This window comes from Streptomyces sp. NPDC026377, assembly GCF_055567715.1.
On sequence record NZ_JBVHPV010000001.1, the window covers coordinates 659,785 to 773,172 of the forward strand.

The 113,388-nt window shown below is 70.5% G+C and carries 105 protein-coding genes, 3 tRNA genes and 2 pseudogenes (2 of these 110 cut by a window edge); 45 read left to right on the forward strand and 65 right to left on the reverse strand.

Annotated elements, in window-relative coordinates:
- From ACZ4MU_RS02835 to pdhA, 7 genes are all read right to left on the reverse strand, one after another.
- On the reverse strand, window positions 1–240 hold the 5' end (the start) of the coding sequence (locus ACZ4MU_RS02835) for an NAD(P)H-quinone oxidoreductase (RefSeq protein ID WP_467870037.1). The gene continues 738 nt to the left of window position 1, outside the view; 240 of the gene's 978 nt are visible here — the first part of the coding sequence; its start codon is at window positions 238–240; the stop codon falls past the left edge of the window.
- Between the two features lie 10 nt (window positions 241–250).
- The gene (locus tag ACZ4MU_RS02840; RefSeq protein ID WP_467870040.1) at window positions 251–1,330 is read right to left on the reverse strand and encodes a potassium channel family protein; all 1,080 of its coding nucleotides are present in this window, start codon (window positions 1,328–1,330) and stop codon (window positions 251–253) included.
- Between the two features lie 148 nt (window positions 1,331–1,478).
- Window positions 1,479–2,852 (reverse strand): molybdopterin molybdotransferase MoeA, encoded by a 1,374-nt coding sequence (locus tag ACZ4MU_RS02845; RefSeq protein WP_467870042.1) that lies wholly within the window; start codon window positions 2,850–2,852, stop codon window positions 1,479–1,481.
- The gene (locus ACZ4MU_RS02850; RefSeq protein WP_467870045.1) at window positions 2,819–3,670 is read right to left on the reverse strand and encodes an NTP transferase domain-containing protein; all 852 of its coding nucleotides are present in this window, start codon (window positions 3,668–3,670) and stop codon (window positions 2,819–2,821) included. The genes ACZ4MU_RS02845 and ACZ4MU_RS02850 overlap by 34 nt, the downstream gene beginning before the upstream one ends.
- Before the next feature lie 197 nt (window positions 3,671–3,867).
- Window positions 3,868–5,232, reverse strand: coding sequence for a dihydrolipoamide acetyltransferase family protein (locus tag ACZ4MU_RS02855; RefSeq protein ID WP_467870047.1), 1,365 nt, complete (start codon window positions 5,230–5,232; stop codon window positions 3,868–3,870).
- A complete protein-coding gene (locus ACZ4MU_RS02860; protein ID WP_467870050.1) occupies window positions 5,232–6,236 on the reverse strand; it encodes an alpha-ketoacid dehydrogenase subunit beta in 1,005 nt (334 codons plus the stop codon). The genes ACZ4MU_RS02855 and ACZ4MU_RS02860 overlap by 1 nt, the downstream gene beginning before the upstream one ends.
- Window positions 6,233–7,381: a pyruvate dehydrogenase (acetyl-transferring) E1 component subunit alpha gene (gene pdhA, locus ACZ4MU_RS02865; RefSeq protein WP_467870053.1), complete on the reverse strand. Its 1,149-nt coding sequence runs from the start codon at window positions 7,379–7,381 to the stop codon at window positions 6,233–6,235. Before pdhA ends, ACZ4MU_RS02860 begins: the two co-directional genes overlap by 4 nt.
- A gap of 174 nt (window positions 7,382–7,555) precedes the next feature.
- Here pdhA and ACZ4MU_RS02870 point away from each other — a divergent pair, with 174 nt between their 5' ends.
- Entirely contained in the window at window positions 7,556–8,053 is a 498-nt protein-coding gene (locus tag ACZ4MU_RS02870) for an Lrp/AsnC family transcriptional regulator (protein ID WP_467870056.1), read from the forward strand.
- A 147-nt stretch (window positions 8,054–8,200) separates the two neighbouring features.
- Here ACZ4MU_RS02870 and ACZ4MU_RS02875 read toward each other — a convergent pair whose 3' ends face one another.
- Genes ACZ4MU_RS02875 through ACZ4MU_RS02885 form a run of 3 tightly spaced genes read right to left on the reverse strand, consistent with a single transcriptional unit; the run spans window position 8,201 to window position 11,148 of the window.
- Entirely contained in the window at window positions 8,201–8,980 is a 780-nt protein-coding gene (locus ACZ4MU_RS02875) for an alpha/beta hydrolase family protein (RefSeq protein ID WP_467870059.1), read from the reverse strand.
- 51 nt (window positions 8,981–9,031) lie between these two features.
- Entirely contained in the window at window positions 9,032–9,625 is a 594-nt protein-coding gene (locus ACZ4MU_RS02880) for a TetR/AcrR family transcriptional regulator (RefSeq protein WP_467870062.1), read from the reverse strand.
- A complete protein-coding gene (locus ACZ4MU_RS02885) occupies window positions 9,622–11,148 on the reverse strand; it encodes a 3-hydroxyacyl-CoA dehydrogenase (protein ID WP_467870065.1) in 1,527 nt (508 codons plus the stop codon). Before ACZ4MU_RS02885 ends, ACZ4MU_RS02880 begins: the two co-directional genes overlap by 4 nt.
- Window positions 11,149–11,269: 121 nt before the next feature.
- Here ACZ4MU_RS02885 and paaN point away from each other — a divergent pair, with 121 nt between their 5' ends.
- Entirely contained in the window at window positions 11,270–12,943 is a 1,674-nt protein-coding gene (gene paaN, locus ACZ4MU_RS02890) for a phenylacetic acid degradation protein PaaN (protein WP_467870068.1), read from the forward strand.
- 59 nt (window positions 12,944–13,002) lie between these two features.
- Here the strand turns inward: paaN and ACZ4MU_RS02895 are convergent, their stop codons facing one another.
- From ACZ4MU_RS02895 to ACZ4MU_RS02905, 3 genes are all read right to left on the reverse strand, one after another.
- Entirely contained in the window at window positions 13,003–13,701 is a 699-nt protein-coding gene (locus ACZ4MU_RS02895) for a TrmH family RNA methyltransferase (RefSeq protein ID WP_467870070.1), read from the reverse strand.
- Complete coding sequence (locus ACZ4MU_RS02900; RefSeq protein WP_467870619.1) at window positions 13,698–14,915, reverse strand: HTTM domain-containing protein; 1,218 nt, start codon at window positions 14,913–14,915, stop codon at window positions 13,698–13,700. The genes ACZ4MU_RS02895 and ACZ4MU_RS02900 overlap by 4 nt, the downstream gene beginning before the upstream one ends.
- 278 nt (window positions 14,916–15,193) lie before the next feature.
- Window positions 15,194–16,267, reverse strand: a complete 1,074-nt coding sequence (locus tag ACZ4MU_RS02905) for a DUF5819 family protein (RefSeq protein WP_467870073.1) — start codon at window positions 16,265–16,267, stop codon at window positions 15,194–15,196.
- A 154-nt stretch (window positions 16,268–16,421) separates the two neighbouring features.
- On the opposite strand from ACZ4MU_RS02905, the gene paaA reads away from it, so the two are divergent.
- The 6 genes from paaA (at window position 16,422) to ACZ4MU_RS02935 (ending at window position 21,456) form a co-directional block, all read left to right on the forward strand.
- Entirely contained in the window at window positions 16,422–17,426 is a 1,005-nt protein-coding gene (gene paaA, locus ACZ4MU_RS02910; protein WP_467870076.1) for a 1,2-phenylacetyl-CoA epoxidase subunit PaaA, read from the forward strand.
- On the forward strand, window positions 17,423–17,710 hold the full coding sequence (gene paaB / locus ACZ4MU_RS02915; RefSeq protein WP_467870079.1) for a 1,2-phenylacetyl-CoA epoxidase subunit PaaB: 288 nt from the start codon (window positions 17,423–17,425) through the stop codon (window positions 17,708–17,710). Before paaA ends, paaB begins: the two co-directional genes overlap by 4 nt.
- Complete coding sequence (gene paaC / locus ACZ4MU_RS02920; RefSeq protein ID WP_467870082.1) at window positions 17,707–18,456, forward strand: 1,2-phenylacetyl-CoA epoxidase subunit PaaC; 750 nt, start codon at window positions 17,707–17,709, stop codon at window positions 18,454–18,456. The genes paaB and paaC overlap by 4 nt, the downstream gene beginning before the upstream one ends.
- A 74-nt stretch (window positions 18,457–18,530) precedes the next feature.
- Window positions 18,531–19,016 (forward strand): 1,2-phenylacetyl-CoA epoxidase subunit PaaD, encoded by a 486-nt coding sequence (gene paaD / locus ACZ4MU_RS02925; protein WP_467870084.1) that lies wholly within the window; start codon window positions 18,531–18,533, stop codon window positions 19,014–19,016.
- Complete coding sequence (locus tag ACZ4MU_RS02930; protein WP_467870087.1) at window positions 19,017–20,072, forward strand: 2Fe-2S iron-sulfur cluster-binding protein; 1,056 nt, start codon at window positions 19,017–19,019, stop codon at window positions 20,070–20,072.
- A gap of 217 nt (window positions 20,073–20,289) precedes the next feature.
- A complete protein-coding gene (locus ACZ4MU_RS02935; RefSeq protein WP_467870090.1) occupies window positions 20,290–21,456 on the forward strand; it encodes an acyl-CoA dehydrogenase family protein in 1,167 nt (388 codons plus the stop codon).
- Between the two features lie 121 nt (window positions 21,457–21,577).
- Here ACZ4MU_RS02935 and ACZ4MU_RS02940 read toward each other — a convergent pair whose 3' ends face one another.
- The 8 genes and pseudogenes from ACZ4MU_RS02940 to ACZ4MU_RS02975 form a co-directional block, all read right to left on the reverse strand.
- A complete protein-coding gene (locus tag ACZ4MU_RS02940) occupies window positions 21,578–21,922 on the reverse strand; it encodes a rhodanese-like domain-containing protein (RefSeq protein WP_467870092.1) in 345 nt (114 codons plus the stop codon).
- Window positions 21,923–22,052: 130 nt separating this feature from the next.
- Complete coding sequence (locus tag ACZ4MU_RS02945) at window positions 22,053–22,949, reverse strand: hypothetical protein (protein ID WP_467870095.1); 897 nt, start codon at window positions 22,947–22,949, stop codon at window positions 22,053–22,055.
- 35 nt (window positions 22,950–22,984) lie between these two features.
- Entirely contained in the window at window positions 22,985–24,439 is a 1,455-nt protein-coding gene (locus ACZ4MU_RS02950; protein WP_467870097.1) for a DUF2252 domain-containing protein, read from the reverse strand.
- A 186-nt stretch (window positions 24,440–24,625) separates the two neighbouring features.
- Window positions 24,626–25,801 carry a hypothetical protein gene (locus ACZ4MU_RS02955; protein WP_467870621.1) on the reverse strand — a complete coding sequence of 392 codons (1,176 nt, stop codon included), beginning with the start codon at window positions 25,799–25,801 and terminating at the stop codon, window positions 24,626–24,628.
- 203 nt (window positions 25,802–26,004) lie between these two features.
- A pseudogene (locus ACZ4MU_RS02960) lies at window positions 26,005–26,640 on the reverse strand (response regulator transcription factor).
- A 187-nt stretch (window positions 26,641–26,827) separates the two neighbouring features.
- Window positions 26,828–27,079 carry a hypothetical protein gene (locus ACZ4MU_RS02965; RefSeq protein ID WP_467870100.1) on the reverse strand — a complete coding sequence of 84 codons (252 nt, stop codon included), beginning with the start codon at window positions 27,077–27,079 and terminating at the stop codon, window positions 26,828–26,830.
- Window positions 27,080–27,268: 189 nt separating this feature from the next.
- The gene (locus ACZ4MU_RS02970) at window positions 27,269–27,469 is read right to left on the reverse strand and encodes a hypothetical protein (protein WP_467870103.1); all 201 of its coding nucleotides are present in this window, start codon (window positions 27,467–27,469) and stop codon (window positions 27,269–27,271) included.
- A 305-nt stretch (window positions 27,470–27,774) separates the two neighbouring features.
- Window positions 27,775–27,857 (reverse strand) — tRNA-Leu (locus tag ACZ4MU_RS02975).
- A gap of 379 nt (window positions 27,858–28,236) precedes the next feature.
- On the opposite strand from ACZ4MU_RS02975, the gene ACZ4MU_RS02980 reads away from it, so the two are divergent.
- The 6 genes from ACZ4MU_RS02980 (at window position 28,237) to pknB (ending at window position 36,339) form a co-directional block, all read left to right on the forward strand.
- Window positions 28,237–29,124, forward strand: a complete 888-nt coding sequence (locus ACZ4MU_RS02980) for an FhaA domain-containing protein (protein ID WP_467870106.1) — start codon at window positions 28,237–28,239, stop codon at window positions 29,122–29,124.
- A gap of 10 nt (window positions 29,125–29,134) precedes the next feature.
- Entirely contained in the window at window positions 29,135–29,668 is a 534-nt protein-coding gene (locus ACZ4MU_RS02985) for an FHA domain-containing protein FhaB/FipA (protein ID WP_358834255.1), read from the forward strand.
- Between the two features lie 132 nt (window positions 29,669–29,800).
- Window positions 29,801–31,264, forward strand: coding sequence for a Stp1/IreP family PP2C-type Ser/Thr phosphatase (locus ACZ4MU_RS02990; protein ID WP_467870623.1), 1,464 nt, complete (start codon window positions 29,801–29,803; stop codon window positions 31,262–31,264).
- Window positions 31,265–31,290: 26 nt separating this feature from the next.
- Complete coding sequence (locus ACZ4MU_RS02995; protein WP_467870109.1) at window positions 31,291–32,706, forward strand: FtsW/RodA/SpoVE family cell cycle protein; 1,416 nt, start codon at window positions 31,291–31,293, stop codon at window positions 32,704–32,706.
- Window positions 32,703–34,157, forward strand: a complete 1,455-nt coding sequence (locus ACZ4MU_RS03000; RefSeq protein ID WP_467870112.1) for a penicillin-binding transpeptidase domain-containing protein — start codon at window positions 32,703–32,705, stop codon at window positions 34,155–34,157. The genes ACZ4MU_RS02995 and ACZ4MU_RS03000 overlap by 4 nt, the downstream gene beginning before the upstream one ends.
- Before the next feature lie 187 nt (window positions 34,158–34,344).
- Window positions 34,345–36,339, forward strand: coding sequence for a Stk1 family PASTA domain-containing Ser/Thr kinase (pknB, locus tag ACZ4MU_RS03005; RefSeq protein ID WP_467870115.1), 1,995 nt, complete (start codon window positions 34,345–34,347; stop codon window positions 36,337–36,339).
- A 100-nt stretch (window positions 36,340–36,439) separates the two neighbouring features.
- On the opposite strand, the gene ACZ4MU_RS03010 is transcribed toward pknB, so the two are convergent.
- The 6 genes from ACZ4MU_RS03010 to ACZ4MU_RS03035 form a co-directional block, all read right to left on the reverse strand.
- Window positions 36,440–37,174, reverse strand: coding sequence for a class E sortase (locus tag ACZ4MU_RS03010; protein WP_467870119.1), 735 nt, complete (start codon window positions 37,172–37,174; stop codon window positions 36,440–36,442).
- A 20-nt stretch (window positions 37,175–37,194) separates the two neighbouring features.
- Entirely contained in the window at window positions 37,195–38,409 is a 1,215-nt protein-coding gene (locus ACZ4MU_RS03015; protein WP_467870625.1) for a class E sortase, read from the reverse strand.
- A 32-nt stretch (window positions 38,410–38,441) separates the two neighbouring features.
- Window positions 38,442–39,080 carry an aminodeoxychorismate/anthranilate synthase component II gene (locus ACZ4MU_RS03020; RefSeq protein ID WP_467870122.1) on the reverse strand — a complete coding sequence of 213 codons (639 nt, stop codon included), beginning with the start codon at window positions 39,078–39,080 and terminating at the stop codon, window positions 38,442–38,444.
- Window positions 39,077–39,253 carry a hypothetical protein gene (locus ACZ4MU_RS03025; protein WP_406554037.1) on the reverse strand — a complete coding sequence of 59 codons (177 nt, stop codon included), beginning with the start codon at window positions 39,251–39,253 and terminating at the stop codon, window positions 39,077–39,079. The genes ACZ4MU_RS03020 and ACZ4MU_RS03025 overlap by 4 nt, the downstream gene beginning before the upstream one ends.
- A 68-nt stretch (window positions 39,254–39,321) precedes the next feature.
- Entirely contained in the window at window positions 39,322–40,014 is a 693-nt protein-coding gene (locus tag ACZ4MU_RS03030; RefSeq protein ID WP_467870126.1) for a class E sortase, read from the reverse strand.
- 19 nt (window positions 40,015–40,033) lie between these two features.
- The gene (locus ACZ4MU_RS03035) at window positions 40,034–40,822 is read right to left on the reverse strand and encodes a DUF881 domain-containing protein (RefSeq protein ID WP_467870129.1); all 789 of its coding nucleotides are present in this window, start codon (window positions 40,820–40,822) and stop codon (window positions 40,034–40,036) included.
- A 142-nt stretch (window positions 40,823–40,964) separates the two neighbouring features.
- Between ACZ4MU_RS03035 and crgA the strand changes: the two genes are divergently transcribed.
- A complete protein-coding gene (gene crgA, locus ACZ4MU_RS03040; RefSeq protein WP_467870132.1) occupies window positions 40,965–41,222 on the forward strand; it encodes a cell division protein CrgA in 258 nt (85 codons plus the stop codon).
- A gap of 300 nt (window positions 41,223–41,522) precedes the next feature.
- On the opposite strand, the gene ACZ4MU_RS03045 is transcribed toward crgA, so the two are convergent.
- Both ACZ4MU_RS03045 and ACZ4MU_RS03050 read right to left on the reverse strand, forming a co-directional pair.
- Window positions 41,523–42,392: a rhomboid family intramembrane serine protease gene (locus ACZ4MU_RS03045; RefSeq protein ID WP_467870135.1), complete on the reverse strand. Its 870-nt coding sequence runs from the start codon at window positions 42,390–42,392 to the stop codon at window positions 41,523–41,525.
- A gap of 222 nt (window positions 42,393–42,614) precedes the next feature.
- On the reverse strand, window positions 42,615–43,148 hold the full coding sequence (locus tag ACZ4MU_RS03050) for a peptidylprolyl isomerase (RefSeq protein ID WP_467870138.1): 534 nt from the start codon (window positions 43,146–43,148) through the stop codon (window positions 42,615–42,617).
- 336 nt (window positions 43,149–43,484) lie between these two features.
- On the opposite strand from ACZ4MU_RS03050, the gene ACZ4MU_RS03055 reads away from it, so the two are divergent.
- Window positions 43,485–44,180, forward strand: coding sequence for a DUF5324 family protein (locus tag ACZ4MU_RS03055; protein ID WP_467870141.1), 696 nt, complete (start codon window positions 43,485–43,487; stop codon window positions 44,178–44,180).
- Window positions 44,181–44,264: 84 nt separating this feature from the next.
- On the opposite strand, the gene ACZ4MU_RS03060 is transcribed toward ACZ4MU_RS03055, so the two are convergent.
- Window positions 44,265–44,337, reverse strand: a tRNA-Ala gene (locus ACZ4MU_RS03060).
- Between the two features lie 151 nt (window positions 44,338–44,488).
- Here ACZ4MU_RS03060 and ACZ4MU_RS03065 point away from each other — a divergent pair.
- Window positions 44,489–45,037 carry a helix-turn-helix domain-containing protein gene (locus ACZ4MU_RS03065; RefSeq protein ID WP_467870143.1) on the forward strand — a complete coding sequence of 183 codons (549 nt, stop codon included), beginning with the start codon at window positions 44,489–44,491 and terminating at the stop codon, window positions 45,035–45,037.
- 24 nt (window positions 45,038–45,061) lie between these two features.
- Window positions 45,062–46,555, forward strand: coding sequence for a serine/threonine-protein kinase (locus tag ACZ4MU_RS03070; protein WP_467870146.1), 1,494 nt, complete (start codon window positions 45,062–45,064; stop codon window positions 46,553–46,555).
- 25 nt (window positions 46,556–46,580) lie between these two features.
- Here the strand turns inward: ACZ4MU_RS03070 and ACZ4MU_RS03075 are convergent, their stop codons facing one another.
- Both ACZ4MU_RS03075 and ACZ4MU_RS03080 read right to left on the reverse strand, forming a co-directional pair.
- A complete protein-coding gene (locus ACZ4MU_RS03075; protein ID WP_467870148.1) occupies window positions 46,581–47,906 on the reverse strand; it encodes a hypothetical protein in 1,326 nt (441 codons plus the stop codon).
- Window positions 47,907–48,049: 143 nt separating this feature from the next.
- Entirely contained in the window at window positions 48,050–48,184 is a 135-nt protein-coding gene (locus ACZ4MU_RS03080) for a DLW-39 family protein (RefSeq protein WP_003958712.1), read from the reverse strand.
- Between the two features lie 211 nt (window positions 48,185–48,395).
- On the opposite strand from ACZ4MU_RS03080, the gene ACZ4MU_RS03085 reads away from it, so the two are divergent.
- The gene (locus ACZ4MU_RS03085) at window positions 48,396–48,791 is read left to right on the forward strand and encodes a DUF6344 domain-containing protein (RefSeq protein WP_467870150.1); all 396 of its coding nucleotides are present in this window, start codon (window positions 48,396–48,398) and stop codon (window positions 48,789–48,791) included.
- Window positions 48,792–49,179: 388 nt separating this feature from the next.
- Here ACZ4MU_RS03085 and ACZ4MU_RS03090 read toward each other — a convergent pair.
- The 9 genes from ACZ4MU_RS03090 to dnaA form a co-directional block, all read right to left on the reverse strand.
- Window positions 49,180–49,253: transfer RNA gene (locus ACZ4MU_RS03090), tRNA-Ile, on the reverse strand.
- A gap of 109 nt (window positions 49,254–49,362) precedes the next feature.
- Window positions 49,363–49,935 (reverse strand): DUF3566 domain-containing protein, encoded by a 573-nt coding sequence (locus ACZ4MU_RS03095; protein ID WP_358837004.1) that lies wholly within the window; start codon window positions 49,933–49,935, stop codon window positions 49,363–49,365.
- An 87-nt stretch (window positions 49,936–50,022) separates the two neighbouring features.
- A complete protein-coding gene (gene gyrA / locus ACZ4MU_RS03100) occupies window positions 50,023–52,635 on the reverse strand; it encodes a DNA gyrase subunit A (RefSeq protein ID WP_467870152.1) in 2,613 nt (870 codons plus the stop codon).
- A gap of 44 nt (window positions 52,636–52,679) precedes the next feature.
- Window positions 52,680–54,743: a DNA topoisomerase (ATP-hydrolyzing) subunit B gene (gene gyrB / locus ACZ4MU_RS03105; protein WP_467870155.1), complete on the reverse strand. Its 2,064-nt coding sequence runs from the start codon at window positions 54,741–54,743 to the stop codon at window positions 52,680–52,682.
- Window positions 54,744–55,282: 539 nt separating this feature from the next.
- Window positions 55,283–55,834, reverse strand: a complete 552-nt coding sequence (locus ACZ4MU_RS03110) for a DciA family protein (RefSeq protein WP_467870157.1) — start codon at window positions 55,832–55,834, stop codon at window positions 55,283–55,285.
- The gene (gene recF / locus ACZ4MU_RS03115) at window positions 55,831–56,952 is read right to left on the reverse strand and encodes a DNA replication/repair protein RecF (RefSeq protein WP_467870159.1); all 1,122 of its coding nucleotides are present in this window, start codon (window positions 56,950–56,952) and stop codon (window positions 55,831–55,833) included. Before recF ends, ACZ4MU_RS03110 begins: the two co-directional genes overlap by 4 nt.
- Window positions 56,953–56,995: 43 nt before the next feature.
- Window positions 56,996–57,874, reverse strand: a complete 879-nt coding sequence (gene gnd, locus ACZ4MU_RS03120; RefSeq protein ID WP_467870161.1) for a phosphogluconate dehydrogenase (NAD(+)-dependent, decarboxylating) — start codon at window positions 57,872–57,874, stop codon at window positions 56,996–56,998.
- Window positions 57,875–57,992: 118 nt separating this feature from the next.
- Complete coding sequence (gene dnaN, locus ACZ4MU_RS03125) at window positions 57,993–59,123, reverse strand: DNA polymerase III subunit beta (protein ID WP_358833467.1); 1,131 nt, start codon at window positions 59,121–59,123, stop codon at window positions 57,993–57,995.
- A gap of 894 nt (window positions 59,124–60,017) precedes the next feature.
- Entirely contained in the window at window positions 60,018–61,802 is a 1,785-nt protein-coding gene (gene dnaA, locus ACZ4MU_RS03130) for a chromosomal replication initiator protein DnaA (protein WP_467870165.1), read from the reverse strand.
- Between the two features lie 385 nt (window positions 61,803–62,187).
- Between dnaA and rpmH the strand changes: the two genes are divergently transcribed.
- From rpmH to ACZ4MU_RS03175, 9 genes are all read left to right on the forward strand, one after another.
- Window positions 62,188–62,325: a 50S ribosomal protein L34 gene (gene rpmH, locus ACZ4MU_RS03135; protein WP_006381191.1), complete on the forward strand. Its 138-nt coding sequence runs from the start codon at window positions 62,188–62,190 to the stop codon at window positions 62,323–62,325.
- Window positions 62,326–62,343: 18 nt separating this feature from the next.
- Window positions 62,344–62,715 carry a ribonuclease P protein component gene (gene rnpA, locus ACZ4MU_RS03140; RefSeq protein WP_101389153.1) on the forward strand — a complete coding sequence of 124 codons (372 nt, stop codon included), beginning with the start codon at window positions 62,344–62,346 and terminating at the stop codon, window positions 62,713–62,715.
- Window positions 62,712–63,047 (forward strand): membrane protein insertion efficiency factor YidD, encoded by a 336-nt coding sequence (gene yidD / locus ACZ4MU_RS03145; RefSeq protein ID WP_358833464.1) that lies wholly within the window; start codon window positions 62,712–62,714, stop codon window positions 63,045–63,047. The genes rnpA and yidD overlap by 4 nt, the downstream gene beginning before the upstream one ends.
- Window positions 63,048–63,050: 3 nt before the next feature.
- A complete protein-coding gene (gene yidC, locus ACZ4MU_RS03150; RefSeq protein WP_467870169.1) occupies window positions 63,051–64,337 on the forward strand; it encodes a membrane protein insertase YidC in 1,287 nt (428 codons plus the stop codon).
- 14 nt (window positions 64,338–64,351) lie between these two features.
- A complete protein-coding gene (locus ACZ4MU_RS03155; RefSeq protein ID WP_467870172.1) occupies window positions 64,352–64,861 on the forward strand; it encodes a Jag family protein in 510 nt (169 codons plus the stop codon).
- A gap of 152 nt (window positions 64,862–65,013) precedes the next feature.
- Window positions 65,014–65,733, forward strand: a complete 720-nt coding sequence (gene rsmG, locus ACZ4MU_RS03160; protein ID WP_467870174.1) for a 16S rRNA (guanine(527)-N(7))-methyltransferase RsmG — start codon at window positions 65,014–65,016, stop codon at window positions 65,731–65,733.
- 279 nt (window positions 65,734–66,012) lie between these two features.
- Complete coding sequence (locus tag ACZ4MU_RS03165; RefSeq protein WP_467870177.1) at window positions 66,013–67,092, forward strand: ParA family protein; 1,080 nt, start codon at window positions 66,013–66,015, stop codon at window positions 67,090–67,092.
- Window positions 67,089–68,192: a ParB/RepB/Spo0J family partition protein gene (locus ACZ4MU_RS03170; protein WP_467870180.1), complete on the forward strand. Its 1,104-nt coding sequence runs from the start codon at window positions 67,089–67,091 to the stop codon at window positions 68,190–68,192. The genes ACZ4MU_RS03165 and ACZ4MU_RS03170 overlap by 4 nt, the downstream gene beginning before the upstream one ends.
- A gap of 331 nt (window positions 68,193–68,523) precedes the next feature.
- The gene (locus ACZ4MU_RS03175) at window positions 68,524–69,141 is read left to right on the forward strand and encodes a GNAT family N-acetyltransferase (protein WP_467870183.1); all 618 of its coding nucleotides are present in this window, start codon (window positions 68,524–68,526) and stop codon (window positions 69,139–69,141) included.
- A 104-nt stretch (window positions 69,142–69,245) separates the two neighbouring features.
- Here the strand turns inward: ACZ4MU_RS03175 and trxA are convergent, their stop codons facing one another.
- The 7 genes from trxA to ACZ4MU_RS03210 all read right to left on the reverse strand — a co-directional run bounded on the left by trxA (window position 69,246) and on the right by ACZ4MU_RS03210 (window position 78,892).
- Entirely contained in the window at window positions 69,246–69,578 is a 333-nt protein-coding gene (gene trxA, locus ACZ4MU_RS03180; protein ID WP_190092046.1) for a thioredoxin, read from the reverse strand.
- A gap of 53 nt (window positions 69,579–69,631) precedes the next feature.
- Window positions 69,632–70,594: a thioredoxin-disulfide reductase gene (trxB, locus tag ACZ4MU_RS03185; RefSeq protein WP_467870187.1), complete on the reverse strand. Its 963-nt coding sequence runs from the start codon at window positions 70,592–70,594 to the stop codon at window positions 69,632–69,634.
- Window positions 70,595–70,699: 105 nt separating this feature from the next.
- On the reverse strand, window positions 70,700–71,671 hold the full coding sequence (locus ACZ4MU_RS03190; protein WP_467870190.1) for an anti-sigma factor family protein: 972 nt from the start codon (window positions 71,669–71,671) through the stop codon (window positions 70,700–70,702).
- Entirely contained in the window at window positions 71,668–72,378 is a 711-nt protein-coding gene (gene sigM / locus ACZ4MU_RS03195; RefSeq protein WP_467870193.1) for an RNA polymerase sigma factor SigM, read from the reverse strand. Before sigM ends, ACZ4MU_RS03190 begins: the two co-directional genes overlap by 4 nt.
- A 70-nt stretch (window positions 72,379–72,448) precedes the next feature.
- The gene (locus tag ACZ4MU_RS03200; protein WP_467870195.1) at window positions 72,449–74,176 is read right to left on the reverse strand and encodes a protein kinase family protein; all 1,728 of its coding nucleotides are present in this window, start codon (window positions 74,174–74,176) and stop codon (window positions 72,449–72,451) included.
- Window positions 74,177–74,305: 129 nt separating this feature from the next.
- A complete protein-coding gene (gene murJ, locus ACZ4MU_RS03205) occupies window positions 74,306–76,507 on the reverse strand; it encodes a murein biosynthesis integral membrane protein MurJ (RefSeq protein ID WP_467870198.1) in 2,202 nt (733 codons plus the stop codon).
- A 54-nt stretch (window positions 76,508–76,561) separates the two neighbouring features.
- The gene (locus ACZ4MU_RS03210; RefSeq protein ID WP_467870200.1) at window positions 76,562–78,892 is read right to left on the reverse strand and encodes a DUF6049 family protein; all 2,331 of its coding nucleotides are present in this window, start codon (window positions 78,890–78,892) and stop codon (window positions 76,562–76,564) included.
- A 240-nt stretch (window positions 78,893–79,132) separates the two neighbouring features.
- On the opposite strand from ACZ4MU_RS03210, the gene ACZ4MU_RS03215 reads away from it, so the two are divergent.
- A complete protein-coding gene (locus ACZ4MU_RS03215; protein ID WP_467870203.1) occupies window positions 79,133–80,575 on the forward strand; it encodes a CCA tRNA nucleotidyltransferase in 1,443 nt (480 codons plus the stop codon).
- Between the two features lie 144 nt (window positions 80,576–80,719).
- On the opposite strand, the gene ACZ4MU_RS03220 is transcribed toward ACZ4MU_RS03215, so the two are convergent.
- The 3 genes from ACZ4MU_RS03220 to ACZ4MU_RS03230 form a co-directional block, all read right to left on the reverse strand.
- Window positions 80,720–81,241 (reverse strand): LppU/SCO3897 family protein, encoded by a 522-nt coding sequence (locus ACZ4MU_RS03220; RefSeq protein WP_467870206.1) that lies wholly within the window; start codon window positions 81,239–81,241, stop codon window positions 80,720–80,722.
- A 299-nt stretch (window positions 81,242–81,540) separates the two neighbouring features.
- Window positions 81,541–82,623 (reverse strand): inositol-3-phosphate synthase, encoded by a 1,083-nt coding sequence (locus ACZ4MU_RS03225; protein WP_101389170.1) that lies wholly within the window; start codon window positions 82,621–82,623, stop codon window positions 81,541–81,543.
- A 50-nt stretch (window positions 82,624–82,673) separates the two neighbouring features.
- Entirely contained in the window at window positions 82,674–83,357 is a 684-nt protein-coding gene (locus ACZ4MU_RS03230; RefSeq protein WP_188276669.1) for a PadR family transcriptional regulator, read from the reverse strand.
- A 375-nt stretch (window positions 83,358–83,732) separates the two neighbouring features.
- On the opposite strand from ACZ4MU_RS03230, the gene ACZ4MU_RS03235 reads away from it, so the two are divergent.
- Window positions 83,733–86,426, forward strand: coding sequence for a transglycosylase domain-containing protein (locus tag ACZ4MU_RS03235; protein WP_467870210.1), 2,694 nt, complete (start codon window positions 83,733–83,735; stop codon window positions 86,424–86,426).
- Window positions 86,427–86,522: 96 nt separating this feature from the next.
- On the forward strand, window positions 86,523–88,049 hold the full coding sequence (locus tag ACZ4MU_RS03240) for a glycosyltransferase family 87 protein (protein ID WP_467870212.1): 1,527 nt from the start codon (window positions 86,523–86,525) through the stop codon (window positions 88,047–88,049).
- A 61-nt stretch (window positions 88,050–88,110) separates the two neighbouring features.
- On the opposite strand, the gene ACZ4MU_RS03245 is transcribed toward ACZ4MU_RS03240, so the two are convergent.
- From ACZ4MU_RS03245 to ACZ4MU_RS03255, 3 genes are all read right to left on the reverse strand, one after another.
- Window positions 88,111–89,142: an alanine racemase gene (locus ACZ4MU_RS03245; RefSeq protein ID WP_467870215.1), complete on the reverse strand. Its 1,032-nt coding sequence runs from the start codon at window positions 89,140–89,142 to the stop codon at window positions 88,111–88,113.
- 72 nt (window positions 89,143–89,214) lie between these two features.
- Window positions 89,215–90,333 (reverse strand): lipid II:glycine glycyltransferase FemX, encoded by a 1,119-nt coding sequence (locus ACZ4MU_RS03250; protein ID WP_467870218.1) that lies wholly within the window; start codon window positions 90,331–90,333, stop codon window positions 89,215–89,217.
- Between the two features lie 123 nt (window positions 90,334–90,456).
- Window positions 90,457–90,777, reverse strand: coding sequence for a hypothetical protein (locus tag ACZ4MU_RS03255; RefSeq protein WP_467870220.1), 321 nt, complete (start codon window positions 90,775–90,777; stop codon window positions 90,457–90,459).
- Window positions 90,778–91,048: 271 nt separating this feature from the next.
- Here ACZ4MU_RS03255 and rpsF point away from each other — a divergent pair, with 271 nt between their 5' ends.
- From rpsF to rplI, 4 genes are all read left to right on the forward strand, one after another.
- Complete coding sequence (gene rpsF / locus ACZ4MU_RS03260) at window positions 91,049–91,339, forward strand: 30S ribosomal protein S6 (RefSeq protein WP_067162183.1); 291 nt, start codon at window positions 91,049–91,051, stop codon at window positions 91,337–91,339.
- Between the two features lie 75 nt (window positions 91,340–91,414).
- Window positions 91,415–92,008: a single-stranded DNA-binding protein gene (locus ACZ4MU_RS03265; RefSeq protein WP_358831791.1), complete on the forward strand. Its 594-nt coding sequence runs from the start codon at window positions 91,415–91,417 to the stop codon at window positions 92,006–92,008.
- 43 nt (window positions 92,009–92,051) lie between these two features.
- Window positions 92,052–92,288, forward strand: coding sequence for a 30S ribosomal protein S18 (gene rpsR, locus ACZ4MU_RS03270; protein WP_005315025.1), 237 nt, complete (start codon window positions 92,052–92,054; stop codon window positions 92,286–92,288).
- A gap of 18 nt (window positions 92,289–92,306) precedes the next feature.
- Entirely contained in the window at window positions 92,307–92,753 is a 447-nt protein-coding gene (rplI, locus tag ACZ4MU_RS03275) for a 50S ribosomal protein L9 (RefSeq protein ID WP_067162187.1), read from the forward strand.
- Window positions 92,754–92,941: 188 nt separating this feature from the next.
- Here the strand turns inward: rplI and ACZ4MU_RS03280 are convergent, their stop codons facing one another.
- The gene (locus ACZ4MU_RS03280; RefSeq protein ID WP_467870225.1) at window positions 92,942–94,279 is read right to left on the reverse strand and encodes an MATE family efflux transporter; all 1,338 of its coding nucleotides are present in this window, start codon (window positions 94,277–94,279) and stop codon (window positions 92,942–92,944) included.
- Between the two features lie 441 nt (window positions 94,280–94,720).
- Between ACZ4MU_RS03280 and dnaB the strand changes: the two genes are divergently transcribed.
- Together dnaB and ACZ4MU_RS03290 are read left to right on the forward strand one after the other, a co-directional pair.
- On the forward strand, window positions 94,721–96,190 hold the full coding sequence (gene dnaB, locus ACZ4MU_RS03285) for a replicative DNA helicase (protein WP_365102828.1): 1,470 nt from the start codon (window positions 94,721–94,723) through the stop codon (window positions 96,188–96,190).
- Between the two features lie 151 nt (window positions 96,191–96,341).
- On the forward strand, window positions 96,342–97,718 hold the full coding sequence (locus ACZ4MU_RS03290; RefSeq protein WP_467870628.1) for a serine hydrolase domain-containing protein: 1,377 nt from the start codon (window positions 96,342–96,344) through the stop codon (window positions 97,716–97,718).
- An 81-nt stretch (window positions 97,719–97,799) separates the two neighbouring features.
- Here the strand turns inward: ACZ4MU_RS03290 and ACZ4MU_RS03295 are convergent, their stop codons facing one another.
- Together ACZ4MU_RS03295 and ACZ4MU_RS03300 are read right to left on the reverse strand one after the other, a co-directional pair.
- Window positions 97,800–98,252, reverse strand: a complete 453-nt coding sequence (locus ACZ4MU_RS03295) for a GNAT family N-acetyltransferase (protein WP_467870227.1) — start codon at window positions 98,250–98,252, stop codon at window positions 97,800–97,802.
- A gap of 10 nt (window positions 98,253–98,262) precedes the next feature.
- A complete protein-coding gene (locus ACZ4MU_RS03300) occupies window positions 98,263–98,751 on the reverse strand; it encodes a MarR family winged helix-turn-helix transcriptional regulator (protein WP_467870230.1) in 489 nt (162 codons plus the stop codon).
- 141 nt (window positions 98,752–98,892) lie between these two features.
- Between ACZ4MU_RS03300 and ACZ4MU_RS03305 the strand changes: the two genes are divergently transcribed.
- Window positions 98,893–100,104, forward strand: coding sequence for an MFS transporter (locus ACZ4MU_RS03305; RefSeq protein WP_467870233.1), 1,212 nt, complete (start codon window positions 98,893–98,895; stop codon window positions 100,102–100,104).
- A 63-nt stretch (window positions 100,105–100,167) separates the two neighbouring features.
- Window positions 100,168–100,590, forward strand: a complete 423-nt coding sequence (locus tag ACZ4MU_RS03310; protein ID WP_467870235.1) for a GlcG/HbpS family heme-binding protein — start codon at window positions 100,168–100,170, stop codon at window positions 100,588–100,590.
- Between the two features lie 62 nt (window positions 100,591–100,652).
- On the opposite strand, the gene ACZ4MU_RS03315 is transcribed toward ACZ4MU_RS03310, so the two are convergent.
- Window positions 100,653–101,507: a GNAT family N-acetyltransferase gene (locus ACZ4MU_RS03315; RefSeq protein ID WP_467870630.1), complete on the reverse strand. Its 855-nt coding sequence runs from the start codon at window positions 101,505–101,507 to the stop codon at window positions 100,653–100,655.
- 488 nt (window positions 101,508–101,995) lie between these two features.
- Here ACZ4MU_RS03315 and ACZ4MU_RS03320 point away from each other — a divergent pair.
- Window positions 101,996–103,125, forward strand: a pseudogene (locus ACZ4MU_RS03320) (globin domain-containing protein); the annotation flags it as partial.
- Between the two features lie 23 nt (window positions 103,126–103,148).
- Here the strand turns inward: ACZ4MU_RS03320 and ACZ4MU_RS03325 are convergent.
- The 4 genes from ACZ4MU_RS03325 to ACZ4MU_RS03340 all read right to left on the reverse strand — a co-directional run bounded on the left by ACZ4MU_RS03325 (window position 103,149) and on the right by ACZ4MU_RS03340 (window position 106,297).
- Window positions 103,149–103,631: an NUDIX domain-containing protein gene (locus ACZ4MU_RS03325; RefSeq protein ID WP_467870238.1), complete on the reverse strand. Its 483-nt coding sequence runs from the start codon at window positions 103,629–103,631 to the stop codon at window positions 103,149–103,151.
- Window positions 103,632–103,670: 39 nt separating this feature from the next.
- Window positions 103,671–104,567, reverse strand: coding sequence for a LysR family transcriptional regulator (locus tag ACZ4MU_RS03330; protein ID WP_467870241.1), 897 nt, complete (start codon window positions 104,565–104,567; stop codon window positions 103,671–103,673).
- Window positions 104,568–104,756: 189 nt separating this feature from the next.
- Window positions 104,757–105,905, reverse strand: coding sequence for a cystathionine gamma-lyase (locus ACZ4MU_RS03335; RefSeq protein ID WP_467870243.1), 1,149 nt, complete (start codon window positions 105,903–105,905; stop codon window positions 104,757–104,759).
- Between the two features lie 11 nt (window positions 105,906–105,916).
- On the reverse strand, window positions 105,917–106,297 hold the full coding sequence (locus tag ACZ4MU_RS03340) for a phage holin family protein (RefSeq protein WP_467870246.1): 381 nt from the start codon (window positions 106,295–106,297) through the stop codon (window positions 105,917–105,919).
- A 50-nt stretch (window positions 106,298–106,347) separates the two neighbouring features.
- Here ACZ4MU_RS03340 and ACZ4MU_RS03345 point away from each other — a divergent pair, with 50 nt between their 5' ends.
- The 4 genes from ACZ4MU_RS03345 to ACZ4MU_RS03360 all read left to right on the forward strand — a co-directional run bounded on the left by ACZ4MU_RS03345 (window position 106,348) and on the right by ACZ4MU_RS03360 (window position 108,542).
- On the forward strand, window positions 106,348–106,665 hold the full coding sequence (locus ACZ4MU_RS03345) for a cupin domain-containing protein (protein ID WP_467870249.1): 318 nt from the start codon (window positions 106,348–106,350) through the stop codon (window positions 106,663–106,665).
- Window positions 106,666–106,815: 150 nt separating this feature from the next.
- A complete protein-coding gene (locus ACZ4MU_RS03350; protein ID WP_358831802.1) occupies window positions 106,816–107,034 on the forward strand; it encodes a DUF5326 family protein in 219 nt (72 codons plus the stop codon).
- Between the two features lie 203 nt (window positions 107,035–107,237).
- Entirely contained in the window at window positions 107,238–108,008 is a 771-nt protein-coding gene (locus ACZ4MU_RS03355) for an IclR family transcriptional regulator (protein ID WP_467870252.1), read from the forward strand.
- A gap of 99 nt (window positions 108,009–108,107) precedes the next feature.
- On the forward strand, window positions 108,108–108,542 hold the full coding sequence (locus tag ACZ4MU_RS03360; protein ID WP_467870253.1) for an SsgA family sporulation/cell division regulator: 435 nt from the start codon (window positions 108,108–108,110) through the stop codon (window positions 108,540–108,542).
- 58 nt (window positions 108,543–108,600) lie between these two features.
- On the opposite strand, the gene ACZ4MU_RS03365 is transcribed toward ACZ4MU_RS03360, so the two are convergent.
- On the reverse strand, window positions 108,601–109,929 hold the full coding sequence (locus ACZ4MU_RS03365) for a YibE/F family protein (protein WP_467870256.1): 1,329 nt from the start codon (window positions 109,927–109,929) through the stop codon (window positions 108,601–108,603).
- Between the two features lie 198 nt (window positions 109,930–110,127).
- Here ACZ4MU_RS03365 and thiC point away from each other — a divergent pair, with 198 nt between their 5' ends.
- The gene (gene thiC / locus ACZ4MU_RS03370; protein ID WP_467870259.1) at window positions 110,128–111,906 is read left to right on the forward strand and encodes a phosphomethylpyrimidine synthase ThiC; all 1,779 of its coding nucleotides are present in this window, start codon (window positions 110,128–110,130) and stop codon (window positions 111,904–111,906) included.
- A gap of 226 nt (window positions 111,907–112,132) precedes the next feature.
- Here thiC and ACZ4MU_RS03375 read toward each other — a convergent pair whose 3' ends face one another.
- Together ACZ4MU_RS03375 and ACZ4MU_RS03380 are read right to left on the reverse strand one after the other, a co-directional pair.
- The gene (locus ACZ4MU_RS03375) at window positions 112,133–112,978 is read right to left on the reverse strand and encodes a hypothetical protein (protein WP_467870262.1); all 846 of its coding nucleotides are present in this window, start codon (window positions 112,976–112,978) and stop codon (window positions 112,133–112,135) included.
- Window positions 112,979–113,151: 173 nt separating this feature from the next.
- A protein-coding gene (locus ACZ4MU_RS03380) for a metallophosphoesterase (RefSeq protein ID WP_467870633.1) crosses the window boundary here: on the reverse strand, window positions 113,152–113,388 show its 3' portion. It continues 933 nt past the right edge of the window; 237 of the gene's 1,170 nt are visible here — the last part of the coding sequence; its start codon lies off the right edge, out of view — the gene reads right to left on this strand; it ends in the stop codon at window positions 113,152–113,154.

Genomic DNA, 113,388 nt, shown 5'->3' on the forward strand with positions numbered 1-113,388 from the left:
GGACCACCCCGACACCCCGGGCCCGAGCGCGACGATCCGCCCGGAGCACTCCAGCCCCGGATACGGAGAGGCCCCCGGCGGCGGCTCGTAATGCCCCTGCCGCTGCAGCACATCCGCACGGTTGACGGCCGCCGCCGCCACCTCGACGAGGACCTCGCCCTCACCCGCCACGGCATCGGGCACCTCCGCCCACACCAGCGCCTCGGGTCCACCCGGCTCAGGAATCGTGATCGCATACATGCGACCGACGCTACTCCGCCGCGCCCTCCGAGGCCGTCCCGCCCGCCCGTACGATCGTGATCAGCCGGTCCGTCAGCTGGAGCGGCCCGGCCCGCACGTCGTCGTATGCCAGCAGCCGGTGCCCGCGCAGCACACTGACCGTGAGGTCCTCCGTCTCCCGGACCCCCCGCCCCACCTCGCTCTTCCTCACCGGCCGCTCGACGATGTCCAGCCCGCTGCCCTGCTGGATCAGGTCCTCCATCACGATGCCCGCGCTCGGGCTGAGCACGGAGAGCCCGAGCAGCCGCCCCGCCGCGCTGGCGCTCGTGATCACCCCGTCCGCCCCGGACTGCCGCAGCAACGGCGCGTTCTCCTCCTCCCGTACCGCCGCGACGATTTTCGCCCCCCGGTTGAGCTGGCGTGCCGTCAGCGTCACCAGCACCGCCGTGTCGTCGCGCTGGGTGGCGATCACGATCTGCCGGGCCTTGGGCACCTCGGCGCGCAGCAGTACATCACTGCGCGTCGCGTCCCCGATGACCCCGACGAACCCCTCGGCGTTGGCCGTCTCGATCACCTTCGCGCTCGGGTCGACGACCACGACCTGTTCCTTCTTCAGCCCGGTCGCGCAGAGCGTCTGGATCGCCGAACGGCCCTTCGTCCCGAAGCCGACGACGACGGTGTGGTCTCGCAAGTTCGCCTTCCAGCGGTTGAGCCGCCACTCCTCCCGGGTCCGCTCCGTGAGGACCTCGAGAGTCGTACCGACCAGGATGATCAGAAAGAGCACGCGCAGCGGCGTGATCAGCAGGATGTTGGTGAGCCTGGCACTGTCGCTGTACGGGACGATGTCGCCGTACCCCGTCGTGGAGAGCGTGACGGTGGCGTAGTACGAGGCGTCCAGCAGATCCAGCTTGCCGTCGGCGTTGTCGTGGTAGCCGGCACGGTCGATCCAGACGATGAACGTGGTCAGCACCAGCACGCCGAGCGCCATCAGGAGCCGCTTGCCAACCTGCCGCAGCGGCCGGTCCACCACCCGGCGCGGCAGCTTCACCCGCCGGGTGACCAGATTCTCGCCCGCCTGCCGGGCCATCACGTCCTGTCCGGGCAGTTTCACGTGAAACACCGCTTGGGGAAAAGCGAGTTGAGGCGTCCCGGCGATGTTTCACGTGAAACACCCGCCCGCCACAAGCGACTTGAGACGTCACCCCGTGAACGGCCTGGCCGCCACCACGGCCCCTCCACGATCCCCGTCCGCCCATGTTTCACGTGAAACACCCTTCCCCCAAAGCCAGTTGTCCCCACGGCAGATCCAGCACCTCGACGTCCTGCCCCGCCCTGGCCCCGCCCGGCGGTACGACCGCCAGCCCGTCCGCCGCCGCGATCCCCCGCAGCATGGCCGGGCCGTTGTAGTGCAGCGGCACGACGTCCTCGCCCCGGTGCACCACGGGCACGAGCCGGGTGTCGTACGGATGCCCGTGCACCTCCTCGCGCAGCGCGGCGGTGTACGGGCCGGTGGACGCGGCACCGCCCGGGTACCCCGCGAGCTCCCGCAGCAGGGGTTCGGCGAGGGTGAGCAGCGCGGAGACGGCCGCGAGCGGATTGCCGGGCAGCCCCACCAGGTGCTTTCCGGCGGCGATCCGGGCCAGCAGCATCGGATGCCCGGGGCGGACGGCGACCCCGTCCACCAGCAGCTCGGCCCCCAGCGTCCGCAGCACGGGATGCACATGGTCGACGGGCCCGGCCGCCGTACCACCGGTCGTCACCACCAGGTCGGCCACCGAGCCTTCCACGGCCGCGAGCAGGACCTCGGCGTCGTCCTTGAGCCGCCGCGTGGCGACGACCTCGGCGCCGAGCATGCGCAGCCAGGGCCCCAGCATGGGTCCGAGCGCGTCCCGGATCAGCCCCTCGTGCGGCAGCCCCTCGGCCAGCAGCTCGTCGCCCAGGACGAGGATCTCCACGCGGGGCCGTGGCACGGTGCTCAGCTCGTCGTACCCGGCCGCCGCCGCCAGCCCCAGCACGGCCGGGGTGACCAGTGCGGACGCCGGGAGCAGCCGGTCTCCGGAGCGGCACTCCTGGCCGCGCGGGCGGATGTCCTGCCCGGTGACGACCTCCCGTTGGGCATGGAGCACCGCCTTGGCCTCGTCCGTGCGGGCGTGCTCGCTGCGGATGACGGCGGTCGCCTCGGCGGGGATGCGCGCGCCGGTGGCGATCCGTACGGCCTCCCCGTCCGCCAGGGGGGCGGGCGCCGTGTGTCCGGCGAGGATGCCGTCGGCCGCGTCCCGGATCCGCCAGGGACCGGGGCCCGCGACGACCCAGCCGTCCATGGCGGAGGTGTCGAAGGACGGCAGGTCGGTGAGGGCCGCCAGCGGGGCGGCCAGGGTCTCGCCCAGGGCCTGGGCGAGCGGTACCCGGTGGCTGCGGCGGGGAGCCGCCCGCCCGGCCGCGACGGCGGTGTCCCTGGCGTGGTGCCAGGGCACGGCGCGGTGGCGGGGGCCGGAGCGGGGTTCCGGCGCGGGCACGGGGGCGGGAACGGGAGCACTCACGAGGGCCAGCGCCTCCTCCACCCCGTCATCGATGGGCGACACGGACGGCTCGGCACCCGTCACGGGGTGGGCTCGTCCTTCTCGGCGGCCCACCGGGTGGCGAGGGCGGCGGCCTTGCGGGCCGCCTCGGCGACGTCGGCACCCTCCCCGCCCGCCTTGGCGGCCGCGTAGCCGACCAGGAACGTCGTGAGCGGGGCCGCCGGCCGGGCCACGCCGTGGGCGGCGTCCCTGGCCAGGTCGAGCAGCACGCCGGTGTCGACGTCCAGGTCGATGCCGAGTTCGTCCTTGACTGCGGTGATCCATTCGTCCAGCACGTTCCCATGCTCCCTGATCCGGGCCCGGGCCGTCGCGATGTCCTCCCAGGTGTCGCAGTCGAAGGAGGCGAGCGGCTGGGGGGCGGCGAGGCGGTCGAGGTCGAGTGCGCGGGTCAGCAGCCGCAGGGGGAGACCTCCGAGCCCTCCGTGCTCGGCCGCGAGGAGGGCGAGCACGCGGCGCAGCGGCTCGGCCCGGTAGACGGCGACGAGGGGCTGTTCCCTGCCGTTCTCGTCGACGCACAGGACGCCTTCGCGCCCGCCGGCGCCGAGGGCGTCGAGCAGGGCCGTCACGGTGGGCTCTCCCAGGAAGGGCAGGTCGGCGGAGAGCGCGAGCACCGCAGGGGCGGTGGTGAGCCGGAGCCCCGCGTCGAGGGCGGCGAGGGGCCCGCCACCGGCCGGCTCCTCGCGCGTCCACCGCACGGGCCGGGCCGTGGTGCGGCGCCCCCCGACGACCACGGTGACCCCGGCCCCGGCGCAGGCGGCCAGCACCCGGTCGAGCAGGGCCCTGCCGCCCACCCGCACCCCGGGCTTGTCCGCCCCGCCGAGCCGCCGCGCGGCCCCTCCGGCGAGCACGATGGCGTCATGGGGCATCGTCATCCCAGCAGTATGGGCGCATGCCGTACGAGGGCGCGGCCCGGGGCGCGGCCCAGCAATATGGCCGCACGCCGTACGAGGGGTGCGGCCCGGGGCGCGGCGCGCGGGCCGGGCGGCAGCCGGGGGGACAGCCGGGGGACAGCCCGGGCTCGAAGGGGGCAGTGGCACCCGCCGCCCCCTTCCCGGGGCCCCCGTCCCGCTTACAGCGACCGCAGCAGCACCGCCGGCTGTTCCACGCAGTCCGCCACGTACCGCAGGAAGCCGCCCGCCGTGCCGCCGTCGCACACCCGGTGGTCGAACGTCAGTGACAGCTGGACGACCTGTCGTACCGCCAGCTCGCCCTGGTGCACCCACGGCTTGGGCACGATCCGGCCGACTCCGAGCATCGCCGCCTCGGGGTGGTTGATGATCGGGGTGGATCCGTCCACGCCGAACACCCCGTAGTTGTTGAGCGTGAAGGTGCCCCCGGTCAGGTCTCCGGGCGTCAGCGTGCCCGCCCGGGCCGCCTCGGTCAGCCGCCCGAACTCCTCGCTCAGCGACGCCGCGCTGCGCGCCTGCGCGTCCCGGACGACCGGCACGACCAGGCCCCGCTCGGTCTGGGCGGCGAAGCCCAGGTGTGTGGCGGGCAGCCGCACGATCTCCCGCGCCGCCGTGTCCACCGTCGAGTTGAGCTCGGGGTAGCGGTCGAGGGCCGCCGTGCAGATCCTGGCCAGCAGCGCCAGGACGGAGATCTTCGGGCCACCCACCGCGTTCATCGCGGCCCGCGCCGCCATGAGTTCGGTGGCGTCGGCGTCGACCCAGCACGTGGCGTCGGGGATCTCGGTACGGCTGCGCGCCAGCTTGTCGGCGACCGCGCCCCGTATCCCGCGCAGCGGTATCCGCGTCCCGGCGGCGGCGGAAGCGGCCGCCACGGGCACGGACTCGGCCGCCACCGACGTCGGCTGGGCCGCCGTCCGCAGCGCGGACTCCACGTCGGCGCGCAGGATCAGCCCGTCCGGCCCGGAGCCGGTCAGTCCGCGCAAGTCCACCCCGTTCTCCCGCGCCAGCCTCCGTACGAGGGGCGAGATGACGGGCACGGGCCCCTCGCCCAGGGAGACGGGTCCGGCGGGCGCGGACGCGCTCGCGGCCGGGGCGGCGGCGCGCGCGTGGCCGGGCGAGGTCGCCACCGAGGGTGCGGAGGGCGCCACCGGCACGGCTCCGGGCGCCGCGCCCACCGGCGCCGGGCGCACCCGGCGCCGCCGCCGCACGGCCTCACCCGTGCCGTAACCGACCAGGACGTTGCCCGAGTACTCCGAGGACTCGGCGTCGGCCGCTTCCGGCGCCCCGACGGCGACGGTCAGCAGGGGCGCACCGACGGGCAGTTCCGTGCCCTCCTCACCGAAGCGCGCCGTCACCACGCCCCCGTAAGGGCACGGCACCTCCACCATCGCCTTGGCGGTCTCGACCTCGACCACCGGCTGGTCGATCGCCACGACGTCGCCGACCGCCACCAGCCAGCGCACGATCTCCGCCTCGGTGAGGCCCTCGCCGAGGTCCGGCAGCTTGAATTCCAGGACCTTGGGCATCAGCTCTGCGCCTCCCACTGCAGCCGCGCCACCGCGTCCAGGACACGGTCGACGCCCGGCAGATGGTGCTTCTCCAGCATCGGCGGCGGGTACGGGATGTCGAACCCGGCGACGCGCAGCACCGGCGCCTCCAGGTGGTGGAAGCAGCGCTCGGTGACCCGGGCCGCTATCTCGCCCCCGGGGCCGCCGAAGCCGGTCGACTCATGGACGACGACGGCCCGGCCCGTACGCCGCACCGAGGCGCACACCGTCTCGTCGTCGAAGGGCACCAGGGAGCGCAGGTCGACGACCTCCAGGTCCCAGCCCTCGGCGGTGGCCGCCTCGGCCGCCTCCAGGCAGACCGGGACGGAGGGGCCGTAGGTGATCAGGGTGGCGCTGCGGCCGGGGCGGCGCACCACGGCCTTGCCGATGGGCGCGACCTCGGCGGGCGCCTCGGGCGACCAGGCGGACTTCGACCAGTAGAGCCGCTTGGGCTCCAGGAAGACGACCGGGTCGTCGGAGGCGATGGCCGCGCGCAGCAGTCCGTAGGCGTCCTCGACGGTGGCGGGCGTCACCACGTGCAGGCCCGGGGTCGCCATGTAGTAGGCCTCGGAGGAGTCGCTGTGGTGCTCGACGCCGCCGATCCCGCCGCCGTAGGGCACCCGCACCACCAGGGGCATGCCCATGGCGCCGCCGGTGCGGTTGCGCATCCGCGAGACATGGCTAATCAGCTGCTCGAACGCCGGGTAGGCGAAGGCGTCGAACTGCATCTCCACCACGGGCCGCAGTCCGTACATCGCCATGCCGACCGCCGTGCCGAGGATGCCGGCCTCGGCGAGCGGGGTGTCGGTGCAGCGGTCCTCGCCGAACTCCTTGGCGAGCCCGTCGGTGATCCGGAAGACCCCGCCGAGCGTGCCCACGTCCTCTCCCAGGACGTGGACCGCGGGGTCCTCGGCCATCGCGTCGCGCATGGCGCGCTGCAGTGCCTGCGCCATGGTGGCGGGCTTCGCCGCGACCGTGGTCATCGCTGTCCCTCTTCCTCGTCCTCGTGCGCCGCCAGCTCGGCCCGCAGCTGGGCCTCCTGTTCGCGCAGCTGGGCGGTCTTCTGGGCGTAGACGTGGGCGAACAGGTCCATGGGGTCGAGCTCCGCGTCCGCGTTCATCCGCTCGCGCAAGGAAGCGGCCATGCTCTCCGCGGCCTCGGCCGCGGCCTTCTTCCCGCTCTCGTCGAGGAATCCACGGCTGGTCAGCTCGGTCTCCAGGAGCTGGATCGGGTCGTGGTCGCGCCATGCGGCCACCTCGGCGTCCACCCGGTAGCGGGTGGCGTCGTCGGCGTTGGTGTGTGCCTCGATCCGGTACGTCACGGCCTCGATCAGGGTGGGGCCGCCGCCCCGGCGGGCGCGCGCGACGGCGTCGGCCAGCACCTCGTGGACCGCCGCCGCGTCGTTGCCGTCGACCAGCCGGCCCGGCATCCCGTACCCCACGGCCTTGTGGGCGAGGGAGGGGGCCGCGGTCTGCTTGGCCAGCGGCACGGAGATGGCGAAGCCGTTGTTCTGGACGAGGAAGACGACCGGGGCCTGCCAGACGGCCGCGAAGTTCAGCGCCTCATGGAAGTCGCCCTCGCTGGTGCCGCCGTCGCCGACCATGGCGAGCGCCACCACGTCGTCGCCCTTGAGGCGGGCGGCGTGCGCCAGGCCCACCGCGTGGGGGAGCTGGGTGGCGAGGGGGGTGCACAGGGGGGCGATGCGGTGCTCGTGCGGGTCGTACCCGGTGTGCCAGTCGCCCCGCAGCAGGGTAAGGGCCTGTACGGGGTCGAGTCCGCGGGCGACGGCGGCGAGGGTGTCCCGGTAGCTGGGGAAGAGCCAGTCCTGCTCCTGGAGCACCAGTGCGGCCGCGACCTCGCAGGCCTCCTGGCCGGTGGAGGACGGGTAGACCGCGAGGCGGCCCTGCTTGGTGAGGGCGGTGGCCTGCGCGTTGTACCGCCGGCCGCGGACCAGTTCCTCGTACAGCCGCAGCATCAGGGTGCGGTCGAGCGGGGCGTCCGTGCCGAGCACGCGGTACGGCTCGGGGTCCGGGAGCAGCGGGGCGGGGTCGGTGCGGGGCCTCCAGGCAGGGGGAGGGGTGGGCCGGTAGGCGGCGGCACCGGCACCGGGCAGCTCTTGGACCGTCATGACGAAGCACCTCCTCGTGAGAGCGGGAAGGAGGCACGGCAGTGTGATGCGCCTCACCTACCGATTGTTCGGTCGAGAGCGCATTTTGGCTACAGGCGCCGCGAGCCTGTGGACAAACGGTTCTGCACACCCTGGGATAGAGACAGGTCGTCCATGCTAGGGAGGCGGGGGGACATGGCAACTGAACAAATGGCCGACGAGGGCCAGGGCGCCGCGGCGCGGCCGCTGGACGCCGTGGACCGCGACATCCTGCGCATGCTCCAGACCGACGGGCGCGCGTCGATACGTTCCGTGGCCGAGCGGGTGCACGTGTCGCGCGCCAACGCCTACGCCCGGATCAACCGGCTGCTGGACGACGGGGTGATCCGCGGCTTCACCGCGCGTGTGGACCACGAGCGGGCGGGACAGGGCGCCTCCGCCTACATCACCCTCAAGATCGTGCAGAACTCCTGGCGCACGGTCCGCGAGCAGCTCCAGGCCCTGCCGGGTGCCGCGCACATCGCCCTGGTCAGCGGCGACTTCGACGTCCTGCTGCTGGTGCACTCGCCGGACAACCGGGCGTTGCGCGAACTGGTCCTGACCAAGCTCCAGTCGATCCCCGAGGTGCTGTCCACCCGTACGCTGCTGGTCTTCGAGGAGACCGACCTGGACCCGGGGCCCGCCACGCCGTAGGCGCGGGCCGGACCGGCTGCCGTCGGATACGCCGCGCGCGGGTACGGGTACGCCGGTCAGGTGGTCCCGGTCGGGTCCGGTCGGGTCCGGTCGGGTAGTCGGCCCCGGGGGCAGACCGGGCGGTCGGGCCTGGTGGCCGGGGGCCCGTCAGGCGCGGTGCTTCTTCAGGAAGGCCAGCACCGTGGACCAGTTGCCGGGATCGTTCAGGAGCGCGACGCCGTGGTCGTAGACGTCCTTGAGCTCGTAGAGCCGGTTCTCGGGCGCCTTGGTGCTGGCCTTGCTCAGCTGGACGGCCGCGTCGCCGAAGGGGCTGTCGCCGGCGCCCGCCATGTACAGCACGGGCGAGGTGAGCCCGGGGGCGGCCGCCAGGGCGTCGTCGGGGCCGTACGCCGTGGGCCCCGAGAGCGAGACGACGGCGTCGGGCCTCGGCTTCAGCACCGTGGCCGCCTTGACCACGGCGGTGCCGCCCTTGGACGCGCCCATCAGGAGCAGCTTCCCGGCGCCCCTGGCGCGCAAGTAGGCGGCCGCCCCGGCGATCTCGGCGACGTCGTCACCGGTGGAGTTCACGGCCAGCACCTGGAAGCCCTCCCGGGCCAGCGCCAGGGCCTTGTCCTTCCACTGGCACACGTTCCCGTCCGCCTGGTGCGCCAGCACGATTCCCGCGCGGCCCTCCCCGGTGTGGAAACCGGCCGTCTCGGCGCCGTCGGCGCCCTTGAAGACGACAGAGCCCGCCGCCGCCTGCTCCGGGCTCAGACAGCCGAAGGCATCGCCCTTGCGCAGCGGCACGCGCGTGCCGGAGCTCTGTCCGGCAGAAGGCTGCGCCTCGCTGCCGCCGGCGTCCCCGCCGCAGCCGGACAGCGCCGCCGCCGACAGCAGCGTCAGGGCACACAAGGACACAACGGCACCACGGGTGCGCACGGGTTTCATGACCGTGGATGGTGATCGCGATCCTGGCGGCGCGTCAACGTCACGCGCGCGTCAGGGATGGGTGCGCAGCCCGTCGAAGGCCAGGTGGACGACCGCCTCGGTGACCTGGGCGCGCTCGGCCTCCGATTCGCGCTGCGGCCGGTACCACTCCACCAGCGAGTTCACCATGCCGAAGAGCAGCCGGGTGGCCAGGCGTATGTCCATGTCGGAACGGAGGTCGCCGTCGGCGGCCGCGGCCTTCAGCAGGTCGGAGACCCGCTGGTCGAACTCCCTGCGGCGCTCCATCGCCCACCGCTCGGTCTTGGTGTTGCCGCGTACGCGCAGCAGCAGGGTGACGTACGGGAGCTCCGCCATCAGCACCTCGACCGTACGCCGAGTGACGTACTCGACTCGCTCGATAGCGCGGCCGCGGGTGGCACCCGGCTCCTCCAGCACGGCGAACAGGCCGTCGATGGCGCGGCTGACGGCCCGGCGCAGCAGCTCCTCCTTGCCCGACACGTGGTGGTAGATCGACGACTTGGAGATACCGGCCGCCTTGGACAGGTGCTCCATGGAGGTGCCGTCGTAGCCGCGCTCGTTGAAGACCCGCACCGCGACCGTGAGCAGGGTCTCCGGGGTGTACGTGTCCCGCTTGGCGGTGGTCATGAGGCGGTCTCCTCGCCGTTGCTGTACGACTGCCGGTAGAGGGCGAGCGACGGCGCGTACCGCCCGTTGGGGCAGCGCTCGTGCATCGCCGACAGCAGGTCGTACGCCCAGTCCCGGCCCAGCCTGCGGCTCCACTCGACCGGCCCGAGCGGGTAGTTGACGCCCAGGCGCATCGCGGTGTCGATGTCCTCGGGCGTGGCGACGCCCCGGGCGACCGCGTCGGCGGCGAGGTCGGCGAGCATCGCGACGGTACGCGCGACGATCATGCCCGGCACGTCCCCGATGACGCTGACCTTCTTGCCGAGCTTCTGGAAGAGGCCGACGGCCTCGCTCACCGCGCGCGCGGAGGTGTCCTCGCTCGCCGAGAGCGCGACGCGGGTCGCACCCCGGTAGTCCAGGGCCAGGTCGAAGTAGACGACGTCCGCGTACTCGACGGAGGTGCGCCCGTCGGCGGGGACGAGCTGGCCCTCGCCCGGGAGTCCGATGTAGGGGCCGCCCGACTCGACGCTCTTCACCTCGATGCCCGCTTCGCGCATCATCGCGACGAGCTCGGCGGCGGGGCCCAGGTCACCGACGACCGTGACGGCTCCCGGCGCCTCGGCGGGCTCGGCGGTGTGCGGCTCGGGGCGCGCCGCGCCCTCCCCGTAGCCGTACCAGCCGCGTCCGCTCTTGCGGCCGTGCAGACCTGCCTCGACGAGCCTGCGCTGGGCGAGCGAGGGGGTGAACTTGGGGCTCCGGAAGAAGGCCTCCCACACCGAGCGGGTCACGGCCTCGTTGACGTCCTGGCCGATGAGGTCGGTCAGCTCGAAGGGGCCCATGGCGAAGCCGCCGCTCTCGCGCAGCACGGCGTCGATGGTGGCGGGGTCGGCACCGCGCTCCTCGTACACGGCGAAGGCCTCGGCGTAGAAGGGCCTCGCGATGCGGTTGACCAGGAAGCCCGGGGTGTCGGCGCACCGCACCGGGGTCTTGCCCCAGGCCTTGGCCGTCTCGTACGCGCGCGTGGCGGCGGCCTCCTCGGTCGCGAAGCCGGAGACGACCTCGACGAGGGGGAGCAGCGGCGCGGGGTTGAAGAAGTGCATCCCGACGAAACGGCCCGGGTGGCGCAGGGCCCCCGCGACGGCGGTGACGGACAGGGAGGAGGTGTTGGTGGCGAGCAGGCAGTCCTCGGCGACGATGTCCTCGAGGGCCGTGAAAAGCTGCTGCTTGACGTCGAGTTGCTCCAGGACCGCCTCGAGGACCAGCGCGGCGTCCGCGAGCTCGGCCAGCTCCTCGGCCGGGTGCAGCCGGTCGAGCGCGGCGTCGCGCTCCGCCGGTGCGATCCGGCCTTTCTCCACGAGCCGCCCCAGACGGCCCGCGATGGCCTCGGCGGCCTGACGCGCCCGGCCGGGGACGGCGTCGTGGAGCCGCACGGGGTGCCCGGCCACAAGGGCCACCTGGGCGATGCCCTGCCCCATGGTCCCGGTGCCGACGACGGCGACGGCACGGTCCGGCCCGACGGCAGGGCTTGGTTCGATGGCGGTCATGACGCGATCCTCCCCGATGCGTTGTCCACAGGTTCGACGGACCCCCTTGTCCCGACCGATCGTTCGGTTACTCTAACTCTGTCCGCCCGTCCCTGCCCAGCTCGACGAGGAGTTGGTCCGTATGGCCGCCCAGCTCAGCCCCCAGCAGCTCACCGAGTCCCACCGGACCACGCTCGACCAGGCCCTGGAAGCGATCCGCACGCGTGCATACTGGTCCCCCCACCCCGAGCACCCCAAGGCGTACGAGAACGACGGCAAGGCCGCCTTCGACGCCCTGCTCGGCACCCGCTTCGACCTGGACCAGCCCGGCACCGACGACTGGACGGGCGCGGAAGTCTCCCCGTACGGGACGGAGTTGGGGATCACCTACCCGCACCCCGACCTGGAGGTGCTGCTGCCGGCGATGAAGGCCGGCATGGGCGCCTGGCGCGAGGCCGGGCCCGAGCTGCGCGCCCTGGTGTGCCTGGAGATCCTCTCCCGCGTCTCCGCCCGCACCCCGGAGCTGGCGCACGCGGTCATGCACACCAGCGGCCAGGCGTTCATGATGGCCTTCCAGGCGGGCGGCCCACACGCCCAGGACCGCGGCCTGGAGGCGGTGGCTTACGCCTACCGGGAGCAGACCCGCACCCCCTCGGGCGCGGCGCACTGGTCCAAGCCGCAGGGCAAGCGCGACCCGCTGGAGCTCAGCAAGACCTTCATCCCCGCCGCCCGCGGCATCGCGCTGATGATCGGCTGCAACACCTTCCCGACGTGGAACGGCTACCCGGGCCTGTTCGCCTCACTGGCCACCGGCAACCCCGTCCTGGTCAAGCCGCACCCGCGCGCGGTGCTGCCGCTGGCCCTGACCGTCCGGATCGCCCGCGAGGTCCTGTCCGAGGCGGGCTTCGACCCGAACCTGGTGGCCCTGGCCGTGGAGCGGCCCGGCGAGGGCATCGCCAAGACGCTCGCCGTCCGCCCCGAAATCAAGATCATCGACTACACGGGGTCGACCTCCTTCGGCGACTGGCTGGAGGCCAACGCCCGCCAGGCGCAGGTCTACACCGAGAAGGCCGGCGTCAACACGGTCGTGGTGGACTCCACCGACGACTACAAGGGAATGCTCTCCAACCTGGCCTTCTCGCTGTCCCTCTACAGCGGCCAGATGTGCACCACCCCGCAGAACCTGCTGATCCCCCGCGACGGCATCAGCACCGACGCGGGAGAGAAGTCCTACGACGAGGTGGTGGCCGACCTCGCCGCCTCGGTCGGCGGCCTGCTCGGCGACGACGCGCGCGCCAACGCGATCCTGGGTGCGCTGGTCAACCCGGACGTGAAGGCGCGCCTGGAGGCCGCGGCCGGGCTCGGCGAAGTCGCCCTGCCCTCACGCGAGATCGCCAACCCGGAGTTCCCGGACGCGGTGGTGCGCACCCCGGTGATCGTCAAGCTGGACGGCGCCAAGCCGGACGCGGAGGCGGCCTACCTGTCGGAGTGCTTCGGCCCGGTCTCCTTCGCCGTGGCCGTCGACTCCACCGCCGGCGCGCTGGAGCTGCTGCGGCGCACGGTCCGCGACAAGGGCGCCATGACGGTCGGCGCGTACACGACATCGCAGGAGGTGGAGCGCGCGGTCGAGGAGGTCTGCCTGGAGGAGTCCGCCCAGCTCTCCCTGAACCTGACGGGCGGGGTCTACGTCAACCAGACGGCGGCGTTCTCCGACTTCCACGGCTCCGGCGGCAACCCGGCGGCGAACGCGGCCCTGTGCGACAGCGCGTTCGTGGCCAACCGCTTCCGGGTGGTGGAGGTCCGCCGCCAGGCCTGACACGCACACCGGGCACCCCGAAGCACGCGTACCGGGCGCCCGCACCGGACCCGGCTCCCTCAGAGCGCCGGGTCCGGGATGGTGGCGTAGCGCTGCACCCAGGCGTGCATCGCGATCGCGGCCGCGGCGCCCGCGTTGATGGACCGGGTAGAGCCGAACTGGGCGATCGAGCACACCACCGAGGCGTGCTCGCGCGCCTGCTCGGTCAGGCCCGGCCCCTCCTGCCCGAACAGCAGCACACACCGCCGCGGCAGCACGGTGCGCTCCAGTGGCACCGCGCCCGGCAGATTGTCGATCCCGACGACCGCCAGCCCCTCGGCGGCCGCCCATGCCGTCAGCGACTCGGTGTCGGGGTGGTGGCGTACGTGCTGGTAGCGGTCGGTGACCATCGCGCCGCGCCGGTTCCAGCGCCGCCGCCCCACAATGTGGATCTCCTTGGCGAGGAAGGCGTTGGCAGTCCGTACGACGGAGCCGATGTTGAAGTCGTGGCCCCAGTTCTCCACCGCCACATGGAAGTCGTGGCGGCGGGTGTCCAGGTCCGCGACGATCGCCTCACGCGTCCAGTAGCGGTAGGCGTCGACGACATTGCGCCGGTCGCCGTGCGCGAGCAGCTCGGGGTCGTACCGCTCCCCTTCGGGCCAGGGCAGCGGGTGCGGCCCCACCCCGACCTCCGGCGTGAAGCCGTCGTCGTACTGAAGCGGCTCCGGCGCCGGTTTCTCGGCGCCGGAGGAGGGGCTGGGGCTGGTCTCGCTGCTCACGCCACGAGCGTACGGGGCCGCTGCTCCTCGTCCGTACGCCCCCGCAGGGCCGCACGGCGCGGCAGCCGCTCACGCAGCCCTGCGGCACGGCCGCCCAGCCACCGCAGGAACCCGGTCGGCAGGAACACCGCGTCCGCCGCGATCATCGCGAGCGAGAAGAACGGCAGCCCGAGCAGCAGGGCGATTCCGGCGTGCTCCAGCATCATCGCCACCAGCAGGACGTTCTTGACCCGCCGGTTGAAGAGCGTGAACGGGAACGCCACCTGGACGGCGACCGTTCCATAGGTGAGCAGCATGACGATCAGGCCGCTGCCGCCGAGGATGTCCGACAGGGCGGGCCAGGGCGAGAAGTAGTCCAGGTGCAGCGGGTAGTAGAGCGCGGTGCCGTCCTGCCAGCGCGAACCCTGGATCTTGTACCAGCCGGCGGTCGCGTAGATCAGACACACCTCGGCCATGATCACGACCATGGTGGCGTTGTGCGCGAGGTTGGCGACCACGTCGAGCAGGGCGCGCGGGTCGCCCCGCGCGTACCGCCCGGCGGCCCACCACAGCGCCTGCACCGCCCACAGACCCCAGAAGATCAACAGCCAGCCGCCGCTCGCGTCGCCGAGCAGCGTCACAGCGAGGAGGCAGACACCGAGGACGCTCCACAGCACCGGTCCCACCCGGTCCGCCACCGGCTCGCCGGTCCGGGCGGCGCGCGCCGCCGCCCGTGCGCGCCGGCGCGCGTCCAGCGACCAGACCTGGCCGCAGCGGGTGAGCACCAGATACATCGCCATGAGATGGATGACGTTGTCCCCGCCGTCCCCCATGAAGACGGACCGATTCTGCAACGACAGGACACCCACCATGAACAGCACGGACATGGTGCGGGTGCGCCAGCCGAGCAGCAGGAGGGCGCTGGAGAGCACGGCGAGGGCGTAGACGGTCTCGAACCAGAGCGTGCTGTCCGTCCACAGCAGCGCCGTGAAGGCGTGGTTGCCGTCCACGAGCCGCTGGGCCATGTCCCAGCTCCACGGGCCGTCCGGGCCGTACAGCTCCCGGCGGTGCGGCAGCTCGCGCAGCAGGAAGAGCAGCCAGGTCGCGGAGAAGCCGATCCGGACGATCGCGCTCTGGTACGGACCGAGCGCCGCGCCCGTGACCCGGCGCAGGGCCTGGGCGGGCTTGGACTCGGCGGCGGGAACAGGAGCGTGGGAGAGCGGGGCCGCGGGCACGGGGAGGCCGCCGGGGGCCGGGGAGGGGGCCTGCGGTGTCTGGTGGTCGAGCGAGGCGTGCCAGTGCCATCCCTGGGGCTGGGGGGTCGTAGGTGACGCCTGGGGCTGAGGGGCGGTAGGTGACGCCTGGGGCTGCCTGTCGGCCTGGGGCTGCGCGTCGGCGGCCCCGCCGGTCAGACCGTTCACCGGCCCGGGTCCGGGTCCGCTCACCGCTTCGCTCCTCGCCCCGCCTGGGGATTGGCTGGTGAACCCGCTGGCGGGCCCACTCGTGGACTCGTTCATCGGCCCGCCTCCGTGCGTGCCTCGGTGGAACCGGCGCCGCCCGGCAGGTCGGCGGGGGTCACGGTCCACCAGGGGACGACCCGGTAGTACGGCCGGGTGTCGATCTTCTCGTCGCTCCACGCCGGAGCCTTCACGGACCTCGTCACGGACCTGACCTGTACACGCTCGACAGTCCCCCCGTCGTGGTGCGCGCCGAGGCGGAGCATCACGATCCGGCGGATGTAGCGGTCGGAGAGCTCGCCGCGCGCCCCGTTGGGCTTGTTGTCGTCGGTGTGGGAGTTGACGAAGAACTCCCAGCCCCGGCGCAGCTCGTTCTGCTGGGTGTGGCTGGGCAGCGGGTTGCCGCGGATGCCGGAGCCGTCCTGGGCCGTCAGATCGATCCAGCCGGTCGTCCTGCGGTTCCCGTCCGGCATACGGATCTCGGCACGGGCCTGGACCGAGATGTTCTGCTGGAGCGGGTTGGGAGCGAAGAGCTTCCAGTTCTGTTCGAACTCGGGATAGATCCAGTCCTCGATCACCTTGCCGTGCTGCTTGGTGACCGTGTTGGACGGCGCGACATGCAGGAACACCATGCCGATGTGGACGATCCCCACCACCGCGACGACGGCCAGCGCGAGCGCACCCGCCACCTGGTAGGGCAGCGACAGCCCGGCGATACCGCGCCCCGGGACACCGGGGGCAGGGGACTCGAAGGCCCCGGCCACCGGGGAGCCGGGGGTGTCGGAGGCCGTGGGAGCAGGCGCGGCGAGTGAGCCGGAAGGCAGGGAGGACGGGGCGGCGTGCGGGGGCGCGCCGGGCGCAGGGGTCGGCGCGCCGGGCGCGTGGGCGGGTATGGCCGAGCCGCCGGACGCGGGAGCGGATGTGTCCGATGCGCCCGAGGCGCCGCCGGGCCGGGTCGCCTCGTCGCCGCGCGGGTTCGCGCGATCGCGGGGCGCGGTCACGTCATCGCTGGTGGGAGCGGGTGCGGCAGCGCCGGGGCCGGTCTGCGGACCGCCGTCGGCGGCGTCGGGCCCGGTCCGCCGGGGCCGATCCTCCCCGCCCGGCACGTCCTTCTCGTCGTACGAATGCATCCCGCCCCGATCCCGGTCGGCTCCACTGGGTTATCCACAGGGTTGACACCCTACGGGCCGTCGACTCACCATTGAAGTCAATGAACCGAACGATCGGTCGGGCGCAGGCAGCCCGGCGGACGGCCCGGAATCGACAGCTCGGCAGGGGGCTCGGATGACGGCAGTGACCGCGGAGACCGGCACCAACAAGCACGGCTCACCGGCGGAGGACGAGAAGGACACCTCGGCGTACGCGGCCGCGTTCGACGCCGCGGTGGCCGCCGACGAGCGTATCGAGCCGCGCGACTGGATGCCCGACGCCTACCGGGCCTCCCTCGTCCGCCAGATAGCGCAACACGCCCACTCCGAGATCATCGGCATGCAGCCCGAGTCGAACTGGATCACCCGCGCGCCCTCGCTGCGCCGCAAGGCGATCCTCATGGCGAAGGTGCAGGACGAGGCCGGCCACGGGCTGTATCTCTACAGCGCGGCCGAAACACTCGGCGTCAGCCGCGACGAGCTGCTCGACAAGCTCCACACGGGCCGCCAGAAATACTCGTCGATCTTCAACTACCCCACCCTGACCTGGGCCGACGTCGGCGCCATCGGCTGGCTCGTGGACGGCGCCGCCATCACCAACCAGGTCCCCCTCTGCCGCTGCTCCTACGGGCCGTACGCACGGGCGATGGTCCGCGTCTGCAAGGAGGAGTCCTTCCACCAGCGCCAGGGCTACGAGCTGCTCCTCGCCCTCTCCCAGGGCACCCCCGAGCAGCACGCGATGGCGCAGGACGCGGTGGACCGGTGGTGGTGGCCCTCGCTGATGATGTTCGGCCCGCCCGACGACGAATCGTCCCACTCGGCACAGTCCATGGCCTGGAAGATCAAACGCCACTCGAACGACGAGCTCCGCCAGCGCTTCGTCGACATCTGCGTCCCCCAGGCCGAGGCCCTCGGCCTCACCCTCCCCGACCCCGACCTGCGGTGGAACGAGGAGCGCGGACACCACGACTTCGGGACGATCGACTGGACCGAGTTCTGGGACGTCCTCAAGGGCAACGGCCCGTGCAACGAACAAAGGCTCACCCAACGGCGCCGCGCCCACGAGGAAGGCGCCTGGGTCCGCGACGCGGCCGCCGCGTACGCGACCAAGCACCACAGGAACGGGGAGGCGACGGCATGACCGCACACGACTGGCCGCTGTGGGAGGTGTTCGTGCGCTCGCGCCGCGGGCTCTCCCACACCCACGCCGGAAGCCTGCACGCCCCGGACGCCCAGATGGCCCTGCGCAACGCGCGCGACCTCTACACCCGGCGCTCCGAAGGCGTCTCCATCTGGGTGGTCCCCTCCAACTCGGTCACCGCCTCCTCCCCCGACGAGAAGGACTCCTTCTTCGAACCGGCCGGCGACAAGCCCTACCGCCACCCGACCTTCTACGAGATCCCGGAAGGGGTGAAGCACCTGTGACGGCCCCGACGCCCGCGCCCACGACGGACACCCCCACGCCCGGGGTCGCGGCCGCACTCGCCCTCGGCGACGACGCACTGGTGCTGTCGCACCGACTGGGGGAGTGGGCCGGACACGCCCCCGTCCTCGAAGAGGAAGTGGCCCTCGCCAACATCGCGCTCGACCTGCTCGGCCAGGCCCGCGTCCTGCTCTCCCTCGCGGGCGACGAGGACGAGCTGGCCTTCCTGCGCGAAGAGCGCGCCTTCCGCAACCTCCAGCTGGTCGAGCAGCCCAACGGCGACTTCGCCCACACCATCGCCCGCCAGCTCTACTTCTCCACGTACCAGAAACTGCTCTACGGACAGCTCGCCACAGGCGACGGCGACCTCGCCGGGCTGGCCGCCAAGGCGGTCAAGGAAGTCGCCTACCACCAGGACCACGCCGAACAGTGGACCCTGCGCCTGGGCGACGGCACCGAGGAGAGCCACCACCGCATGCAGCGCGCCTGCGAGGCGCTGTGGCGGTTCACCGGAGAGATGTTCCAGCCCGTCGACGGCGTCGACATCGACTGGCAGGACACCGAGGACAAGTGGCTGACCTCCATCACCTCGGTGCTGGAGCAGGCCACTCTGACCGTCCCCGAAGGCCCCAGGACCGGCGCCTGGGCCGCCGGAGCCGGCCGCCAGGGCCTGCACACCGAACCCTTCGGACGGATGCTCGCCGAGATGCAGCACCTGCACCGCAGCCACCCGGGGGCGACATGGTGACCGGCACGCCCGCGCCCGCGCCCGCGCCCGCGGCTACGGCTACGGCTACGGCTACGGCTACGGCTACGGCCGAGATGACTCCGCTCGAACGGGACCTCGCCCGGCTCGCCGGATCCGTCCCCGACCCCGAGTTGCCCGTGATCACCCTGGAGGAACTCGGCGTGCTGCGCGGAGTCCACCTGGAGGGCCCCGGCAAGGTCACCGTCCGGCTCACCCCCACATACACCGGCTGCCCCGCCATAGAAGCGATGACCGCCGACATCGAACAGGTCCTGCACGAGCACGGAATCCCGGACGTCACCGTCGTCCGCGTCCTCTCGCCCGCCTGGTCGACCGACGACATCAGCGACGAAGGCCGCCGCAAACTCGCCGAGTTCGGAATAGCGCCGCCCCGGCCCCAGGGCGCCCACACCCCCGTCGCCCTCACCCTCTCCGTGCGCTGCCCGCACTGCGGCTCCACCGACACCGAGCTGCTGAGCAGGTTCTCCTCCACGGCGTGCAAGGCACTGCGCCGCTGCGTCGCCTGCCGCGAACCGTTCGACCACTTCAAGGAGTTGTAGATGTTCCATCCACTCCGGGTGAGCGAGGTCGAACGGCTCACGGACGACGCGGTGACCGTCACCTTCGACGTGCCACCGGAGCTGCGCGAGGCCTACCGGCACCGCCCCGGCCAGCACCTCGCGCTGCGCCGCACCACGCAGGGCCAGGAGATACGCCGTACGTACTCGATCTGCGCGCCCGCCGTCGAGCACCCCGGCACACCCGTTCTGCGCGTCGGCATCCGCCTCGTCGAGGGTGGCGAGTTCTCCACGTACGCCTTCAAGGAACTCACCGTCGGCGACATGGTCGACGTCATGGAGCCGATGGGCCGCTTCATCCTGGAGCCCCGCGCCGGACACTTCGTGGCCATCGTCGGCGGCAGCGGCATCACCCCCGTCCTGTCCATCGCCACCACCCTGCTGGAACGGGAACCCGAAGCCCGCTTCTGCCTCATACGCAGCGACCGCACGGTGTCGTCCACCATGTTCCTGGAGGAGACGGCCGACCTGAAGGACCGCTTCCCCGACCGGTTCCAGCTGGTCACCGCTCTCTCCCGGGAGGAGCAGCAGTCCGGACTGCCCTCCGGCAGGCTGGACCAGGAACGGCTGACGGCCCTGCTGCCCGCGCTGCTCCCGGTGCAGGAGGTCGACGGCTGGTACCTGTGCGGACCGTTCGGCCTGGTCCAGGGCGCAGAGCGGGCTTTGCGCGAACTCGGCGTCGCCCGCGGCCGTATCCACGAGGAGATCTTCCACGTCGACGAGGCACCGGCGCCGAGCGCCGCGGCGGTCTCGGCCCCGGCGCACGCCACGCTGACCGCGACGCTGCACGGCCGTTCCGGAACCTGGCCCGTCCAGGACGGCGAGAAGCTCCTGGACACGGTGCTGCGGGCGCGTTCGGACGCCCCGTACGCCTGCAAGGGCGGGGTGTGCGGCACCTGCCGGGCGTTCCTGGTCAGAGGCGAGGTGCGGATGGACCGGAACTTCGCCCTGGAGGAGGACGAGACCGAGGCGGGTTATGTGCTGGCCTGCCAGTCCCGCCCGGCCACCAAGGAAGTGGAGCTGGACTTCGATCGGTGAGGGGGCGGGGAGGGGAGGGAGCTTGGGGAGGGGGGAGGGGGCCGGGGGGGAGGCCCCCAAGGTTCGTCTTCTCGTCCGACGGTCCCGCCCACCGTCCACGGTCCCACCCACCGTCCGGCGGTCCCGCCCATCGTCCGTTGGCTCCACCCATTCCCATTCGATAGAACCTGTTCTATCTTGGCGGCCCATCAGATCTGGTGCGCGGGAGGACAGGGCTGTGGACTTCACCTTCAGCGAGGAGCAGCAGGCGGCCGTAGAGGCAGCGAAAGCGGTCTTCGCGGGGTTCACGCCCGACGCTGTACCGAGTCCCGCGCTGACTCAGGGCGCGGTGGCCGAGGAGTTCGACCGCCCGCTGTGGGCCAAGCTCGCGGAATCGGACCTGCTGAGCCTGGTCATCGACCCCCGGTACGGCGGGGCGGGCCTTGACCCCATCGCCCTCTGCCTGGTGCTGCGCGAGGCCGCGAAGGTGCTGGCTCGGATACCGCTGCTGGAGAGCAGCGCGGTGGCGATGGCCGTACAGCGATATGGGGACCCCGAACTGGCCCGTGAACTGCTTCCCGCCGCAGGTTGGGGCGAGCTGGTCTTCACCGTCGGGGCCAACGGCCGCACCGGCCATGACCCGGCCGAACTCGCTGTCACGGCACGGCGGGAGAGCTCCGGGGGCGGCGACTGGGTACTCGACGGGGTACAGACCGGGGTGCCCTGGGCGCAGAACGCGGACCGGATCGCCGTGCCCGCCCACACCGGCGAGGGGCGCGCCGTCCTCGCGCTGCTCCCCCGCGTCCACGACGGGATCACGCTCGCCGATCAGGTCTCCACCAGCGGAGAGCGGTTCGCCGAGGTTCGTCTCGACTCCGTACGGATCGAAGCCCGCGCGGTCATCACAGCCGAAGGGGCCTGGGAGTGGCTGCGCGAGCTGCTGACCACCGGTACCTGCGCGCTCGCGCTGGGCCTCGGCGAGGCCGTACTGGCGATGACCAGCGCCTACACCGGCAAACGCGAACAGTTCGGGTTCCCCATCGCGACCTTCCAGGCGGTCGCCGTCCAGGCGGCCGACCGCTACATCGACCTGCGCGCGATGGAAGCCACCCTCTGGCAGGCGGCGTGGCGTATCAGCACCAGCGCGGAGGCAAGGCCGGAGGTGGGCGCCGGGGGACCGCTGCCCGTGTCGGGGGATGTGGCGGTGGCGAAGATCTGGGCCTCCGAGGGCGTACGCAGGGTCGTACAAACCGCGCAGCATCTGCACGGCGGCTTCGGCGCCGACACCGACTACTCCCTGCACCGCTACCACGCCTGGGCCAAGCAACTGGAACTGTCCCTCGGCCCGGCCGCGGCCCACGAGGAAGCCCTCGGCGACCTGTTGGCCGCGCACCCACTCGGATAGCGGGGTCGCGCGCAGCGCTGACACGGCCGCTCGCAAACGGCCGCTCGCGCACGGGTCGCCGTGCACGGCCCACCGCGTACGAGCGGCTCGTACCGCGGTGTCGCTCAGGGACGAGAGCCCGTCAGAGGACGACAGCCGGACTGTCGTTGTCGCTGACCATCGGGCGCCCGGCGGCGTCCCACGCCTGCATGCCACCGTCGACGTTCACAGCGTCGATCCCCTGCTGCACCAAGTACTGCGTGACCTGCGCGGACCGTCCGCCGACCCTGCACATCACATACGCCCGGCGGCCGTCCTCGACAGCCTGCGTCACCTCGCCGAAGCGCGCCACGAAGTCGCTCATCGGCACGTGCAGCGCGCCCTCGACATGCCCGGCCGCCCACTCGTCGTCCTCACGGACATCCAGCACCAGGGCATCGGCCGGCACGGCGGCGACCTCCACGGACGGCAGCTGGGCGAAATTCATGGGTCATGCCTTCTCTCGTACGTGTCAGCTGTCCCGGTCGCGGCGCCGGAGCAGCCGCGACGTTCGCATCGGCCGGTCACCGGTACCGGCCGGCCACGAAGTCAGCCGTGTGGCCAGGTCACGGGGAACGCTACTGCACCAGCTCCGCCAGGACCGCTTCGCGCCCGGCGACCTCGGCCAGCAGCTGCTCGGCGATCTCCTCCAGCAGCCGGTCCGGGTCGTCGGGCGCCATCCGCAGCATCGAGCCGATCGCGCTGTCCTCCAGCTCACGGGCCAGCACGGCCAACAGCTCCTTGCGCTGGGCCAGCCATTCCAGCCGGGCGTAGAGCTCCTCGCTCTCGCTGGGGCGTGCCTCCTCCGGCACCGGGCCCGCCGCCCACTCCTCGGCGAGCTCCCGCAGCAGCTCCTCGTCGCCCCGGCCGTACGCGGCGTTGACCCGGGTGATGAATTCCTCGCGGCGTGCCCGTTCCTGCTCCTCCTGCGCGAGGTCGGGGTGCGCCTTGCGCGCCAGCTCGCGGTAGAGCTTGCGCGCCTCCTCACTGGGGCGGACCCGCTTCGGCGGCCGTACGGGCTGGTCGGTGAGCATGGAGGCGGCCTCGGGGGAGAGCCCGTCGGAGTCCATCCAGTCGTGGAAGAGCTCGTCGACCCCGGGCATGGGCATGACGGCGGCTCGTGCCTCGCGTGCCTTGCGCAGGTCTTCCGGATCGCCGGTCATCGAGGCCCTGGCCTCGGCGATCTGGGCGTCGAGCTCGTCGAGCCGGGCATACATCGGGCCGAGCCTCTGGTGGTGCAGGCGGGAGAAGTTCTCCACCTCCACGCGGAATGTCTCCACGGCGATCTCGAACTCGATCAACGCCTGCTCGGCCGCCCGCACAGCCCGGTCCAGCCGGGCTTCGGGCCGCTCCGCGTTCTCGTCCGCGGTCGCTGGGGCCTCGGGCCGGGCGGTTGTGTCTTCGGCAGGTTCGTCCGTCACCGGTCCAGCGTACGGGCGCGGGGGGTGGGGGCCCCTCCCTCCCCCTCCCCCCACCCCCCCAACCCCTGCACCCCCATCCCCGCCCCGCGTCAAACCCCCAGCTCTGCCTCCACCCGTCCATCCCTGATCGCGGCCAGGAGTGTGGCGTGGTCGGCCTCCGTGCGGTCGGCGTAGAGGACCGCGAAGCCGGCCACGGCCTCGTCGAGCTCTTCGTTCTTGCCGCAGTACCCGGCTATCAGGCGCGGGTCGGCGCTGTGGGAGTGGGCCCGGGCCAGCAGTGCTCCGGTCATACGGCCGTAGTCGTCCAGCTGGTCGGCGGCCAGGGCCGCCGGGTCGACGCTGCCCTTGCGGTTGCGGAACTGGCGCACCTGACAGGGGTGCCCGTCGACGGTGGTCCAGCCGAGCAGGAGGTCGCTGACGACCTGCATCCGCTTCTGCCCGAGGACCACTCGGCGGCCCTCGTGCCCCGCGTCCGGGGCAGGGAAGCCGGCCTTGGCCAGGTGCGGCAGCAGAGCCGAGGCGCGGGCCTCCTTGACCTGGAGCACCAACGGCTCACCGCGATGGTCGAGGAGCAGCACCACGTACGACCGTGTACCGACGCTGCCGGTGCCGACGACCCGGAAGGCCACGTCGTGTATCGCGAACCGCGCGAGCAGCGGCAGGCGGTCTTCCGGGAGAGTTTCCAGGTAGGGGCCGAGGGACGCGGCAACGGCGGCGGCCTCGGCGTCCGGTACCCGGCGCAGGACCGGTGCCGCGTCGACGAAGTGGTGGTGTCCGTCGTCCTTTCGTTCGGTGGCCTTGGCGGCGAAGCGGGCGCTGGTGTTGTTGCGGGCCTTGGCCGACACCTGCTCCAGGGTGCCGAGCAGGTCCCGTGCGTCGGTGTGGGAGACGAGTTCCTCGTCGGCTATCGCGTTCCACGCGTCCAGGACCGGCAGTTTCGCCAGGAACCGCATGGTGCGCCGGTAGGCGCCGACGGCGTCGAAGGCGGCGGCTCGGCAGGTGTCCTCGTCGGCGCCGGCTTCCCGGCCGGCCAGGACCAGGGAGGCGGCGAGGCGCTTGAGATCCCATTCCCAGGGGCCGGTCGCGGTCTCGTCGAAGTCGTTGAGGTCGATGACGAGGCCGCCGCGTGCGTCGCCGTAGAGGCCGAAGTTCGCCGCGTGGGCGTCGCCACAGATCTGGGCACCGATTCCGGTGACGGGGGTGCCGAGGAGGTCGTGGGCCATGAGTCCGGCGGAGCCGCGCAGGAAGGCGAACGGCGTGGCCGCCATGCGGCCCACCCGGATCGGGGTGAGCTCGGGCACGCGGCCCCGGTTGGATTCCTCGACGGCCCGGACCGCGTCGGGCCGGTCGGTGGAGAGGAGCAGGGAGTCGTGCGAGGAGCGGGGCACCCGGTCGCGCAGGGCCTTGCCGTCGCTCTTGGGCGAGCCGGCCTTGTGGCCGGGGGCTCCCTTGTGGTGCCGGAAACCGGGTACCTCGGGAATCCGGGCGCGCCCGTCGTCGGGCATCGCTCGCTGGGCCGGAATGACCACCTCGACATCGCTCATCGCGTGCCGCCTCCCCCGTACTCGTTCACCATCAGCTGTGCGCATATCTGCAGCTCGAATGCCCTGACGGTACCGCCGGGTGCCGACACCCGTCTCCCCCTGTGGATAACTCCCGGGGCGGCCATCGAGCAGGCCACCACCGGGAGTTGTCCACAGCCTCGCGGGCCGCGACGCGTGCTGCGAGTTTCAGACGCCGACCGCTTCCTCCAGCTCCTCCTCGACCTCCTCTTCCCCCTCGCGGATTCCACGGTCTCCGCTTCCGTCGCCCGGGGCACCGGCACCGGCACCGGCACTGGCACTGGCCCCCGCGGCCAGACCGGCCCCAGCCCCACCAGCCGTACCCACGCCCGCACCGGCACCCGCACCGGCCCCCGAGGCCACAGCTCCCCGCCTCCGCTCGGCCAACCCCGCGATGCCCATCATCGCGATGCCCGCCAGCAGCCAAAGAACCAGGATCAGCACATGGCCGCCGAGGCCGTTGCCCGCGAAATACACGTGGCTGCGGGCGCCCTCGACGAACCCGGCGCCGTTCCAGAAGGCGTGCAGGGCGCCGAAGAAACCGGGCTGGAGCTCGGGCCGGAAGATGCCGCCGGAGCTGGTGAAGTTGAGCATCACGAAGAGGACCATCACGCCGAGCGTCGTCCACCTCTTGAGGAAGGTGTGCAGTCCGACGCCGATCAGCAGGATTCCGGCCGAGTACAGCCACGCCATGCCCCAGACGCCGCCGAGACCGGTGTCGACGAGGTGGAAGAGCGGGCCTGCGAAGACCGCGCCGATGCCGCTGACCAGCAGCGACATGCCGAGTGCCAGCAAGGCCCTGATCCGCAGGGGCAGCACGGCGCCGGCGCCTCCGATCACCGCGACGGACGCGTAGGAGCCGATGCTGAGCGCGACGAGCAGGAAGAAGATGCCCTGCCCGGTCGGGTCGCCCTCGGCGAGGTCCGTCACGTCGGTCACCTTGAGGGGGGCGTCCTGCGCCGCGGCCACCTTGGTGAAGACCTTCTCGACGGCCGTGGCGCTGGTGTCGGAGGAGGCGGAGGCGACGAGGAGTTCGGGCTTGGCGCCGGGGATGTAGGCGCCGTACACGTGCTGGTGTTCAAGGCTGTGGACGGCGGTCGCGCGGTCGGGCACGGTACGGACGTCGAGGGCGCCCGCTCCCTTGTCCTGGAGGGTCTGCGCGAGCACCTGCGCGCTGGGGCCCGAGCCGATGATGTCGACCCGCAAGTCGTGGGGCTGCGGGTTGTGGAAGGCGCCCAGATACGCGAGGCCCATCCCGATGCACATCAGCAACGGGGTGAGGAGGTGGCCGAGGACATGGCGCAGAGGGCTGGGAGCGGTACCGGGGGACACCACGACTCCAATGGTTGGCTTATACAACTCACTCGATACGTTGTACTGTACAACCACTTTTGGGGAATGGCGAACACCCAGTTCAAAGCCCCCGGGGCTCCATCCGACCTCAGGACTTGTTTCACGTGAAACACGCAGACCGGCGCCGCAGCCCCATGCCCCAGTCCGCCCCCCTCGCCTGCTGCCCCCGCCCGGCCACTTCTCGCCTGCCCCGCCTACAGCCCCGCGTCCCACGCCAGCAGCACCACCTGCACCCTGTTCTCGCACTCCAGCTTCGCCAGAACGCGGCTCACATACGTCTTCACCGTGGCCTCGCTCATATGGAGCGACCTCCCCGCGTCCGCGTTGGACAGGCCCTCCCCGAGCAGCGCCAGCACGTCCGCTCCCGCGCCGACAGCACGCCCGTCCAGCTCCGTGCCTCCTCGCCCCGGACCGCCGCGCGTCCCATGGCCCAGCTGGTCCACGACGTGCCGGGTCGCGCCGGGTGACAGATAGGCGTCCCCGGCCGCCGCCGCCCGTACCGTGGCGATCAGCTCGGCCGGGGCGGTGCCCTTCAGCAGGAACCCCGCGCCCCCGTACTCCAGCGCGCGCAGCACGTTCTCCCGCTCGCCGAACGTCGTGAGGATGATCACTCGGGTTGCCGGGGTGCTCCTGCGCAACTCGGCAAGGGCGGTGAGGTCCTTCATCACCGGCATCTGAATGTCGAGCAGCACCACGTCGGCGCTGTGCGCGCGTGCCGCCTCGACGGCGTCCCGGCCGGTGGCCGCCTCGGCCGCGACCTCGATGGCCGGATCTGAGGTGAGGATCATCCTGATCCCCGCCCGGATCAGCGGCTCGTCGTCCGCGATCACGACCTTGATCCGCAGGGCGGGCGAACCTCCTGGACCCGTCACGCCCGGACCCGTCACGCCCGGACCCGTCACGCCTGTCACGCCTGGACCCGTCACACTGCTCCCGTTCCCACGCCGCGCCAGAGCGCTCCCGCCGTGTCAGAGCGCCATCACTCCCGCCGGCCCTGCCGCTGCCGGCCGTCCGCCGCTACCGCTCGACCTCGTACGAGCGCTTCTCGATGAGCTTGCCGTCCTTGAAGCAGAACCAGAAAACGGGGTCGGTGTCGATGCTGTCGCCGAAGTCGGACGACAGCAGCACCAGGCAGCTCGCCCCGGCGGGCTCGGCGGGTCCCTTGCCGGGCAGGCCCTTCGCCAGAAACGTGTCGCCGCCAAGCCGGTCGCGTACTTCCTGTTCGGGACTGCCGACCTCGATGTCCCGGTACTCGGCGGGTTCGATCATCGCCTTGTCCGCCGACCCGGCGAGGTGGCGAGGTGGCGAGGTGGCGAGGTGGCGAGGTGGCGAGGAAGAACAGCCCGACGCCCGCGGCCACCGCGAGCAGCACCACCGCCGCGAAGGCGATCCCGCACCCCAGGGCGACGCCACCGGCCCTGCTCCTGCTGCTCATGGCCAACTCCCTCTCCGCGGCGCTCATGTCGACGTCCCAGCCGCCGTGCCGCGCAGCGGCGCAAGGGCGAGGACGGCGACGGTCACCAGGGCGGGCACCACCAGTCCGCCGTGGGCCGGCCGGGCCGCGCCGACCGCGGCCAGGGCCAGCAGGAGGGCGAGGGCCGACTCGCCGACGATGCGGCGGCGCGACCGGGGTTCGGGTCCCGCCAGTCGCAGGCGCACGTCCCGGAGTTTCGATGACACGTCCACGGCCGCACCCTGGGCAGCCTGCCGGGGACCGGGCGGCTCTCTTTCGACGCGCCCCGCCGAGACGAAAGTCCCCGTGCGGACCCGGGCGGGACGACCCGGGACGACCTGGGGTGATCCTGGATCGCCTCGGGGCCCCCAGGACGAGCTAGGACGAGGACGACCTCGGACGGCCTCGGAAAGCCTTCGCCGCGGCCTCGCTCCGGCGCCGGGAATCTCTTCCCCGCATGCGGGAACGCGGAAGCCCCGCCGGTCGTTTGACCTGCGGGGCTTCCGTTCTGTGGGCGAGGGGGGATTTGAACCCCCACGTCCCGAAGGACACTGGCACCTGAAGCCAGCGCGTCTGCCGTTCCGCCACTCGCCCGAGTGGTGTCCGAGGCCTTCGCACCTTTTCGGTGCGCTTGCCTGGCGACGTCGAGAAGATTAGCACGCTGCGCAGGGTGGATTCACATCCGTTGTTTCCGCCGTCCCTGGCGGGCAGGAGAGGGGAAGGAACGACGACGTACAGCGACGGCCCGGGGACCCACAGGAACCTCACAGGGTCCTCGAGGCAACGAGGAGGGGGCGCACCCACTCCTCCACGGTGCACCCCGGGTGCGGGACACTGTCAGGAGGCCACCTCTACGATCCGTGTGAGAGGTGACACTCGTCCACCGGTCACAGAAGGGGAACCAGCCGATTTCCCGACGCGTGGATACGATCAGTAAGCAGTACCAGGACGACAACGACGGAGGAGGTGCCCCATGGGAGTCCTGAAGCGTTTCGAGCAGCGTCTCGAAGGCCTGGTCAACGGCACCTTCGCGAAGGTCTTCAAGTCCGAGGTCCAGCCCGTCGAGATCGCCGGCGCCCTCCAGCGCGAGTGCGACAACAACGCGACGATCTGGAACCGCGAGCGGACCGTCGTTCCCAACGATTTCATCGTCGAGCTCAGCGCGCCCGACTTCGAGCGCCTGAGCCCGTACTCGGGCCAGCTGGGCGACGAACTGTCCGGCCTGGTCCGCGACTACGCCAAGCAGCAGCGGTACACGTTCATGGGGCCGATCAAGGTCCATCTGGAGAAGGCCGACGATCTCGACACCGGCCTGTACCGGGTGCGCAGTCGTACGCTCGCCTCCAGTACCGACCAGCAGGACCTGCACAACCAGCAGGAGCAGCACGGCAGACCTCCGGGTCCGGCCCGTCCCGCTCCCGTCGCACCGCCGCAGTCCGCCCAGGGCCGCGGCGGCTACGGCTATCCGCCCTCCGCCGCTCCGCCGATGCCGGCCGCCCCGCCCCCCGGCGGGAACGGCGGCCCCGGCCGCCCCGGCGCGGACCGCCGCCCGACGGCTCCCGGCCCCATGCCGGGCTCCCAGGTGCGGCGCTGGATCGAGATCAACGGCACCCGCCACCAGATCTCCCGCCCGACGCTGGTGCTGGGTCGCAGCACCGACGCCGATGTGCGGATCGACGACCCCGGCGTCTCGCGCCGGCACTGTGAGATCCGGACCGGAACGCCCTCGACGATCCAGGATCTCGGGTCCACCAACGGCATCGTGGTGGACGGGCAGCACACCACCCGCGCTACGCTCCGCGACGGCTCGCGGATCGTCGTGGGCAGCACCACCATCGTTTACCGGCAAGCCGAAGGGTGAAGCGGGGGCAATGTCAGAGCTGACCCTCACGGTCATGCGGTTGGGTTTCCTCGCCGTACTGTGGCTGTTCGTCATCGTGGCCGTCCAGGTCATTCGCAGTGATCTGTTCGGTACGCGGGTCACCCAGCGCGGTTCACGCCGCGGCGGGGACACGGGCCGCCAGCAGACCGGCCGGCAGCCCGCCGCTGCCGCGCCGCCGCAGCAGCGCGGCCAGCAGGCCGCGCCCTCGGGCGGCCGCCAGCGCCGTGGCGCGCCCACCAAGCTGGTGGTGTCCGAAGGGACGCTGACCGGCACGACGGTGGCGCTGCAGGGCCAGACCATCACGCTGGGCCGGGCGCACGACTCGACGATCGTCCTCGACGACGACTACGCCTCGAGCCGTCATGCCAGGATCTACCCGGACCGTGACGGCAACTGGATCGTCGAGGACCTCGGTTCCACCAACGGCACCTACCTGGACCGGACGCGGCTCACCACCCCGACCCCGATTCCGCTGGGCGCGCCGATCCGCATCGGCAAGACCGTCATCGAGCTGCGGAAGTAGTACGACAATGAGCGAGCGGAGCGAGCGAGCCGCGGCGGTCCGGACGACGGACCGGGACGGGCTCCCGACCGGAGGGTGGGCAGTGTGGCTCGACATGACCGGCTGTACCCCGAGCCGACGGGCGAGGTGGGCATGAGTCTCTCCCTGCGCTTCGCCGCCGGATCCCACAAGGGCATGATCCGCGAGGGCAACGAGGACTCCGGTTACGCGGGTCCGCGCCTCCTCGCCATCGCCGACGGCATGGGCGGCCAGGCCGCCGGTGAGGTGGCCTCCTCCGAGGTGATCTCCACCCTGGTCACGCTCGACGACGACGTGCCCGGCTCCGACATCCTCACGTCGCTGGGTACGGCGGTGCAGCGCGCCAACGACCAGTTGCGCATGATGGTCGAGGAGGACCCCCAGCTGGAGGGGATGGGCACCACGCTCACCGCTCTGCTGTGGACGGGCCAGCGCCTGGGCCTGGTGCACGTGGGCGACTCGCGCGCGTATCTGCTGCGCGACGGCGTGCTCACCCAGATCACCCAGGACCACACGTGGGTGCAGCGGCTGGTGGACGAGGGCCGCATCACCGAGGAGGAGGCGACGACGCATCCGCAGCGCTCGCTGCTGATGCGCGCGCTGGGCAGCGGCGACCACGTCGAGCCGGATCTGTCGATCCGCGAGGTGCGGGCGGGCGACCGCTATCTGATCTGCTCCGACGGCCTGTCGGGGGTGGTGTCCCACCAGACGATGGAGGACACCCTCGCCAGCTACCAGGGCCCGCAGGAGACGGTGCAGGAGCTGATCCAGCTCGCGCTGCGCGGCGGCGGCCCGGACAACATCACGGTGATCGTGGCGGACGTCCTGGACGTCGACTCCGGCGACACCCTGGCCGGGCAGCTCAGCGACATCCCGGTGATCGTGGGCGCCGTCGCCGAGAATCAGCTCCAGCTCAACGACGACGGGGCGATGCAGACCCCGGCGGGCCGTGCCTCGGGCCTGGGCCGTCCCTCCTCGCCGCAGGGGGGCTTCGGCCCGCCCGGCAGCGGTGAGGACAGCGGCTACGGCGCCCCGCCCGAGGGCGCCTTCGGCACCTACTCGGACGAGGACTTCACCAAGCCGCGGCGCGGCAGGTGGCTGAAGAGATCCGTCTACATCGTGCTCGCCCTGGCCGTGATCGGCGGCGGTCTGTACGGCGGTTACCGCTGGACGCAGACCCAGTACTTCGTGGGTACCAAGGACGAGCACGTCGCGCTCTATCAGGGCATCAGCCAGGACCTGGCCTGGGTGAAGCTGTCGAAGGTGGAGACCGACCACCCCGAGATCGAACTCAAGTACCTGCCGCCGTACCAGCGCAAGCAGGTCGAGGCGACGATCGCCGAGGGCAGTCTCTCCAAGGCCCAGGCCAAGATCACCGAACTGTCCACGCAGGCGTCGGCGTGCAAGAAGGACGAGCAGCGGCGCGCCGCCGAGAGCCAGAACCCGCCGAAGACCGGAACGACGGCCTCCCCGTCGCCCGGCAAGACCGGGTCCACCAAGACCACCGCCACTCCCACGCCCGGCCCCAGCCTCTCGGAGGAAGAGCAGAAGCTGGTCCCGCAGTGCGGTAAGCAGTAGGCAGCCGTAGGGGGCCTTTCCACACCATGAGCGTTGTCACCAACACGACCACCATCGGCGCGATCGACGCACCGAGCCGCCGCAACACCGAGCTCGCGCTGCTCGTCTTCGCCGTCGCCATCCCGGTGTTCGCGTACGCCAACGTGGGCCTGGCCATGACCGGCAAGCTGCCCTCGGGCATGCTCGGTTACGGGCTCGGCCTCGGGCTGCTCGCGGCCGTCGGGCACCTCGTGGTGCGCAAGTTCGCCCCGTACGCGGACCCGCTGCTGCTGCCGCTGGCGACCTTGCTGAACGGGCTGGGCCTGGTGATGATCTGGCGCCTGGACCAGTCGCCGCGCCTGATCCAGAGAGCCAAGAACGCCTTCGGCGCCTTCCATCCGGACGCGCCCAAGCAGATGCTGTACACGGCGATCGGCGTGGCGCTCTTCATCGGTGTGCTGATGCTGCTGAAGGACCACCGGATCCTTCAGCGCTACACGTACATCTCGATGGCGTTCGCGCTGTTCCTGCTGGTCCTGCCGATGTTCTTCCCGGCGGTCAACGGCGCCAAGATCTGGATCTCCATTCCCGGTCTCGGCACGATCCAGCCCGGCGAGTTCGCCAAGATCATCATCGCGGTGTTCTTCTCCGGCTACCTGATGGTCAAGCGGGACGCGCTGGCGCTCGCCAGCCGCCGCTTCATGGGCCTGTACCTGCCGCGCGGCCGCGACCTCGGCCCGATCCTGGTGGTGTGGGGCGTCTCGATCCTCATCCTGGTCTTCGAGACCGACCTCGGCACCTCGCTGCTCTTCTTCGGCCTCTTCGTGATCATGCTGTACGTGGCCACCGAGCGCACCAGCTGGATCGTCTTCGGTCTGCTGATGTCGGCGGCCGGCGCGGTCGCCGTGGCCTCGTTCGAGCCGCACGTGAAGCTGCGTGTGGACGCCTGGCTGGACCCCTTCGGCTGCTACAAGACCACCGGCGCCTGCGAGCAGATCGGCCAGGCGATCATGTCGTTCGGCTCCGGCGGCACGCTCGGTACGGGCCTGGGCCAGGGCAACTCCGACCTGATCGGCTTCGCCGCCAACGCCGACTTCATCCTCTCCACCGTCGGCGAGGAGCTGGGCCTGGCCGGGATGATGGCGATCTTCCTCATCTACGGCCTGATCGTGGAGCGGGGCGTGCGCACCGCGCTCGCCGCGCGCGACCCGTTCGGCAAGCTGCTGGCCATCGGCCTCTCCGGCGCGTTCGCCCTCCAGGTGTTCGTGGTCGCCGGCGGTGTCATGGGCCTCATCCCGCTGACCGGTATGACCATGCCCTTCCTCGCGCAGGGCGGCTCCTCCGTCATCGCCAACTGGGCGCTGATCGGCATCCTCATCCGCATCAGCGACACCGCCCGCCGCCCGGCGCCCGCCCCTGCCCCGTCCCCCGACGCCGAGATGACCCAGGTGGTCCGACCGTGAACAAGCCCCTGCGACGGATCGCGATCTTCTGCGGGCTGCTGATCATGGCCCTGATGATCCGTGACAACTGGCTCCAGTACGTGCGAGCCGACGAGCTGAACGCGCACAAGTACAACCGGCGCGTCCAGATCGAGCGGTTCGCCCATGAGCGCGGCAACATCATCACGGCCGACGGCCAGCCGATGACCGCCTCCAAGGAGACCTCCGGCAGCGACTACAAGTTCAAGCGGGCCTGGAACAACGGCGCCCTGTGGTCGCCGGTGACCGGGTACAACTCGCAGGCCTTCGACTCCTCGCAGCTGGAGAACATCGAGGACAAGATCCTCTCGGGCAACGACGACCGGCTCTTCTTCGACCGGACGCTCTCGATGTTCACCGGGGAGAAGAAGCAGGGCGGCAACGTCGTCACCACCCTCAACAGCGCCGCGCAGAAGGCCGCCTTCGACGGGCTCGGCGACAAGAAGGGCGCGGTCGCCGCGATCGACCCGCGCACCGGCGCGATCCTGGCGCTGGCCTCGACGCCGTCGTACGACCCGTCGGTCTTCGCGGGCAACTCCAAGGCGGACGCCACCGCCCGCGAGAAGCTGCTCAAGGACAAAGACAAGCCCATGCTGAACCGGGCGCTGCGCGAGACGTACCCGCCCGGTTCCACGTTCAAGGTGGTCACCGCCTCGGCGGCGCTGGAGAACGGGCTGTACACCAGCATCGACCAGCCGACCAGGTCACCGGTGCCGTACCGGCTGCCGCAGTCGACGATGCCGCTGAACAACGAGGGGACCATCCCGTGTGAGAACGCCACGCTCAAGGTGGCGCTCCAGTGGTCCTGCAACACCGTCTTCGGCAAGATCAGCGACGACCTCGGCAACGACAAGATGATCGCGGAAGCCAACAAGTTCGGCTTCAACGACGAGATCTTCACCCCCGTCCGCGCCGACGCCAGCGTCTACCCCAAGGACAACCGCCCGCAGAACGCGATGGCCGGCATCGGCCAGGCCTCCAACCGCGCCACCCCGCTCCAGATGGCCATGGTCGCCGCCGCCGTCGCCAACGACGGCAAGCTGATGAAGCCGTACATGGTCGACCAGCTCCAGGCGCCCAACCTGGACGTCCTCTCCAAGACCCAGCCGGAGAAGATGAGCCAGCCGCTGTCGGCGGCCAACGCCCAGAAGGTCCAGGCGCTGATGGAGAACGTCGTCGCCGAGGGCACGGGCAAGAAGGGCGCCATCGAGGGCGTCACCGTCGGCGGCAAGACCGGCACCGCCCAGCACGGCCTCAACAACAGCGAGAAGCCCTACGCCTGGTTCATCTCGTACGCCAAGACCGACCAGGGCTCCCCGGTCGCGGTCGCGGTGGTCGTCGAGGACGGCGAGGCCCACCGCGACGACATCTCCGGTGGCGGTCTGGCCGCCCCCATCGCCAAGGCCGTGATGCGGGCGGTGCTCAAGAAGTGACCCCGGGACGTTTCACGTGAAACAGTCCTCGTTTCACGTGAAACGTCTCTCGCGCCCTGTACCGGTCCGGTATCAGCTGACAGTCGCGGACGGATCAGCCACCGGTGCCCGGTAGCGTATGCGCGAACAGCACACCGCCGGACCACACACGGGTGCGGTCGGGACTGACGGAGAGGGCTGGAACGTTATGGAAGAGCCGCGTCGCCTCGGCGGCCGGTACGAGCTGGGCCAGGTGCTCGGCCGTGGTGGCATGGCGGAGGTCTACCTCGCGCACGACACCCGGCTCGGCCGCACCGTCGCCGTGAAGACGCTGCGGGCCGACCTCGCCCGCGACCCGTCCTTCCAGGCCCGGTTCCGCCGTGAGGCCCAGTCCGCCGCCTCGCTCAACCATCCGGCGATCGTCGCGGTCTACGACACCGGCGAGGACTACGTCGACCAGGTCTCCATCCCGTACATCGTGATGGAGTACGTCGACGGCTCCACCCTGCGTGAGCTGCTGCACTCCGGACGCAAGCTGCTGCCCGAGCGCACGCTGGAGATGACCGTCGGAATCCTCCAGGCCCTGGAGTACTCCCACCGCGCCGGCATCGTCCACCGCGACATCAAGCCGGCCAACGTCATGCTGACGCGCACCGGCCAGGTCAAGGTCATGGACTTCGGCATCGCGCGCGCCATGGGCGACTCCGGTATGACGATGACGCAGACCGCCGCCGTCATCGGCACCGCCCAGTACCTCTCCCCGGAGCAGGCCAAGGGCGAGCAGGTCGACGCCCGCTCCGACCTCTATTCGACAGGCTGCCTCCTCTACGAGCTGCTGACCGTTCGGCCCCCGTTCGTCGGCGACTCGCCGGTCGCGGTCGCCTACCAGCACGTACGGGAAGAGCCGCAGCCGCCGAGCAACTTCGACCCCGAGATCACGCCCGAGATGGACGCCATCGTCCTGAAGGCGCTGGTCAAGGACCCGGACTACCGCTACCAGTCGGCCGACGAGATGCGCGCCGACATCGAGGCGTGCCTCGACGGCCAGCCGGTCGCCGCGACCGCCGCCATGGGCGCGGTCGGCTACGGCGGCTACGACGCCTACACCTCCGGCCCCCAGGACCAGCCCACCACCGCCCTGCGCCCCTCGGACGCGGCGGGCCAGACGTCCATGCTGCCCCCGGTCGGCCCGGACGACGGCTACGACGACCGCCCCGACCGCCGCCGCCAGAAGAAGTCGAACACCTCGACGATCCTGCTGGTGCTGGCGGGTGTCCTGGTGCTCGTTGGCGCGATCCTGATCGGCAAGTCGGTCTTCGGCGGAAACAGCGACGACGGCAAGGTGCCGGTGCCGCAGCTCGTCGGCGAGACCCGGAAGTCCGCCGAGACCCTGGTGGCCAACGTCGGCCTCACGCTGACCGTGGCCAAGACCGAGCCCTGCGCCGACCAGCCCAAGGACAGCATCTGCAGCCAGAACCCGGCCAGCGGCAAGCTGGACAAGGGCGACGCCGTCTCGGTCGTCGTCTCGGCCGGCGCGCCCAAGGTCGAGGTCCCGGACGTCACGGAGAAGAAGAAGGACAACGCCACCCAGCTCCTGGAGGAGAAGGGCTTCACCGTGAAGACGACCACGGTCGAGTCCGAGAACGAGGAGGGCACGGTGGTCAGCCAGGACCCCAAGGGCGGTCAGCAGGCCGAGAAGGGGACCGTGATCACGCTCTCGATCGCCAAGCAGCAGACCCGGACGGTTCCGCCCGTGGTGGGCAACCAGATCGCGGACGCGCGGGACCAGTTGTCGAAGCTCGGCTTCGTGGTCACTGAACAGAGCGTCGACGGGACCCAGCCCGCGGGCGAGGTCATCGCCCAGGACCCGCCGGGCGGCTCGCACAAGCCGAAGGGTGCCACCATCACCCTGAAGGTCTCCAAGGGCCCCCAGACCCCTGCCCAGACCCCCGTCCCGAGCGTCTGGGGCAAGACGGTCAAGCAGGCCACCGAGATCCTCAACGCGGCCGGATTCAGCAACATCCAGTTCGCGCCGGGCAGTTCCAACGACGAGAAGGCCCGGGTCACCTCGCAGACCCCGCCGGCCAACACCCCGGCCGACCCGGCCACCACGGCGATCGTCCTGACGACGATCGGCGGAGGCGGCAACCAGGGTCAGGACGGCGGAGGGAACTTCCCGTTCGGCGGCCCGTCCGGCCGCTGACACCCACCGGCACGGCGAAGCCCCGGTCCCCTTCCCAGGGGGCCGGGGCTTTCCCGTGCGTACGCCGCGGGGCCGCGGGGCAGGCCCGAGGCCAGCCCCGTCAGCGCAGCTCGGCCGGTCTGGTGCGCTTCTCGTCGACCTTCTGGGTGCGCACCAGCTCGCCCCACACGATGTAGCGGTAGTCGGAGGTGTAGACGGGCGTGCACGTCGTCAGGGTGATGTAGCGGCCCGGCTTGCGGGCGCCCGACTCCTTCGGCACCGGCTGAAGGACGTCGACGTTGTACTTCGACGTCTCCTTCAGCTCCGCGAACGCCTTGTAGACGTACCAGGTGTCCTTCGTCTCGAAGACGATCGGGTCACCGGTTCTCACTTTGTGGATGTTGTGGAACTTGGCGCCGTGGCCGTCGCGGTGCGCGGCCAGCGTGAAGTTTCCCTTGTCGCCGCTGCCGGGCAGGGCCGCCTTCAGCGGCTCCGTGTAGTAGCCCGCGACCCCGCCGTTGAGCACCTTGGTGTCGGTGCCCTTCTTGACCAGCACCTCGCCGTTCTTCATGGCGGGTACGTGCAGGAAGCCGATGCCGCCCTTGGTGTCGAGGGCCCCGGGGCCGCTGTTCGCCCAGTCGCGCCGCACGTCCTTGCTCTGCTTGGCGGCTTCGCGGTCGGCTATGACGTTGGTCCACCACAGCGAGTAGACGACGAAGAGGCCGAGCACCAGCCCGGCCGTGATCAGCAGCTCGCCCAGGACGCTGACGACCCCCGCGACGACACCGCGGCGGCGCGGGCGCGGCGGGACGGGGGCCTCGGTCTGCTGCGCGTCGTGCTCGGTCCTCAACTCCACGGCACCTGTCTGTCGTTCCGTCAGCCGGCGAGCGCGTCGGGCACGCCCTTGCTGCGCGGTCGTTCGTCGACCATCTTGCCCCACACGATCATTCGGTACGTACTCGTGAACTCGGGCGTGCAGGTCGTCAGGGTCAGGTAGCGGCCCGGCCGGGTGAACCCCGAGCCGGCCGGGATCGGCTTGAGCACCGCGACGTTCTTGGGGCTGGTCGACGGGAGCATCCCGGTGATCGCGTACGTGTAGTACGCCTGCTGGGTCTCCACGATCACCAGGTCGCCCGGCTTCAGGCGGTTGATGTAGCGGAAGGGCTCGCCGTGCGTGTTGCGGTGTCCGGCGACCGCGAAGTTGCCCGCCTTGCCCGGCATCGCGGTCTTGAGGCTGCCCTGGCCGTAGTGGCCGACCATGCCCCTGTCGAGGACCTTGTGCTTGCTGGTGCCCTCGGCGACCGGGACGACGACGTCCAGCTTCGGGATGTGCATGATCGCGAAGCCTTCGCCGGGCTCGAAGGCGCCGGGGGCCTTCTTGCCGCTGTCCCAGCCGTGCGTGATCTTCTTCGCCTCGCTGCCCGCCTGCTGGTGGGCGCGGACGTTGGTCCACCACAGCTGGTACGTGACGAACAGGAGCATGACCACGCCGAGCGTGATGAACAGTTCCCCGATGATCCGGCTCGCGATCACGGCCGCGCTGTCCTTGCGCGCCTTGGCGGCCCGGCGCGCCTCCGCGCGGGTCCGCGGACGCCCCTCCGCCGCTGCTCCGGCGGGCGCGGACGTAGCCGGGGCGGCAGCCCGGTGCCCGCGCGCCCTGGCGGCCCGGCGCCGCTCGGCACGCCCACCGGTGGGGGGCGCGGGCGCGTCCGCTATGCGCTTGAGCGCCATGGTGGAGTCGTCGAGGGGGACGGCCTCGGGCACGGGGTGGGCGGCGGCCTCGGCGTACCACTCCTGGCCGGGGGCGGGCGCGGCGGCTTCCTCCACGCGCGCGTAGGCGTCGCCTCCCGGCACCTGAGGCGAGGGCGGGGCCTGCGGACCGGCCTGGGACCCGGCCGGGGTCTCGGCGGGGAAATGGCTCTGGAGCGGCACCTGAGCCTGCGGCTGCGCCCCGGCCACGACCGGCGCTTGCCCCTGCCCCTGCCCCTGCGGGATGTTGTCCGCCCTGAACCAAGGCGACCCGTGACCACCCGCCGGATCGGGGCCTCCCCTGCTCGAGCGGAGCCGGGAGCTCGAGGAAGGGTCCGTCAGCGGGTCGTACTCGTGCTCGGGCCGGACGGCCGTCACGCCGCGGCCTTGCCCACCACCGGTGCCAGGCCTGCCGACCGCTCGACGGCTCCGGCGTCCCCGCACGTCACCAGCCAGTTGGCGAGCATCAGATGGCCGTGTTCGGTCAGCACCGACTCCGGGTGGAACTGGACGCCCTCCACGGGCAGTTCCCGGTGGCGCAGCCCCATGACGATCCCGTCGGCCGTCCGGGCGGTGACCTCCAGCTCGGCGGGCAGCGTCGAGGGCTCGGCGGCCAGCGAGTGGTACCGGGTCGCGGTGAACGGCGAGGGCAGCCCCCGGAAGACGCCGAGACCCTCGTGCAGGACCGGTGAGGTCTTGCCGTGCAGCAGCTCGGGCGCCCGGTCGACCACACCCCCGTAGGCGACCATCATCGACTGCATGCCGAGGCAGACGCCGAAGACCGGCACCCCGGTCGCCGCGCAGTGGCGCACCATGTCGACGCAGACGCCGGCCTGCTCGGGCGCGCCCGGCCCCGGCGAGAGCAGCACGCCGTCGAAGCCGTCCTGGGCGTGCTCCAGGGACACCTCGTCGTTGCGTACCACCTCGCACTCGGCGCCCAGCTGGTACAGGTACTGGACCAGGTTGAAGACAAAGCTGTCGTAGTTGTCCACGACGAGAACGCGTGCGCTCATCGGGTCGCTCCCCTGCCCTGGTCGACGGTGACATCGTTGAACGGCAGCAGTGGCTCCGCCCACGGGAAGACGTACTGGAAGAGCACATAGACAATCGCCAGTACCAGTACGAGCGAAGTGAACGCCCGTACCCACGCGTTGCCCGGCAGATGCCGCCAGATCCAGCCGTACATGCGAGTCCGCTGTCCCTTCCGACGATCGTTACCGCACCAGACTAAGGGGCGGCGCCGTGGGCAGGGGCTCAGCCGGTCAAAGCCGGGGGCCGGCCCCGGGCGGCGGGCCGGGTGGAGTCGAGGTGGGCCCAGGCGATCAGCCGGTGGCTGCTGCCCCATTCCGGGTCGCAGGTGGTGAGGGTCAGATAGCGGCCCGGGGAGCGGAACGGCGACTTGGCGGGGACCGGGTCGATGACCCCCACATCGCTCGGCACGGTCCGGTAAGGCCTGTTGTCGACGCGGTAGGTGAACCAGGCCGTCCCGTCGGTGAGCACCACCGCGTCGCCGGGCCGCAGGGCGGGGAAGTCCTTGAACGGGTCGCCGTAGGTGCGCCGGTGCCCGGCCACCGAGAAGTTGCCCAGCTGCCCGAGCCGGGCGGTGGTGGCGTAGTGCCCGAGGCCCTTCTGGAGGTCCTTGACGCCGGTCCCCTCCAGTACCGGCTTGTGCCAGTCCCTGCCGAGCCTGGGGATGTACATGACCGCGAAGGACGTGCCCTCGGTGTACGGGGCGGGGTCGGGCGGGGCGGCGCTCCGGGGCGGGCTGGTGGCGGGGGCGCGCGCCCACCGGTGGCGCAGACCGGAGATCTGGCTGTCGGCGGCGCTGTCCGCCTTCACCCCGGTCCAGTACAGGACGTACACGACGAAGAGGACGATCAGGGTGCCGACCGTGAGGCACAGTTCGCTGAGCGTCCTGACGACCAGCCGCACCGAGTCCCCAGGCACCGGGCCGCCCCCTCCCGCGCTATCCCGCCGGCTTCGCGTAGTGGAGATCCACTGTGCCCGAGTAGCCGGGCAGAGTCATCGCCTTGTGCTCGTCGACTTTCCAGCCGAGCCCGTAGGCCTTCACATACAGCTGGTAGTTCTGGATCGCCGGGGAGTCGGTGAGCGCCTGGCGCAGCTTCCCCGGGTCGCCGACGGCACTGACCTTGTACGGGGGCGAGTAGACGCGGCCCTGGAGGATCAGGGTGTTGCCGACGCACCGCACGGCGCTGGTGGAGATGAGCCGCTGGTCCATGACCTGGATGCCGCGCGCACCGCCCTGCCACAGCGCGTTGACCACGGCCTGGAGGTCCTGCTGGTGGATGACCAGGTCGTTGGGCTGGGGGGCGGGGTAGCCGGGGGCGGCCGTGGCGTTGGGCGGGGCGTCGTTGAGGGTGACGCTGAGCGCCTTGCCGGCCACCTTCTCGGTGCCGGCGGCGTCCTTGAGGGCGGCGAACTGCTGGTCCTGGGCCTTGGTGGAGCCGTTGTCGCGCTGGGCGAGGGCGTCGACGTCGTCGCGGACGGTGGCGGTGGACTGGTCGAGCTCGGCGTTCTTGCGGCTGCGCTGCTGGATCAGGTCGGAGAGCTTCAGCAGGGAGGCGTCCGTACGGATGTTGGTGCCCTTGGCCGTGTTGAAGCTGGTGACGAAGATGAGTCCGGCGAGGGCGAAGACGGCGGCGGAGAGCAGCCGGACGGGGCGGGCGCGGAAGCGGCGGCCCGGGCCTGCGGGCTCGTCGGGGAGCCCTTCGGGGGAGTCGGCTGAATTGCTCAACGTACCCTTATCTCCTTCGGCGCCACGGAAGCACTACGCTAACGGACGCCTGGGGGCAGCAGTGATCCCCGGTTGCCCCTCCGCCGCCGCCCAGCCACAGTTCCCTGCGCGGTCACGCAGCGCATCGACAGGAGTGTTCCTCGTGCCGAAGTCACGTATCCGCAAGAAGGCCGACTTCACGCCGCCGCCGGCGGCGAAGCAGGCCACCGCCATCAAGCTGGGCAGCCGGGGCTGGGTGGCCCCGGTGATGCTGGCGCTCTTCCTGATCGGGCTCGCCTGGATCGTCCTCTTCTATGTGACCGAGGGCGATCTGCCGCTGAAGTCCCTGGGGAACTGGAACATCGTGGTCGGCTTCGGCTTCATCGCCGGCGGCTTCGGTGTCTCCACGCAGTGGAAGTAACGCCGTCGTAGCTGGTCCACAGCCTCCTCGTCAAGCCTTGCCCACGGGTTATCCACAACGCTATCCACACTGGGGAAAAGGTCAGACGATCTGTGGATAACCTCCGCCGTGTTGACGCCGGTGTGACTGCACTCTTCCACACCGGTCCACGGCCCGCCCCTTGTCCCTGCTGGGAAAACCCAGGTCAGCGACAAGGGGCACAGCTGTTCCCCACCCGGTGCACAGGATCCGGCACACACTGTGGACAACCTTGGGGGAAAGCCCGACTCCGTGTGCCCGACCGGGCGGCCGGCCCGGAGCTCAGGTGAGCGCCGCCGTCCTCGCCACGACGATGAACAGGACGGCCAGCAGGACCGCCGCGCAGGCCCCCCACTGGATCGCCGCCCGGCGCTCGCGGGGCGCGTGGACCATGGCGTACGCGATCACCGTGCCGCCGACCAGGCCGCCGATGTGGGCCTGCCAGGCGATGCCGCCCCAGGGGTTGAAGGTGATCACCAGGTTGATCGCAAGGAGTGCGATCAGCGGGCGCATGTCGTACTTCAGCTTGCGCATCAGCACGGCCGTGGCGCCGAACAGTCCGAAGATCGCACCGGAGGCGCCGAGCGAGGGCTGGTTCGGCGCGGCGAGCCAGTACGTCAGCGCGCTTCCGGCCAGACCGGAGACGAAGTAGAGCGCCAGATAGCGCGCCCGGCCGAGCGCCACTTCCAGCGGCCCGCCGACCCACCACAGGCTGAGCATGTTGAAGGCGATGTGCATGGGGCCGTCGTGCAGGAACATCGAGGTGGCCAGGCGGTACCACTGGCCTTCGGCGACGCCCTGGAGCGACTCGGATCCGGGCACGAAGGCCCGGCCCAGCATCTCGTACGCGTAATCGAACTTGTCGCCGATCCCCATCTGGAGCAGAAAGCCCACCAGGTTCAGCCCGATGAGGATCTTGGTGAGCAGATGCGGGTCGCCGGGGGCGATCGCCGCGCCCGCCATCGTGCGCGGCTGGTTGGCCGTCGGCGCGTGGCCGGTGCCCGAGCCGCCCCGGACGCACTCCGGGCACTGGAACCCCACCGAGGCGCTGACCATGCACTCCGGGCAGATCGGGCGCTCGCAGCGGGTGCAGGTGATGCCCGTCTGCACGCCCGGGTGCCGGTAGCAGCTGGGCAGGCTCGCCTGGTCCATCGGGCTCCTCGTACTCAATGTCCGCGGGTCGCGGTACGCGCTCGCGCGAGGCGGCGGCCGCGCCGCCCCGCTCGTCAGGTCATACGGACGGGCGGGGCGGTTTTGTTCCCCTCGAAAGGGTGCCGTCGGCGCGGGCGAGCGATTCACCCCTCGCGGATCCCGGCCTCGCGGAATTCAGTCCTGCCGGAGCCCCGCCCTCGTGGGACGCAATCCTCGCGGGACTCAGTCCTGGCGGGTCTCGATGACGACCGACTCGATCACCACGTCCTGGACGGGGCGGTCGGTGCGCGGGTTGGTCTGGGTGCCCGCGATGTCGTCCACGACCTTCCGGCCGGCGTCGGTGGAGACCTCGCCGAAGATCGTGTGCTTGCGGGTCAGCCACGCCGTGGGGGACACCGTGATGAAGAACTGGGAGCCGTTGGTGCCCGGTCCGGCGTTCGCCATGGCCAGCAGGTACGGCTTGTCGAAGGACAGCTCCGGGTGGAACTCGTCGGCGAACTCGTAGCCCGGGCCGCCGGTGCCGTTGCCCAGCGGGTCGCCGCCCTGGATCATGAAGCCGCTGATCACCCGGTGGAAGACGGTGCCGTCGTAGAGCGGGGCGGTGGTCTTCTCACCGGTCGCCGGGTGCGTCCACTCGCGCTCGCCCTTGGCCAGCTCGACGAAGTTCCTGACCGTCTTGGGAGCGTGGTTCGGCAGGAGCCGGATCTCGATGTCCCCTTGGTTGGTCTTGAGGGTGGCGTAAAGCTGCTCGGCCACGGTCTGCCTTCCTTTGGTCTGCACTGACGTCCCACGATCCTCGCACGGAGGGCGCCGCGGCAGGGAAACGCCGCCGCGTGCTGCCGATCCCGCCGAACGGGCGCGGCCCGGGGCAGGGCCGTGGCATGGTCGAAGGCGAGCTCTCCCCGATCCGCCCTCGCGCCGTCGTGCCGTACTTCTTCCGAAGTCGCCCGCTTGACCCGGATGCCTTTCCGCACATGCCGGGTACCCGTCGTACAGGCATGATTTCGAGATGGGTGGAAAGGCGACACTGTGCTCATTCCGGCGACAACCCACCGGACCGCCCTGAACCCCGCCACCAAGGAGGAGGATCACGTGACCCGCATGGAGAGCGTGCGCGCCGCGACCGGCTCGGCGAAGGAGAGCGTGCTGCACGCCGCGGAAGTGGTGGCGCCCTACGCCGACTCGGCCAAGAACCAGGCCGCGCACTACGCGCACGAGACGCGCGTACGGCTCGCGCCCAAGGTGGCCAAGGCCGCCCAGCAGGCCCGCAGCCAGGCCCAGCAGCAGTACGGCTCGTATGTGGCGCCGCATGTGCCGCCCAAGGTCGACGAGGTGGCCCGGGAAGCGGCGGCGCGCTCCCGCCGCGCCGCGCGCCAGGCGGCCGAGTACACGGCGCCCCGGGTGAGCCAGGCGGTCGCGGCCGCCCAGCCGGTCCGTGAGGAGGCGATGGCCCGCTCCGCGGCCGCCCTCGCCGCGCTGCGCGGGCAGGTCACCCCGCGCCAGATCGAGAAGCTGGTGAAGAAGCAGCGGCGCCGGGCCCGGGCCGGACGCCTCGCCAAGTACCTCGCGGTCGCCGGCATCCTGACGGGCGGCGCCGTCGCCGCGTGGAAGTGGTGGGACAAGCAGGCCAACCCGGACTGGCTGGTCGAGCCCCCGGCCCCCACCGAGGTCGCCGAGCCGACCCCGCTGAGCGCCGTCGACGGCAGCGGCGGGACCCTCGACCCCGAGGTCGAGGCGAAGGAGGCGGAGGAGGCCGAATTCGGCGAGGAGCGCGGCGGGGGCCACTGACCCCCTGGCCTCGGCGGTACACAGCGAAACGGCGGGTGCCGCGGACCGAACAAACGGTCCGCGGCACCCGCCGTCGTCGTGCTGTGGAGCCTAGGGGAGTCGAACCCCTGACATCTGCCATGCAAAGACAGCGCTCTACCAACTGAGCTAAGGCCCCGGAAAGGTGATGCGCAGACCAGAGTACCGGGTGAAGAGGGGTATCCCGCAAAAAGTTGGGGACTCCCGGTGGGCGACCACTCTCCGTAAGATGCTCGTCGGGGTTCGCGGCAGCGAAGCGCCTCGATGGGGAAGCGATGGGGAGACGCGCAATGGACGCAACGCAACAAGAAGCGACCGCAAGAGCCAGGGAGCTTCAGCGGAGCTGGTACGGGGAGCCACTGGGGGCGCTCTTCCGCCGGCTCATAGACGACCTGGGCCTGAATCAGGCCAGGCTCGCCGGCGTTCTCGGCCTCTCGGCCCCCATGCTGTCCCAGCTGATGAGCGGTCAGCGCGCCAAGATCGGCAACCCGGCCGTCGTCCAGCGCGTCCAGGCCCTTCAGGACCTTGCCGGCCAGGTCGCCGACGGCAGCGTCAGCGCCGCCGAGGCCACCGACCGGATGGACGAGATCAAGAAGTCCCAGGGCGGCTCCGTCCTGACCAACACCGGGCAGGCCACGACGAGTTCCGGCGCCCCCACCGTGCGCCGCGTGGTGCGCGAGATCCAGTCGCTGCTGCGCTCGGTCGCCGCCGCCGGGGACATCATCGACGCCGCCGACACCCTCGCCCCGGCCCACCCGGAGCTGGCAGAGTTCCTCCGGGTGTACGGCGCCGGACGCACCGCGGAGGCGGTCGCCCACTACGAGGCGCACCAGAACTGACGGCCATGGGGGCGGGGATGTCGGGTGGGTGAGGTCTTCGCCGGTCGGTACGAACTCATCGACCCGATCGGCCGCGGTGGCGTCGGCGCCGTGTGGCGCGCCTGGGACCACCGCCGCCGCCGCTGTGTGGCGGCGAAGGTCCTCCAGCAGAGCGACGCGCACACCCTGCTGCGCTTCGTCCGCGAGCAGGCCCTGAGGATCGACCACCCCCATGTGCTGGCCCCGGCGAGCTGGGCCGCCGACGACGACAAGGTCCTGTTCACCATGGACCTGGTGACCGGCGGCTCGCTGGCCCATCTGATCGGGGACTACGGGCCGCTGCCGCCCCGGTTCGTCTGCGTCCTGCTGGACCAGCTGCTCTCCGGTCTCGCGGCGGTCCACGCCGAGGGCGTCGTCCACCGCGACATCAAACCGGCCAACATCCTCCTGGAGGCCACCGGCACCGGACGGCCGCATCTGCGGGTGTCCGACTTCGGCATCGCCATGCGCAAGGGCGAGCCCCGGCTGACCGAGACGAACTACGTGATGGGGACGCCGGGGTACTTCGCGCCCGAGCAGATCATGGGCGCGGACCCGGACTTCCCGTCCGACCTGTTCGCGGTCGGCCTGGTCGCGCTGTATCTGCTGGAGGGTCAGAAGCCGGACGCCCGGGCGCTGGTGGAGTACTTCGCCACCCACGGCACCCCGGGCGCCCCCCAGGGCGTCCCGGAGCCGCTGTGGCAGGTCCTGGCGGGCCTGCTGCAACCGGACCCGCGGGTGCGCTTCCGGACGGCCACGGGGGCGCGCAAGGCGCTGGCCTCGGCCGTGGAGCTGCTGCCGGACGCCGCGCCCGACGAGGAGCCGGTCGAGGTCTTCGACCAGGTGGGCCCGCTTCCCGAAGGGTTCGTACCGCGCGAGCTCCCGCCGGTCCTGCGGCACTCGCGGACGTCCCCGACGCCCCAGCACCCGTCCGGGACCCCGGCCCGACCCGCGGACCCCTCGCAGGAGCAGCCGTACGACCAGGAGTGGCCCCACGGCCAGGAGTGGCCCCACAGCCAGGAGTGGCCGCACGGCCAAGGGCGGTCACACGACCCGGGACGGCCTTACGACGAAGGACGGCCACACGGCCAGGAGCTGCGGAGTTACCAACCCAGCCACCCGGCCCACCAATTACCCACACCCACACCGTCCACGGCGGACGGATTCCCTCCGGTTCCGCCCTCCTATCCGCCCTCGTACACCCCCACCCCGGTCACCAAGAGGTACACCGGCCGGAGCCCAGAGGCTCCCGCACCCGCCCCCGCTGCCGCTCCCGCCCCGCCGGTGCCGCCCGGTACGCGCCCGTCCTCCGGGACCGTCGCCCCGCCTCCGGCAGCCCGGCACAAGCGCTCGGGACCGTCCCCGAAGGCGACGGCGTCGAGGGCGACGGGTCCGAAGGTGACGACGTCGAAGGCTACGGTTCCCAAGGGGACGGTCCCGGTCCTGCTGCTCGCTCTGCTCTGCTTCGCCGTCGGCTTCTGGGCGCTCAGCCAGGTCTGACGCCACCGGCGACACCCCCCGCCCCTCACCTCGTCCCCTCCACCCCCGCCCGCCGCCGCGCCACGACCGTCCGTACCCCGGTCCACAGCACCAGCAGCGCCCCCGTCCCGATCCCGGTCGCCGCGAGCAGCCGCATCTTCGTCGAGTCGGCGTCGTGGCGGGTGGGAGTCGGCCCTGCGGCGGGGGCCGTGGTCCGGCCGCCGCTCGCGAAGTCGGGGGCGGCCCCTTCGTAGGCGGGCCCCGGCCCCGCCTCGCCCCGCACCCCCACCCGGAGCGTCACGGGGTACGGCCCCGCGCCGAGCGTCCGGGCGGTCTCGGGGCTGAGGCTGACCGCCAGGTAGTGGTCGCCCCCGAAGCGCAACGCGCCGATCTGACCCGATGTGGAGTAGCGGTTCCGGTACGCCACCGCCGGGAGCGGCGGGAAGGAGACGGAGGCGGGCCTGCCGTCGTACACCATCTCCGCGTCCGCGACCTGGCCGAGCGCCGGGTTGTAGAGCTGGAAGTCGAGGGCATGGGGCACGTATCCGCTGCCGGAGGCCCGGCCCAGTTCGGCGGTGGCGAAGAGCTGCTGCCCCCAGCCGACCGGCACGCGGTAGAAGAGCGTGACGCCGGGCCCGAGTGTGTCGCGCCAGACGCCGGTGCCCAGCCGGGGCGCGTCGGCGAAGCCGGTACCGCCGTGGGCCGTGTGCGCGGCCGAAGAGGGCGCGGGCGGCGAGGCGGTCGCCCATTTCGTCGGCCCGGCCGTGGGCTCCTGGGCCGTCAGCCCCGGCTCCCTCACGTGCCGGAGTTCCAGGCCCCAGTCCCCGGGCGCGGAGGCCGCGTCCCCGATCCGCTGGACCAACACGTGGTACGGGCCCGCCGCCTGACAGGACGTCCGGTGGCCGGCCGGGCTCCGTGAGACGTACGCGGCGACCGGCCTCGGGTACTGGGGGGAGCCGAAGGTCGCGCGGCCGGTGTCGCAGGTGTTGCCGTCGCGGTCCTGGAGCGTGAGCTCGATGCCGTCGCCGAAGACCACCTCGGCGTCCGGCCTCGGTACGACCACGGCCGACACATAGGCGTCACCGGTGGCATCCAGGTCGACCTGGAAGTACGCCTTGGCCGCGGGTCCGAGAGCCGAGCGGTAGACCGCTCCGGCCGCCAGCCGGGGCGCGCCCCGGCCGGTCGCGGCCCCCGTGACGGGCTTGGCGCGCGGGTCGTAGCGGTAGGGGCTCTCAGCGCGGTCCGGGCGGTGCGGCCGGGGCCCCTCGGCCGCGCGCGCCCCCTGCCCGGGCAGGGCAGTCAGCGTGCAGAGCGACACGGTCACGGTGGCCAGGGCGGCCACGGCCCGGCCCTTCCCACGCTGGTTCCTCATGCCGCCGCGCCCCCTTCAATTTTGCTTCCGCAAGCCATTGATTCGCGCAGGAGAACCCGTGGGGCCACGGCCCCGGGGCACATGACAGCACAGAGCCCCGGCCGCGTCGGCGGCCGGGGCTCTGCAACTGGACTCTGTGGGGCTCACACACCCGAACCTGCGGGCACGGAGTCGGTCGCCTCCGTCCACAGGTCCTGCTCGGCGCGATCCGCCTGGATCTGGCGGTACACGAGGAGCCCGCCGATGGCGGCCAGTGCGACCAGGAGGAGCTTCTTCACCGCGCGACCTCGTCTTTCCTTGACGTAAGGGACCTCTGTCGCCCGACTATACACACCGATCGATATCAATCGGTGATGGTCCATCCGAGTGCAGTTCATCCGAAGATCCGCCCATAACGGTGCGTCGCGCCCTCGCTCTGTGCCGCCCCTACACATCATGAGATACAACGCAAATCGGGCAACCCGGAAACGGCACAGAAGCGAGGAAGTCATGGCAACCAGCAAGCTCACGACGTGGTGGACCGCACTCATCGGCGCGCTCGTCGCCCTCCTCGGCTTCTTCGGCCTGGCCGGTCAGGCGACGGCCGCCGCCTCCGTACCCCAGCAGGGCGCCCCGCGCCACCCGAGCGAGATCGCGGCTCCCCAGACGCCGAACGTGCGATGGGCCCTGCCCAGTGCCTCGGCCCTGCCACCCACGATGAAGCAGCGCATCCGCGCCGAGGCCCACGGGTCCTCCCCCTCCACCAGGCACCTGCCCGGAACCCACGACGAGAACGAGGGCGGCGACGGAGCCCAGCCCTCCGCGTCCGACGACACGACGGACGCGGCAGGTGGTACGGCCCAGGCCCCCGGCGGGGACGGCGAGGCCCCGCCTCCCTCCTCCTGACCCCCACTCCCGGCTCCTGCCCGAGCCCGCGGCCCACGAGCCCGGCGACTCCCCCGAGTCGCCGGGCTTCTTCGTGCGCGTACGTACGTAGTACGTACGCGAAGGACACGCGTCCAAAGCCCCCGGCGGACCCACCGGAAACCCGGTACCCGACGCCCTGCGGCACAGTGCGGCACTGCCGCCTCCGTGGAGTACTGCCGCCTCAGTGAGCTACTACCCCTCGGCGAAGTCCCGTCGCGCGGTGGAGCCCGCAGCACGGCGACCCGCGAGTCCACGCCAGTACGGACACCCCGGGCTGGCCCCCGGCGCTGTCCCGACCCCGCCCGGCCCCGCCCCCCGGCACAACGAAAAGGTCCCCGGACGATTCGTCCGGGGACCTTCTGCACTGTGGGGCTAACAGGATTTGAACCTGTGGCCTCATCCTTATCAGGGATGCGCTCTAACCAACTGAGCTATAGCCCCGCCGCGCTCTGCGGGGTGTCCCCCGCGCGCTGACCTCTGAAGATTAGCGCACGTGGGGGCCAGTCCCAAAATCGATAGCCGCGCCCGGTCCGACCTGCGGCGACCCGCCCTACTCGTCCTCGGCGAGCGTGAGCTCGACACCGCCCACGAAACCGGCCGAGAGGTTGTAGATGAACGCGCCGAGCGTCGCCAGCGCGGTGGCGAGCACCACGTCGATGACCGCGATCACCGAGGTGAAGATCAGCACGCGCGGCAGCGACAGGAAGGACTGCAGATCGAAGCCGTTCGACTCGTTGGAGCCGGTGGCCTCGCTGATGGTCCCGCCCACCGACGAGAAGACGCCCATGGCGTCCATGACCATCCACAGCACCGCCGACGCCACCACCGTGCACACGCCCAGCGCGATGGAGAGCAGGAAGCTGACCTTCATCACCGACCACGGGTCGGCCTTGGCCACCCGCAGCCGTGCCTTGCGCGTACGCGGCGTCGTGCGCGCCCCGGTGCGGGGGCGGCGGACGGCGGGGCCACCACCGCGCTGCTGGCCGCCCTGCGTCCCGTTCTGGGACGTCGGGTAGGCCTGCGGCGGGTGGTACGGCTGCGCGGCGCCCGTGGCGGGCTTCTCGCGCTCGCCGGGCAGCGCCCCGTAGTCGGAGCGGGCCTCAGGCCCGCGGGTGTCGGTCACCGTTACCCCCTGGGAGTCCGCGGCAGGGCCACGGGCACCGTTCGCTCCGGATGCGGCCGATCCGGCGCCCGTGGCTCCACTCACGCTTTACTCCTCGTGCTCCCCGGCCGAAGGCTCGATGCCCTCGACTGCGGCCTCGGCAGACTCGCCCTCGGCCGTGTCGATCTCGGTCCCCTCGGGACCGTCGACCTCTTCAGCCTCGCGACCGGCTTCGGCGTTACGAGCGATGCCGACGACGGCATCGCGCTTGCCCAGGTTGATCAGTTGGACGCCCATGGTGTCACGGCCCGTCTCCCTGACCTCGTTGACTCGCGTACGAATCACACCACCGCCGAGCGTGATGGCGAGGATTTCATCCGTCTCCTCGACCACCAGCGCGCCGACCAGCGAGCCACGGTCCTCCACGATCTTGGCGGCCTTGATACCGAGGCCACCGCGACCCTGGACGCGGTACTCGTCGACGGGGGTCCGCTTCGCGTACCCGCCGTCGGTGGCGGTGAACACGAAAGTACCGGGCCGGACGACATTCATCGAGAGCAGCTCGTCGCCTTCGCGGAAACTCATCCCCTTGACGCCCGAGGTGGCGCGGCCCATCGGGCGCAGCGCGTCGTCCGTCGCCGTGAAGCGGATGGACTGCGCCTTCTTGCTGATGAGCAGCAGATCGTCCTCGGCGGAGACCAGTTCGGCGCCGATCAGCTCGTCCTCGCCGCCGGCCTCCGTCTCACGGAGGTTGATGGCGATGACACCACCCGATCGGGGCGAGTCGTAGTCCTTGAGCGACGTCTTCTTCACCAGACCGGACTTGGTGGCGAGGACCAGGTAGGGCGCCGCCTCGTAGTCGCGGATGGCGAGGATCTGGGCGATCTTCTCGTCCGGCTGGAAGGCCAGCAGGTTCGCCACGTGCTGGCCGCGCGCGTCCCGGCCGGCGTCCGGCAGTTCGTACGCCTTGGCCCGGTAGACGCGGCCCTTGTTGGTGAAGAACAGCAGCCAGTGGTGCGTGGTGGAGACGAAGAAGTGGTCGACGATGTCGTCCTGCTTCAGCTTGGTGCCCCGGACGCCCTTGCCGCCGCGCTTCTGCGACCGGTAGTCCTCGGTCTTGGTGCGCTTGACGTAGCCGCCGTTGGTGATGGTGACGACGATGTCCTCTTCGGCGATCAGATCCTCGATGGACATGTCACCGTCGAAGGGCACCAGCTTGGAGCGCCGGTCGTCGCCGAACTTCTCGACGATCGCGGCCAGCTCCTCGCTGATGATCTGGCGCTGGCGCTCGGGCGAGGCGAGGATCGCGTTGTACTCGTTGATCTTCGACTGGAGCTCGTCGTGCTCGGCGACGATCTTCTGGCGCTCCAGGGCGGCGAGCCGGCGGAGCTGCATCTCCAGGATCGCGTTGGCCTGGATCTCGTCGATGGAGAGCAGGCCCATCAGGCCCTCGCGCGCGACCTCGACGGTGTCGCTGCGCCGGATCAGCGCGATGACCTCGTCGATCGCGTCGAGCGCCTTGAGCAGACCGCGCAGGATGTGGGCGCGCTCCTCGGCCTTGCGCAGCCGGAACCTGGTGCGCCGGACGATGACCTCGATCTGGTGCGCCACCCAGTGGCGGATGAACGCGTCCAGCGAGAGGGTGCGCGGCACGCCGTCGACGAGCGCCAGCATGTTGGCGCCGAAGTTCGTCTGGAGGTCGGTGTGCTTGTACAGGTTGTTCAGGACGACCTTGGCGACCGCGTCGCGCTTGAGCACGATGACCAGGCGCTGGCCGGTGCGGGAGCTGGTCTCGTCCCGGACGTCGGCGATGCCGCCGACCTTGCCGTCCTTCACCAGGTCGGCGATCTTCTGGGCCAGGTTGTCGGGGTTGACCTGGTACGGAAGCTCGGTGACCACCAGGCACTGGCGGTTCTGGATCTCCTCGACCGCGACCACCGCGCGCATGGTGATGGAGCCACGCCCGGTGCGGTACGCCTCCTCGATGCCCTTGCGGCCGACCACGAGGGCGCCGGTCGGGAAGTCGGGGCCCTTGATGCGCTCGATGAGCGCGTCCAGGAGCTCCTCGTGCGAGGCCTCGGGGTGCGACAGGAACCACTGGGCGCCGTCCGCGACCTCGCGCAGGTTGTGCGGCGGGATGTTGGTGGCCATACCGACGGCGATACCGGCGGAGCCGTTGACCAGCAGGTTCGGGAAACGCGCCGGCAGGACCGTCGGCTCCTGGTTGCGGCCGTCGTAGTTGTCCTGGAAGTCGACGGTCTCCTCGTCGATGTCCCGGACCATCTCCATGGCCAGCGGCATCAGCTTGCACTCGGTGTACCGCATGGCGGCGGCCGGGTCGTTGCCCGGGGAACCGAAGTTGCCGTTGGAGTCGACCAGCGGCATCCGCATCGACCAGTGCTGGGCGAGGCGGACGAGCGCGTCGTAGATCGAGGAGTCGCCGTGCGGGTGGTACGTGCCCATGACGTCGCCGACGACGCGGGCGCACTTGTAGAAGCCCTTCTCGGGCCGGTACCCGCCGTCGTACATCGCGTACAGCACACGGCGGTGGACGGGCTTCAGGCCGTCCCGTACGTCCGGCAGCGCGCGCGAGACGATGACGGACATCGCGTAGTCGAGGTAGGAGCGCTGCATCTCCGTCTCGAGCCCGACGGGCTCGATGCGCAGAACAGGTTCTTCCTCGGTGGGTTCAGTGGTCGCGGGAGTGTTCTCGTCGGCCATTGCTGGTTCTCAAGTCCTTTCGAAGCGGTCAGCGACGGACCGACTCAGATGTCGAGGAAGCGGACGTCCTTGGCGTTGCGCTGGATGAACGAGCGCCGCGCCTCGACGTCCTCACCCATCAGCACCGAGAACAGGTCGTCGGCCTGGGCCGCGTCGTCCAGGGTGACCTGGCCCAGGACGCGGTGGTCGACGTCCATGGTGGTGACGCGCAGCTCCTCGGCGTTCATCTCGCCCAGACCCTTGAAGCGCTGGATCGAGTCCTCGCGGATCCGCTTGCCCGACTGCTTTCCGAGCTCCACGAGCGCGTCGCGCTCCCGGTCCGAGTACGCGTACTCGAAGTCGTCCCGACCCCACTTGATCTTGTAGAGCGGCGGGCGCGACAGGTACACGTGACCGGCCTCGACCAGCGGGCGCATGAAGCGGAAGAGGAAGGTCAGCAGCAGGGTGTTGATGTGCTGGCCGTCGACATCGGCGTCCGCCATCAGGATGATCTTGTGATAGCGGAGCTTCTCGATGTCGAAGTCCTCGTGGACTCCGGTGCCGAAGGCCGAGATCAGCGCCTGGACCTCGGTGTTCTGCAGGATCTTGTCGATACGGGCCTTCTCGACGTTCAGGATCTTGCCTCGGATCGGCAGGATGGCCTGGTACATCGGGTTGCGGCCGGACTTCGCCGAACCACCGGCGGAGTCACCCTCGACGATGAAGATCTCGCACTTCGTCGGGTCGTTGGACTGGCAGTCGGAGAGCTTGCCGGGCAGGGAGGCGCTCTCCAGCAGGCCCTTGCGGCGGGTCAGGTCGCGCGCCTTGCGGGCGGCGACACGGGCCGTCTGCGCCTGGATGGACTTGCGGATGATGTCCGCGGCCTCGTTGGGGTTCCGGTCGAACCAGTCGGTCAGGTGCTCGTGCACCACCTTCTGGACGAACGTCTTCGCCTCGGTGTTGCCCAGCTTGGTCTTGGTCTGGCCCTCGAACTGCGGCTCGCCCAGCTTGACGGAGATGATCGCCGTCAGACCCTCGCGGATATCCTCGCCGGAGAGGTTGTCGTCCTTCTCGCGCAGCAGCTTCTTGTCCCGGGCATACCGGTTGACCAGGCCCGTGAGCGCGGCGCGGAATCCCTCCTCATGCGTACCCCCCTCGTGCGTGTGGATGGTGTTCGCAAAGGAGTAAACGCCCTCGGTGTACTGGGAGTTCCACTGCATCGCGATCTCGGCCGAGAGCATGCGCTCCTTGTCCTCGGCCTCCACGTCGATCACGGTCGGGTGGATCAGCTCACCCTTGCGCGAGTTCAGGTACTTCACGAAGTCGACGATGCCGCCCTCGTAGTGGTACGAGACCGAGAGGGCCCGCGCCTCCTCCGACTCCTCGGCCGAGTCCGCACCGGAGACGGCCTTGGCCGACTCCCGCTCGTCGGTGAGGCTGATCGTGAGGCCCTTGTTGAGGAAGGCCATCTCCTGGAAGCGGCGCGCGAGCGTCTCGAAGGAGTACTCGGTGGTCTCGAAGACGTCCGGGTCGGCCCAGAACGTCACCGTGGTGCCGCTCTCCTCGACCTGCTCGTGCTTGGCCAGGGGGGCGGTGGGGACGCCGAGCTTGTAGTCCTGCGTCCAGCGGTAGCCGTCGCGCTTGATGTCGACCGCGAGCTTGGTGGAGAGGGCGTTCACCACGGAGACGCCGACACCGTGCAGACCACCGGATACGGCGTAGCCACCGCCGCCGAACTTGCCGCCCGCGTGCAGCACGGTCAGGACGACCTCGACGGCCGGCTTCTTCTCCACGGGGTGCATGTCCACGGGGATGCCACGGCCGTTGTCGACGACGCGCACGCCGCCGTCGGGAAGGATCGTGACGTCGATCGTGTCCGCGTGACCGGCCAGGGCCTCGTCGACCGAGTTGTCGACGACCTCCTGCACCAGGTGGTGCAGACCGCGCTCGCCCGTCGAGCCGATGTACATGCCGGGGCGCTTGCGGACCGCGTCCAGACCTTCGAGGACGGTGATGGCGCTGGCGTCGTACGAGGCGGTGACCTCGCCGTTCTGGCCGGCGGCAGCGGACGGGGTGTTCTCGTTGGGGTTGCCGGAATCGGCCACGAAGCGCCCTTTCTGGCACAGCACAGCCTTCCCCTGGGCAGGCAGGAGCAGCTGCGTCGTTCAGCGATGGTCAGCGCCGGGCGGTGCCGTTGGGGGCATCACCCGACCGCGTCATTTCGGTGGGTCCCGCGAGGAGGGCGGGATTATTGACCAGTCTACCGGTAGCGCCGACATGAATGGGGGTTTGCCGGTACCTGAGTCCGCATGTGCCGCCCTGAGCGGGCGGCTGCCGACTCCCCATATCCGGGCAGGGGCTCTAAGAGCCTCACACGGGCATTCAGCGCTTCCGCCTGTCAACCTCCGGCTACCGTGAGGGACGCCTCACCCGTACCGCCCGGTTTCCTGCCGCGCGCAGGCCGCCGGACGGGCCCGCGTGAGGGATAGAAGGCTCTGGGGGCCCCTACGCGCGCGCAGGGGCGCTCCGAGGGGCTCGGTGGCCCCTTGTGCCGGGCGGGGGGAACCGGGGCGCGGAGGGCGAAAGAGAGCCGAGGCTAGCCTCGGTAGTACCGCGGCAGGGCGGAGCGGCGGGCAGCCGGTGACGCGGCCCGCCCCGTCACCCCGCCTCACCCGTAGGTGTCGCCCGGTCCCGTGCTCCCCGGAGCACGCAGGCGCCCGTACCGCGTCGGCGGGCCGCCCGGGCCCAGGACCTTGATCAGCCGGACCGTCCCCTGGCCCAGGTCCGCGTTGAGCCGGGCCACCAGCTGGGGCGCCAGCAGGCGCAGCTGCGTCGCCCACGCCGTGGAGTCGCACTGCACCGTCAGCACCCGCTCGTCGGGGTCCTCGTCGTAGCGCAGCGGTACGCAGTGGTTGGCCAGGTCGTCGCCGACGATCTGCGGCCAGCGGCCCATCACGCCGCCCACCGCGGCCGGGGCCTCCCAGCCGCGCTCGGTGATCAACCGGTTGATCGCGGCGCCCAGCGGCTGCGGGTCGCGGCCGTCCGCCCGGGCGCCCGAGCGCAGGCCCCCGCCCCGGCGGGCCTGCTTCTTCTGCTGTGCGGCGGCGCCCCGCGCCTTGGCCTGCTCCTTGGCGGCGCGCAGCGCCACGCGCGCGAGGTCGACGCCGGAGGACTCGGGAACCCTGGGCGCCGGCGTCTCGTTTCCGGAGTGCTCGCTCATACCCGCGCCACCTCTCCCGCCGCGACCTCGTACCGGGCCCCCGCCAGGACGCCCGGCACATCGTCGTCGACGGCCGCCGTCACCAGCACCTGCTCGCCCGGGGCCACCAGCTGCGCCAGCCGTTCGCGGCGCCGGGCGTCCAGCTCCGCGAAGACGTCGTCCAGGACCAGCACCGGCTCGTTGCCCTCGGCCCGCAGCAGGTCGTAGGAGGCGAGCCGCAGCGCCAGCGCGTACGACCAGGACTCGCCATGGCTGGCGTACCCCTTGGCGGGGAGCGGGCCGAGCTTGAGCAGCAGGTCGTCGCGGTGCGGCCCGACCAGGGTCACCCCGCGCTCGATCTCCTGCTTGCGCACGTCGGCGAGCGCGGCGATCAGCTGCCCGTACAGGTCCTCGCGGGTGGTCTCGCCGCCCGGCGCCGACGGCTTGTACTCCAGCGTCACGGGCCCGCCACCGGGCGCCAGCTGGTCGTAGGCCTTGTCGGCGAGCGGCTGGAGCGTCGCGATCAGGTCGAGCCGCTGGGCGAGCAGCTCCGCGCCGGCCCGCGCCAGATGCTGGTCCCACACGTCGAGTGTGGACAGGTCCATGCCGCGGCCGCCGTGGCGCCGGGCCATCGCCGCCGATTTGAGCAGGGTGTTGCGCTGCTTGAGGACGCGGTCGTAGTCGGAGCGGACGGCCGCCATGCGCGGGGAGCGCGCGGTGACCATCTCGTCCAGGAAGCGCCGCCGCTCGCCGGGATCGCCCTTGACGAGCGCCAAGTCCTCCGGCGCGAACAGGACGGTCCGCACTATCCCCAGCACGTCACGCGGTCTGACCTGCGAGGACCGGTTGATCCTGGCCCGGTTCGCCCGACCCGGGTTGAGTTCGAGCTCGATCAGCTGGGAGCGCTCGCCCTGGGTCACGGCGGCGCGGATCACGGCGCGCTCGGCGCCCATGCGCACCAGCGGGGCGTCCGAGGAGACCCGGTGGCTGCCGAGGGTCGCCAGATAGCCGACCGCCTCGACGAGATTGGTCTTGCCCTGGCCGTTGGCCCCCACGAAGGCGGTGACGCCCGGGTCGAGCGGAACCTCGACCCGGGCGTACGAGCGGAAGTCGGCCAGCGAGAGATGCGTGACGTGCATGGTGGTGCGCCGACCTCCCCCGGCCCTGCCAACAGCCTGTGGATTACTTCTTGGACTCGACCGCGTGGCCGCCGAACTGGTTGCGCAGCGCCGCGATCATCTTCATCTGCGGGGAGTCGTCCTGCCGGGACGCGAACCGCGCGAACAGCGACGCGGTGATGGCGGGCAGCGGGACTGCGTTGTCGATGGCGGCCTCGACGGTCCACCGGCCCTCGCCGGAGTCCGCCGCGAAGCCGCGCAGCTGGTCGAGGTGCTCGTCCTCGTCGAGGGCGTTGACCGCCAGGTCCAGCAGCCAGGAACGGATGACCGTGCCCTCCTGCCAGCTGCGGAAGACCTCGCGGACGTCGGTGACGGAGTCGACCTTCTCCAGGAGTTCCCAGCCCTCGGCGTACGCCTGCATCATCGCGTACTCGATGCCGTTGTGGACCATCTTGGCGAAGTGGCCGGCGCCGACCTTGCCCGCGTGGACCGAGCCGAACTCGCCCTCGGGCTTGAGCGCGTCGAAGATCGGCTGGACCTTCGCCACGTTCTCGGCGTCGCCGCCGTACATCAGCGCGTAGCCGTTCTCCAGGCCCCAGACGCCGCCGGAGACTCCGCAGTCGACGAAGCCGATGTCCTTGAGGCCCAGCTCGACCGCGTGCTTCTCGTCGTCGGTCCAGCGCGAGTTGCCGCCGTCGACGACCACGTCACCGGGGGAGAGCAGCTGTGCCAGCTCGTCGATGGTGGACTGGGTCGCGGCGCCGGCCGGGACCATCACCCAGACCACCCGCGGCCCCTTGAGCTTGCCCACAAGTTCTTCGAGGCTGTGGACATCGGCGACGTCCGGGTTGCGGTCGTAACCGATGACGGTGTGGCCTGCGCGGCGAATCCGCTCGCGCATGTTGCCGCCCATCTTGCCGAGGCCGACGAGACCGAGCTCCATCACATGATCCTTTGACGTTGTGGCGTTCGTACCCGTGACCGAGACTACGCCCGGACACGGGCACACACCTGTGGGGTCGGCCGCTCAGACGAACACGGCCCCGCACCGGTCAGCGGGGTCAGCCGGAGAGGCGCACCGGCATGATCAGGTACTTGTACGCGTCGTCCGCCTCGGCGTCGAGCGCGGGCCTGCCGCTCAGCAGCGCCGGCTTGGTCGAGGTGGTGAAGGAGAGCTGGGCGACCGGGGAGTCGATGGCGCTCAGGCCGTCGAGCAGGAAGGTCGGGTTGAAGGCGATCGAGATGTCGTCGCCCTCCAGGTTGGCGTCGACCCTTTCCACAGCCTGTGCGTCGTCGCTGGAGCCGGCCTCCAGGATGAGCACGCCCTGCTCGAAGCTGAGCCGGACCGGCGTGTTGCGCTCGGCGACCAGGGAGACGCGCTTGACCGCCTCGACGAAGGGCGCGGTCTCGATCACCGCGACCGAGTTGAACTCGGTGGGGAACAGCGTCCGGTACTTCGGCAGGTCGCCTTCGAGCAGGCGGGTGGTGGTGCGCCGGCCGGCGCCCTCGAAGCCGATCAGGCCCTCACCGGCGCCCGAGCCCGACAGTGCGAGCGTGACGGTGTCACCACTGGTCAGGGCCTTGGCGGTGTCCAGGAGCGTCTTGGCGGGCACCAGGGCGACCGCGGAGGCGTCCGGGTTCTCCGGCTTCCACAGGAACTCGCGGACCGCGAAGCGGTAGCGGTCGGTCGAGGCGAGGGTGACCGTGTCGCCCTCGATCTCGATCCGCACACCGGTCAGCACCGGCAGGGTGTCGTCGCGCCCGGCGGCGATGGCGACCTGGGCGGCGGCGGAGGCGAAGACCTCACCGGGAACGGTGCCGGTCGCGGTCGGCATCTGCGGCAGTGCCGGGTACTCCTCCACAGGCAGGGTGTGGAGGGTGAAGCGGGAGGAGCCGCAGACCACCGTCGCCCGTACACCGTCTGTGGAAATCTCCACCGGGCGGTTGGGGAGGGCGCGGCAGATGTCGGCGAGCAGGCGGCCGGAGACGAGCACCGTGCCGTCCTCGTCGACCTCGGCCTCGACCGAGACCCGCGCCGAGACCTCGTAGTCGAAGCTGGAGAAGCTGAGGGCGCCGTCCTCCGCCTTCAGAAGAAGGCCCGCGAGCACGGGCGCGGGCGGACGGGCCGGGAGGCTGCGGGCCACCCACGCCACCGCCTCCGCGAGAACATCGCGCTCCACCCGGATCTTCACCGGAACCGCCTCCTGCTGTTGCTGGCTCGCCCTGCTGGCTTTCGTCGTCGGCTGTATCGCCGGGGACCAGTCTGACGTACGCCGCTGACACTCGGTGCGAGTCGGGGTCAAGTCGCACCGGGCGGTCCGGGAGCCGCCGGGCCCGAGTTGTGCACAGCCCCCACTTCGAAGCGGAATCCGAGCTAACTCTAAGTGGCAGTAGTAGTAGGGCCTGTGGAAACGGTGGATAACCCCGTTTTCGCAGGTCAGGCCCGCTTTTTTGTCCACCGCGCCTGTGGGCGGAGCCGGTGGACAACTCACCGGTTCTGTGGACACCCGAAAGTTCTGCACACCCGATGCACAGGCAGGGCCCACTTCTCCCCAGAGCTGTCCCCAGCTTTACCCCGGTTCCCCACAGCCCAACCGGGCGCGTTGGTGTGACGCCTTTCACTCGACCCGGTGACGGGGGGTGTTGCGTTGCCGAACAGTGGACAGCGCTGTGGAGAAGCTGTGGGCAACATGCCCCAGCCTGTGGGCCGCCGGTGGACAACTTTGACCACAGGCTGTGGACAGAGATTTCGTCCACAGCCTGTGGATCGCGGTCGCGCACAAATCCACAAGTACGTGACCTGGGGTGATGGAGTATCAGCGCGCGGGCCTGTGGAAGCAATCTGGACAACTGAACAGTCCCCAGGGTGTGGACGGGGAAAAGTCCCCGGATCTGTGGAGAACCCCCGCTGACCGGCCTGTATTCGAACACCGGCGGCCGCGGCGAGCCGTACGGAACGGCCGCGCGGGCCGTCCACAGCGGGGGAATCGGCGGCGTACGCGCGCGTGGAGGGCCGTGGAAGGGCGACGAAAAGGGCGCCCGGGACGGTGTCCCGGGCGCCCTGAGAGGCTCTGTGAGCGGTCCGCTCAGCCGTTCTTGATCCGGTTGGTGAGCTCGGTGACCTGGTTGTAGATGGAGCGTCGCTCGGCCATCAGCGCGCGGATCTTGCGGTCGGCGTGCATCACCGTGGTGTGGTCGCGGCCGCCGAACTGCGCCCCGATCTTCGGCAGCGAGAGGTCCGTGAGCTCGCGGCACAGGTACATCGCGATCTGGCGGGCCGTCACCAGGACCCGGCTGCGCGAGGATCCGCACAGGTCCTCGACGGTGAGCCCGAAGTAGTCGGCGGTCGCCGCCATGATGGCCCCGGCCGTGATCTCGGGCGCCGAGTCCTCACCGCCGGGGATCAGGTCCTTCAGCACGATCTCGGTGAGGCCGAGGTCCACCGGCTGCCGGTTGAGCGACGCGAACGCCGTCACCCGGATCAGCGCGCCCTCCAGCTCACGGATGTTCCGCGAGATCCGGGAGGCGATGAACTCCAGCACCTCCGGCGGGGCGTTGAGCTGCTCCTGCACCGCCTTCTTACGGAGGATCGCGATCCGCGTCTCCAGCTCCGGCGGCTGCACATCGGTGGTCAGACCCCACTCGAAACGGTTCCGCAGCCGGTCCTCCAGCGTCATCAGCTGCTTGGGCGGCCGGTCGGAGGAGAGCACGATCTGCTTGTTGGCGTTGTGGAGGGTGTTGAAGGTGTGGAAGAACTCCTCCTGCGTCGACTCCTTGCTCGCCAGGAACTGGATGTCGTCGACCAGGAGGATGTCCACGTCCCGGTACCGCTTGCGGAAGGTGTCGCCCTTGCCGTCGCGGATGGAGTTGATGAACTCGTTGGTGAACTCCTCGGAGCTCACGTAGCGCACCCGCGTACCGGGGTAGAGGCTGCGGGCGTAGTGCCCGATGGCGTGCAGCAGATGTGTTTTGCCCAGGCCCGACTCCCCGTAGATGAAGAGCGGGTTGTACGCCTTGGCCGGCGCCTCGGCCACGGCCACCGCCGCCGCGTGCGCGAACCGGTTCGAGGAACCGATGACGAACGTGTCGAAGAGGTACTTGGGGTTCAGGCGCGCGTGCGGCTCGCCGGGGCCGCCCGGCTGGGGCGCCGAGGAGGACGAGGGGCCGCCCATCGGACGCGGGGCGCCGCCGCCGTGCTGGGGCCCGCCGTGGTGCTGCCGCTCCTGCTGGTCGGACAGCTCGTGGCGCTCGGGCTTGTACGGCTGCCGCTCCTGCTGGTCGTACTGCTGATGCTGCTGCTCGTACTGCGAGCGCTCGGGCATCTGCGGCTGCCGGTAGTCGTGCTGCGGCTGCTGCGGGCGGGCGGTCGCGTACGGGTCGCGCTCCTGGAAGCCGCCGAGGCGCTGCTGCTGCCAGGAGTGGTCCTCCTGGGCGCGCGGCCAGGCGCCGGGCTCCGGGCGCTGCTGCTGGTACTCCGGATAGGCCGGGCGCACGGTCGGCAGGCCGTCGTCGGCCGGGCGGCCGTAGGCGTCGTCCTGGTAGCGCGGGGGCTGCTGCTGCGGCGGCGCGGACTGGCCCCCGCCGCCGGGGGGCTCGCCCACGGAGTCGTCGACGGTGATCGCGATGCGGATCGTACGGCCGCACTCACGGCTGAGGGTGTCGCTGATCAGCGGGGCCAGGCGGCCCTCCAGGACGCGCTTGCCCCATTCGTTGGGGACGGCGAGCAGTGCGGTGTCGGCGACCAGGGCGAGCGGCTGGCAGCGCTCGATCCACTGCTTGTCCTTGGGCTCGATGCCCTGCTGGCCCTCCCCGAGGAGCTGCTCCAGCACGCGTGGCCACACTGCGGCAAGATCGGCAGGTACGTCAGCCACAGGGCACGCTCTCTCGCAGGTCCCACGAATGTGTGGTTCTCGGGACGGGATGGAAGGACAGGCAAGGACAGAAAGGAAAAGAGTCGGGGTCGAGCCACGGTAGTCGCGGCGACTGACGTGGTTCAAGTTGTTGTCCACAGGCTGTGCACAGTGGGGCCCGCGGAGACGCTGGTTTGACCGGATGGCGTAGCCGCGCGTACCGTAACCAGGTCGAGTTGTCGATGGCTGCTGCCGCCTGCCTCCGATGGGCAAAGATCACGGTCTGTGATCGTGAAGCGGTGCACTTGGGCGTTGTACGAGCTTCGTGTATTGCGAGCTTCTCGTGGGCGCACGGTGACAGCCAGGCGATGTCCCGCCACCACCGAATCATTTCTGGAGCCCCCGAGTGAGCAAGCGCACCTTCCAGCCGAACAACCGCCGTCGCGCCAAGACCCACGGCTTCCGCCTGCGGATGCGTACCCGTGCCGGCCGCGCCATCCTCGCGAACCGTCGTGGCAAGGGCCGCGCCAGCCTGTCCGCCTAATCGCATACAGGTCATGACGTGCTGCCTACCGAGAATCGGCTGAGGCGGCGCGAAGACTTCGCGACCGCGGTACGCCGAGGACGCCGGGCCGGTCGCCCGCTCCTCGTCGTCCATCTACGCAGCGGTGCAACGGACCCGCACGCGCCTGGGGAGAGCGCTCCCCCGACGCGTGCGGGTTTCGTCGTCAGCAAGGCCGTGGGCGTGGCGGTCGTCCGCAACCTGGTGAAGCGCAGGCTTCGCCATCTGATGCGCGACCGGCTCTCCCAGCTGCCCCCCGGTAGCCTGGTGGTCGTACGAGCATTGCCCGGCGCGGGTGATGCCGATCATGCACATCTGGCCCGAGACCTGGACGCCGCCCTCCAGCGGCTGCTGGGAGGGGGTGCGCGATGAAGTACCCGCTGCTGGCCCTGATCAAGCTGTACCAGTGGACGATCAGCCCGCTGCTCGGGCCCGTCTGCAGGTACTACCCGTCGTGTTCCCACTACGGATTCACGGCCATTGACCGGCATGGCGCGGTGAAGGGCACGGCACTGACCGCCTGGCGCATCCTGCGGTGCAATCCGTGGTCGCCGGGCGGCGTGGACTACGTCCCCGAACGCAAGCGCCCTCGTTGGCACGAGGCGCTGCGCAACGCCTGGCGCGGCAGCAAGGGCGGGCACTCCGCCGCTGAGACCGAGCCCAGCCCGGCCGCAGAGACCTCGCCCAATGCTCAAGGAGCCTGATTAGTGGACACGATTGCCAGTCTGTTCAGCTTCATCACCTGGCCCGTTTCCTGGGTCATCGTCCAGTTCCACAAGTTGTACGGCGCGATCTTCGGGCCGGACACGGGCTGGGCCTGGGGACTGTCCATCGTGTCCCTGGTGGTGCTGATCCGGATCTGTCTGATCCCGCTCTTCGTGAAGCAGATCAAGTCGACCCGGAACATGCAGGCGCTCCAGCCGAAGATGAAGGCGATCCAGGAGCGCTACAAGAGCGACAAGCAGCGTCAGTCCGAAGAGATGATGAAGCTGTACAAGGAGACGGGCACCAACCCGCTCTCCTCGTGCCTTCCCATCCTGGCGCAGTCGCCCTTCTTCTTCGCGCTGTACCACGTGCTCAGCAACATCGCGAACAACAAGAAGGTCGGCGTCATCGACCAGTCGCTGCTCGACAGCGCACGTAACGCCCATATCTTCGGTGCTCCGCTGGCCGCGAAGTTCACGGACAGTGCCTCCAAGGTCGACGCCCTCGGCGCCACGCTGACCGACGTCCGCGTCGTGACCGCGATCATGATCGTGCTGATGTCCGCGTCGCAGTTCTTCACCCAGCGCCAGCTGATGACGAAGAACGTGGACCTGTCGGTGAAGACGCCGTTCATGCAGCAGCAGAAGATGCTGATGTACGTCTTCCCGGTCATGTTCGCCGTGATGGGTGTCAACTTCCCCGTCGGTGTCCTCGTCTACTGGCTGACCACCAACGTGTGGACCATGGGCCAGCAGATGTACGTGATCAACCAGAACCCGACGCCGGGTTCCAAGGCGCAGGCCAGCTACCTGGAGCGGCTGAGCAAGAGCGTCGCCGCCCACAACGAGGTGCGGGGCAAGCGCCGCCGGGCCGTGGTGCAGGCGATCGTGGCCAAGGGCCCGGACCGCAACGACAACGAGCGCAAGTTCATCTCGGGCCTGGCCAAGCAGGGCTTCGCGGCCCAGGCCGACGGCACCGTGGTCAAGAGCGACCCGGCCGTGGCCGAGGCGGAGGCGGCGGGCGCCAGGCGGCAGCAGCCCAAGCGTCTGACCAAGGCCCAGCGCCAGGCCGGCGCGACCGCCGCTCAGGGTGGCGGCGACGGTGAGGAGCCGGCGAAGACCTCGCTGGAAAAGGGCACGTCGGACGAGGGTGCCGAGGCGAAGCAGGACGCGCCGCAGGCCGCCAAGTCCAAGACGGCGGGCAAGCCCGCCTCCGGTACCGCACGCAGCAAGGCCCAGTCAGGACAGCGCAAGGGTCAGCAGCGGCCCAAGCACCCGTCCAAGAAGTAAGAAGGAGTCCATCCGTGACGGAAGGCACCATCCCGGCCGCACAGGGTGTCGACACCCTGTCCCGTCTGGAGCAGGAGGGGGAGATCGCCGCCGACTACCTGGAGGGCCTGCTCGACATCGCCGACCTGGACGGCGACATCGACATGGACGTCGAGGCGGACCGTGCCGCGGTCTCGATCATCAGCGACACCGACAGCCGTGACCTGCAGAAGCTCGTCGGCCGTGATGGTGAGGTGCTGGAGGCGCTCCAGGAGCTGACGCGGCTGGCCGTGCACCGGGAGACCGGTGACCGCAGCCGTCTGATGCTCGACATCGCGGGTTTCCGGGCCAGGAAGCGCACGGAGCTGTCCGAGCTGGGTGCCAAGACCGCGGACGAGGTCAAGAACTCGGGGCAGCCGGTGAAGCTCCAGCCGATGACGCCGTTCGAGCGCAAGGTCGTGCACGACGCGGTCGCCGCCGCCGGTCTGCGCAGCGAGTCCGAGGGCGAGGAGCCGCAGCGCTTCGTCATCGTGCTCCCCGCCTGAGCGGTCTGTAGTCCTCTGCCGGGGATCCCGGGGGCCCGTCCCCCGGGATCCCCGGCCTCGGCCCCGTCTGTTCGCAGACGGGGCCGATCTTTGTCAGCCTGATAGTCAAGCCACCCCAGCGCGGGAAGCGCGGTACGGAAGGACGGTCCCCCGTGACGGAGGCAGCAGCAGAGCTTCCCCAGCCGCCGGAAGAGGCGCGCACGGTATTCGGCGAGTACTTCCCGGAAGCCGTCCGGTACGCCGAGCTGCTCGCGGACGCGGGAGTCAAGCGCGGTCTGATCGGCCCGCGGGAGGTGCCCCGTCTCTGGGAGCGCCACCTGCTCAACTGTGCCGTGCTCTCCGAGGTCGTTCCGGAGGGCGTCACGGTCTGCGACGTCGGCTCCGGGGCCGGTCTGCCCGGTATCCCGCTGGCGCTGGTGCGTCCGGACCTGAAGATCACGCTCCTTGAGCCGCTGCTGCGGCGCACCAACTTCCTCCAGGAGGTCGTGGAGCTGCTGGGCCTGGACCATGTGACCGTGGTGCGCGGCCGGGCCGAGGAGATGCTGGGCAAGGTGCAGCCGGTGCATGTGGTCACGGCTCGCGCGGTGGCCCCGCTGGACCGGCTGGCCGGGTGGGGTGTGCCGCTGCTGCGTCCCTACGGCGAGATGCTGGCGCTCAAGGGCGACACCGCCGAGGAGGAGATCCAGGGTGCGCGGGCCGCGCTGAGCAAGCTCGGTGTGGTGAACACCTCAGTGCTGCATGTCGGCGAGGGCATCGTGGAGCCGCTGTCCACGGTGGTGCGCGTCGAGGTCGGGGAGAGCCCGGGCGGTGTGCGGTTCGCCGCCAAGCGCGCCAAGGCCGCCAGGACCAGCCGCACCAGGCGCCGCCGCTGAAGCGCCCGGCCCATTCGGGGGCGGATGCTCCATAGAAGGTGCGATACGTACGCATTTCGGAGTGTCGTAACGGTCTGACCGCAGGGCGCGTGCATCGTGTTTCACGTGAAACGTCGCTCTCTGCTGCATGGAATCATCAGCCGTGGCCGTAATGCCGCGCCGCGCGACCGCAAGCCCTTGGGCGGCTCCCCGGAGTCCCCCTCACGGGCTACGGAGTTGTCCACAGAGGTGGATTCATCCACAGAAGAACGGACCTCGCTGGTTCACGACCCCGAAAGCATGGCAGGCTCTGTGCATTGCGAGCCTGAAGTCGAGGAGAGTGAATCCTTGCGGTCCGACGCCAACATCGCGGGACCGATGACCGATCCGGTCCCCGGTCCCCGTACCGAGTCGGCGGGGGAGGATGTTTCACGTGAAACACCGCCCCCGATGGACGACACCCCCATCGGTCGTGCTGCCCAGCTGGCGGTGGAAGCTCTCGGCCGTGCCGGCGAGGGGCTGCCCCGGCCTGAGCAGACACGCATCATGGTGGTCGCCAACCAGAAGGGCGGCGTCGGAAAGACCACGACCACGGTCAATCTCGCCGCTTCCCTGGCGCTGCACGGCGCCCGGGTCCTGGTGGTCGACCTCGACCCGCAAGGCAATGCCTCCACGGCGCTGGGGATAGACCATCATGCCGAGGTCCCCTCGATCTACGACGTCCTGGTGGACAGCAGACCGCTCTCCGAGGTCGTCCAGCCCGTCCGGGACGTGGAGGGTCTCTTCTGCGCTCCGGCCACGATCGACCTGGCCGGCGCGGAGATCGAGCTGGTGTCCCTGGTGGCACGGGAGAGCAGGCTGCAGCGCGCCATCCAGGCATACGAGCAGCCGCTGGACTACATCCTGATTGACTGCCCGCCTTCCCTGGGACTCCTCACCGTCAACGCTCTTGTTGCCGGTGCGGAGGTTCTCATTCCCATCCAGTGCGAGTACTACGCGCTGGAGGGGCTGGGTCAGCTGCTGCGGAACGTCGACCTGGTGCGGGGGCATCTCAACCCGGCCCTGCATGTCTCGACGATCCTGCTCACCATGTACGACGGCAGGACCAGGCTCGCCTCCCAGGTGGCCGACGAGGTGCGCAGCCACTTCGGCCACGAGGTCCTGCGCACGAGCATCCCGCGCTCGGTCCGTATCTCGGAGGCACCGAGCTACGGCCAGACGGTGCTCACCTATGACCCGGGCTCCAGCGGCTCGCTCTCGTATCTCGAAGCCGCCCGCGAGATCGCACTGCGCGGGGTCGGCATCAACTACGATCCGACGACGCACATCCCCGTGGGCACTCAGAACAACCAGCACAGCATGTCGGAGGGGATCCAGTGAGTGAGCGACGTAGAGGTCTGGGGCGCGGGCTGGGTGCGCTGATCCCGGCCGCCCCCCAGGAGAAGCAGCCCGCGCCTTCGGTGGGGACGGCATCCACGTCCCCGGCGGCGGTCCCGGTGCTGACCGCGGAGCGCGGGGTGGCGGCGGCGAAGGTGACCACGCTCGCGGCGCCTCCTGTTTCACGTGAAACACCGCTGCCCGTCCAGGCGCCCGAGCCCGAGGCGCCGCAGCTGAAGGCGCCCGCTGGGGCGTACTTCGCGGAGCTGCCGCTGGACTCGATCACGCCCAACCCGCGCCAGCCGCGTGAGGTGTTCGACGAGGACGCCCTCGCCGAGCTCATCACCTCGATCAAGGAAGTCGGGCTTCTCCAGCCCGTGGTCGTACGCCAGCTGTCGTCCGAGCGCTTCGAGCTCATCATGGGCGAGCGGCGCTGGCGGGCCTGCCGTGAGGCGGGTCTGGAGCGGATCCCGGCGATCGTGCGGGACACCGACGACGACAAGCTGCTTCTGGACGCCCTCCTGGAGAACCTGCACCGCTCCCAGCTCAACCCGCTGGAAGAGGCGGCGGCCTACGACCAGCTGCTGCGGGACTTCGCGTGCACCCATGACCAGCTGGCCGACCGCATCGGCCGGTCCCGCCCGCAGGTCTCCAACACCCTGCGTCTGCTGCGGCTCTCTCCGCCGGTGCAGCGCCGGGTGGCGGCCGGGGTGCTTTCGGCGGGCCACGCCCGGGCGCTGCTCTCGGTGGACGACTCCGAGGAGCAGGACCGGCTGGCGCACCGCATCGTGGCCGAGGGGCTCTCGGTGCGGGCGGTCGAGGAGATCGTCACCCTGCTGAACTCGGAGCCCAAGAACGCCGTCAAGGCGAAGGGCCCGCGTGCCGGGGCCCGGCTCTCGCCGGCGCTCTCCGATCTCGCCTCCCGCCTCTCGGACCGCTTCGAGACACGGGTCAAGGTCGACCTCGGTCAGAAGAAGGGAAAGATCGTCGTCGAGTTCGCGTCGATAGACGATCTGGAGCGGATCCTCGGCACTCTCGCCCCGGGCGAGGGACGGGTCCTCGACAAGAGTCTCGCCGAGGAGTCGGAGGGCGACGAAGCCTGATCCGGTGATCTCCGCACCGCCGATCCAGGGCAGTTGTCGTCAAGGGGCGGGCTGTGTTCCGATGCGTACGGGAACACAGCCCGCCCTTTGCTGTTGCGCGGTATCCGCCTCGACGCCGGGTGGATACGATGCGTTCTGGTATGGCACATCCACCTTGGGCCACTTCGGAGGGAGGGCGGGGCGCCATGCGAACGGTGAGCCGCACCCAACTGGTGACGGCCGGGCTGGGCCTCGGGGCGTTCGGCGGATTCGTCGGCGGCCTCCTCCGGGAACGGAGTGCACTGGCAGCCGCCCAGGGGGCGGCAGGCGAGGGAAGCGAGGAACACCCTTCATGGGGCGTCGGCTTGTACCGCTCACGCTGGACAACCTTCCGGACCTTCCCCAGCGCTGCCGCGCCTGTGTCTTCTGGGAGCTTGACCCGGTCAGCGGAGAGGCAGCGATAAAGGCGGGCACGCCTGAGCTGGAGAAGGAAGCCTGGATATCGGCGGTGCTCCTGGAGTGGGGCTCGTGCGGCCGGGTCGTCTATGTCGACGACGTGCCGGTGGGTTTCGTCCTCTACGCCCCGCCCGCGTACGTACCGCGCTCCACGGCCTTCCCCACCAGCCCGGTCTCACCCGACGCGGTGCAGCTGATGACGGCGTGGATCATGCCGGGGTACCAGGGGCAGGGGCTGGGGAGAGTGATGGTGCAGACGGTCGCCAAGGACCTGCTGCGCCGGGGCTTCAAGGCCATCGAGGCCTTCGGGGACGCCCGCTGGAGCGAGCCCGCGTGTGTGCTTCCCGCCGACCATCTGCTGTCGGTGGGTTTCAAAACCGTACGGCCGCATCCCCGCCATCCCCGGCTGCGGCTGGAGCTGAGGACGACGCTCTCCTGGAAGGAGGACGTCGAACTGGCGCTGGACCGGCTGCTGGGAGCCGTCCAGAAGGAGCCCGCCCTGCGGCCCCTGTAGAACCGACGCCACCGCGGACGCCATGGCCTCCGCACATGCGAACGGGCCCGACCCCCCAGGGGTCGGGCCCGCGCCGTTGTTTCACGTGAAACAACGGCCGCGACTTACGCGCCGATGAAACCGTCGAGGTCGCGCAGCAGAGCGGCCTTCGGCTTGGCACCGACGATCGTCTTGGCCACCTCGCCGCCCTGGTAGACGTTCAGGGTCGGGATGGACATCACGCCGTACTTGGCGGCGGTGGCCGGGTTCTCGTCGATGTTGAGCTTGACGATCTCGATCTGGTCGCCGTGCTCCGCCGCGATGGCCTCCAGGGACGGGGCGATCTGACGGCACGGGCCGCACCACGCCGCCCAGAAGTCGACGAGGACGGGCTTGTCGCTCTTGAGGACGACCTCGTCGAAGTCGGCGTCGGTCACGTTCTTCAGGGTGCCGGCCACGGCAGCCTCCTTGCGGGGTGTGGGTGAGGGGGTGGGGAGGACGTACGGAGGGTTCAGACGGCGGTCGCGGCGGCCTTCTCGCCGTCGGCGAGCGCGGCCAGGAAGCGCTCGGCGTCGAGAGCGGCGGAGCAGCCCGTACCGGCGGCGGTGATCGCCTGACGGTAGGTGTGGTCCACCACGTCACCGGCGCCGAAGACACCGGACAGGTTGGTGCGCGTGGAGGGCGCGGCGACCTTGAGGTAACCCTCGTCGTCCAGGTCGAGCTGGCCCTTGAAGAGCTCGGTGCGCGGGTCGTGTCCGACGGCGATGAAGAGGCCGGTCACCGCCAGCTGCGAGGTCTCGCCGGTCTTGGTGTTGCGCAGGGTCAGGTGCGAGAGCTTCTGGTCGCCGTGGATCTCGGCGACCTCGCTGTCCCAGGCGAACTTGATCTTCGGGTCGGCGAAGGCGCGCTCCTGCATCGCCTTGGAGGCGCGCAGACTGTCCCGGCGGTGGACGATCGTGACCGACTTGGCGAAGCGCGAGAGGAAGGTCGCCTCCTCCATCGCGGTGTCACCGCCGCCGACCACGGCGATGTCCTGGTCCTTGAAGAAGAACCCGTCGCAGGTGGCGCACCAGGAGACACCGCGGCCCGAGAGCTTGTCCTCGTTGGGCAGCCCGAGCTTGCGGTGCTGGGAGCCGGTGGTGACGATGACGGCCTTGGCGCGGTGCACGGTGCCCGCGGTGTCCGTGACGGTCTTGATCTCGCCGCTGAGGTCGACGGCCACGATGTCGTCCGGAACGAGCTCGGCGCCGAAGCGCTCCGCCTGCGCCCGCATGTTGTCCATGAGGTCGGGGCCCATGATGCCGTCACGGAAGCCGGGGAAGTTCTCCACCTCGGTGGTGTTCATCAGCGCACCGCCGGCGGTGACGGCGCCCTCGAACACCAGCGGCTGAAGCGACGCACGCGCGGTGTAGAGCGCGGCCGTGTAGCCGGCCGGCCCGGAGCCAATGATGATCACGTTACGGACGTCGCTCACGGGTTTCTTCCTCGTCTCTGCGGACTGCCTACTGCCTACCGGGGCCCGGTCCAGGACTCTCACCCCACCCAACGGATCCTACGGGCCCGGCATTCCCCGAGCGTCTCACCGACGGGGATAGACATGGGTCAGCAGCAGCTTGCCCTTGGCGTCGGGGCCCGCGCTCTCGCAGGCCGCGTCGACGACGTACGCCTGGACCTGCGAGGCGTCCGTGGGGTGCGGGAAGACGACCAGGTACGCCCGGGTCCCCCGGTAGTCACCGGTCTCCGCGGCGAGAGGAGCCTGCGAGGTACGGCCCGTGCCCGCCTGGACGCAGGTCGGCACGGAGACCTCGGTGGCGAGCTTCGGCGAGTCGGACGTCACCCCGAGATCCGGCTTCTTGCCCGACGGAGAGGTCCCGGCGCTCTGCCCGGCCGGCTGCGAGGACAGCAGGGTCCGCACCTGCCCGGCCAGGGCGGCGGCGGAGAGGTCGGGGCCCTCCGCCCGGGGCGAGGCGGTGGCGGACTTGTCGGCCTGGGAGCCGTCGGACGACTGGAACGTCTGGACGAGGAGGACGCCCACCCCGAGCGCCGCGGCCCCGAAGACGGCTCCGAGCACCGCGTTGCGGCGGCGCCGGGAGCTGCGCCGGCGGCCCGGCCCGGTGGCTGCCCTGGGGTGCCCGGCCGGCCGGTCCACGGCCACGGAGTCGGCCGGGTCGCTTCCGGGCGATGTTTCACGTGAAACACGCACCGACTCGTCGCCCGTTTCCGTGCCGTGCGGCTCTCGCGCCGAGGTGGACACCGCGCTCGCTCCGACGGGGAGGGGCGTTGCGGTGGGCGCCGTGGCGTCCAGGAGGGCCTCGGCGGCCAGCGCCGCGTCGATCCGCCCCGCGATGTCGGCGGGCATACGAGGCGGCCCGGGCAGGGTGCCCAGGAGCTCGCGGATCTCCGTCAGGGAGGCGAGGACGTCGGCGCACAGGGCACAGCCGTCCAGGTGGTGGCGGACGGCGGCGGTTCGGGCCGGGGGCAGCAGGCCCTCGTGGAGGTCGGAGATCTCCGAGACGTCCGGGTGCTGAGCCATGTCGGCCGTGGATGTCACGTGCGCCCACCTCCGCCCTTCACAGCAGCAGGATCTTGCGGTCCTGCGTCCCTTGGTCCCGACCCAGGTGGGACGGATGTCCCCGGCGTCCGGTTCCTTCCCCCACCGCCCTCCTGGCTATCCCCGGTGTCGTCCGTATCACCGCGCAGGTGGCCGAGCAGGGGTTGCAGCCGCGCCCGGCCGCGGGCGCAGCGGCTCTTCACCGTGCCCACCGGCACGTCGAGGATCTCGGCCGCCTCCGCCACCGGATATCCCTGCATGTCGACGAGGACCAGGGCCGCACGCTGGTCCGTCGGGAGCGTCCCCAGCGCCTTCACCAGCTGCCGCTGGAGGTCCTGGCGCTCCGCGGGGGCCGCCGCCGACTCATGGGGCTCCAGGAGCTGCTCCAGGCGCTCCGCGTCGTCGACCGGCGAGGTCTTGCGGGACGCGGCCTTGCGGGCCCGGTCGAGGCAGGCGTTCACGGTGATCCGGTGCAGCCAGGTCGTCACCGCGGACTGGCCGCGGAAGGTGTGGGCGGCCCGGTAGGCCGACACCAGGGCGTCCTGGACGGCGTCGGCGGCCTCCTCGCGGTCGCCCAGCGTCCGCAGGGCGACCGCCCAGAGTCTGTCCCGGTGGCGCCGGACCAGCTCGCCGAAGGCATCGGCGTCACCGTCGACATGGCGAGCCAGGAGATCCTGGTCGCTCGTGTCGCCGTAGGCGTCGTCCAACGATGAGCCCCCTCCCCGCGCTGTCGGATCTCCCTGCCGGGCCCGGTTCGCCGAACCGGGCCCGGCAGGGTCAGCCGGTGAACTTGACGTCCGTTATGGCCTGCTTGAAACCGGAACCGCTGAACTCGTCGGCGGCAGCGTAGGGCGCCGCCGTGATCCACAGAAGGACATAGCGGCTCTTCACCGGCTTCTTCGCCTTGAGATCGGCGGAGGCGCCCTTCGTCGTGGTGGTGGCGATCTGCTTCATGGAACCGACCGGCGTGTTCGGCGACAGCGAGTCGGCCGCGTAGAGCGCCAGCGTCGTGTGGTCGCCGCCGTACCGGAGCCCTATCGAGGCCGTCGAGACGTCCTTCTCAGACCCGAGGTCGTAGACGATGCCGATGCCCTGCTTGAAGGGGGCGAGCCGAGGCCCGTCGACGTAGCTCTTGGAGCGCCAGTACGTGGAGGCGTCGGCGTCGTAGGTGTTGCCCACGTCCTTGGCGTTCTGCGGCTTGCCGTCCGGGGCGTACTCCTCCGCGCCCTGGATGCGCAGCGGCATCGGCGCCTTCGGCTTGTCGCCCTCGCTCTTGTTCGGCTGCTGGGTCGTCCCGGACTCGCCGGAGCCCTTCTCGTGGCCCAGGAGCGAGTCCGCGAGCTGCCAGCTGCCCAGGCCGAGCGCGGCGATCAGCAGCGCCGAGACGGCCCACTTGATCGCCTTGCCGGTGCGCCCCTGGAGGGCGGGCGGCGGAGCGGGCACGACCTGGGTGACCGCCGGGTGGGGGCCCGCGGGCGGGCGCCCGTAGGTGCCCTGCTGGTAGGTGGTGCGCTGGTACTCGGGCGGCGCGGTGAAGGCGGGCTCCGGGGGGCGGATGCGCGGCATCGCCGAGACGGCCTTGACCAGCTCGTCCGGCGTGGTGCAGGCGGGCTCCTGGCGCGACGCGGTGGCACCGTCGTTGACCAGCGCCCGCATGGCGAGCTCCGAGAGGCCCCGGTGGACCCCCGCGCGGACCTGGTCGGGAGCGATGAGACCGACGCCCTTGGGGAGGCCGTGCAGACCGTAGGCGTCGCTGTCGTAGGGCCAGCGCTGGGTCAGCGAGGCGTACAGCAGCGCGCCGATCGCCTCGGTGTCGGTGCGCTGGGGGGTGTCGGAGGTGATGCCGCGCAGCGCGGCGTTCACCGCGAGCCCGCGGATGCGGTACTGGCCCGAGGAGGTCCGCAGGACGGCGCCGGGAGTCAGCCGCAGATGCGCGAGCCCCTCGCGGTGGGCCGCGGCCATGGCCTGGGACACCTGGGTGACCAGCTGGTAGGCGTCGTGCGGCTCCAGCGGGCCGACGGCGAGGAGCGCCGTCAGCTCGGTGGCGTCCGGCAGCCACTCGTGGACCACGTAGACGAGGTCGTTCTCCTCCACCGCGTCCAGGACCTGGACGAAGCGAGGATCCCCCAGGAGCGCGGACGAACGGGCGGCCGCGAGGACGGAACGCGCCCGCGGATGGTCCGCCGGGAGCAGATGGACGCCGACGGCGCGGCGGAGCTTTTCGTCGACCGCCCTCCAGCTGCTGAATCCGTCCAGACGGGTGACGCACTCTTCGAGCCGATAGCGTCTGGCGAGCTTGTGGCCGCTGTGCAGCTCCGGTGTGGCGATGGAGGGCTCGGCGGGCTTTCGTTCACCGCCCGTGTCGCCGGTGCCCTGCTCCGCTGTGTCTGCCGTGTCGATGGATTCCGCCACCCCGTCGGCCGTGGCCCCGTCCGCCTTGGCGGTCAGCGGGTTGTCGCCGCTGTTGTCGGCCACGTCGACGGCAGCCGTGCTACGTTCCGCCACCGTCGTTCCTGCCTCCCCATCCGTTGCGTGCTGTCGGCCAGCCGTGCAAAGTTCTGCCAATTGTGCCCACAGTCCGGCGCTATGCACGACACACGGCGGCGGACGATGGTTGTGCGCGGGCTGCCGGACTCAGCGTCCGAGGCGCCCGCGCACCATTCCGACCATGGAGTTGAGCTCCTCGATCCGCATCTTCTTCGCCGCGACGAAGAAGACCGCGAGCAGCGCCGTGCCGCCCACCACGAGCGCGGCCAGCGAACCGAGCGCCCCCTGGCCGACCCCCTTGAGGATGACGAAGCCGAGCGCGCCGCCGACCACCGCCGCGGGCACGGCCGCCAGGGAGAGCCTCGCGTACGTACGCAGCACGCGCGCTCCGTCCAGGTCGCCGCCCAGCCGGTTGCGCAGCCGGCGCCAGGCGACTCCCACACCGACGGCGTAGGCCAGACCATAGGCGCCCGCCATGCCCACGACCGCCCATTGGGCGGGCAGGACCACGTAGCAGGCGGCCGAAGCGGCGGCGTTGACCCCCGCCACGATGACCGTGTTGTAGAACGGCGTCCGCGTGTCCTCGTACGCGTAGAAGCCGCGCAGGACGACGTACTGGACCGAGTACGGGATCAGGCCCAGCGCGAACGCCATGAGGATGAAGCCCATGGTCCGCCCCGCCTCCAGGCCGCTGCTGGAGTACAGCAGGGTGCACATGGGGACGCCGAGCGCGAGGAACATGAACGAGACCGGCACGATCGCGACGGCGGAGTTGCGCAGGCCCTGCGAGATGTCGTCGCGGACCGCGCCCGGGTCGTTGTCGTGCGCGGCACGGGAGATGCGCGGCAGCAGGGCCGCCATCACCGAGACCGTGATGATCGCCTGCGGCATGCCCCAGATCAGCTGGGCGTTGGAGTAGGCGAGGAAGCCGGCTCCGTGCTCCGCGGAGGCCTTGCCCGCGGCGGTGGCGAGCTGGGTCACCACGAGCACGCCGGCCTGGTTGGCGAGGACGAACAGCACGGTCCACTTGGCGAGGTGGACCGTCTTGCCGAGGCCGTGGCCCTTCCAGTCGAAGCGCGGCCGGAAGCGGAAGCCGGTCTCCCGCAGGTACGGGATCATCGCCAGCGCCTGGACGACCAGGCCCAGCAGCGTGCCGATCCCCAGCAGGCGGATGCCCTCCGGCGGGATCGTCTGGACGCCCATCCTGGTCTCGCCGAAGGGGCCGTACACCCCGATGAACAGACCGAACGTGCCGATCATGACGATGTTGTTGAGGACCGGGGTCCACATCATCGCGCCGAACTTGCCCCGGGCGTTGAGGATCTGTCCCATCACCACGTGCACACCCATGAAGAAGATCGTGGGCAGGCAGTAGCGGGCGAAGGAGACGGCGACGCTGTTGGCGGCCGTGTCGTCGGAGATGGTCCCCGACATCAGCTTGATCAGCAGCGGGGCCGCGAAGACGACGATGGCGACGATGACGCCGAGCGCCACCATGACCAGGGTCAGCAGCCGGTTGGCGTATGCCTCGCCGCCGTCCTCGTCGTCCTTCATCGACCGCACCAGCTGCGGAACGAAGACGGAGTTGAGGCCGCCGCCGACGGTGAGGATGTAGATCATCGTCGGCAGGGTGTAGGCGATGGTGTAGGTGTCGCCCAGCATCGAGGTGCCGAGCGCGGCCGTGATCACCAGGCTGCGGACGAAACCGGTCAGCCGCGACACCAGCGTGCCCGCGGCCATGACCGCGCTGGACTTGAGCAGCCCGGAGGCGCGGCCACCGGACTTCTGCTGCGGCGTGGCGGGCAGCGGCTCGGGCTCCGGGGCGGCCGGGGCCGGACCGGATCCCTGCTGGTCGCGGTAGAGGTACGCGAAGGCGTCCTGCTCGGGCGGCTCGTCGCCCGCCTGGGTGACCAGGTCGTCGACGCCCACGAACTGCGTGGTGCCGGCCGAGTCGCCGTACGGCAGATGGCGCGAGGGGCCGTCCGGCTCGGGCGGCGGGGTCTGGGCCCAGATCCGGGGGTCCGGCGCGTGCTGCTGCGCGGCCGGCTGCTGGTACAGCGGCTGCGGCTCCGCGTAGGTGCCCGGGGGCGGCGGCGGGTGCGCGGCACGGTCGTACAGCGCCTCGGTCACCGGGTCCTGGGCATACAGATCCTGCGCCCGGTACGGATCGTTTCCGTAGGCGTCCTGGAAGTACGGATCGGGCGCGGGCAGCTGCGGCGGCACCTGCTCGCCGTAGGGCTGCACCGGCGGCACCTGCTCGGCGTAGGGGGGCACCGGGGGCGTGTTCCCGGACGACGCGGAGCCGCCGCCCGCGCCCTGCCCGCGGTCACCGTCGTACGGCGCGTTCATGGTTACCCCACCTCGTCGTCCCCGGCCTGGCCGGCCGCGGTGCATTGCGATAGCTCAATGCTCCACTTTCTCACCCGTGCCGGGCGAGGCCCCGCTTTCCGGACCGGTGTCCGGTGTCGGGTCACTCGGCTGCCCGGGATCGTCACCGTCGGCCGTCTCCGCAGCGTCGCTCCCGCCGGTCTCCTTCAGGGCCGTCGACCGCTTGCGGTGCGTGTACATCCTGATGCCCGCGAGGACGAGCAGCAGGACGCCGCCCGCGATCACCAGCATCACGGTCGGGGTGATCTCGGAGACCTTGACCGTGAATTCCATCGGATCGCCGTACGGCGTGCCGTCCTGCGTGTAGAGCCGGGCGGTCACCTGAACGGGGCCGTTGGCGTTGGCCGTGGCGGTGAACTTCACCGACTGGCTGTGCCCGCCGTCGATCTTGACCGGCTGCCCGCCGTTCGTGTCCTCGTTGGTGGTCACCTTGAGGCGGGAGGGGTTGCTCGGCTCCAGACGCAGCACCAGGTTGCCCACGGGCTGGACCAGCTGGTTCTGCACGGTGACGGCGAGGGTGGCGCTGCGGCCCGACATGGTGGCCGTGGACTTCTGGATGAGCCGCACCTCGCCGGTGAGGCCGTCCAGATAGCTCTGCACCCCCGCCCGGTAGATCACGGCCCCTTCGCGGTCGTCGCGCCAGGAGGTCGACATCTCGCGGTTGATGGCGTTGCCGAAGGGGGTGACCACCCGGTCCGGAGCGGTCAGGACCACCCTGAACTTGTCCAGGGTGCCCTGGGTGCTCTTCATGTCCTGGAACGCCTGCACCGGCAGTTCCTGCCTGCGCAGGGAGGCGGGGTAGGAGGAGGAGCCCGGCACCCGGGCGGTGGCGCGCGCGTCCGGCTTGACCGCGGCGGCCGCGGGGAGGTCGAGGGGCTGGGTCCAGCGCTGCGCGCTCAGGGCGCGGACGGCGCTCGCCATCGTCTGGGCCTGGCTGGCGGACGGCATCCGCTGCGGGGCGACGACGACGCTGCGCTGCTTCTCGGTGTCCTGGAGCGTGATCGCCAAGGTCTGGGCGAGGAACTCCTGGACGGCCAGCGTGGAGTTGCCGGCCCTGGACATGTCGCCCTCGAACGCCGTGGAGAGGCGGGCGTCGGAGACCACGGCCGTGGTGCCGCCGCCGATCGGCCGTGCGGCCGAGGGCGAGTAGCCGAGGCCGCCGGTCTCGCGGAGGCTGTCGCTGCGGGCGATCACGTTGTGCGCGCCCGCCGAAGTGGCCACGTCGACGATCGAGGGGTCTACCGCGCCCTGCACCGGCCAGGCGAAGTCGACCGAGGGCGTCACATGGAGGATGGTCTCCACGGTCTTCTCGGCCACCTCGGTGGCGCCCTGAAGATGGCTCAGCGACCCCGAGACGTCCTTGCCGCGATGGGCGAGCGAGGCGAGGTCCGGGTCGGCGAACGGCAGGGCGACGACCTTCTGGCCCTGCACCGCGTCCTCGAGCCTGCCCAGCCACTCCTTGGCGACGTCCTGGTTGGAGCCCGGAACATCGGTGTCGCCGGACTTGACCCGGTAGTTGCGGGTCATCGCGTCGACGGTGGCGAGCAGATCGGGGTCGATCACCCAGGTGACCGGCAGCTCGTCGCCGAGCGAGACCATCCGCTCCAGCCGTCCGCCGGGCGCGAGCTCCGCGGCCAGTTCATCGTCGGCGAAGACCGGCGTCTGCTGCTCGTCCGAGCCCGTCTGGGCGGTGAGGTGGGTGGACGACATCAGCGGCCACAAGTAGGTGAGCTGCGACTTCTTGCCGTCGACGGCCTCGGGCTGCCACGGCAGGAAGGTCCGCTGGCCGCCCAGGACCTGGTCGTAGGGCTGGTTCGCCGTCTGCCCGGAGACGGAGACGCCCAGCGGGTAGACGCCGTCGCCGTCCAGGCCCAGCTTGGCGACCGGCACGGAGAGCGTGAAGTCACGGCTGATCCCGGGGGCCAGCTTCGGGAACTTGACCGTGTACTTGTCGCCGACCTCCGGCCCGTCCAGGCCCTGCGAGGCGCCACCGTGCGCGACCTCGTCGATCCCGGTCCTGCCGTTGAGCCGCTGGCCCACCCGCAGACCCACATGGGCGCTGGTGACGGCCTGCCTGCCGGTGTTGGTGACCGTGCCGGAGATCGTCAGCGTGTCGCTCTTGACGGGGGCGCTGGGGGCCATCGAGTCGAGCGTCACCTGGACCGTGCGTGAGAGCGGCACCTTCTGCGGCACCGCCGCCGCGGTGGCATGGGCCGCCGTGGTGGCGGCCGTACCGGAGAGCAGACCGGCGATCAGGGGGGCGCCGACGGCCAGCGCCGCTGTGCGGCGCAGCCATCGGCGGGCAGGAGAGGGGCCCATCCCCTGAGAAGCTGCCGCCTCGGCCACGCGTCGCCCGTCCCTCGTCGTCGTCAGCTGTGTCGGTGGTTGTCGATTCCTGCGTCCACGCATGGTAACGAGGTGGACTGTGGCGAAGTGCCGTGGACTGCTCCACATGATCGGAAGAGTGTGCCAGGGAGCCGGGCGGGGCGGCCTCCCGGGGCCGCGCGGGGCCCCTGAGCACGCGGGGGCGGGGGCGGGTGGAAACGGTGACGCCCCCGGTCGGCCGGGCACGTACCCTCTTTTGTTGTGCCGAACGCCAATGAAGACAATCCCAGCGCCCTGAGCCAGGTGCAGCACCGCGCGGTCAGCGAACTGCTGCGGGTGTCCCCGGTCGCCGACGATCTTGCCCGCCGCTTCCAGGAGGCCGGATTCTCGCTCGCCCTGGTCGGCGGCTCGGTGCGGGACGCGCTCCTCGGCCGGCTCGGCAACGATCTGGACTTCACGACCGACGCCCGCCCCGAGGCGGTGCTGAAGATCGTGCGCCCGTGGGCGGACGCGGTCTGGGAGGTCGGGATCGCTTTCGGCACGGTGGGCTGCCAGAAGGACGGCTACCAGATCGAGGTGACCACGTACCGCTCCGAGGCGTACGACCGCACCTCGCGCAAGCCCGAGGTGTCCTACGGCGACTCCATCGAGGAGGACCTGGTCCGGCGCGACTTCACGGTCAACGCGATGGCCGTGGCGCTCCCCGCGAAGGAGTTCATCGACCCGCACGGCGGTCTGGAGGACCTGGCGGAGCGCGTCCTGCGCACCCCCGGCACCCCGGAGGAGTCCTTCTCCGACGACCCGCTGCGCATGATGCGGGCCGCCCGCTTCGCGGCGCAGCTCGACTTCGAGGTGGCCCCCGAGGTCGTCGCCGCGATGACGTCGATGGCCGAGCGGATCGAGATCGTCTCCGCCGAGCGCGTACGGGACGAGCTGAACAAGCTGCTGCTCTCGGCGCACCCCCGCAAGGGGCTGCGGCTGCTCGTGGAGACGGGGCTCGCCGACCATGTGCTGCCGGAGCTGCCCGCGCTGCGGCTGGAGAGCGACGAGCACCACCGGCACAAGGACGTGTACGAGCACTCGCTCACGGTCCTGGACCAGGCGATCGCCCTGGAGAAGGACGGGCCCGACCTGGTGCTGCGCCTCGCCGCGCTGCTGCACGACATCGGCAAGCCCAGGACGCGCCGGTTCGAGCAGGACGGCCGCGTTTCCTTCCACCACCACGAGGTGGTCGGCGCGAAGATGACCAAGAAGCGCATGACCGCGCTGAAGTACTCCAACGACATGGTCAAGGATGTCTCGCGCCTGGTGGAGCTGCACCTGCGCTTCCACGGTTACGGCACCGGCGAGTGGACCGACTCCGCGGTGCGCCGTTACGTACGCGACGGCGGGCCGCTCCTGGACCGGCTGCACAAGCTGACCCGCTCGGACTGCACCACGCGCAACAAGCGCAAGGCGACCGCGCTGTCGCGGGCCTATGACGGGCTGGAGGAGCGGATCGCGCAGCTCCAGGAGCAGGAGGAGCTCGACTCCATCCGCCCGGACCTCGACGGCAACCAGATCCAGGAGATCCTGGGGATCGGGCCCGGACCGGCGATCGGCCAGGCGTACAAGCACATGCTGGAGCTTCGCCTGGAGAACGGGCCCATGGAGCACGAAGCGGCCGTCGCGGCGCTCAAGGAGTGGTGGGCCGCGCAGGGCTGAGTCGGCCCGGGGGACGTTTCACGTGAAACACCGACCGTGGTCTCACGTGGAACCTGCGCGATGTTTCACGTGAAACATCGCGCGTCCGGATACGCCGAGGGGCGGTGTTTCACGTGAAACACCGCCCCTCGCCCGCCCCCGGGACTACTTCTTGTAGTCCTCCAGGCAGAGGGTGAACCGCTTGCTGCCGCGCTTCTCCGTGTACTCCGAGTACTTGGTGCGGTCGCAGCCGGTGATGTCGTCGTCCTTCTTCTGGACCACCTTGAACTTGGCCTTGGAGTCGCCGCAGTCCACGACCTTCAGCTCGGGGTTGGTCGTGGAGTCGGGGTTGCCGATGCTCATGCAGTCGCCGACCTTGGCGGTGTCGGCGTCGTGCCGGCCGGAGTACCAGGCCGCGAGCGCGGCGCTCAGGACGCCCACCACGACGACGATCCGGACGATCTTCTTGACGTTGCGGCGGCGCGGCGGGACGGGCGCGGGAGCGTGGGGTATCCCGTCCTGGTTGAAGTAGGGCGACTGCTGCGGCGGGACTCCCGGCTGACCCGGCTGGCCGTACGGTGCGCCTCCCTGCGGCTGGCCGTACGGTGCTGCGCCCTGGGGCTGTCCGTAGGGAGCGTTGGGCTGCGGCGCGTACGGGTTCTGGCCCTGGGGCGGCGGAGTGGACACGTGGGGGTTCCCCCTTGGTGAAAACAGATGATGTAGGACGCCCGTAAGGTAGCTGGCCCGGCTGACATCCCCGACATCGGCGGGGACTCTGTGGCCTTGGTGTGACACTCAGCCGCGCTGAAAGCGGGTCATAAACACCGCTACCGCCGTGTGGATGGGGAAACAGACGCCGGAAGTTCCTCGGACGCAGGAGTACACGCGATCACCCACGACGGGCAGGGGGGCAAGCGTCATATACGCAGAGGGACCCCGCGCCGGCACGGCACGGGGTCCCTCAACAGTCCGGCAGGAGCCGGGACTTAGCGCTCGACCTCGCCCTTGATGAACTTCTCGACGTTCTCGTAGGCCTCGTCGTCGAAGTACTGGACCGGCGGGGACTTCATGAAGTACGAGGACGCGGAGAGGATCGGGCCGCCGATGCCGCGGTCCTTGGCGATCTTCGCGGCGCGCACGGCGTCGATGATGACACCCGCGGAGTTCGGGGAGTCCCACACCTCGAGCTTGTACTCGAGGTTCAGCGGGACGTCACCGAAGGCGCGGCCCTCGAGGCGCACGTACGCCCACTTGCGGTCGTCCAGCCACGCCACGTAGTCCGAGGGGCCGATGTGGACGTTGTTGTCGCCCAGCTCGCGGTCGCGGATCTGCGAGGTGACGGCCTGCGTCTTCGAGATCTTCTTGGACTCCAGGCGCTCACGCTCGAGCATGTTCTTGAAGTCCATGTTGCCGCCGACGTTCAGCTGCATGGTGCGCTCCAGGCGGACACCGCGGTCCTCGAAGAGCTTCGCCATGACGCGGTGCGTGATGGTGGCGCCGACCTGGGACTTGATGTCGTCACCGACGATCGGGACGCCCGCCTCGGTGAACTTGTCCGCCCACTCCTTGGTGCCGGCGATGAAGACCGGAAGGGCGTTGACGAACGCGACCTTGGCGTCGATGGCGCACTGCGCGTAGAACTTCGCGGCGACCTCGGAACCGACGGGGAGGTAGCAGACCAGAACGTCGACCTGCTTGTCCTTGAGGACCTGGACCACGTCGACCGGGGCCTCGGAGGACTCCTCGATGGTCTGGCGGTAGTACTTGCCCAGGCCGTCGTGGGTGTGTCCACGCTGGACCGTGACGCCCTTGTTCGGGACGTCGCAGATCTTGATGGTGTTGTTCTCGCTGGCGCCGATGGCGTCCGCGAGGTCGAGGCCGACCTTCTTGGCGTCCACGTCGAACGCGGCCACGAACTCCACGTCCTTGACGTGGTAGTCGCCGAACTGGACGTGCATCAGACCCGGCACCTTGCCCGCCGGGTCGGCGTCCTTGTAGTACTCGACGCCCTGCACCAGCGAGGCGGCGCAGTTTCCTACACCGACGATGGCTACGCGAACCGAACCCATTCCGGTTGCTCCCTGTGTGTTCTCGACGAAGTCCTGCGGACGCAGGGCCTTCAGTTGGCGGTGTCCTCGGACGGATCCGGCCGGGTGCTGTCCCGATGCCGGGGCAGGCCGCCCGTCTCTCCTGATGTGTGGTCCTGCTGAGCGGAGCCGGTGGCCGGGCCGGATCGCTGATCCCGCCCCGCCCGCTCGCTCTCGATGAGCTCGTTCAGCCAGCGCACTTCGCGCTCCACGGACTCCATGCCGTGCCGCTGCAGCTCAAGCGTGTAGTCGTCCAGGCGCTCGCGCGTACGGGCCAGGGAGGCGCGCATCTTCTCGAGGCGCTCTTCCAGCCGGCTGCGACGACCTTCCAGCACGCGCATCCGCACCTCGCGCTCCGTCTGCCCGAAAAAGGCGAAACGTGCCGCGAAGTGCTCGTCCTCCCAGGTGTCGGGACCGGTGTGGGAGAGCAGTTCTTCGAAATGCTCCTTCCCCTCGGCCGTCAACCGGTAGACGATCTTGGCCCGGCGCCCTGCGAGTGAAGCGGCGAGAGCGTCCTCGGGAGCGCTGCCCGGTTCCTCGATCAACCAGCCGCTCGCGACCAGCGTCTTGAGGCAGGGGTAGAGGGTCCCGTAACTGAAGGCCCGGAAGATCCCCAGTGAGGTGTTGAGCCGCTTGCGCAGCTCATACCCGTGCATCGGGGCCTCGCGAAGCAGGCCGAGTACGGCGAATTCGAGGATGCCGGAGCGTCTGCTCAACCTTCGCCTCCTCTGCCGCCGCGGGCCTTTATGCCGTGCTGATGTATCGACTCGATACATCCTGACGATAGAACGGCTGGGCCTCTGCGACAAGAGGGGCCATGGTGAACGGCGTCACATCGTCAATTCATCGGAAGCAAGTTGCCTGATTTGGGGTGAACTTCGACCCTAGGCTGGTTTTGACCGTGCGTAGTCTGTGCGGCATGCAGACCACCGGGAGCCGAGTGACGTCAGGGGGCGTCGGCGCGTACCGCGTCATCGGCATACCGGATGCACGGCGGACGGGCCCGGCGCAGGGCTGGTCCGTCTGTCGGGGGGACCGGAACTCACCAGTCGCTTCCAGGCGCTCTCGCCTGCCCGAGGAGTAGTCGTTCGATGAGCGAGCACCGTCGCAAACCGCCGGAGTCGCAAGGCGGGGGCCGCGCGGCGGCCCGGCGGGCTGCCCAGCAGCCGTCCGGCCGCCGTGCGCCGTCCGCCCGGGACTCCGTCACGGGATCCCCTTCCGGCGGCTACGGAGAGCAGCGGCCGGCCGGTGGGCGCGCCGAGGCGCGACGGGCCGCTCAGCGGACCGGACGCAGACGGGCGGACGGGCCCGGCGGCGGCGGTCCGGCGGGCCCCGGCGGGCGCCGCGGCGGATCGGGCCCCGGCGACCGCGGGCCCGGAAAGAAGCGCTTCATCGACTACCCGCGCCGCGCCAAGCACGGGTGGCGCCGCTGGATGCCCTCGTGGAAGCTGGTCGGCGGACTGAGCCTGGGCTTCCTCGGCACCCTGGTGATCGCGATCGGCATCGCCTACTGGACCGTGAGCGTCCCGAACGTGGCTCAGGCGGCCCAGGCCGAGAACAACGTCTACTACTGGGCCGACGGGTCCCAGATGGTCGCGACCGGCGGTGAGGTCAACCGCCAGATCATCGCCTACGAGAAGATCCCGGCCGCCATGCGGTACGCGGTGATCTCGGCGGAGAACAAGACCTTCGAGACCGACTCCGGCGTCGACCCCCAGGGCATCGCGCGCGCCCTGGTGAACATGGCCAAGGGCGGCCACACCCAGGGTGGCTCCACGATCACTCAGCAGTACGTGAAGAACGCCCGGCTGGACGACCAGTCGCAGACCCTGACCCGCAAGTTCAAAGAGCTCTTCATCTCCATCAAGGTCGGCGCGACCAAGAAGAAGAGCGAGATCATGGCGGGCTACCTGAACACCGCGTACTACGGACGCGGTGCCTACGGCTTGCAGGCGGCGGCCCGCACGTACTACAGCAAGGACGCCAAGGACCTCGATCCGAGCCAGTGCGCGTTCCTCGCCTCGCTGCTCAAGGGCGCCACCTACTTCGACCCCGCCGGCGCCACCGAGATCGACCCGGCGGCCACCCCGCAGCAGAACACCAAGAACGCCATGAACCGGTGGTCCTGGATCCTCGACGAGGAGGTGAAGGACGGCCATCTGACCGCGGCGGAGCGGGCGAAGTACAAGACCTTCCCGATGCCCGACAAGCCCAAGAAGAACGCGCAGCTCAGCGGGCAGATCGGCTATCTGGTCAGCCTCTCGAAGGCGTACTTCGTGAACAACAACACCCAGGGCATCAGCGCCAGCGACCTGGACAAGGGCGGCTACGAGATCCACACGACCTTCGACAAGAAGAAGGTCCAGGCGCTCGAAGGGGTCGTGAAGAAGGTCCGCAAGGAGAACATCGACGAGAAGAAGCGGCCGACGCTCGACACCTTCGTCCAGTTCGGTGCCGCCTCCGTGGACAACAGGACCGGCGCCATCAAGGCGATCTACGGCGGTGAGGACGCGACGAAGCACTTCACCAACAACGCCGACCAGACCGGTGCGCAGGTCGGCTCGACCTTCAAGCCGTTCGTCCTGGCCGCCGCCATGGAGTACGGCAAGCGCGACCCGAAGGGTCCCAAGGACCAGGGCGAGTCGCAGCGCACTCCGGTCTCCCCGAAAAGCATCTACAGCGGCATGAACAAGCTGAAGATCAAGAACTACGACGGGAGCGTCTGGACCAACGAGAAGGGCGATCCCTGGAACCAGACCAACGACGGCAACCAGTCCTACAACCCGCCGAGCTACGCCATCGACCTGCGGTACGCGATGCAGGAGTCGGCGAACACGCCCTATGTCCAGCTCGGCATGGACGTCGGCACGAACAAGGTGAAGGACGTGGCCCTGGCGGTGGGGCTCCGCAAGGACAGCCTCGCGTCCTCGACCGTGCCGTCGTTCTCCATCGGCACCTCCTCCCCCAGCGCGATCCGGATGGCGGGCGCCTACGCCACCTTCGCCACCAGCGGGATGCACCACGACGCCTACTCGGTCGAGAAGGTCATGCGCCGGGGCGGCGTGATCTACAAGCACGAGGACAAGGCGACCCGCGCCTTCTCCGCCGCGGTCGCGGACAACGTGACGGACGTCCTGAAGAACGTGGTCGAGAAGGGCACCGGCACCAACGCCAAGCTCAGCGGCCGTGACGTGGCGGGCAAGACCGGTACCACCGACGGCAACCGGTCCGCCTGGTTCGTCGGCTACACGCCGCAGCTGTCGACCGCGGTGAGCATGTACCGCCTCGACGACAACGAGACGAACAAGAAGCGCGAGTTCCTGAAGATGTTCGGGACCGGCGGCCAGAAGAAGATCCACGGTGCGTCCTTCCCGTCGACCATCTGGCACGACTACATGGAGCAGGCGCTGAACGGCGTACCGGCCGTCGACTTCCCCGCGCCCGAGCCGATCGGCGAGAAGGTGTTCGGCGGCGGCATGTCGCCCAGCCCGACCCCCTCCCCGTCGCCGTCGAACTCGCCGTCGCCCTCCACCAGCCCCTCGCCCAGCCTTTCGCCGAGCCGGACCCCCTCCTCCCCGAAGCCCAGCAAGTCCTGCGGCAAGTGGGACTGGAACTGCGGCGGCGGCCCCGGTGGCCCCGGCGGCACGGACGCGGGCACCGACGCGGGTATGGACCAGGGCGCCACCAGCGGGGACATCAGCGGGCCCTCCGGCAGCCCCTCGCCCAGTAAGTCCAAACCGGGCAGCGGCCCCCAGGGAAGCATCTTCGGGGGGCCCAACGGCTAGCGGGCCCGGCGCACGCGGCTGAACGCCAGGGGCGATGTTTCACGTGAAACATCGCCCCTCGGCATTTCCCCGGGGGCGTACGGCAGGATGTGCGGCATGACGAGCGAGACCAGTGCCCGCGCGTACGAGACCCGCCCGGGCAAGCCCGCAGGGCCCGTCGTACGCCCCACGGAGCAGGACGAGGTCGCCGCGGCCGGCAGTGAGGTCCTGGGCGGCCCCATGGGCCGCTGGGCCTCGGGGGCGGGCCACTGGCTGACCCCTGTCCGGGTGATCGCCCTGGTCGCCCTCGGCATGTTCGCCCTCGGGATGGCACAGAAGGCCCCCTGCTACGAGTGGGCGTGGTTCCGGGGCGTGAACTCCCAGTACACCCACGCCTGCTACTCCGACATCCCGCACCTGTACGTGGGCCGGGGCTTCGCCGACGGGAAGGTGCCCTACTTCGACCGGCTCTCCGGCGACATGGACTTCCTCGAATACCCGGTGCTGACCGGGCTGTTCATGGAGGTGGCCTCCTGGCCGGTCTCGTGGATGTCCGGCGGCTCCATGCAGCACCGCGAGCAGATGTACTGGATGGTCAACGCGGGGATGCTGATGGCCTGTACGGCCGTCATCGCGGTCTGTGTGGCGCGGACGCACCGCCGCCGCCCCTGGGACGCGCTGCTGGTCGCCCTGGCGCCCGCCTTCGCCCTCACCGCGACGATCAACTGGGACCTCTTCGCCATCGCCCTGACCGCCGTCGCCATGCTGCTGTGGTCCCGCGGCCGCCCGCTCGCCTTCGGCATCCTGATCGGGCTGGCTACGGCCGCCAAGCTCTACCCCGTGCTGCTGCTCGGACCGCTGCTGTTCCTGTGCTGGCGGGCCGGGAAGTGGCGGGAGTACGGGGCAGCCGTGCTCGGGGCGGCGGGCGCCTGGCTGGCGGTGAACGTGCCGGTGATGCTGTTCGCGCCGGAGGGCTGGAAGAAGTTCTACACCTTCAGCCAGGAGCGCTCCGTGGACTTCGGCTCCTTCTGGCTGATCATCTCGCAGCGCACCGGCAAGTCCCTGGACGTCGACATGGTGAACAACCTGGCGACGCTGCTGATGGTGCTGCTGTGCGCGGGCATCGCGGCGCTGACGCTCACCGCGCCGCGCCGTCCGCGCTTCGCCCAGCTCGCCTTCCTGGTCGTCGCCGCGTTCATCCTGACCAACAAGGTCTACTCACCGCAGTACGTACTGTGGCTGATCCCGCTGGCGGCGCTGGCCAGGCCCCGCTGGCGCGACTTCCTGATCTGGCAGGCGGGGGAGGTCGTCTACTTCCTCGGGATCTGGACGTACCTCGCGTACACGATGAGCGGCGAGAAGCACCAGGGGCTGCCGCCGGAGGGCTACCAGCTGGCGATCGCCGCCCATCTGCTGACGACGCTCTACCTGTGCGCCGTGATCGTGCGGGACATCCTGATGCCGGAGGGCGACGGCGTACGGCGCGACGGCTCGGACGACCCCTCCGGAGGCGTGCTCGACGGGGCCCCGGACGTCTTCGTCCTGGGGCAGGCGGCGCATCCGCCCCGGCACGCGGCTCCTCTGGTGGAGGTGCCGCGGGTGGAGTGGGGCAGGCAGCCGGGCGCCCAGGACGGCTGGACGTGACACGAGGGGCCCCCGCCACCGGCGGGGGCCCCTTGTCGTGTCCGGGCGGTGACGCCCGTTCCTAACGGTCGACCATGCGGTCGAACTGCGTCGTGGTGTGCCGCAGATGGGCCACCAGCTCGTCACCGACACGCGGCTCCTGGGAGTCCGCGGGGACGAAGAGGATCGACACCTGCATGTGCGGCGGCTCGGCGAACCAGCGCTGCTTGCCGTCCCAGACGAACGGCGACAGGTTGCGGTTGACGGTCGCGAGACCGGCCCGGGCTACGCCCTTGGCACGCGGCATCACCCCGTGGAGCGCCTTGGGGGCCTCCAGACCGACGCCGTGCGAGGTCCCGCCGGCGACCACGACCAGCCAGCCGTCGGAGGCGGCCTTCTGCTGGCGGTAGCCGAAACGATCGCCCTTGGCGACCCGGGTGACGTCCAGGACGGCACCTCGGTACTCGGTCGCCTCGTGGTCGCCGAGCCACAGCCGCGTACCGATACGCGCGCGGAAACGGGTTTGCGGGAACTGTTGCTGGAGCCGTGCCTGCTCCTCGGCCCGCAGATGACTGACGAACATGGTGTGCAGCGGCAGCCGGGCCGCGCGCAGCCGGTCCATCCAGCCGATGACCTCCTCGACGGCGTCGGAGCCGTCGGTGCGGTCGAGCGGCAGGTGCAGGGCGAAGCCCTCCAGCCGTACGTCCTCGATGGCGGAGTGGAGCATGCCGAGCTCCTCCTCCTTGATGCCGTGGCGCTTCATCGAGCTCATGCACTCGATGACCACGCGCGCGCCCACGAGGGCGTGCACCCCGTCCACGGAGGACACCGAGCGGATCACGCGGTCCGGCAGCGGCACCGGCTCCTCGCTCCGGCGGAACGGCGTGAGCACCAGCAGGTCACCGCCGAACCAGTCCTTGATGCGCGCGGCCTCGTAGGTGGTGCCGACCGCCAGGATGTCCGAGCCGAAGCGGTTCACCTCCTCGGCCAGGCGCTCGTGGCCGAAGCCGTAGCCGTTGCCCTTGCAGACCGGGACGATGCCCGGGAACTGGTCGACCACGGACTTCTGGTGCGCCCGCCAGCGAGCGGTGTCGACGTACAGGGAGAGCGCCATGGCCGGTTCCGGAACCTTTCTGGTGGCTGCGGTGTGTCAGAGGTTGGTGGGGACGGGAGTGCACAACACCCGTCAGCGCCTCGACATGTACATGTCGAGCGCCTTGTGCAGCAGCTTGTTCAGCGGGAAGTCCCACTCGCCGACGTACTCGACGGCCTCGCCACCGGTACCCACCTTGAACTGGATCAGACCGAAGAGGTGGTCCGTCTCGTCGAGCGAGTCGGAGATGCCGCGCAGGTCGTAGACGGTCGCGCCCATGGCGTACGCGTCGCGCAGCATCCGCCACTGCATCGCGTTCGAGGGCCGGACCTCACGGCCGATGTTGTCGGACGCGCCGTAGGAGTACCAGACGTGCCCGCCCACGACGAGCATCGTCGCCGCCGACAGGTTCACGCCGTTGTGGCGCGCGAAGTAGAGCCGCATCCGGTTGGGGTCCTCGTTGTTGAGGACCGTCCACATGCGCTGGAAGTACGAGAGCGGGCGGGGCCGGAAGTGGTCGCGGACGGCCGTGATCTCGTACAGCCGCTGCCACTCGGCCAGGTCCTCGTAGCCGCCCTGGACGACCTCGACGCCGGCCTTCTCGGCCTTCTTGATGTTGCGGCGCCACAGCTGGTTGAAGCCCTTGAGGACGTCGTCGAGCGAGCGGTTGGCGAGCGGCACCTGGAAGACGTAGCGCGGCTGCACGTCGCCGAAGCCCGCGCCGCCGTCCTCGCCCTGCTGCCAGCCCATCTTCCGCAGCCGGTCGGCGACTTCGAAGGCACGCGGCTCGATGTGAGTGGCCTCGACGTCGCGCAGACGCTTGACGTCCGGGTCCTGGATGCCGGACTTGATGGCGGCCGAGTCCCAGCGGCGGATGACGACCGGCGGGCCCATCTTCACCGAGAAGGCGCCCTGGTGCTTGAGGTGCGCCAGCATCGGCTGGAGCCACTCGTCGAGGTTCGGGGCGTACCAGTTGATGACCGGGCCCTCGGGAAGGTACGCCAAGTACCGCTTGATCTTCGGCAGCTGGCGGTAGAGCACCAGGCCGGCGCCGACCATCTGACCGGTCTTGTCGAACCATCCGAGGCTCTCCGAGCGCCACTCGGTCTTCACGTCAGCCCACGCCGGGACCTGGCAGTGGCTAGCCGCGGGCAGGCTCTGGATATACGCCAGATGCTGCTCTCGGCTGATGGTCCTCAGGGTCAGGCTCATGCGGGGCGCTCCTCGGCAGGTGTGTCCCCATGGGTACAGGGGCTCCGGCTCTCGCGCCGAAGCCTACTGCGCCCGGGGAGCGCCCCGGATGGCTGTACGGACCTGAACGGGTGCGGGGTGTCCTCAGCGGCCGATGACGCCGCCGAAGAGGCCGCCGTGGGCCATGCCGAGGAAGAAGCCGACGGCGGCGGCGCCGAGCCCGAGGATCAGCAGGAACCGCTCGCGGGTCGTCACCGAGATGAACTGTCCGTACGCGCCCGTGAGGATCCCCACCAGGCCCGCCCAGGAGCTGAGCAGGTGCAGGTTGTGGAAGAACGCCGTGGCGAAGGCCAGCGCGCCGAGCACGACGGTCACCGCCATGAAGGCGTCCTGACGGGGGTGGGGCTTGCCGTCGGTGGCGAAGAGGGAGACGACGGACGAGTTCGATCGCATTGCCTGTGCCATGAGGCACCTCCTGGCGGAAGCGGAGCGCGGCGAAGGGTAGCGCCGCGCACACCCGATGTGTACAGATTGCGGCCCCTGACCGCCGGATTTCAACCGGAAGCCTGTGTGCAGGTACTCTGTACGGTCTGCACCGGTGTCTGCCCTGGCCAGGACGCGGTCCCCCTCTTTCGGGGCGGGATTGTCAGTGGCGGCGGATACCGTTGTTCACGCATCACGACCCTCCTGCCACGGAACGACCGTGGCCGCTGAGTCCAAAGGAGGTGGGTTCCACATGCGTCACTACGAGGTGATGGTCATCCTCGACCCCGATCTGGAGGAGCGCGCTGTCTCCCCCCTGATCGAGAACTTCCTCTCCGTCGTCCGTGAGGGCAACGGAAAGGTCGAGAAGGTCGACACCTGGGGCCGTCGTCGTCTCTCCTACGAGATCAAGAAGAAGCCCGAGGGCATCTACACGGTCATCGACCTCCAGGCCGAGCCTGCGGTCGTCAAGGAGCTCGACCGTCAGATGAACCTGAACGAGTCGGTCCTCCGGACCAAGGTCCTCCGTCCCGAGACCCACTGAGCTTCCGCTCAGAAGTCATCGGGTTCCGAGTAGCAACACAGCAGCCAGCAGCAATCCCCGCCGAGAGGTTCACCCATGGCAGGCGAGACCGTCATCACGGTCGTCGGCAATCTCGTCGACGACCCCGAGCTGCGCTTCACCCCCTCCGGTGCGGCCGTCGCGAAGTTCCGTGTCGCGTCGACTCCCCGCACCTTCGACCGTCAGACCAATGAGTGGAAGGACGGCGAAAGCCTCTTCCTGACCTGCTCGGTCTGGCGTCAGGCGGCGGAGAACGTCGCCGAGTCGCTCCAGCGAGGCATGCGCGTCATCGTGCAGGGCCGGCTGAAGCAGCGGTCCTACGAGGACCGCGAGGGCGTCAAGCGCACGGTCTACGAGCTGGACGTCGAGGAAGTCGGCCCCAGCCTCAAGAGCGCCACGGCCAAGGTCACCAAGACCACCGGTCGAGGCGGCCAGGGTGGTTACGGCGGCGGTGGTGGCCAGCAGCAGGGCGGTGGCAGCTGGGGTGGAGCCCCCAGTGGCGGCCCGCAGGGCGGCGGCGCTCCCGCCGACGACCCCTGGGCCTCCAGCGCGCCGGCCGGCGGCGGCCAGCAGCAGGGTGGCGGCGGTGGCGGCTGGGGCGGAAGCTCCGGCGGCTCCGGCGGCGGCTACTCGGACGAGCCGCCCTTCTAGGGCAGCCCGTACCCCCACTTCTTGATCACACAGGAGAAACACCATGGCGAAGCCGCCTGTGCGCAAGCCTAAGAAGAAGGTCTGCGCTTTCTGCAAGGACAAGACCGCTTACGTGGACTACAAGGACACGAACATGCTGCGGAAGTTCATTTCCGACCGCGGCAAGATCCGTGCCCGCCGCGTGACCGGCAACTGCACGCAGCACCAGCGTGACGTCGCCACGGCCGTCAAGAACAGCCGTGAGATGGCGCTGCTGCCCTACACGTCCACCGCGCGATAAGGGAAGGGTGACCGAAAAATGAAGATCATCCTCACCCACGAGGTCTCTGGCCTCGGTGCCGCCGGCGATGTCGTCGACGTCAAGGACGGCTACGCTCGCAACTACCTGGTCCCGCGTGGGTTCGCGATCCGCTGGACCAAGGGCGGCGAGAAGGACGTCGAGCAGATTCGTCGTGCTCGCAAGATCCACGAGATCGCCACCATCGAGCAGGCCAACGAGATCAAGGCCCGCCTCGAGGGCGTGAAGGTGCGTCTGGCCGTTCGCTCCGGCGACGCCGGCCGTCTCTTCGGCTCCGTCACCCAGGCCGACGTCGCTGCGGCGATCAAGGCTGCCGGTGGCCCGGACGTGGACAAGCGTCGCGTCGAGCTCGGCTCGCCGATCAAGACCCTGGGCGCGCACCAGGTGTCCGTGCGTCTGCACGCCGAGGTTGCCGCGAAGGTTGGCGTCGAGGTCGTCGCCGCCTAAGGGCATCGCTCAGCAGAGCATAAGAAGGGCCGCACCCTCCGGGGTGCGGCCCTTCGCCGTTGTCGGCAGGGGAGGTTTCACGTGAAACATCGCCTCTGCCCGGCGGACGGCAGACCTCCCGGTGTGGAGTTTCCCGTGAAACATCGCCTTCCGGTGGGGGCGGAACGCTCGGCGGTGGGCGCGCGCCCTCAGCGCGTCGCGCCCGTGACCAGCCACCGCCCCGAGCGGGCGCGGAGCCACAGCGTCAGCATCCGGACGGACATCATCAGGGTCATCGCCCACCACAGGGCGGTGAGCCCGCCACCGAGCGCCGGGACCAGCAGCGCCACGGGGGTGAAGCAGGCGAGCGTCAGCAGCATCGCCCACGCCAGATAGGGGCCGTCGCCCGCGCCCATGAGCACCCCGTCCAGGACGAAGACGACCCCCGAGACCGGCTGGGAGAGAGCGACCACCAGGAGCGCGGGGAGCAGGGCGTCCCGGACCGTGTGGTCGCCGGTGAAGAGCGGGATGAACAGCGGCCGGGCCACCGCCACCAGCAGACCGAGCACCACCCCGGCGGCGATGCCCCACTCGACCATGCGCCGGCACGCCTGGCGGGCGCCCTCGGTGTCCTCGGCTCCCAGATAGCGCCCGATGATGGCCTGTCCGGCGATCGCGATCGCGTCGAGGGCGAAGGCCAGCAGGCTCCACAGGGAAAGGATGATCTGGTGCGCGGCGATGTCGGCGTCGCCCAGACGGGCGGCCACGGCGGTGGCGATCATCAGGACGGCGCGCAGCGAGAGTGTACGGACCAGCAGCGGAACCCCGGCCTGGGCGCTGGCGCGGATGCCCGCCACGTCGGGGCGCAGGGAGGTGCCATGCCGCCGGGCCCCTCGTACGACGACGCGGAGGTAGACGGCGGCCATGGCGAACTGGGCGGTCACGGTGCCCCAGGCGGAGCCTGCGATGCCGAGGTCCGCCCCGTAGACGAGCCCGAGGTTCAGTGCCGCGTTGAGGGTGAAGCCGCCGACGGCCACGTAGAGCGGTGTCCTGGTGTCCTGGAGGCCGCGCAGGATGCCGGTGGCCGCGAGCACCATGAGCATGGCGGGGATGCCGAGCGAGGAGATGCGCAGATAGGTGACGGCGTGGGGAGCGGCGGTTTCCGAGGCCCCGAAGAGGTCGATGAACCAGGGGGCAGCGGGCAGGACGACGGCGATGACGGCCGCGCCGAGCAGCAGGGCGAGCCAGACGCCGTCCATGCCCTGCCGGATGGCGGCCGGCAGGTCTCCGGCGCCGACGCGGCGTGCGACGGCGGCCGTGGTGGCGTAGGCGAGGAAGACGAAGACGCTCACGGCGGTGGTGAGGAGGGCCGCCGCGATGCCCAGACCGGCCAGTTGCGGGGTGCCGAGGTGGCCGACGATGGCACTGTCGGCCATGACGAAGAGCGGCTCGGCGACCAGGGCGCCGAAGGCGGGGACGGCGAGCGAGACGATCTCGCGGTCGTGTCGGCGCCGGATGTTCCTCGGTGCCACGGGGGCCTGTGTCATGAACCCAATCTAATCTTCCACAGGTAATGGATGCAATGCCTGTGTGACCCTTACCTTGGAACCGGAGTGCGGTTCGGCTGTGCGCCGTTTGTCGCGATCTTGGGCCAGCCGGGAAAGTTTTTCTCCCCCACAGCCGGTGGATGGACAAACCGCAGGTCAAGCGGGTGGTGGCGGGGTGGCTATGACTTTGTCCACAGTGCTGTCCCCCGGTCCGTGCACAGGTTCTGCGGGGTTCTCCACAGCATCTGGTCCGTCGTCCACATGGCCTGTGGATAACCAGATTGGCTGAAGGTGCCGACGGGCCTAACGTGGACCGGCGCCCGACGCGCCGGAACCGGAGTCGGGCTTCTCGTTTTGTCAGTGCCGTGCCGTAGAAAGAGTGGCACGGCTAGGTCCGCGGAGCGGACGGGAGGAGGTGGCCCGGTGAGCATTCCCGAGCCCTTGGACGACCCCTGGGCCGACAGCGGTCCGGGTGACCGTCTGCCCGTCTCCCGCCCCCGCCGCGCCGAAGGACGGGGGCGCGGCCGCGACGACCAGCACGACCGGGGCCGCGAGAGCGAGTCCTGGGACGGCGGCGGCTCGTCCGGCTTCGAGCGGGTCCCCCCGCAGGACATCGACGCCGAGCAGTCCGTCCTCGGCGGCATGCTGCTCTCCAAGGACGCCATCGCGGACGTCGTGGAGATCATCAAGGGCCACGACTTCTACCGCCCGGCCCACGAGACCGTCTACACGGCCATCCTCGACCTGTACGCGAAGGGTGAGCCGGCCGACCCCATCACCGTGGCGGCCGAGCTGGTCAAGCGGGGCGAGATCACCCGCGTAGGCGGCGCCTCGTATCTGCACACCCTGGTCCAGTCGGTGCCGACCGCGGCGAATGCCTCGTACTACGCGGAGATCGTCCACGAGCGGGCCGTGCTCCGCCGTCTCGTCGAGGCGGGCACCAAGATCACGCAGATGGGATACGCGGCGGACGGCGACGTCGACGAGATCGTCAACTCCGCCCAGGCCGAGATCTACGCGGTCACCGAGCAGCGCACCAGCGAGGACTACCTTCCGCTCGGCGACATCATGGAGGGTGCGCTCGACGAGATCGAGGCGATCGGCTCCCGCAGCGGCGAGATGACCGGTGTGCCGACCGGCTTCACCGACTTCGACTCGCTCACCAACGGTCTCCACCCGGGCCAGATGATCGTCATCGCGGCCCGGCCCGCCATGGGTAAGTCCACCCTGGCGCTGGACTTCGCCCGGGCCTGCTCCATCAAGCACAACCTGCCCAGCGTGATCTTCTCCCTCGAAATGGGCCGCAACGAGATCGCGATGCGTCTTCTGTCGGCCGAGGCCCGGGTCGCGCTGCACCACATGCGCTCGGGCACCATGACCGACGAGGACTGGACCCGCCTGGCCCGCCGGATGCCGGACGTCTCCCAGGCCCCGCTGTACATCGACGACTCCCCGAACCTGTCGATGATGGAGATCCGCGCCAAGTGCCGCCGGCTCAAGCAGCGCAACGACCTCAAGCTCGTCGTCATCGACTACCTCCAGCTGATGCAGTCCGGCGGCTCCAAGCGGGCCGAGAGCCGTCAGCAGGAGGTCTCGGACATGTCCCGAAACCTCAAGCTGCTCGCCAAGGAGCTGGAGCTCCCGGTCATCGCGCTCTCCCAGCTGAACCGTGGCCCCGAGCAGCGTACGGACAAGAAGCCGATGGTCTCCGACCTGCGTGAGTCCGGCTCCATCGAGCAGGACGCGGACATGGTCATCCTGTTGCACCGCGAGGACGCGTACGAGAAGGAGTCCCCGCGCGCGGGCGAGGCGGACCTGATCGTGGCCAAGCACCGTAACGGCCCGACCGCCACGATCACGGTCGCCTTCCAGGGCCACTACTCGCGCTTCGTGGACATGGCACAGACCTGATCCTGGCTTCGCCCCGCGGCGGTGACGAACGGACGGACCGTAGGCCGCGCACCGGCCGCCGCGTGTCGGGGGAAAACCGTTCGACGGCTGTGGAGTGCGGGGATACACCTGGAGCATGACCTCAACCCCGCGTCTCCCGATCACTCCGCCGATGACCACGGCCCCCACCGGCCTTCTGCCCAGTACCGAACGCGCGCTGATCCACCGCCTCGCCGTCGCCCAGTCGGAGGGGCGTCTGCCCTCGCTGGTCGCCGCCGTGGTGCGTGAGGGCCGGATCGTCTGGACGGGCTCACGTACGTCGGTCGAAGGCCATGGGCCCGACGGAGACGTCCAGTACCGCATCGGCTCGATCACCAAGACGTTCACCGCCGTACTGGTCATGCGGCTGCGGGACGAGGTGCTGCTGGACCTCGGGGATCCGCTGGAGAAGCACCTGCCCGGCACCGGGGTCGGTGAGGTGACCATCGCCCAACTCCTCAGCCACAGCGCCGGGTTGGCGGCCGAGACGCCCGGGGCCTGGTGGGAGCGGAGCTCGGCCGCGCTGCGCCCGGCGCTCTCGGACGTGCTGGGGGAGAACCCGCTGCCGCATCCGGTCGGCAGGCTGCACCACTACTCCAACCCGGGTTACACACTGCTCGGTTCGCTGGTCGAGGCCGTACGGGGAGTTTCCTGGGAAGAGGCCCTGCGGGCTGAGATCCTCGAACCGCTGGGGCTGACCAGGACGAGCGCCCAGCCGGTGGCCCCGCACGCGGGCGGCTGGGCCGTGCACCCCTGGGCCGACGCCCTGCTTCCCGAGCCGTCCGAGGATCTGGGACTCATGGCACCGGCGGGCCAGCTGTGGTCGACGGCCGCGGACCTCTGCCGGTTCGCCGCGTTCCTCGCGGAAGGGGACGACCGGGTGCTGAGCGCCGCGAGCGTACGGGAGATGCGCGCCCCCTCCGCTCCGCCCGAGGCGGGGGACTGGCAGGGCGGTTATGGGCTGGGCGTCCAGCTGAGCCGCCAGGGCGGTCACCGCACCCTCGCCGGTCACACCGGCTCGCTGCCCGGCTTCGTCGCCGGGCTGTGGATCAGTGTGGAGGACGGGGTCGGGGCGGTCGCCCTCACCAACTCCACTTCCGGGACGGCCCCGGCGGTCGCCGCCGACCTCATCCGGATCGTCGTCGAGGCCGAACCGAAGCTCCCCGCCCCGTGGCGGCCCCTGTCCGAGGTCGACCCGGCTCTGCTGGAGCTCACCGGGCCCTGGTACTGGGGGACGTACACCTACGGTCTGCGGCTGAACGCCGACGGCACGATGGTGCTGGAGCCGCTGCGCGGGAACGGTCGTTCATCCAGGTTCGAGGCGCGGGCGGACGGCAACTGGGTCGGCCTCAACGGCTACTACCGGGGTGAGACCCTGCGGGCGATCCGTCGGCCGGACGGCTCGGTCAGCCACCTCGACCTCGGGTCGTTCGTCTTCACCCGGGAGCCGTACGGACCGGGTGAGGTGGTCCCGGGCGGAGTGGACCCCGAGGGCTGGCGCGGAGTCTGATGTTTCACGTGAAACGTGGCCCCTGTTTCACGTGAAACCTTCCACGGCCCCCGGGGTGATCGACGCAGCGCGTCCCGGGGGTCAGAGCGCCTTCTTGAAGCCCAGGTGGGACGCCTCGAAGCCCAGCCGCTCATAGAAGCGGTGGGCGTCGATCCGTGTGGCGTCCGACGTGAGCTGGACCAACTGGCAGTCCATGCGCCCGGATTCCTCGACGGCCCACTCGATGAGGCGGGTGCCGAGACCACTGCCGCGCTCATCGGCGTGGATGCGGACGCCCTCGATGATCGAGCGGGTGGCTCCGCGCCGGGACAGTCCCGGGACGACCGTCAGCTGGAGTGTGCCGACGACCCGGTCGTCGCGGACGGCCACGACCAGGTGCTGGTTGGGGTCTTCGGTCAGCCGCTCGAAGGCGGCGAGGTACGGGGTCAGATCGCCCGGCGACTCCCGCTCGGCGCCCAGCGGGTCGTCGGCGAGCATCGCCACGATCGCCGGGATGTCCTGGGCCGTCGCGGGCCTTATCTCAAGATCGCTCATGGCCCGGAGACTACGCCGGGGACAGCTGTGCCGGGGAGGGCTGGGCCGGGACGCGGAGTTGCTCGACGGCCCTGACCAGCGGTGCGAGCTCCGGGTTCCGCGCGGCCTCGTCGAGTGCCTCGCGCAGGGCGCGGTCATTGGTGGGCCGGGCCGCCGCGAGCAGCTCCTGGCCGGCCTCCGTGACGTCGGTGTAGATCCCGCGGCGGTCGGTGTCGCAGAGGTAGCGGGTCAGCAGGCCGCGGTCCTCCAGGCGAGTGACCAGCCGGGTGGTGGCGGACTGGCTGAGGACGACGGCGTCGGCCACCTGCTTCATCTGGAGGTGACCCCCCGGGCCGCTGTGCTGGCGGCTGAGGACATCCAGCAGAGAGTACTCGCGCACGCTCAGCTCGTGCCCCGACTGCAGGGCCCGCTCGATATGGGCCTCGATCCTGCCGTGCAGCAGCGAGAGGGCGCACCAGCCCTGTGAGAGGGCGGTGAGTGCGGGGTCCGTCGCGGTCATGCGTCTGTCCTCCGTCCGGAGCGGCTTGACACCAGGGTAGGCCACGAACGCAATAGCCCGCGTTTGCAATTAACCCGCGCCTGCAATTATTGTGGACGCTTGTAAGGCGCTCGTGCAATCTCCTGGAAGGCTGAGAATCCCATGCCCCTCGCGCTCCTAGCCCTGGCCATCGGGGCGTTCGGTATCGGCACCACCGAATTCGTGATCATGGGCCTGCTCCCGGAAGTGGCGGACACCTACGGCGTGACCATCCCGATGGCGGGTTACCTGGTGACCGGTTACGCGCTCGGCGTGGTCCTGGGCGCCCCGCTGATGACCGTCCTGGGTACCCGGATCTCCCGCAAGCGCATGCTCATGCTGCTGATGGGCTTCTTCATCGTCGGCAACGTGCTCTCCGCCGTCGCGCCCGTCTTCGGGCTGATGCTCGCCGGGCGGATCGTCGCCTCGTTGGCGCACGGCGCGTTCTTCGGTATCGGCTCGGTCGTCGCGGCCGATCTGGTCGCCCCCGAGAAGAAGGCCGGGGCCATCGCGATGATGTTCACCGGTCTGACCGTCGCCAATGTCATCGGAGTCCCGCTGGGCACCCTGGTCGGCCAGCAGATCGGCTGGCGCACCACGTTCTTCGTCGTGGCCGCGCTCGGCGTGGTCGGACTCCTGGGCGTCGCCAAGCTCGTCCCCGACATGCCGAAGGCCGAGGGCATCCGGCTGCGCCACGAGATCGCCGCGTTCCGCAACGTCCAGGTTTTGCTCGCCATGGCGATGACCGTGCTCGGCTTCGGCGGTGTCTTCGCCGCGATCACCTACATCACGCCGATGATGACCCACGTCACCGGCTACGCCGACGCCTCCGTCACCTGGCTGCTCGTCCTCTTCGGCCTCGGCATGGTCGCGGGCAACCTGATCGGCGGCCGGTTCGCCGACCGGGCGCTGATGCCGATGCTCTACGCCTCGCTGAGCGGTCTCGCCGTCGTCCTGGCCCTGTTCACCCTCACCGCCCACGACAAGGCCGCCTCGGCCGTCACGGTCTTCCTGATCGGCGCACTCGGCTTCGCGACCGTACCGCCGCTGCAGAAGCGGGTCCTGGACCAGGCCGCGGGCGCCCCCACCCTCGCCTCCGCCGTGAACATCGGCGCCTTCAACCTCGGCAACGCGCTCTCCGCCTGGCTCGGCGGGCTCGTGATCGCCGCCGGGCTCGGCTACACCGCCCCCAACTGGGTCGGGGCCGCGCTCGCCGCCTCCGCGCTCGTCCTCGCCCTCGTCTCCAGCGCGCTGGAGCGGCGGACGCGAACCGGCGGCCGGATCGTCACGAGCGGCGCGCCCGAGCCGGCCCGCGCCACCGCGGCGCACCACTGACCGCCCCCTCAGCACCCGGCCTTCCGGTCGACCCCTCTCCCCGCACGCATCAAGGAGCCACCCATGAGCACCACCACCGCCGTAGCCCCGCTCACCATCCAGGACGCCGAAGCCCTCGTGGAGGCGGCCCGCGCCGCGGCAGAGGAGGCGGAGGCCACCGTTGCCGTCACCGTCCTGGACGCGGGCGGCCACCTGCTGGCCTTCCGCCGCGACGACCGCGCGGTCCTGATCGCCGGCGAGACCAGCACCCGCAAGGCGTACACCGCCCTCCAGCTCGGCACCGCGACCGCCGACCTCGTCGACGCGGTCCAGCCCGGTGGGCTCTTCCACACCCTGCCGACCGCGCTCGACCGGCCGCTGCTGTTCATCGCGGGCGGTGTCCCCGTCCACCGCGACGGCAGGCTGATCGGGGCGATCGGCGTGGGTGGCGGATCTCCCGAGCAGGACCACGGCTTCGCCTCCCAGGCCGTCCAGCGGCTCCTCTGAGCCCTCGCGGACCCCGTCGCCGTACGGCGGGAGCCACAGACCCCGCCGTACGGCGGCCTGGCTCAGCCGGCGGCGACCGTCAGGGGGGCGAAGCGGCGGGTCCAGTCACCGGGCAGGCCGGGGATACCGCGGGTCATCACCGCGTTGAAGAAGGGGAGGGGCTCCAGCCCGTTCGCCTTCAGCCAGTCGAGCAGCTCCTCGTGGCGTACGTCGACATCGGTGCGCAGCGGGCGGTCCGTCCCCGCGGCGAGCGAGGCCACCAGAGCCTTCGCGGTCTCGGTGTCACGGGCCACCAGGGGGCCCACGACGTGGGTCTCCATGTTCGGCCAGAGCGCCGCGTAGCCGATGAGGCCCCCGGAGTCCTCGGCGACCCGGAGCTGGTCCGCGAAGGCGGGCAGCCTGGTGATCACATGCGTACGGTCGCGGCCGAAGACCTCGGCGTCCAGGCGGAGGATGGCGGGCAGGTCCTCCGCCGTCGCCGGGCGGGTCGCCACGGTGGGGGCGGGTCCCGAGGGGCGGAAGTGGCCGCGGATCATCTCGACGCGGCCGGTGGTCTCGAAGCCCAGCTGTTCGTAGAGCGGTTGTCCGTACGCCGTGGCGTGCAGCGTCACGGGCCGGTCGCCCAGCTCCTCCAGTACATGGCGCATCAACCGCCGTCCCACGCCCTGCCGTGCGTACTTCTCGGCCACCAGGACCATTCCGATGGCGGCGAGATCCTCGTACGAGGTGACCACACAGGCGGTGACCAGCCCTTTGCCGTCCGGGTCGTCGAGGCCGTACCCGGTGCCCGCGGTGAGCAGCAGGCCCCATTTGTGTTCCTCGCGTGGCCAGCCTCGGTCCTCGGAGAGATCGGCGCAGGAAACGAGGTCGTCAATGGTCAGGCGGCGGATCGGAAGCTCGTCGAGCGGTGAGGGCATGGAGATCAGGCTGTCCGATGAACCCATGCCCCGTCCACCGTTTTGCGTATACAGCACGTTGCTTCAGGCCACGCTCTGTCAGTCTTCGTCCTGGATGTTTCACGTGAAACAGGGATCAGGAGCGAGTGCCTGGTTTCACGTGAAACATCGAGTCGTCGGACGCCCCTCGGCACCCGTGATCCCCGGGGCGGGGCCTCGGGGCACGGGCCTCGGCGGTGCCCGTGTCGGTCGCCGTCAACGCCGACCGCCGGCTCGCCGGAAGGGCCACGCACACTTGCTCCGGGGTGACCTCCGTGAGGCCTACGCGCCGGCACAGGTCGCACGAGCCTAACGGGAATGCCGGTTCGGATACCCGGTATTCCTGCTATTTGTGCCCGCGCCCGCGTCGAAGCTGACATGCTCCGGTACGGGAGTGACGGAACTCCCGGACGTCGGCAACTGCGGCCAGAGGTTCGAGGCGAGACACAGGGATGAACGCTCCGACCAACACGTCGACCGACGCTGTGCTGATACGCCGCACTCTCGCGGAGATCGCACCCTTAGCGGACAAGGTCACGTCGTACTTCTATGCTCTGCTTTTCATAGGCGACCCGGAGCTGCGCACGCTCTTTCCGGCAGCGATGGACGCTCAGCGGGACCGGTTGCTCAAGGCGCGCTGCTCACGGCCGCCGAGCATCTGGAGAACTCCGCGGCACTCACTGAATATCTTCGCCAGCTGGGCCGGGGCCACCGCAAGTACGGCACCCGGCCCGAGCATTACCCGGCCGTCGGAGAGGCGCTGATCGGGGCGCTGTCCCGGTACGCCGGGACCACCTGGGACGAGGCGGCCCAGGCCGCCTGGGTACGGGCGTACACGACGATGTCACAGATCATGATCGACGCGGCGGACGCGGACGAACAGCTCCAGCCGGCCTGGTGGTACGCCGAGGTCGTCTCGCACGATCTGCGGACTCCGGACATCGCGGTGGTCACCCTGCGCCCCGACCAGCCGTACCCCTTCCTGGCCGGGCAGTACACGACGCTGGAGACGCCCTGGTGGCCGCGGATCTGGCGGCACTACTCGCTGGCCTCCGCGCCCCGCAGCGACGGGCTGCTGTCGCTGCACGTCAAAGCGGTGCCCGCGGGCTGGGTCTCCGGCGCGCTGGTCCATCGAGCCCGGCCCGGGGACATCCTTCGTCTGGGGCCGCCCGCCGGATCCATGGTGGTCGACCACAGCACCGACAACGGCCTGCTCTGCCTCGGCGGCGGCACCGGCATAGCGCCCATCAAGGCGCTGGTCGAGGACGTCGCCCGGTACGGCGAGCGGCGCCCCGTCGAGGTCTTCTACGGCGCCCGCAGCAACCACGACCTCTATGACATCGACACCCTGATGCGGCTCCAGCAGACGCACTCCTGGCTGTCGGTGCGGCCCGTGGTCTCGGGCGGCCCGGGCCGGGGACTCGACGGACGGCTCCCGGACGCGGTGCGCGAGTACGGGCCGTGGACCTCGTACGACGCCTATGTCTCCGGGCCGCCGGGAATGATCCGCAGCGGAGTGACCACGCTGCGGGACATCGGGATCCCCTCGGACCGCATCCGGCACGACTCCGTCGAGGAGCTGGTGGCGGCGAATCACTGAGGCGGGCCGCGCCCGGCGGGGTTTCAGCCCAGGTCGGGCGCGTGCATCGCGCGGACGCCCTCGATGTTGCCGTCCAGGTAGTGCCGCAGGGACAGCGGTACGAGGTGGACGGAGGCGATGCCGACGCGGGTGAACGGGATCCGTACGATCTCGTACTCCCCGCAGGGCTCCTCCACCTCGGGGCCGTGCCGCAGGGATTCGTCCATGGATTCGAGCCGACAGACGAAGAAGTGCTGCACCTTCACACCGGTCGCGCCACCGTCGGCGCCGATGTGCTCGACGGTGTCGACGAAACAGGGCACGACATCGGTGATCTTCGCGCCGAGTTCCTCGTGCACCTCGCGGTGCAGCGCCTCGACGACGGTGGAGTCCTCCGGCTCGACGCCGCCGCCGGGGGTGAGCCAGTAGGGATCCATACCGGGCTTGGTGCGCTTGATCAGGATCAGGTCGTCGCCGTCCAGCAGGACGGCTCGTGCGGTGCGCTTGACCACGGGTCGGACGGTCATGGGAGGAATGTGGCCCGTGGCGGCGCCCGCGAAACTCCTTCAGCTCCAGTCGACCGCGGCGCGCAGCAGCCACTCCTGCGCCCGCGCGACGTGCGGCAGCGCCAGCGTGCCGGTGCGCACCGCCAGGAAGTAGGTCCGCAACGGTGGCACGGGCGGGTCGAGCAGGACCACGAGCTCCCCGCGCTCCAGCGTCCCCTCGCACAGATAGCGCGGGAGTACGGCCAGGCCGGCACCGGCGGTCACCGTCTCCATGACCGCCCGCAGGTCGGGTGCGATCACCGTGCCCGCCGCGGCCGGTTTGGTGTCGAAGACCGCGGCCCAGTAGCGCGAGACGAACGGGAGCGACTCGTGCACCTCCACCACCGGAATGTGCTCCAGTACGCCGGGGCCCCCGCGCCGCAGCGCCCCCGGCGCGACCCGGGAGGCCCAGCGCACCCCGGCGACCAGGACGTGCTCCTCGTCGCAGAGCGGGGTCGCGCAGAGCAGCCGGCCCCGTGGCCGGGCGGTGGCGATGGCCAGGTCGTGGTGGCCCGCGGCCAGGCCCTCCAGGGTCTCCTCGGCGTTGCCGAAGGAGGCCCGCAGGGCGATCCCGCGCGGGATGAGCGAGGTCAGGGTGGGCAGTGCGCGCAGCGAGGTGAACTCGGGCGGCCCGGCGAGGTGGAGGGTGCGTACGCCCGACTCCTCGTACGAGCCGGACTCCGCTATCTCGACCAGTGCGTCCAGATGCGGGGCTGCCCGCTGGGCCAGCTCGTCGCCGACCGTCGTCGGTGTCACCCCGCGCGCCTGGCGCAGGAACAGCGGGCGCCCCAACTGCCTCTCCAGCGTGCGGATCTGGCTGGTCACGGCCGGTTGGGAGAGACCGAGCAGGGCGGCGGCGCGGGTGAAGGAGCCCGCGCGGTGGACCGTGACGAACGTCCGCAGCAGGGCGAGGTCCATGCGTGCCCTCCCGTCCCGAACCGCCTCACGACATCCCCGCCGGACACAACTATAAATATGTCGATAGGTCTCTGTCGCTACCGTGATTGGACACTGACACAGAGTCAACTAGCCTTGTCCTCAAGGTTCTTGGCGTGCCGGAGCCGAGGGCGGTCCGAACCACGAGGGGGGAGGCTCGGACCGCCCGCCTCATGCCTCGGCGGCCTCGTCCAGCGCCCGCCGCACGTCCGCCACGAGGTCCGCGGTGTCCTCGGCTCCGGCCGAGAAGCGGATGAAGCCCTCCGCGACCCTGTCACCGCCCCAGCGCCCGCGCCGCTCGGCCGTGGAGCGCACCCCGCCGAAGCTCGTGGCGTCGTCCACCAGCCGCAGCGCCGCCAGGAACCGCTCCGCGTGGGCGCGGTCGGGCAGGTCGAAGGAGACGACACAGCCGAAGCGGCGCATCTGCGCGGACGCCTGCCGGTGCGCGGGGTCGGACGGCAGCCCGGGGTGGCGCACCCCGCTCACCTCGGGACGGTCGAGCAGCGCCTCGGCGACGGCCAGCGCGTTCGCCGACTGCCGGTCCGCGCGCAGCTGGAGCGTGGCCAGCGAGCGGTGCGCCAGCCAGGCCTCCATCGGGCCGGGGATCGCCCCCACGACCTTGCGCCATCTGCGGACGCGCGCGGCCGGCTCGGGGTCCCGGCAGACCACGTAGCCGAGCAGCAGATCACCGTGGCCGGTGAGGCCCTTGGTGCCGCTGGCCACCGCGAAGTCCGCGCCGAGCTCCAGCGGGCGCTGACCGAGCGGGGTCGCCAGCGTGTTGTCGACCGCGACCAGCGCGCCCGTGTCATGGGCGGCCCGCGCAAGGCGCCGGATGTCGCAGACGTCCAGGCCCGGGTTGGAGGGCGTCTCGATCCACAGCAGCGCCGCGCCGTCCAGGACACCGAGCTGGGCGTCACCGGCGGTCGGCGCGCTGCGCACCTCGACGCCGTACGCCGTGAGTTGCTCGCGCACCAGCGGCAGTGCCTGGTAGCCGTCGTCGGGGAGGACCACGGCGTCGCCCACGCGCGCGTGGGAGAGCAGCACCGCCGAGACCGCGGCCATGCCGGAGGCGAAGACGACCGCCTCGGCGGGCGCGTCGGGGGACTCCAGCTCCGCGAGGGCGCGCTCCAGATGGGTCCATGTCGGGTTGGTGTCCCGGCCGTAGGTGTAGGGGCCCACCGCCTCGCCCGGCAGGTGGAAGTGGGCGGCGAAGACCGGCCCCGGCAGCGACGGTTCGTACGCCACCGGGTCCGGGAGCCCGGCCCGCACCGCTCTGGTGCCGTCCCCCGGCGCCTGGAAAGGGTTCACCCCGGAGGTCATCCGCGCTCTCCTCAGTCCTCGTCGTCGGGCAGGGCGATGTTCAGGGCCCAGGACACGATCGAGATGATCAGGCCGCCCAGAAGGGCGGTCCAGAAGCCCTCGACGTGGAAGGTGAGGTCGAGTTTCCCGGCCAGCCACGAGGTGAGCAGCAGCATCAGGGCGTTGATCACAAAGGTGATCAGGCCGAGCGTGAGGATGAACAGCGGGAAGGAGAGGAGCTTCACCACCGGCTTGACGACGAAGTTCACCACCCCGAAGAGCAGCGCGACCAGAATCAGTGTCAGGGCCTTCTTGCCTGTGCTGTCACCGGTGAGCGTGATGTCGTGCAGCAGCCAGATGGCCACGGCGAGAGCCGCCGCGTTGGCGAGCGTCTTGACTAGGAAATTCTTCATGTGTCTGATCGTGGCAGACATGATCGGTACCAGTGCAGGGGCGGACGGCGATGAAGCATTTCCGGCTTGACGAACTCGAGGCGGAGCGCGCCGCGAACGACGGCGCGTACCTGCAGTTTCTGCGGGAAAGGAACATGTCGGCAGGGCTCTACGCGCTGGACGCGGGCGACCACGACCCGCAGAAGCCGCACGCCCAGGACGAGATCTACTTCGTGGTGAGCGGCCGGGCGTCCGTCACGGTCGGCCTGGAGACCACCGAGGTGGCGCGGGGCAGCGTCGTCTACGTGCCGGCCGGAGTCGCCCACCGCTTCCACCACATCGCCGAGGACCTGCGGGTTCTGGTCGTGTTCTCTCCGCCTGAGAGCTGAGGGCGGACCCTGGGTCTCCCTAGGGGTCCGGTCAGGGGAGAGCAAGGGCTGCGACCGCCCCGTTCGACACCCCCGCGCCCCTAGCATCGAGGGTGTCGACGGCAGCGGCCCGAGACTCCAGGCGATTCACGAGCGGAAGAGGTAAGGACGATGGCGGCACGGGAGATATTCGCGGGGATGCCCTGGTGGGTGAAGTGGGTGGCCGTGCCCGTCATCGCCCTGGTCGTGTTCGGCGGTCTGATCGCCAGCGTGGTCGGCTTCCTTTTCTCACTGCTCTTCAAGGTGCTGGTCTTCGTGGCCCTGGTCGGCGGCCTCATCTACGTCGTGCGGCGGTTCATGTCCTCCACGTCCTCGCGCGGCGACTGGTAGAAACCGGCGCGCGTTGTCGTACGGATGCGGCCCCGCGACGGCAGAGCACCGACGGCACAGCACTCGTACGGAAAGGCCCGGGATTAGCCCGGCTGAGGGACGTGGAGGCCAAAGCTCTCATGGCGCCGAAGGCGGCCGTTAAGGTGAAAACCTCTGCTGCCTCGGGCGGGCTCCTTGCCCGTCAGCACGCCTGGGGGTGACCTGTGGCCACGGCTGCGAACGCCGGTGTCCCTACCCTGATCGGTTCGGTCCAGCGGGCGCTGCGCCTGCTGGAGGCCGTGGGAGCCCATGCGGACGGCGCTCCCGCCAAACAGCTGGCCCGGGAGGCCGGGATGCCGCTTCCCACCGCGTACCACCTGCTGCGCACCCTTACCCACGAGGGCTACCTGCGCCGGGAGAACGGTGTGTTCGTCCTCGGAGAGGCAGCCGAGCGGCTGGCGAGCGGTGGAGCCCAGCAGAATCGTCGCACCAAGATCAGCCGCTCCCTCGCGGAGTGGCGGGACGCCATCGGGGTCCCGGTGTACTTCGCGGTCTACCGCGAGGGTGAGATCGAGATCGCCGGAGTGGCCGACACGCCGTCGGCCCCGGCCGTGGAGGAGTGGGCCGACTTCCGGGAGACGGGCCACGCGCACGCCATTGGCCAGTGCCTGCTCAGCCAGCTGGACGAGAGGGCCCGCGAGGACCACCTGGACCGGCACCCCGTCCGCTCGATCACGCCCTACTCCGTACGGGACCGACGTGCCCTTCTCGACCGTCTGGCGGCTACGGAGCGTAGGCAACCCATGGTCGAAAGACAGGAGTATGCCCTCGGCACAGTCTGTGCCGCCATCCCCGTCACAGCGGGGTCCTGGGCCGCGACCATGGCCATCTCCCTCCCGCTTGACCAGCAAGAACGCCTTATTCCGGCCATTGAGCAGCTCCGTGGCGAAGTGGGGCGCCTGCTCGGCTCCCTCGCGTTCTCTATCAGTATCTGAAAAATCACTCCTTGTGATCTGGCAGTGCTTCCAGCACGATGGCGTGAAGAGGGCCAGGATGGATCATTACTGGCCATTTCAGCTACAGCGGGGTAGACGATGCGTGAGGTCCTGGCAGAGGTCATGATGAGCTTCCTCGTCTCCGAGGAGCTCTCCTTCAGGATCCCGGTGGAGCTCACCTACCGTGCCGACGATCCGTACGCGGTCCGTATGACCTTCCACCTCCCCGGCGACGAACCCGTGACATGGACGTTCGGGCGGGAACTCCTGCTCGACGGCATCAACAGCCCCACCGGCGACGGCGATGTGCACATCGCCCCGGCGGACGCCGAAGAGCTCCGCGACGTCCACATCCGCCTCCAGGTGGGCGCCGAACGGGCCAGCTTCCGGGCCGGGGCCGGTCCGCTGGTGGCCTTCCTCGACCGCACCGACAAGCTCGTCCCGCTCGGCCAGGAGCGCGCGATCGGCGACTTCGACGGACATCTGGACGAGGCGCTGGGGCGGATCCTTGCGGAGGAGCAGAACGCGGGCTGAGGCCCGCGCACCTGGTTCCGGGCTCCGGCGCCGGTTCTCCGCCCCCGAGGCCCGGGACCTACTTCTTGCGTCGCCGTCCCCGGCCGCCGCCCCGCCCCGGCCCACGGGTCGTCGCGGCCGGGCGGTCGGCGGAGACCACCAGCGCCGCGAGGGCGGTCGTCACCGGCACCGACGCCACCAGACCGATCGAGCCCACCAGCGTCCGGACGATCTCCTCGGCCACCAGTTCGCTGTTGGCCACCGTCCCGACGCTGCTCTGCGCGATCGAGAACAGCAGCAGCAACGGCAGCGCCGCGCCCGCGTACGCCAGGACCAGGGTGTTGACCACCGACGCGATGTGGTCGCGGCCGATCCGGATCGCGGCCCGGTACAGCCCGCGCGGGCCCATTCCCGGGTTCGCCTCGTGCAGCTCCCACACCGCCGACGTCTGGGTGACCGTCACGTCGTCGAGCACCCCGAGCGAGCCGATGATCACGCCGGCCAGGAGCAGACCCGACATGTCGATGTCCGGGTAGAGGCCATGGATCAGACCGGTGTTGTCATCGGTGTTGCCCGTCAGCGAGGCCCAGCCGATGAAGAGCGACCCCAGCAGCCCGATAAGGACGAGCGAGACCAGCGTGCCGAGCACCGCGACCGAGGTACGCGCCGAGAGGCCGTGGCACATGTACAGCGCGATCAGCATGATCGCGCTCGACCCGACCACCGCGACCAGCAGCGGATTGGAGCCCTGGAGGATCGCCGGGAGGATGAACAGCGTCAGCACGGCGAAGGAGACGATCAGCGCGACGAGCGCCATCACCCCGCGCAGCCGGCCGACGACCACCACGACGAGCGCGAAGATGCCCGCCAGCAGCGCCATCGGGAGCCGCCGGTTGACGTCGGTCACCGAGTACTGCAGGTCGTGCGGGGCGTCGGGGGCGTACGCGACGATCACGCCCTGCCCCTTGTGGAGTTGGCGCGGGGCGTCCGGCTGGACGATCTCGGTGAAGGTGCGGCCCTTCTCCTTGCCGCTGGTCACCTCGATGGTCGCCTTGGCGCACTGGCCCCGTCGGGCCTGCCCGCCGCCGGAGAGCGAGGTGTCGGCGGCCGGTGGGGCCTGAGCGGCGTTGACGGACTTGCAGTCGAGCTTCTGGAGGGCGACGACCCTGGCCTGTTGTGTCTGGCGGTCGAAGCCGACGCCGGTGCGCTGATGGGCCGGGGTGCCGCCCGGCCACAGCACCGCCAGGCCGACGAGCACCGCGATGGAGAAAGGGATCAGCACGGCGGCGATCACCTTGCGCAGATGCCGGGAGACGGGCGTCGCGGGACCGTGGCTGTGCGTGTGCCCATGGCCCTGGCCGGGCGGGTGTCCGTGGGAGCCTTCGGGGTGCTGCTGTGCTGACGTCACCGCCCGATCATCGCAACAACGGCGGGGCCCCTCTGTTCAGCGCGCTGGGGATGACGCTAGCGTGGTGGCACCTTTGCACACGCGGGAGCTCGGAGCACCGGGCTGAGAGGGCGCTGAAAGCCGTACGAACCGTACGGAAGCGGCTGCGCCGACCGCCGAACCTGTTACCGGGTAATGCCGGCGTAGGGAGTAGGTCTCATGACCATTCAGGACGCACGCACGCCTGCCTCGAACCAGAACGAGGCCGGGAAGTCCATCGGCTGGCACAAGGGGTACGTCGAGGGCTCGCGCCCCGACCTCCGCGTGCCGGTGCGCCAGGTGCACCTCACCAACGGCAAGGACGTCACGCTGTACGACACGTCCGGGCCGTACACCGATCCGAACATCGAGACGGACGTCCGCCGCGGCCTCGCCCCTCTGCGGGAGAACTGGATCATCGCGCGCGGTGACACCGAGGAGTACGCGGGCCGACCCGTCCGCCCCGAGGACGACGGCCTCAAGCACACCTCCCCGCGCGGCGGACTGAAGAACCTCGACGCGGTGTTCCCGGGCCGCCCGCGCCAGCCGCGCCGGGGTCGCGGCGGCCAGGCCGTCACCCAGCTCGCCTACGCCCGCCGGGGCGAGATCACCCCGGAGATGGAGTACGTCGCGATCCGCGAGAACGTCTCCCCCGAGGTCGTCCGCGAGGAGATCGCGGCCGGACGGGCGGTGCTCCCCGCCAACGTCAACCACCCCGAGATCGAGCCGATGATCATCGGCAAGCGGTTCCTGGTGAAGGTCAACGCCAACATCGGCAACTCCGCCGTCACCTCCTCCATCGAGGAGGAGGTGGACAAGATGACCTGGGCCACCCGCTGGGGCGCCGACACGGTCATGGACCTCTCCACCGGTCGCAACATCCACACCACCCGCGAGTGGGTGCTGCGCAACTCCCCGGTCCCGATCGGCACGGTGCCGCTCTATCAGGCGCTGGAGAAGGTCGACGGCCGCGCCGAGGAGCTGACCTGGGAGATCTACAAGGACACGGTCATCGAGCAGGCCGAGCAGGGCGTCGACTACATGACGGTCCACGCGGGCGTGCTCCTGCGGTACGTGCCGCTCACCGCCCGCCGCAAGACCGGCATCGTCTCGCGCGGCGGCTCGATCATGGCGGCGTGGTGCCTGGCGCACCACAAGGAGTCGTTCCTGTACGAAAACTTCGAGGAGCTCTGCGAGATCCTCGCGGCCTACGACGTCACGTACTCCCTGGGCGACGGTCTGCGTCCGGGCTCCATCGCGGACGCCAACGACGAGGCGCAGTTCGCCGAGCTGCGCACGCTCGGTGAGCTCAACACCATCGCCAAGCGCCACAACGTCCAGACGATGATCGAGGGCCCGGGTCATGTCCCGATGCACAAGATCAAGGAGAACATCGACCTCCAGCAGGAGATCTGCGAAGAGGCGCCGTTCTACACGCTCGGCCCGCTGACCACCGATGTCGCTCCCGCGTACGACCACATCACCTCCGGCATCGGCGCCGCGATGATCGCCTGGTGGGGCACCGCGATGCTCTGCTACGTCACGCCCAAGGAGCACCTGGGCCTGCCGAACCGGGACGACGTCAAGACGGGCGTCATCACCTACAAGATCGCGGCACACGCGGCCGACCTCGCCAAGGGGCACCCGGGTGCGCAGGACTGGGACGACGCGCTCTCCGACGCCCGCTTCGAGTTCCGCTGGGAGGACCAGTTCAACCTGGCCCTCGACCCGGACACCGCCCGGGAGTTCCACGACGAGACGCTGCCCGCGGAGCCGGCGAAGACCGCCCACTTCTGCTCGATGTGCGGGCCGAAGTTCTGCTCGATGAAGATCTCGCAGGACATCCGGCGCGAGCACGGTGGCGATCTGGCGGCGGGGGACATCGAGGCCGGAATGGCGGAGAAGTCCGCGGAGTTCGCGGCGGCGGGCAACCGCGTCTATCTGCCGATCGCCGAGTGATGTACCCGCGCTGACGTTTCACGTGAAACACGGACCCGGCCGGTAGCGGGTGTTTCACGTGAAACATGCGCGGGGATTGCCGTGCTGCCATGGCTCTCGGGGCGGCCCGGGGCCGTTACGGTTCTCCGCGTGGCCAGGATTTCGTACACGGTCGTGGTTTCACGTGAAACGAGCGGGACCGCTAAGCCCCGTTCGTTTCACGTGAAACATGGCTCCCGGAAGTCGCCTACTCCGGCTGGTGTTCGGGGCCGCCGAAGTCGGGGCTGGTGAAGTCCGGACTGGTGAAGCTGGGCCTGGTCCCGGTGGACGGGTCACCCGGGCTGTCGAAGTCGGGCCGACCGTACCCGAGCGTGGGTATCCGGCCCGGTGTACGGCGCTTTGACGCGCCCCGGCCGGCGCCGGGGTCGGCCAGGGCCTCGCGCAGGAACGGGTAGATCCCCCGCTCCACCAGGGCATGGCGCCACGCCTCACGAGCCCGGGAGACCTCCTGGGCTCTCTCGTCGCTTACCTCGCCCTCCTCGGGCTCGGCGATGACCTGGGTGGCGCCGTTGCGGATCGCGGTGGTCAGGAGGCTCACTGCGGCGGCCAGTATCGCGGCTGCGGTGAGGGCACCGAAGAACCAGCCCGCGGTCAGTAACGTGTCGGCGAAGGCGGGCTGCGGGTCGAGCATCTTGAGGATGTACCCCACCAGCAGGAAGATCGCGGCGGCGGTTCCGGCGAGGACCGGTGCCAGCACCGCGACGACCGCGCCGACGCCCGCCCCCGAGGTGGAATCCGGGCTGTCGATCACCGGAGGCGTCATCACCGAGCCGCGTTCCGAGGTGAGCGCCGGGGTGGAGGGCGTGCGCAGCTCCTCCCGCACCCTGACGTAGTGGTCGTACTCGGCCGCCGCGGCAGCCGAGACGAGAGCACCGGCGTTGAGCACCATGGTGCGCAACTGCTCGATGTTGAGCCGTACTCCTACGCCGGCCAGCTCGGGCCGGTCGGGCGCGGTGCGCAGTGCGTCGTCGAGGATCCGCTCGAACTCCGGGCGGTCCTCGGTCAGCAGGTGCGGAGCGCTGTTCATGTGCATCCCCCGATGCTCCGTAGGGCCGGAAAGCCCGCCGGATGAACGGGCAATCGGGCGGAAACGGAGGAGAGCCTGCTACGGATAAGCCGATGGTAGAGCGGTTACGGCACGGGGTGACAGGGTGTTTCCGAAATCACCTTGCGACCGCACGAGCCGGTGTTTTCCCGATTACGGCGTCAGTCATGCAGAGGCAACCGCACGACCAGCAGTTTTCCGGCCATGGTCACCCCGCCGTCCATCGCGATGGCGAGACCGTCGGCGTACACATGCGGACCTTCCACGACCGGACGGGAGTCTTCCTCGCCGTCTTCGGTACCCACTTCGCCCAGGAGGTAGGGAATCGGGCTGTGTCCGTGGACCACGCGCCGGCCGCCGTAGGCCGAGAGCAGCTCACGTGCGGCCTGCGGACCGGT

Coding starts and splice junctions, on each gene's coding strand:
- rpsF (WP_067162183.1), top strand. CDS start 91,049: ATGCGTCACTACGAGGTGATGGTCATCCTCGACCCCGATCTGGAGGAG.
- ACZ4MU_RS03340 (WP_467870246.1), bottom strand. CDS start 106,297: ATGAAGAATTTCCTAGTCAAGACGCTCGCCAACGCGGCGGCTCTCGCC.
- ACZ4MU_RS03045 (WP_467870135.1), bottom strand. CDS start 42,392: ATGGACCAGGCGAGCCTGCCCAGCTGCTACCGGCACCCGGGCGTGCAG.
- paaB (WP_467870079.1), top strand. CDS start 17,423: ATGACCGCACACGACTGGCCGCTGTGGGAGGTGTTCGTGCGCTCGCGC.
- ACZ4MU_RS02875 (WP_467870059.1), bottom strand. CDS start 8,980: ATGAAACCCGTGCGCACCCGTGGTGCCGTTGTGTCCTTGTGTGCCCTG.
- ACZ4MU_RS02985 (WP_358834255.1), top strand. CDS start 29,135: ATGTCAGAGCTGACCCTCACGGTCATGCGGTTGGGTTTCCTCGCCGTA.
- ACZ4MU_RS03250 (WP_467870218.1), bottom strand. CDS start 90,333: ATGAGCCTGACCCTGAGGACCATCAGCCGAGAGCAGCATCTGGCGTAT.
- ACZ4MU_RS02980 (WP_467870106.1), top strand. CDS start 28,237: ATGGGAGTCCTGAAGCGTTTCGAGCAGCGTCTCGAAGGCCTGGTCAAC.
- rpsR (WP_005315025.1), top strand. CDS start 92,052: ATGGCGAAGCCGCCTGTGCGCAAGCCTAAGAAGAAGGTCTGCGCTTTC.
- ACZ4MU_RS02905 (WP_467870073.1), bottom strand. CDS start 16,267: ATGCATTCGTACGACGAGAAGGACGTGCCGGGCGGGGAGGATCGGCCC.
- paaN (WP_467870068.1), top strand. CDS start 11,270: ATGGCCGCCCAGCTCAGCCCCCAGCAGCTCACCGAGTCCCACCGGACC.
- gyrA (WP_467870152.1), bottom strand. CDS start 52,635: ATGGCCGACGAGAACACTCCCGCGACCACTGAACCCACCGAGGAAGAA.
- ACZ4MU_RS03265 (WP_358831791.1), top strand. CDS start 91,415: ATGGCAGGCGAGACCGTCATCACGGTCGTCGGCAATCTCGTCGACGAC.
- pknB (WP_467870115.1), top strand. CDS start 34,345: ATGGAAGAGCCGCGTCGCCTCGGCGGCCGGTACGAGCTGGGCCAGGTG.
- ACZ4MU_RS03375 (WP_467870262.1), bottom strand. CDS start 112,978: ATGCACATGAACAGCGCTCCGCACCTGCTGACCGAGGACCGCCCGGAG.
- ACZ4MU_RS03110 (WP_467870157.1), bottom strand. CDS start 55,834: ATGAGCGAGCACTCCGGAAACGAGACGCCGGCGCCCAGGGTTCCCGAG.
- ACZ4MU_RS03025 (WP_406554037.1), bottom strand. CDS start 39,253: ATGTACGGCTGGATCTGGCGGCATCTGCCGGGCAACGCGTGGGTACGG.
- ACZ4MU_RS03360 (WP_467870253.1), top strand. CDS start 108,108: ATGCGTGAGGTCCTGGCAGAGGTCATGATGAGCTTCCTCGTCTCCGAG.
- ACZ4MU_RS03075 (WP_467870148.1), bottom strand. CDS start 47,906: ATGAGGAACCAGCGTGGGAAGGGCCGGGCCGTGGCCGCCCTGGCCACC.
- ACZ4MU_RS02940 (WP_467870092.1), bottom strand. CDS start 21,922: ATGAATTTCGCCCAGCTGCCGTCCGTGGAGGTCGCCGCCGTGCCGGCC.
- ACZ4MU_RS03310 (WP_467870235.1), top strand. CDS start 100,168: ATGAGCACCACCACCGCCGTAGCCCCGCTCACCATCCAGGACGCCGAA.
- pdhA (WP_467870053.1), bottom strand. CDS start 7,381: ATGACGGTCCAAGAGCTGCCCGGTGCCGGTGCCGCCGCCTACCGGCCC.
- ACZ4MU_RS03240 (WP_467870212.1), top strand. CDS start 86,523: ATGACGAGCGAGACCAGTGCCCGCGCGTACGAGACCCGCCCGGGCAAG.
- ACZ4MU_RS03305 (WP_467870233.1), top strand. CDS start 98,893: ATGCCCCTCGCGCTCCTAGCCCTGGCCATCGGGGCGTTCGGTATCGGC.
- ACZ4MU_RS03085 (WP_467870150.1), top strand. CDS start 48,396: ATGGCAACCAGCAAGCTCACGACGTGGTGGACCGCACTCATCGGCGCG.
- ACZ4MU_RS03165 (WP_467870177.1), top strand. CDS start 66,013: ATGGCAGGCTCTGTGCATTGCGAGCCTGAAGTCGAGGAGAGTGAATCC.
- ACZ4MU_RS03295 (WP_467870227.1), bottom strand. CDS start 98,252: ATGAGCGATCTTGAGATAAGGCCCGCGACGGCCCAGGACATCCCGGCG.
- ACZ4MU_RS03345 (WP_467870249.1), top strand. CDS start 106,348: ATGAAGCATTTCCGGCTTGACGAACTCGAGGCGGAGCGCGCCGCGAAC.
- ACZ4MU_RS02995 (WP_467870109.1), top strand. CDS start 31,291: ATGAGCGTTGTCACCAACACGACCACCATCGGCGCGATCGACGCACCG.
- ACZ4MU_RS03350 (WP_358831802.1), top strand. CDS start 106,816: ATGGCGGCACGGGAGATATTCGCGGGGATGCCCTGGTGGGTGAAGTGG.
- ACZ4MU_RS03065 (WP_467870143.1), top strand. CDS start 44,489: ATGGACGCAACGCAACAAGAAGCGACCGCAAGAGCCAGGGAGCTTCAG.
- ACZ4MU_RS02855 (WP_467870047.1), bottom strand. CDS start 5,232: ATGCCCAAGGTCCTGGAATTCAAGCTGCCGGACCTCGGCGAGGGCCTC.
- ACZ4MU_RS03290 (WP_467870628.1), top strand. CDS start 96,342: ATGACCACGGCCCCCACCGGCCTTCTGCCCAGTACCGAACGCGCGCTG.
- ACZ4MU_RS03280 (WP_467870225.1), bottom strand. CDS start 94,279: ATGACACAGGCCCCCGTGGCACCGAGGAACATCCGGCGCCGACACGAC.
- ACZ4MU_RS03245 (WP_467870215.1), bottom strand. CDS start 89,142: ATGGCGCTCTCCCTGTACGTCGACACCGCTCGCTGGCGGGCGCACCAG.
- ACZ4MU_RS03225 (WP_101389170.1), bottom strand. CDS start 82,623: ATGGGTTCGGTTCGCGTAGCCATCGTCGGTGTAGGAAACTGCGCCGCC.
- ACZ4MU_RS03325 (WP_467870238.1), bottom strand. CDS start 103,631: ATGACCGTCCGACCCGTGGTCAAGCGCACCGCACGAGCCGTCCTGCTG.
- ACZ4MU_RS02930 (WP_467870087.1), top strand. CDS start 19,017: ATGTTCCATCCACTCCGGGTGAGCGAGGTCGAACGGCTCACGGACGAC.
- paaA (WP_467870076.1), top strand. CDS start 16,422: ATGACGGCAGTGACCGCGGAGACCGGCACCAACAAGCACGGCTCACCG.
- ACZ4MU_RS03255 (WP_467870220.1), bottom strand. CDS start 90,777: ATGGCACAGGCAATGCGATCGAACTCGTCCGTCGTCTCCCTCTTCGCC.
- murJ (WP_467870198.1), bottom strand. CDS start 76,507: ATGAACGCGCCGTACGACGGTGACCGCGGGCAGGGCGCGGGCGGCGGC.
- thiC (WP_467870259.1), top strand. CDS start 110,128: ATGACCATTCAGGACGCACGCACGCCTGCCTCGAACCAGAACGAGGCC.
- paaD (WP_467870084.1), top strand. CDS start 18,531: ATGACTCCGCTCGAACGGGACCTCGCCCGGCTCGCCGGATCCGTCCCC.
- gnd (WP_467870161.1), bottom strand. CDS start 57,874: ATGGAGCTCGGTCTCGTCGGCCTCGGCAAGATGGGCGGCAACATGCGC.
- ACZ4MU_RS03300 (WP_467870230.1), bottom strand. CDS start 98,751: ATGACCGCGACGGACCCCGCACTCACCGCCCTCTCACAGGGCTGGTGC.
- ACZ4MU_RS02870 (WP_467870056.1), top strand. CDS start 7,556: ATGGCAACTGAACAAATGGCCGACGAGGGCCAGGGCGCCGCGGCGCGG.
- ACZ4MU_RS03335 (WP_467870243.1), bottom strand. CDS start 105,905: ATGACCTCCGGGGTGAACCCTTTCCAGGCGCCGGGGGACGGCACCAGA.
- ACZ4MU_RS02965 (WP_467870100.1), bottom strand. CDS start 27,079: ATGATCGAACCCGCCGAGTACCGGGACATCGAGGTCGGCAGTCCCGAA.
- ACZ4MU_RS03175 (WP_467870183.1), top strand. CDS start 68,524: ATGGGGCGTCGGCTTGTACCGCTCACGCTGGACAACCTTCCGGACCTT.
- ACZ4MU_RS02860 (WP_467870050.1), bottom strand. CDS start 6,236: ATGACCACGGTCGCGGCGAAGCCCGCCACCATGGCGCAGGCACTGCAG.
- ACZ4MU_RS02850 (WP_467870045.1), bottom strand. CDS start 3,670: ATGACGATGCCCCATGACGCCATCGTGCTCGCCGGAGGGGCCGCGCGG.
- yidD (WP_358833464.1), top strand. CDS start 62,712: ATGAAGTACCCGCTGCTGGCCCTGATCAAGCTGTACCAGTGGACGATC.
- ACZ4MU_RS03330 (WP_467870241.1), bottom strand. CDS start 104,567: ATGGACCTCGCCCTGCTGCGGACGTTCGTCACGGTCCACCGCGCGGGC.
- ACZ4MU_RS02990 (WP_467870623.1), top strand. CDS start 29,801: ATGAGTCTCTCCCTGCGCTTCGCCGCCGGATCCCACAAGGGCATGATC.
- ACZ4MU_RS02885 (WP_467870065.1), bottom strand. CDS start 11,148: ATGACCGCCATCGAACCAAGCCCTGCCGTCGGGCCGGACCGTGCCGTC.
- ACZ4MU_RS03020 (WP_467870122.1), bottom strand. CDS start 39,080: ATGAGCGCACGCGTTCTCGTCGTGGACAACTACGACAGCTTTGTCTTC.
- ACZ4MU_RS02950 (WP_467870097.1), bottom strand. CDS start 24,439: ATGAGCGATGTCGAGGTGGTCATTCCGGCCCAGCGAGCGATGCCCGAC.
- recF (WP_467870159.1), bottom strand. CDS start 56,952: ATGCACGTCACGCATCTCTCGCTGGCCGACTTCCGCTCGTACGCCCGG.
- ACZ4MU_RS03235 (WP_467870210.1), top strand. CDS start 83,733: ATGAGCGAGCACCGTCGCAAACCGCCGGAGTCGCAAGGCGGGGGCCGC.
- ACZ4MU_RS02880 (WP_467870062.1), bottom strand. CDS start 9,625: ATGACCACCGCCAAGCGGGACACGTACACCCCGGAGACCCTGCTCACG.
- rplI (WP_067162187.1), top strand. CDS start 92,307: ATGAAGATCATCCTCACCCACGAGGTCTCTGGCCTCGGTGCCGCCGGC.
- ACZ4MU_RS03315 (WP_467870630.1), bottom strand. CDS start 101,507: ATGCCCTCACCGCTCGACGAGCTTCCGATCCGCCGCCTGACCATTGAC.